Annotated in this window: 96 protein-coding genes, 1 tRNA gene and 3 pseudogenes (1 of these 100 running past the window's edge); 47 read left to right on the plus strand and 53 right to left on the minus strand. The window is 61.5% G+C overall.

The genetic code is table 11. From position 1 onward, the window contains the following. Positions 1-160 precede the first annotated feature (160 nt). The gene (locus ATY75_RS06590; protein WP_064841485.1) at positions 161-916 is read right to left on the minus strand and encodes a LuxR family transcriptional regulator; all 756 of its coding nucleotides are present in this window, start codon (positions 914-916) and stop codon (positions 161-163) included. Positions 917-1242: 326 nt separating this feature from the next. Here ATY75_RS06590 and ATY75_RS06595 point away from each other — a divergent pair, with 326 nt between their 5' ends. Both ATY75_RS06595 and ATY75_RS06600 read left to right on the plus strand, forming a co-directional pair. After that, positions 1243-3006 carry a glucan ABC transporter ATP-binding protein/ permease gene (locus ATY75_RS06595; protein WP_065092601.1) on the plus strand — a complete coding sequence of 588 codons (1764 nt, stop codon included), beginning with the start codon at positions 1243-1245 and terminating at the stop codon, positions 3004-3006. Positions 3007-3434: 428 nt separating this feature from the next. After that, a complete protein-coding gene (locus ATY75_RS06600; RefSeq protein WP_065092552.1) occupies positions 3435-3788 on the plus strand; it encodes a VOC family protein in 354 nt (117 codons plus the stop codon). A 51-nt stretch (positions 3789-3839) separates the two neighbouring features. On the opposite strand, the gene opgC is transcribed toward ATY75_RS06600, so the two are convergent. The 13 genes from opgC to ATY75_RS06660 all read right to left on the minus strand — a co-directional run bounded on the left by opgC (position 3840) and on the right by ATY75_RS06660 (position 25090). Next, positions 3840-5078: an OpgC domain-containing protein gene (gene opgC / locus ATY75_RS06605; RefSeq protein WP_065092553.1), complete on the minus strand. Its 1239-nt coding sequence runs from the start codon at positions 5076-5078 to the stop codon at positions 3840-3842. 100 nt (positions 5079-5178) lie between these two features. Next, a complete protein-coding gene (locus ATY75_RS06610) occupies positions 5179-13701 on the minus strand; it encodes a glucoamylase family protein (RefSeq protein ID WP_088936920.1) in 8523 nt (2840 codons plus the stop codon). A 560-nt stretch (positions 13702-14261) separates the two neighbouring features. Then, positions 14262-14426, minus strand: coding sequence for a hypothetical protein (locus ATY75_RS34515; RefSeq protein WP_167347777.1), 165 nt, complete (start codon positions 14424-14426; stop codon positions 14262-14264). Between the two features lie 172 nt (positions 14427-14598). Beyond that, complete coding sequence (locus tag ATY75_RS06615) at positions 14599-14787, minus strand: hypothetical protein (RefSeq protein WP_088936921.1); 189 nt, start codon at positions 14785-14787, stop codon at positions 14599-14601. A gap of 162 nt (positions 14788-14949) precedes the next feature. Next, positions 14950-15699, minus strand: a complete 750-nt coding sequence (locus tag ATY75_RS06620; protein ID WP_088936922.1) for an ABC transporter ATP-binding protein — start codon at positions 15697-15699, stop codon at positions 14950-14952. Beyond that, the gene (locus tag ATY75_RS06625) at positions 15696-16529 is read right to left on the minus strand and encodes an ABC transporter ATP-binding protein (protein ID WP_088936923.1); all 834 of its coding nucleotides are present in this window, start codon (positions 16527-16529) and stop codon (positions 15696-15698) included. The genes ATY75_RS06620 and ATY75_RS06625 overlap by 4 nt, the downstream gene beginning before the upstream one ends. Continuing rightward, positions 16526-17461, minus strand: coding sequence for an ABC transporter permease (locus ATY75_RS06630; RefSeq protein WP_088936924.1), 936 nt, complete (start codon positions 17459-17461; stop codon positions 16526-16528). Before ATY75_RS06630 ends, ATY75_RS06625 begins: the two co-directional genes overlap by 4 nt. Next, complete coding sequence (locus tag ATY75_RS06635; RefSeq protein WP_064841134.1) at positions 17458-18525, minus strand: ABC transporter permease; 1068 nt, start codon at positions 18523-18525, stop codon at positions 17458-17460. The genes ATY75_RS06630 and ATY75_RS06635 overlap by 4 nt, the downstream gene beginning before the upstream one ends. Positions 18526-18543: 18 nt before the next feature. Next, entirely contained in the window at positions 18544-20187 is a 1644-nt protein-coding gene (locus ATY75_RS06640; RefSeq protein WP_088936925.1) for an ABC transporter substrate-binding protein, read from the minus strand. 100 nt (positions 20188-20287) lie between these two features. Beyond that, positions 20288-21346, minus strand: a complete 1059-nt coding sequence (locus ATY75_RS06645; RefSeq protein WP_088936926.1) for a dipeptidase — start codon at positions 21344-21346, stop codon at positions 20288-20290. A 149-nt stretch (positions 21347-21495) separates the two neighbouring features. Further along, positions 21496-22521, minus strand: a complete 1026-nt coding sequence (locus tag ATY75_RS06650; RefSeq protein WP_049733299.1) for an ABC transporter permease — start codon at positions 22519-22521, stop codon at positions 21496-21498. Between the two features lie 34 nt (positions 22522-22555). After that, entirely contained in the window at positions 22556-24097 is a 1542-nt protein-coding gene (locus ATY75_RS06655; protein ID WP_064841137.1) for a sugar ABC transporter ATP-binding protein, read from the minus strand. A gap of 63 nt (positions 24098-24160) precedes the next feature. After that, positions 24161-25090: a sugar ABC transporter substrate-binding protein gene (locus ATY75_RS06660; protein WP_088936927.1), complete on the minus strand. Its 930-nt coding sequence runs from the start codon at positions 25088-25090 to the stop codon at positions 24161-24163. Between the two features lie 369 nt (positions 25091-25459). Here ATY75_RS06660 and ATY75_RS06665 point away from each other — a divergent pair, with 369 nt between their 5' ends. Continuing rightward, on the plus strand, positions 25460-25957 hold the full coding sequence (locus ATY75_RS06665; protein WP_049733296.1) for a DUF1993 domain-containing protein: 498 nt from the start codon (positions 25460-25462) through the stop codon (positions 25955-25957). A gap of 6 nt (positions 25958-25963) precedes the next feature. Here ATY75_RS06665 and ATY75_RS06670 read toward each other — a convergent pair whose 3' ends face one another. Together ATY75_RS06670 and galE are read right to left on the minus strand one after the other, a co-directional pair. Next, the gene (locus ATY75_RS06670; RefSeq protein WP_088936928.1) at positions 25964-27520 is read right to left on the minus strand and encodes an alkaline phosphatase family protein; all 1557 of its coding nucleotides are present in this window, start codon (positions 27518-27520) and stop codon (positions 25964-25966) included. Further along, positions 27498-28481: a UDP-glucose 4-epimerase GalE gene (gene galE / locus ATY75_RS06675; RefSeq protein WP_088936929.1), complete on the minus strand. Its 984-nt coding sequence runs from the start codon at positions 28479-28481 to the stop codon at positions 27498-27500. The genes ATY75_RS06670 and galE overlap by 23 nt, the downstream gene beginning before the upstream one ends. A 248-nt stretch (positions 28482-28729) precedes the next feature. Here galE and ATY75_RS06680 point away from each other — a divergent pair, with 248 nt between their 5' ends. Next, positions 28730-29374, plus strand: a complete 645-nt coding sequence (locus ATY75_RS06680) for a ThuA domain-containing protein (protein ID WP_064841142.1) — start codon at positions 28730-28732, stop codon at positions 29372-29374. A 68-nt stretch (positions 29375-29442) separates the two neighbouring features. After that, on the plus strand, positions 29443-30009 hold the full coding sequence (locus ATY75_RS06685; RefSeq protein ID WP_088936930.1) for a GNAT family N-acetyltransferase: 567 nt from the start codon (positions 29443-29445) through the stop codon (positions 30007-30009). A 26-nt stretch (positions 30010-30035) separates the two neighbouring features. Here the strand turns inward: ATY75_RS06685 and ATY75_RS06690 are convergent, their stop codons facing one another. Next, a complete protein-coding gene (locus ATY75_RS06690; protein WP_088936931.1) occupies positions 30036-30287 on the minus strand; it encodes a DUF2934 domain-containing protein in 252 nt (83 codons plus the stop codon). A 239-nt stretch (positions 30288-30526) separates the two neighbouring features. Between ATY75_RS06690 and ATY75_RS06695 the strand changes: the two genes are divergently transcribed. The 3 genes from ATY75_RS06695 to ATY75_RS06705 all read left to right on the plus strand — a co-directional run bounded on the left by ATY75_RS06695 (position 30527) and on the right by ATY75_RS06705 (position 33506). Then, a complete protein-coding gene (locus ATY75_RS06695) occupies positions 30527-31957 on the plus strand; it encodes a DUF6880 family protein (protein WP_088936932.1) in 1431 nt (476 codons plus the stop codon). A 37-nt stretch (positions 31958-31994) separates the two neighbouring features. After that, positions 31995-32555, plus strand: coding sequence for a thioredoxin (locus tag ATY75_RS06700; RefSeq protein WP_088936933.1), 561 nt, complete (start codon positions 31995-31997; stop codon positions 32553-32555). A 189-nt stretch (positions 32556-32744) separates the two neighbouring features. After that, positions 32745-33506, plus strand: coding sequence for a DUF5131 family protein (locus ATY75_RS06705; protein ID WP_088936934.1), 762 nt, complete (start codon positions 32745-32747; stop codon positions 33504-33506). On the opposite strand, the gene tcmP is transcribed toward ATY75_RS06705, so the two are convergent. Next, the gene (gene tcmP, locus ATY75_RS06710; protein ID WP_088936935.1) at positions 33454-34392 is read right to left on the minus strand and encodes a three-Cys-motif partner protein TcmP; all 939 of its coding nucleotides are present in this window, start codon (positions 34390-34392) and stop codon (positions 33454-33456) included. The genes ATY75_RS06705 and tcmP overlap by 53 nt on opposite strands. 741 nt (positions 34393-35133) lie before the next feature. Beyond that, positions 35134-35223: transfer RNA gene (locus ATY75_RS06720), tRNA-Ser, on the minus strand. A 305-nt stretch (positions 35224-35528) separates the two neighbouring features. Here ATY75_RS06720 and rplU point away from each other — a divergent pair. From rplU to ATY75_RS06740, 4 genes are all read left to right on the plus strand, one after another. After that, positions 35529-35846 (plus strand): 50S ribosomal protein L21, encoded by a 318-nt coding sequence (gene rplU / locus ATY75_RS06725; RefSeq protein ID WP_003543907.1) that lies wholly within the window; start codon positions 35529-35531, stop codon positions 35844-35846. Between the two features lie 33 nt (positions 35847-35879). Continuing rightward, positions 35880-36149 carry a 50S ribosomal protein L27 gene (gene rpmA / locus ATY75_RS06730; protein ID WP_003567620.1) on the plus strand — a complete coding sequence of 90 codons (270 nt, stop codon included), beginning with the start codon at positions 35880-35882 and terminating at the stop codon, positions 36147-36149. Positions 36150-36274: 125 nt separating this feature from the next. Continuing rightward, positions 36275-36931, plus strand: a complete 657-nt coding sequence (locus ATY75_RS06735; RefSeq protein WP_012559345.1) for a GNAT family protein — start codon at positions 36275-36277, stop codon at positions 36929-36931. Then, a complete protein-coding gene (locus ATY75_RS06740; protein ID WP_064841150.1) occupies positions 36928-37515 on the plus strand; it encodes a GNAT family N-acetyltransferase in 588 nt (195 codons plus the stop codon). Before ATY75_RS06735 ends, ATY75_RS06740 begins: the two co-directional genes overlap by 4 nt. Positions 37516-37555: 40 nt before the next feature. Here the strand turns inward: ATY75_RS06740 and ATY75_RS06745 are convergent, their stop codons facing one another. Then, positions 37556-38422, minus strand: coding sequence for an endonuclease/exonuclease/phosphatase family protein (locus ATY75_RS06745; RefSeq protein WP_088936936.1), 867 nt, complete (start codon positions 38420-38422; stop codon positions 37556-37558). A gap of 84 nt (positions 38423-38506) precedes the next feature. On the opposite strand from ATY75_RS06745, the gene obgE reads away from it, so the two are divergent. The 7 genes from obgE to modC all read left to right on the plus strand — a co-directional run bounded on the left by obgE (position 38507) and on the right by modC (position 45957). Further along, a complete protein-coding gene (obgE, locus tag ATY75_RS06750; protein ID WP_088936937.1) occupies positions 38507-39601 on the plus strand; it encodes a GTPase ObgE in 1095 nt (364 codons plus the stop codon). Then, positions 39588-40757: a glutamate 5-kinase gene (proB, locus tag ATY75_RS06755; RefSeq protein WP_088937015.1), complete on the plus strand. Its 1170-nt coding sequence runs from the start codon at positions 39588-39590 to the stop codon at positions 40755-40757. The genes obgE and proB overlap by 14 nt, the downstream gene beginning before the upstream one ends. After that, the gene (locus ATY75_RS06760) at positions 40750-42033 is read left to right on the plus strand and encodes a glutamate-5-semialdehyde dehydrogenase (protein ID WP_088936938.1); all 1284 of its coding nucleotides are present in this window, start codon (positions 40750-40752) and stop codon (positions 42031-42033) included. The genes proB and ATY75_RS06760 overlap by 8 nt, the downstream gene beginning before the upstream one ends. 37 nt (positions 42034-42070) lie before the next feature. Continuing rightward, a complete protein-coding gene (locus tag ATY75_RS06765) occupies positions 42071-42670 on the plus strand; it encodes a nicotinate-nucleotide adenylyltransferase (protein WP_237352222.1) in 600 nt (199 codons plus the stop codon). Positions 42671-43153: 483 nt separating this feature from the next. Then, entirely contained in the window at positions 43154-43945 is a 792-nt protein-coding gene (gene modA, locus ATY75_RS06770) for a molybdate ABC transporter substrate-binding protein (protein ID WP_088936939.1), read from the plus strand. 246 nt (positions 43946-44191) lie between these two features. Beyond that, positions 44192-44893 (plus strand): molybdate ABC transporter permease subunit, encoded by a 702-nt coding sequence (gene modB / locus ATY75_RS06775; RefSeq protein ID WP_088937016.1) that lies wholly within the window; start codon positions 44192-44194, stop codon positions 44891-44893. Further along, entirely contained in the window at positions 44890-45957 is a 1068-nt protein-coding gene (modC, locus tag ATY75_RS06780) for a molybdenum ABC transporter ATP-binding protein (RefSeq protein WP_088936940.1), read from the plus strand. The genes modB and modC overlap by 4 nt, the downstream gene beginning before the upstream one ends. Before the next feature lie 26 nt (positions 45958-45983). On the opposite strand, the gene ATY75_RS06785 is transcribed toward modC, so the two are convergent. Continuing rightward, complete coding sequence (locus ATY75_RS06785; protein ID WP_088936941.1) at positions 45984-46343, minus strand: winged helix-turn-helix domain-containing protein; 360 nt, start codon at positions 46341-46343, stop codon at positions 45984-45986. A 209-nt stretch (positions 46344-46552) separates the two neighbouring features. Between ATY75_RS06785 and rsfS the strand changes: the two genes are divergently transcribed. The 6 genes from rsfS to ATY75_RS06815 all read left to right on the plus strand — a co-directional run bounded on the left by rsfS (position 46553) and on the right by ATY75_RS06815 (position 52308). Continuing rightward, on the plus strand, positions 46553-46996 hold the full coding sequence (rsfS, locus tag ATY75_RS06790) for a ribosome silencing factor (protein WP_003589592.1): 444 nt from the start codon (positions 46553-46555) through the stop codon (positions 46994-46996). Between the two features lie 116 nt (positions 46997-47112). Beyond that, entirely contained in the window at positions 47113-47595 is a 483-nt protein-coding gene (rlmH, locus tag ATY75_RS06795; protein WP_088936942.1) for a 23S rRNA (pseudouridine(1915)-N(3))-methyltransferase RlmH, read from the plus strand. A 164-nt stretch (positions 47596-47759) separates the two neighbouring features. Next, complete coding sequence (locus ATY75_RS06800) at positions 47760-49157, plus strand: murein hydrolase activator EnvC (RefSeq protein ID WP_088936943.1); 1398 nt, start codon at positions 47760-47762, stop codon at positions 49155-49157. After that, on the plus strand, positions 49147-50469 hold the full coding sequence (locus tag ATY75_RS06805; protein ID WP_088936944.1) for a S41 family peptidase: 1323 nt from the start codon (positions 49147-49149) through the stop codon (positions 50467-50469). Before ATY75_RS06800 ends, ATY75_RS06805 begins: the two co-directional genes overlap by 11 nt. Before the next feature lie 76 nt (positions 50470-50545). Then, positions 50546-51739, plus strand: coding sequence for a divergent polysaccharide deacetylase family protein (locus tag ATY75_RS06810; protein WP_064841165.1), 1194 nt, complete (start codon positions 50546-50548; stop codon positions 51737-51739). A 38-nt stretch (positions 51740-51777) separates the two neighbouring features. Beyond that, entirely contained in the window at positions 51778-52308 is a 531-nt protein-coding gene (locus ATY75_RS06815) for an RNA pyrophosphohydrolase (protein ID WP_088936945.1), read from the plus strand. 71 nt (positions 52309-52379) lie between these two features. Here ATY75_RS06815 and bfr read toward each other — a convergent pair whose 3' ends face one another. From bfr to ATY75_RS35010, 5 genes and pseudogenes are all read right to left on the minus strand, one after another. Continuing rightward, entirely contained in the window at positions 52380-52865 is a 486-nt protein-coding gene (bfr, locus tag ATY75_RS06820) for a bacterioferritin (protein WP_085738762.1), read from the minus strand. Continuing rightward, a pseudogene (locus tag ATY75_RS06825) lies at positions 52831-53230 on the minus strand ((2Fe-2S)-binding protein). The gene bfr and the pseudogene ATY75_RS06825 overlap by 35 nt, the downstream one beginning before the upstream one ends. Before the next feature lie 123 nt (positions 53231-53353). Continuing rightward, positions 53354-56818, minus strand: coding sequence for an error-prone DNA polymerase (locus ATY75_RS06830; RefSeq protein ID WP_088936947.1), 3465 nt, complete (start codon positions 56816-56818; stop codon positions 53354-53356). Further along, a complete protein-coding gene (locus ATY75_RS06835) occupies positions 56815-58359 on the minus strand; it encodes a DNA polymerase Y family protein (RefSeq protein ID WP_280950581.1) in 1545 nt (514 codons plus the stop codon). Before ATY75_RS06835 ends, ATY75_RS06830 begins: the two co-directional genes overlap by 4 nt. Then, positions 58271-59215 (minus strand): hypothetical protein, encoded by a 945-nt coding sequence (locus ATY75_RS35010; protein WP_245317540.1) that lies wholly within the window; start codon positions 59213-59215, stop codon positions 58271-58273. Before ATY75_RS35010 ends, ATY75_RS06835 begins: the two co-directional genes overlap by 89 nt. A gap of 161 nt (positions 59216-59376) precedes the next feature. Between ATY75_RS35010 and ATY75_RS06840 the strand changes: the two genes are divergently transcribed. Next, a complete protein-coding gene (locus ATY75_RS06840; protein ID WP_064841175.1) occupies positions 59377-59814 on the plus strand; it encodes a metallopeptidase family protein in 438 nt (145 codons plus the stop codon). Between the two features lie 42 nt (positions 59815-59856). Here the strand turns inward: ATY75_RS06840 and ATY75_RS06845 are convergent, their stop codons facing one another. Together ATY75_RS06845 and ATY75_RS06850 are read right to left on the minus strand one after the other, a co-directional pair. After that, positions 59857-60063 (minus strand): DUF1737 domain-containing protein, encoded by a 207-nt coding sequence (locus ATY75_RS06845; RefSeq protein WP_064841176.1) that lies wholly within the window; start codon positions 60061-60063, stop codon positions 59857-59859. Then, a complete protein-coding gene (locus ATY75_RS06850; RefSeq protein ID WP_088936949.1) occupies positions 60063-60968 on the minus strand; it encodes a CoA ester lyase in 906 nt (301 codons plus the stop codon). Before ATY75_RS06850 ends, ATY75_RS06845 begins: the two co-directional genes overlap by 1 nt. A 113-nt stretch (positions 60969-61081) precedes the next feature. Between ATY75_RS06850 and ATY75_RS06855 the strand changes: the two genes are divergently transcribed. The 3 genes from ATY75_RS06855 to leuD all read left to right on the plus strand — a co-directional run bounded on the left by ATY75_RS06855 (position 61082) and on the right by leuD (position 62586). Next, positions 61082-61315, plus strand: a complete 234-nt coding sequence (locus tag ATY75_RS06855; RefSeq protein WP_088936950.1) for a hypothetical protein — start codon at positions 61082-61084, stop codon at positions 61313-61315. Positions 61316-61422: 107 nt separating this feature from the next. Next, complete coding sequence (locus ATY75_RS06860; protein WP_088936951.1) at positions 61423-61842, plus strand: glyoxalase/bleomycin resistance/extradiol dioxygenase family protein; 420 nt, start codon at positions 61423-61425, stop codon at positions 61840-61842. A 135-nt stretch (positions 61843-61977) separates the two neighbouring features. Further along, complete coding sequence (gene leuD / locus ATY75_RS06865; protein ID WP_064841181.1) at positions 61978-62586, plus strand: 3-isopropylmalate dehydratase small subunit; 609 nt, start codon at positions 61978-61980, stop codon at positions 62584-62586. 61 nt (positions 62587-62647) lie between these two features. Here leuD and ATY75_RS06870 read toward each other — a convergent pair whose 3' ends face one another. Then, entirely contained in the window at positions 62648-63580 is a 933-nt protein-coding gene (locus ATY75_RS06870; protein ID WP_088936952.1) for a pyridoxal-phosphate dependent enzyme, read from the minus strand. Between the two features lie 169 nt (positions 63581-63749). On the opposite strand from ATY75_RS06870, the gene leuB reads away from it, so the two are divergent. Together leuB and lpxE are read left to right on the plus strand one after the other, a co-directional pair. Next, a complete protein-coding gene (leuB, locus tag ATY75_RS06875) occupies positions 63750-64862 on the plus strand; it encodes a 3-isopropylmalate dehydrogenase (RefSeq protein ID WP_088936953.1) in 1113 nt (370 codons plus the stop codon). Positions 64863-65099: 237 nt separating this feature from the next. Continuing rightward, the gene (gene lpxE, locus ATY75_RS06880; protein WP_190241322.1) at positions 65100-65852 is read left to right on the plus strand and encodes a lipid A 1-phosphatase LpxE; all 753 of its coding nucleotides are present in this window, start codon (positions 65100-65102) and stop codon (positions 65850-65852) included. Positions 65853-65891: 39 nt separating this feature from the next. On the opposite strand, the gene ATY75_RS06885 is transcribed toward lpxE, so the two are convergent. The 5 genes and pseudogenes from ATY75_RS06885 to ATY75_RS06905 all read right to left on the minus strand — a co-directional run bounded on the left by ATY75_RS06885 (position 65892) and on the right by ATY75_RS06905 (position 72227). Further along, positions 65892-67778, minus strand: coding sequence for an MFS transporter (locus tag ATY75_RS06885; protein WP_088936954.1), 1887 nt, complete (start codon positions 67776-67778; stop codon positions 65892-65894). A gap of 185 nt (positions 67779-67963) precedes the next feature. Continuing rightward, the gene (locus ATY75_RS06890) at positions 67964-69226 is read right to left on the minus strand and encodes an FtsX-like permease family protein (protein WP_088936955.1); all 1263 of its coding nucleotides are present in this window, start codon (positions 69224-69226) and stop codon (positions 67964-67966) included. Beyond that, positions 69223-69915 carry an ABC transporter ATP-binding protein gene (locus ATY75_RS06895; protein ID WP_088936956.1) on the minus strand — a complete coding sequence of 231 codons (693 nt, stop codon included), beginning with the start codon at positions 69913-69915 and terminating at the stop codon, positions 69223-69225. Before ATY75_RS06895 ends, ATY75_RS06890 begins: the two co-directional genes overlap by 4 nt. Before the next feature lie 6 nt (positions 69916-69921). Further along, positions 69922-70385, minus strand: a pseudogene (locus tag ATY75_RS06900) (hypothetical protein). 87 nt (positions 70386-70472) lie between these two features. Next, positions 70473-72227 (minus strand): alkaline phosphatase, encoded by a 1755-nt coding sequence (locus ATY75_RS06905; RefSeq protein WP_088936957.1) that lies wholly within the window; start codon positions 72225-72227, stop codon positions 70473-70475. A 68-nt stretch (positions 72228-72295) separates the two neighbouring features. Between ATY75_RS06905 and ATY75_RS34520 the strand changes: the two are divergent. The 3 genes and pseudogenes from ATY75_RS34520 (at position 72296) to ATY75_RS06915 (ending at position 74572) form a co-directional block, all read left to right on the plus strand. Next, a pseudogene (locus ATY75_RS34520) lies at positions 72296-72525 on the plus strand (hypothetical protein). A gap of 111 nt (positions 72526-72636) precedes the next feature. After that, a complete protein-coding gene (locus ATY75_RS06910) occupies positions 72637-73671 on the plus strand; it encodes an aspartate-semialdehyde dehydrogenase (protein ID WP_064841193.1) in 1035 nt (344 codons plus the stop codon). 76 nt (positions 73672-73747) lie between these two features. After that, complete coding sequence (locus ATY75_RS06915; RefSeq protein WP_064841194.1) at positions 73748-74572, plus strand: lytic murein transglycosylase; 825 nt, start codon at positions 73748-73750, stop codon at positions 74570-74572. A gap of 50 nt (positions 74573-74622) precedes the next feature. Here ATY75_RS06915 and ATY75_RS06920 read toward each other — a convergent pair whose 3' ends face one another. From ATY75_RS06920 to pdxY, 3 genes are all read right to left on the minus strand, one after another. Next, positions 74623-76236: a GGDEF domain-containing protein gene (locus tag ATY75_RS06920; RefSeq protein WP_088936958.1), complete on the minus strand. Its 1614-nt coding sequence runs from the start codon at positions 76234-76236 to the stop codon at positions 74623-74625. Between the two features lie 96 nt (positions 76237-76332). Beyond that, complete coding sequence (locus tag ATY75_RS06925; protein WP_049733256.1) at positions 76333-76974, minus strand: carbonic anhydrase; 642 nt, start codon at positions 76972-76974, stop codon at positions 76333-76335. 71 nt (positions 76975-77045) lie between these two features. Beyond that, positions 77046-77921: a pyridoxal kinase PdxY gene (gene pdxY / locus ATY75_RS06930; RefSeq protein ID WP_064841196.1), complete on the minus strand. Its 876-nt coding sequence runs from the start codon at positions 77919-77921 to the stop codon at positions 77046-77048. 275 nt (positions 77922-78196) lie between these two features. On the opposite strand from pdxY, the gene ATY75_RS06940 reads away from it, so the two are divergent. Then, the gene (locus tag ATY75_RS06940; RefSeq protein ID WP_088936959.1) at positions 78197-82972 is read left to right on the plus strand and encodes an NAD-glutamate dehydrogenase; all 4776 of its coding nucleotides are present in this window, start codon (positions 78197-78199) and stop codon (positions 82970-82972) included. 24 nt (positions 82973-82996) lie between these two features. Beyond that, positions 82997-84385 (plus strand): MFS transporter, encoded by a 1389-nt coding sequence (locus ATY75_RS06945; RefSeq protein WP_088936960.1) that lies wholly within the window; start codon positions 82997-82999, stop codon positions 84383-84385. Positions 84386-84393: 8 nt separating this feature from the next. Here the strand turns inward: ATY75_RS06945 and purH are convergent, their stop codons facing one another. The 4 genes from purH to htpX all read right to left on the minus strand — a co-directional run bounded on the left by purH (position 84394) and on the right by htpX (position 90358). Beyond that, positions 84394-86010: a bifunctional phosphoribosylaminoimidazolecarboxamide formyltransferase/IMP cyclohydrolase gene (purH, locus tag ATY75_RS06950; protein WP_088936961.1), complete on the minus strand. Its 1617-nt coding sequence runs from the start codon at positions 86008-86010 to the stop codon at positions 84394-84396. Between the two features lie 151 nt (positions 86011-86161). Beyond that, positions 86162-87835, minus strand: a complete 1674-nt coding sequence (locus tag ATY75_RS06955) for a heparinase II/III family protein (RefSeq protein ID WP_088936962.1) — start codon at positions 87833-87835, stop codon at positions 86162-86164. A gap of 181 nt (positions 87836-88016) precedes the next feature. Then, the gene (locus ATY75_RS06960; protein ID WP_088936963.1) at positions 88017-89405 is read right to left on the minus strand and encodes an RsmB/NOP family class I SAM-dependent RNA methyltransferase; all 1389 of its coding nucleotides are present in this window, start codon (positions 89403-89405) and stop codon (positions 88017-88019) included. Further along, a complete protein-coding gene (htpX, locus tag ATY75_RS06965) occupies positions 89396-90358 on the minus strand; it encodes a zinc metalloprotease HtpX (protein ID WP_012559379.1) in 963 nt (320 codons plus the stop codon). Before htpX ends, ATY75_RS06960 begins: the two co-directional genes overlap by 10 nt. 110 nt (positions 90359-90468) lie before the next feature. On the opposite strand from htpX, the gene ATY75_RS06970 reads away from it, so the two are divergent. Then, the gene (locus ATY75_RS06970) at positions 90469-90693 is read left to right on the plus strand and encodes a DUF1674 domain-containing protein (RefSeq protein ID WP_064841202.1); all 225 of its coding nucleotides are present in this window, start codon (positions 90469-90471) and stop codon (positions 90691-90693) included. Between the two features lie 345 nt (positions 90694-91038). Next, on the plus strand, positions 91039-91248 hold the full coding sequence (locus ATY75_RS06975; RefSeq protein WP_082935701.1) for a DUF1508 domain-containing protein: 210 nt from the start codon (positions 91039-91041) through the stop codon (positions 91246-91248). Positions 91249-91316: 68 nt separating this feature from the next. Here the strand turns inward: ATY75_RS06975 and acs are convergent, their stop codons facing one another. Next, positions 91317-93272 (minus strand): acetate--CoA ligase, encoded by a 1956-nt coding sequence (acs, locus tag ATY75_RS06980; protein ID WP_088936964.1) that lies wholly within the window; start codon positions 93270-93272, stop codon positions 91317-91319. Positions 93273-93501: 229 nt separating this feature from the next. Between acs and ATY75_RS06985 the strand changes: the two genes are divergently transcribed. Further along, positions 93502-94209 (plus strand): DUF1013 domain-containing protein, encoded by a 708-nt coding sequence (locus ATY75_RS06985; protein WP_064841204.1) that lies wholly within the window; start codon positions 93502-93504, stop codon positions 94207-94209. Positions 94210-94286: 77 nt separating this feature from the next. On the opposite strand, the gene ATY75_RS06990 is transcribed toward ATY75_RS06985, so the two are convergent. The 3 genes from ATY75_RS06990 to ATY75_RS07000 form a co-directional block, all read right to left on the minus strand. After that, positions 94287-95222 carry a flagellin gene (locus tag ATY75_RS06990; protein WP_088937018.1) on the minus strand — a complete coding sequence of 312 codons (936 nt, stop codon included), beginning with the start codon at positions 95220-95222 and terminating at the stop codon, positions 94287-94289. A 255-nt stretch (positions 95223-95477) separates the two neighbouring features. After that, on the minus strand, positions 95478-97388 hold the full coding sequence (locus ATY75_RS06995; RefSeq protein WP_088936965.1) for a propionyl-CoA synthetase: 1911 nt from the start codon (positions 97386-97388) through the stop codon (positions 95478-95480). 77 nt (positions 97389-97465) lie between these two features. After that, positions 97466-98125: a YggS family pyridoxal phosphate-dependent enzyme gene (locus ATY75_RS07000; protein WP_088936966.1), complete on the minus strand. Its 660-nt coding sequence runs from the start codon at positions 98123-98125 to the stop codon at positions 97466-97468. Positions 98126-98326: 201 nt separating this feature from the next. Here ATY75_RS07000 and leuS point away from each other — a divergent pair, with 201 nt between their 5' ends. From leuS to holA, 3 genes are read left to right on the plus strand one after another with little or no spacing between them, the layout of a single operon-like run. Next, entirely contained in the window at positions 98327-100957 is a 2631-nt protein-coding gene (gene leuS, locus ATY75_RS07005; protein WP_088936967.1) for a leucine--tRNA ligase, read from the plus strand. After that, positions 100947-101468 carry an LPS assembly lipoprotein LptE gene (gene lptE / locus ATY75_RS07010; RefSeq protein ID WP_088936968.1) on the plus strand — a complete coding sequence of 174 codons (522 nt, stop codon included), beginning with the start codon at positions 100947-100949 and terminating at the stop codon, positions 101466-101468. The genes leuS and lptE overlap by 11 nt, the downstream gene beginning before the upstream one ends. A 10-nt stretch (positions 101469-101478) precedes the next feature. After that, a complete protein-coding gene (gene holA / locus ATY75_RS07015; RefSeq protein WP_088936969.1) occupies positions 101479-102519 on the plus strand; it encodes a DNA polymerase III subunit delta in 1041 nt (346 codons plus the stop codon). A gap of 153 nt (positions 102520-102672) precedes the next feature. Here the strand turns inward: holA and ATY75_RS07020 are convergent, their stop codons facing one another. The 8 genes from ATY75_RS07020 to hemE all read right to left on the minus strand — a co-directional run bounded on the left by ATY75_RS07020 (position 102673) and on the right by hemE (position 111425). Further along, a complete protein-coding gene (locus ATY75_RS07020; protein ID WP_088936970.1) occupies positions 102673-103554 on the minus strand; it encodes a ParB/RepB/Spo0J family partition protein in 882 nt (293 codons plus the stop codon). Between the two features lie 25 nt (positions 103555-103579). Continuing rightward, complete coding sequence (locus ATY75_RS07025; RefSeq protein ID WP_088936971.1) at positions 103580-104374, minus strand: ParA family protein; 795 nt, start codon at positions 104372-104374, stop codon at positions 103580-103582. 19 nt (positions 104375-104393) lie between these two features. Next, positions 104394-105011, minus strand: coding sequence for a 16S rRNA (guanine(527)-N(7))-methyltransferase RsmG (gene rsmG, locus ATY75_RS07030; protein WP_088936972.1), 618 nt, complete (start codon positions 105009-105011; stop codon positions 104394-104396). Positions 105012-105029: 18 nt separating this feature from the next. Continuing rightward, on the minus strand, positions 105030-106907 hold the full coding sequence (gene mnmG, locus ATY75_RS07035) for a tRNA uridine-5-carboxymethylaminomethyl(34) synthesis enzyme MnmG (protein ID WP_088936973.1): 1878 nt from the start codon (positions 106905-106907) through the stop codon (positions 105030-105032). A gap of 64 nt (positions 106908-106971) precedes the next feature. Further along, on the minus strand, positions 106972-108291 hold the full coding sequence (mnmE, locus tag ATY75_RS07040) for a tRNA uridine-5-carboxymethylaminomethyl(34) synthesis GTPase MnmE (RefSeq protein WP_088937019.1): 1320 nt from the start codon (positions 108289-108291) through the stop codon (positions 106972-106974). A gap of 98 nt (positions 108292-108389) precedes the next feature. Continuing rightward, on the minus strand, positions 108390-109655 hold the full coding sequence (gene rho, locus ATY75_RS07045) for a transcription termination factor Rho (RefSeq protein WP_003571435.1): 1266 nt from the start codon (positions 109653-109655) through the stop codon (positions 108390-108392). Positions 109656-109854: 199 nt separating this feature from the next. Next, the gene (hemJ, locus tag ATY75_RS07050; protein ID WP_088936974.1) at positions 109855-110391 is read right to left on the minus strand and encodes a protoporphyrinogen oxidase HemJ; all 537 of its coding nucleotides are present in this window, start codon (positions 110389-110391) and stop codon (positions 109855-109857) included. A gap of 2 nt (positions 110392-110393) precedes the next feature. Then, positions 110394-111425: a uroporphyrinogen decarboxylase gene (gene hemE / locus ATY75_RS07055; protein ID WP_088936975.1), complete on the minus strand. Its 1032-nt coding sequence runs from the start codon at positions 111423-111425 to the stop codon at positions 110394-110396. 400 nt (positions 111426-111825) lie between these two features. Here hemE and ATY75_RS07065 point away from each other — a divergent pair, with 400 nt between their 5' ends. The 5 genes in view from ATY75_RS07065 to dnaQ are tightly spaced (at most 33 nt apart) and all read left to right on the plus strand, a layout consistent with a single transcriptional unit that may run on beyond the window. Continuing rightward, complete coding sequence (locus tag ATY75_RS07065; RefSeq protein ID WP_064835436.1) at positions 111826-112647, plus strand: pyruvate, water dikinase regulatory protein; 822 nt, start codon at positions 111826-111828, stop codon at positions 112645-112647. A gap of 33 nt (positions 112648-112680) precedes the next feature. Next, entirely contained in the window at positions 112681-113280 is a 600-nt protein-coding gene (locus ATY75_RS07070; protein ID WP_088936976.1) for a Maf-like protein, read from the plus strand. Further along, positions 113273-114130 (plus strand): shikimate dehydrogenase, encoded by an 858-nt coding sequence (locus tag ATY75_RS07075; RefSeq protein WP_088936977.1) that lies wholly within the window; start codon positions 113273-113275, stop codon positions 114128-114130. The genes ATY75_RS07070 and ATY75_RS07075 overlap by 8 nt, the downstream gene beginning before the upstream one ends. Beyond that, on the plus strand, positions 114130-114741 hold the full coding sequence (gene coaE / locus ATY75_RS07080; RefSeq protein WP_088936978.1) for a dephospho-CoA kinase: 612 nt from the start codon (positions 114130-114132) through the stop codon (positions 114739-114741). The genes ATY75_RS07075 and coaE overlap by 1 nt, the downstream gene beginning before the upstream one ends. Next, positions 114734-115343, plus strand: the 5' portion of a protein-coding gene (dnaQ, locus tag ATY75_RS07085; RefSeq protein WP_088936979.1) for a DNA polymerase III subunit epsilon. Its footprint extends 113 nt past the window's final position; 610 of the gene's 723 nt are visible here — the first part of the coding sequence; its start codon is at positions 114734-114736; its stop codon lies beyond the right edge, outside the window. The genes coaE and dnaQ overlap by 8 nt, the downstream gene beginning before the upstream one ends.

Here is a 115343-nt window from a genome sequence, read left to right on the forward strand (position 1 = left end):
CGTTCGCAAATCCAGAGAAAGAGGTCGCACCATCATTGCCGGCCTCCACACCAGCAATGACCTTGAATCACAAAATCAAAGGCAAGGGAATCTCCGCACGATTCCGATTAGCGCTGACAGACTCTAGCATGAAAGCCGCTGACACTTTCGGCATCATGCTTTAGCTTATCAGGCGGTGACGGAAGGCAAGCGCCACCGCCTGCTGCCGGTTTTTCGCCTTCAGCTTGTTCTGCAAGCCATTCATATACCAGTCGACGGTGTGGTTTGAGATCTTCAGCATCTTGCTGATTTCCATCGAGGTCATGCCTTCGGCGAGATAATGCAGGATCTCCATTTCGCGTCGCGTCAGCGGCGTGTCGGCCGGCAGCACGGTTTCCAGCGCCTGCGCCTCGTCTTTCAGCTCGAGCAATCGCCAGAAGCTCTTGCGCGCCACCGCCTCAAACAGGGCAATCTCCACCGGCGACAGATCGACAGGTTTGCCGGCGAGACTGAGACTGCCGAGAATGCCGTTCCGTCCGTGAACGGGAAAGATGTAACCGTCTTCCAGGCCGTGGCCGAAGGCATCGACCATCATCTGCTCCATGCGGCGCTGCTGCGCATCCTTGCCGAAGGCTGCCAAACTCTCCCGCCAGCGGAAAGGCCGCTGCGCATGGGCGAGATAGCGCACCATCGGATCGATCAGGACATATTTTTTCGCGGTATAGATCTGCGGCCATTGTTCCGGCCAGCGGCCGGCAAGTGCGGCAGCCCGGGGTTCCGGATCCTGCTGCACCGGATTTTGCGGCACATGGCGCTGCAGGCCGTAATATTCGAAACCGCAATTGCCGATCACCTGCTCGAGCTCGGTGACCACGGCCCGAGGGTTCGGAGATTCTTCCAGAATTATAAGCAATTGAATCAATAAATTAATATTCACAAAATGCCCCTTGCCCGGACGTGACACCCGCATCAAGGCCGTCAGCGGCTTTTCAAATGGGTCGCGAAACGGTCTTCTTCCAAAAAATGCAGTCTCTAATTTAATGCTGCGCTAAACATTAATTAAAATGCAAGCGCAAATTGTTGCGGGGGGTATAGCCGAGTAACAATTTCAGCGCCATAGCCAATCTCGTCGCATCCTCAGATAGTGCGATCGGGCTAATCGTCGCCTGGATTGAACCCCTGAAGATGCCGTTAATCGCCGGTTCAGGTAGCCTTTTGTAGCATGGCATCATCCCGTTTTCGCAGATGCACAAGAGGTTCGACGTGACGCTATTCAAGGTCTATGCAAGAGCTCTGCGCTATCTTGGCGCCTACAAGCTGCGCGTATCCCTGGTCGTGGTGGCAAACATTGTTCTGGCGACGATTACCATCGCCGAGCCGATCCTGTTCGGTCGCATTATCGATGCGATTTCCGGCAAGGGTGAGGTCAAGCCCATCCTTTTCATGTGGGCGGCTTTCGCCGTTTTCAACACGATTGCCTTCGTCCTGGTCGCTCGCGAGGCCGACCGGCTGGCCCATGGCCGGCGGGCGACGCTGCTGACGGAAGCCTTCGGTCGGATCATTTCCATGCCGCTCGGCTGGCACCATCAGCGCGGCACCTCCAACGCCCTGCATACATTGCTGCGCGCCTGCGAGACGCTGTTCGGCCTCTGGCTGGAATTCATGCGCAACCATCTGTCGACGGTCATTGCGCTTGCGCTTCTGATCCCGACCGCAATGGCGATGGACCTGCGCCTTTCCGCCGTGCTCATGGTGCTCGCCGTCGCCTACTGGCTGATCGGCCGCGTCGTCATGAGCCGAACCAAAGACGGCCAGGCTTCGGTCGAAAACCATTACCACACCGTCTTTTCGCATGTCAGCGACTCGATCAGCAACGTTTCTGTCCTGCACAGCTACAACCGCATCGAGGCTGAAACCAAGGCGCTGAAATCCTTTGCCGACCGCCTGCTCGAAGCACAGTATCCGGTGCTCGACTGGTGGGCGATCGCCAGCGCGCTGAACCGCATGGCGTCGACCATCGCGATGATGGTGGTCCTGATCATCGGCACCATTCTCGTCCAGGCCGGCCAGCTGCGCGTCGGCGACGTCATCGCCTTCATCGGCTTTGCCAACCTGCTGATCGGCCGTCTCGACCTGATGCGCCAGTTCGCGACGCAGATTTTCGAGGCCCGCTCCAAGCTCGAGGAGTTCTATGCGCTCGAAGACTCGGTGCAGGAACGTGAAGAGCCGGCCGGCAACGGCGAGATCAAGGACGTCAAGGGTGCGATCGAATTCCGTGACGTCTCCTTCGGCTTCGGCAACAGCTCGCAGGGCCTGCACAATGTCTCCTTCTCGGTGAAGGCAGGCCAGACGGTTGCGATCGTTGGCCCGACCGGCGCCGGCAAGACGACGCTGGTCAACCTGCTGCAGCGGGTCTACGACGCCCAAGGCGGCCAGATCCTCGTCGACGGCACCGATATCACCAAGGTGACCCGCAAGTCGCTGCGTCGCCACATCGCCACCGTCTTCCAGGATGCCGGCCTGCTGAACCGCTCGATCAGCGACAATATCCGCCTCGGCCGCGAAGGTGCGAGCGAGGAGGACATGCGCCGTGCCGCCGAGGCTGCTGCCGCCGCCGACTTCATCGAGACCCGTGAGGATCGCTACGATACGCATGTCGGCGAACGTGGCAATAAGCTCTCCGGCGGCGAGCGCCAGCGTATCGCGATTGCGCGCGCCATCCTGAAGGACGCGCCGATCCTGGTGCTCGACGAGGCGACCTCGGCGCTCGACGTCGAGACCGAAAACCGCGTCAAGGTCGCGATCGACAATCTGCGTGAGAATCGCACCACCTTCATCATCGCCCACCGCCTGTCGACGGTCCGCGAAGCCGATATGGTGCTCTTCCTCGATGACGGCCGCGTCGTCGAACAGGGCAGCTTCGACGAACTCAGCCACAGCAACGGCCGCTTCGCCGCCCTGCTGCGCGCCAGCGGCATCCTGACGGACGAAGAGGTCCGCAAGGCCCACGCCACCGAAGCCGCCTGATCGGTTCGGGTTCCAAGACAAAGGCCGGAAGGGTAGCTCCCTTCCGGCCTTTTTGTTTGGCTGGGTAAGGCGCCTTCATTTTAGGACTTGGCTTCCTCCCAATGCCGCCGTGGACGGATATGCATTGCAGTGTGCCGTGTGGCTAACCCCCTCTGCCCTGCCGGGCATCTCGCCCACAAGGAGGGAGATTGGCCAGTGGTTGGCCCTCTATCCCTCTCTACTACGGTGCGGAACATCAGTTGGTCATTGTTTGGGGGGACCATCGCGCCCAGCCAATCTCCCCACCTGTGGGGGAGATGCCCGGCAGGGCAGAGGGGGGTGCCACACGCCGCCGCGCCGCCACCTCCCCATTCCAAGCCAAATCCCGATTGACCACCGTGCCCATGTTCCTACCTTCCGCCTTGTCACCAAGCATCGGGAGCAAACCCATGAAGGTCCTGCGCATCGTCGCCAATATCCAGGCGCCTGACATCACACCGGCTCGGCGCTTCTATCAGGATATCCTCGGTCTCGACGTCGTCATGGATCATGGCTGGATCACGACCTTCGGCGCCGCACGGCCGATGAACATTCAGCTCAGCATCGCCAGCGAGGGCGGTTCCGGAACGCCGGTGCCCGATCTTTCGATCGAGGTGGATGATCTCGATGCCGCCTTCGAGGCAATGTCGGCTGCCGGCTTTCCGATCGAGTATGGGGCGGCCGACGAGCCCTGGGGCGTCAGGCGCTTTTATGTGCGCGATCCGCTTGGCAAGCTGGTGAACATTCTCGTCCATAGAAATTGAGCCGGCGGCCATTGGCCACCGGCTGCTTCATCTCACTGGCGTATCTGATGCCTATTTCCGATCGGGCCGGCGATAGGCGTTGGCCGTTCCGCCGATGCGGACGGGAACCGGGATGCTGGCGGGCTCGGCAACGAGTTTGGCCTTGACCTTGCCCTGCTGGCGCTTGCGTTCGAGATAATAGGCATAGGCGAATTGCGTTGCGACGCCGGCGATGACGAAGAGCGGGCCGACCAGCGGGTCCTTGTTGGTGATATAGAGCACCACCTGGCCGATCATTGCGAGGATCGTGCCGGCGACGAAGATATTCAGCGAATGACGGCCGAGGATGGTCAGCGGATGATCCGCCGGACGACGCAGAATGCGCGAGAGCGCCGGAATGCTGATGACCAGATAGGTCAGCGCCAGCACATGCAGCAGCCGCGGCAGCGACAGGAAGGTCTTGTCGAAACCGGTGATGACCGTGGGAAGGCCAAGCGCTGCCAGCGAATTGCCGAAGACCCACAGATGGCCGGTCACCCAGACGAAAGACAGCGCGACGTAGCCGGCAGCGGCCGCAAACAGCAGCGGATGCCGCGGGATCGTGCCGCCGCGCTTGATATGCAGCATCGAAACGATGCCGATCGTGAACAGGAACTGCCAGGAAAGCGGATTGAGGAACCAGTAACTCTCGATCAGCATATTGTGCGGCGCCACCTCATAAATGCCCGCCAGCAGCCAGACCGTGCCGGAGACGCCGAGCGCCAGCAACGGGCTGCGCGCATTCAAAAGCAGGATGATCGGCACCATCAGCATCAACGCGCCGTACATCGGCAGGATATTGTTATAGCCGATCTGATGGCCGAGCAGCAGCAGCGCCGGGATACCCTCCTTGAGGTTCATCAGCACCGCCAGAATGTTGATTTCGACAAGCAAGCCCGGCCGGTGAAACAGCCATGCGCCTGAGATGAACAGCGCCAGCGTCATGAAGGTGGTGATCATGTGCGCGAGATAGAGCGTGAAGGCGCGTTTTGCCGCCTTGATCGCCATCTTCAGCCGATTGCCCGGCCGGAAGCCGGAACCATAGGCGAGGCCGACGGCGATGCCCGAGATCAGCACGAAGGCCTCGGCGGCATCGGAGAAACCGAAATTCTTCGTCGTCACATATTCGAAGATCTGTCCGGGAACATGATTGATGAAGATCATGATCAGCGCCACGCCGCGCAAGACGTCGAGCCTGGTGTCACGCATCGGCGGAGCTGCGGATAGGGAACTGCGCCCGGTGACGACGGCTTCGGTCGGCGTGCTAGCCATGGTTGTCTCCTTATTATCCGATTTGCAAACGCGACGACGGCCAAAAGGGTTCCCTTTTGGCCGTCGTGAATCGCCGTGTTTTTCAGCGTGGAGAACGCTGTTATCCGAGCGGATATCCCTCTTCGGGATCGGTGACTTCGCAGCCGTTGATGGACAGAGTGTAGCCGCTGTCATTGGACGCTTTTGAGACCGAAATACGGTATTTGCCGCCGCCCTGTTCCACCTCTGCCGCAAAACCGTCCCATTCCGAAGGGAGCGACGGCCGCACGTAGAGCCGGTCGCCCTTCAGCCGGATGCCGAGGATCCCCTCGACGGCGGCGCGGTAGAGCCAGCCGGCGGAGCCGGTATACCAGGTCCAGCCGCCGCGCGCCGTGTAGGGATCATGGCCGTAGACGTCGGCCGCCACCACATAGGGTTCGACGCGGTATTGCTCCGCCGAAGCCTTCTCGAGCGCATGGGTGATCGGGTTGAGGATCTGGAAGCAGCGCAACGCGTCGTCGCCCCGCTTCAGCTCCGCCAGCGCCATCACCACCCAGGTCGCGGCATGGGTATATTGCCCGCCGTTTTCGCGCACACCCGGCGGGTAGGCCTTGATATAACCGGGATCCCTGGCGGAATTGACGAAAGGCGGCGTGAACAGCCGGATGATCCGGGCATCCTCGTCGACCAGCTGATCGAGCACGGCATTCATCGCCGTGACGGCGCGGGCCGGATCACCCTCGCCCGACAGCACGCTCCAGGACTGCGCAATCGAATCGATCCGGCATTCCGGGCTCTCCCGGGAGCCGAGCAGCGCACCGTCGTCGAACGTGCCGCGGCGATAGTAGCCGCCATCCCAGGCCGCGGTTTCGAGCGCCTTCTTCAGTTCGGTGAGATGCGCCGACCAGCGCTCTGTGCGGGCCGTGTCGCCGCGCTCTTCGGCGTAGGGGATGAAGGAGCGCAAGGCGCCCGCCAGGAACCAGCCGAGCCAGACGCTGGTGCCGCGTCCGCCGATGCCGACGCGGTTCATGCCGTCGTTCCAGTCGCCGCCGAGGAACAGCGGCAGGCCGTTTGCCCCCTTGCGGGCGATGGCGAGATCAAGCGCCAGCGCCGCATGCTCGTAGACGCTCGCCTTGTCCTCGGAAATCTCCGGCCTGTAGAAGGAGTCGTGCTGGCCTTCGAGCAGAGCCGGCCCTTCCAGGAAGGCGATTTCCTCGTCGAGCACGCTCTTATCGCCGGTGACGCTGCTATAATGATGGATCGCGTAAGCGAGCCACACGACGTCGTCCGAGATCAGCGTGCGCACGCCGGCACCCGTTCCGGGCAGCCACCAATGCTGCACATCGCCTTCGCGGAATTGGCGCGAGGCGGCATTGAGGATCTGCCGGCGGGCGAGCGACGGTTCGTGCAGCACAAAGGCCAGCGTGTCCTGTAGCTGATCGCGGAAGCCGAAGGCGCCGCTTGCCTGATAGAAGGCGGTGCGGGCCATGATGCGGCAGCCGAGGCTCTGATAGGGCAGCCAGGTGTTGACGAGATTGTTCATCCCGCGATCCGGCGTCGATATCTGCAGCCTGCCGGTAAAATCCCGCCAGAAGGCCCGGTTCGCCTCGACGACATCGTCGAACGAAGCCTTGCGGATATCAGCGATGACACTGCGCGCTTCTTCCTCCGTCGGCGTATCGCCGAGGAAGAAGGTGAAGTCGCGCTCCTCGCCGGCATTCAGCTCGACGTCGATCGCAAGCGCTGCTGCCGGATCGCCGTCGAGGTCGGCCGTGCCGGAAAGCGAGGCGGCTGAAATGACAGCCTGCGGCGCCTGGATCGTTCCTGCCTTGCCGACGAATTCGCGCCGGCTTGCCGAGAAGCTCGAAAGCGCCTCGCTCACTGCAAAGAAGGCGGTGCGGTTGGAATAATCGATGCTGTAGGGATTGGTGGCAAACAGCGCCCCCGTCTCCGCGTCACATCTAGACAGGATAAAGGGCGCCGTGCGTGCCGCATTGCTGCCGAGGATCCACTCGACATAACCGTAGAGACGCAGCCGGCGGCTGGTCGAACCGGTGTTGCGCAGGCGCAGGCGCTGCAGTTTCACCGGCTTCTCGCGGTCGACCGTCTGCGTCAGTTCCAGCGCGATATCGTTTTGAACGCTGGAGAAAACGGTGTAGCCGAGCCCGTGGCGGGCTTCGAAACGGATGTCCGGCCGGCGCGAAAGCGCTGCGAACGGCGTCATGACCGCACCGCTGTCGAGATCGGCCAGATAGAACGCCTCACCCGAGCGGTTGATCACCGCATCGTTCGACCAGGACGTCAGCTGATAGTCGCGCGAATTGGCGCTCCAGGTGAAGCCCGCGCCCTCGGCCGACACGTGGAAGCCGAACCTGTCGTTGGAGATAACATTGATCCAGGGCTGCGGCGTCGCGTGACCTCCCGGCAGGCGAACGACATATTCGCGTCCGTCGCGGGCAAAGCCGCCGATGCCGTTCCAGAAGTCGAGATCGCCTTCTTCCTCGATGACGACGGCGGGCACGACCGGCGGCGGCACCGGCGCGACACGCTTGACCGGGGCCTCCTTGTTGCGCTCGGCCCGTTCCATCTCCTGCAGCTCCTCCTTGGAGGGTGCAGTGAGCGCCACGGCGCGGTTGATCTGGTCGACCACCTTGCCGTTCTTCGTATGCAGCGTCACGCGGGAAGCCGCGATCAGCGCATGATAGGTGCTCTCCTCCATCAGGTCCTTGCGAACCGCGAAGATATGCTGGCGCAGCCCGTCGGCCTGGCCCATGCGGCGCACGTTTTCGCACATCGCGTCGAGCGCATGCTGCATGTCCTGCGCATAGGAAGAGGCGCGTTCGTTCATGATGACGAGATCGGCGGTGACGCCGCGCGAGCGCAGGTATTCCTGCGCCAGCAGCGCCTCGCGGGCGATGTCGAGATCCATGTCATCATTGATGCGCAGCGTGAAGATCGGGAAGTCGCCGGAGATCGCCAGCGGCCACAGCGCCGATTGTGACTGCAGGCCGGCCTCGACGGTCGCCTCGTCCTTGCGCAGCTGCATGTCGGGATAGACGAGGTAGCGGCCGAGATGCTGGAAGGCCGCCGCCTGCTGCGAGGTGACGCCGACATGGCGCATCTGCACCTGCGTGCGCGTCCATGCCTGGACCAGCTCGTGGGTGAAGGCGTCGGGATGACGGTAGCGATTGACCGCCTTGTCGACTTCGTCGCGACTCGGTGCCGCGATCGTCCAGAAGATCACGCTGACTTTCTTGCCGGCCGGCACGCGCACCGTGCGGCGCAGCGACATCACAGGATCGAGCATGAAGCCGTCGCTGCCGGAAAGCGTCGCGCCCGGATCGAAGGCCGCCGCATCGGCAAGACCGCGGCCGCGGCCGAGGAACTTGCGGCGGTCGGTCTCGAATTCCGTGTGGCGGGTATCGCCGGCATTGTCGACGATCAGATGCGCAATGCTGATGTTCGGCTCGTTCGGATCGCGCTTGTTGCGTTCGGCGCGGATGACGTCGCCGCGCTTGCCGATCTCGGTCTTGACGAACATCCGGGCGAATGCCGGATGCGCATTGTCGGTATCGTCCGAGGTGATCACCGGTTCGAGATAGGAGGTGACTTCGATAAAACGGTCTTCTCCACCCATGTTGAGCAGGGTGACGCGGCGGGCTTCGGCATCATGCTCGGTCGCGATGATGCATTCCACCTCGCTGGTGAGGTCGCCGACCGTCTTGGTGAACTGCGCCTTCTCGTCTGCGAATTCGACCTTGATCTTTTCGCCCTCGACACCCTTCGGCTCCGAGGTCGTCGACCACCATTCGTTCGTCGCGGTATCGCGCAGGAAGATGAAGCTGCCCCAGCGGTCTTCGGTCGGATCGGGTTTCCAGCGAGAAACGGAAAGGCCGTTCCAGCGGGAATAACCGGCGCCTGTCGCCGTCAGCATCATCGAATAATGGCCGTTCGACAGGAATACGAGTTCGCGGTCGCGCGAGGCCGGATCGCTGATCTTCCTGATCTCCGGCCTCAGCAGATCGTCCTGAATGCTGGCCGGTGTGTCGGATTCATGCTTGCCGCTCATCACCGGAATATCGCGCGGTGCCTTTTCCTGCAGCAGAAGCTCCGCTGCCTCGATGACCGGATCGGAGTGGAAGAGTTCACGCAGATGGCCGTTGAAGGCGACATTGGCGACGGCTGCGATCGACATGCCGTGATGGTGGGCATAATAATTGTAGACCACGGCGCATTTCTTGCCTTCCGGCACGCGCGTCGGCGTGAAGTCGACGGCATCGTGGAAGCCGAACTTGCCGAGCGCGCCGACTTTGCGCAGCCGCTGCAGGTTTTCGAGCGCGCCCGGCGGGTCGTACTGGCTGGCGAGCAGCGAGGCGTAGGGCGCAATGACCGCATTGTGGCCGAGGCCGCGCTTCAGGCCGAGCGTCGGCACGCCGAAGTTCGTGTACTGATAGTTGAGGTTATGGTCGCGGGCATTGAAGGCCGCTTCCGAAATGCCCCACGGAATGCCGAGCTTGCGGGCATAATTCATCTGTTCGACGACGACCAGATTGTTGGTCTGGTTTAGAATGCCCCCGCCGCGCTCCTGCATGACGAGCGGCGGCATCAGATATTCGAACATCGAGCCCGACCAGGAGACCAGCGCGCCGCGCGAACCGACAGGCACGACCTGGCGGCCGAGGCGGTACCAGTGCTCCGTCGGCAGGTCGCCCTTGGCGATGCCGAACAGGCTGGTCAGGCGGCATTCCGAGGCGAGAAGGTCGTAGCAGGCCTGGTCGAGTTCACCGCTTTCAACGCGGTAGCCAATCGACAGCAGGCGCCGTTCCGGCCGGAACAGGAAGCCGAAATCCATCGAGAAAGCCAGATCGCGGGCCTTGTCGCGCAGCGCCACCAGGCGCGGCCTCAGCGCATCGACCTTGGACAGGTCGAAGGTGCTGTCTGATATATGCGCCTCGCAGACCTTCACCAGCGATGCCGCCCATTGGGTGACCTCTTCGCTCTGCTTCGACTTGACCTCATGGTCGAGATTGGCGGCGAGCTTCTCGATGTCGCGGGCGAGAACGGCAAGGTTGATGATGCGGATCGAGGCGAATTCATGCTCGCGCTTGACGGCGGCAAGCGCGTTCTGGAAGCCGACAATGCGCTCTTCCAGGCGCCGGCGTAGCGGCCGCACGGTCTTGCGGTCATCCGGCAGGTCCGCCAGCACTTCGCCGAGAATGCCGGCCGTGTCGCCGACGCCGTCGAGATTGCCCTGCATATGGGCGGACGGCGCCTCGGCCCAATTGCGGCAGGCCGACGAAATGGCGATCAGATGGCCGGCGAGATTGCCGCTGTCGACAGCCGAGACATAACGCGGCCCAAGCGTCTGCAGCGTATCGGTGTGATACCAGTTGAACAGGTGGCCGCGGAATTTCTCCATTCGGTCGATCGTCGAAATCGTCTGCTCCAGCCGCTCGAGCGTCTCCTCGAAGGAGAACCAGCCGAATTGCCGGCCGGAGACAACGGAGAGCAGATAGACGCCGATATTGGTCGGCGAGGTGCGCGCCGCGACGATCACATGCGGCGTTTCCTGAATATTATCCGGCGGCAGATAGTTCTGCTCGGCCGTGGTGAAGGTCTCGAAATAACGCCAGGTGCGCCGGGCGATCTTGCGCAACTCGCTCGACACGGAATCGGCGACCTCGAGCCGGTCCTCGGTCTCGGCCGACTGGCTGACATACCAGGCGACGACAGGCGAGAGGATCCACAACAGCGCGAAGGGAATGCCGACGACGAAGGCGCTGCCGCCGGGCAGGGCCGCAAAGCCAAGCGCCAGCAGCGCCAGCACCGGCGCATGCCACATCGCCTTATAGTAGGAGATCAGCTTTCCCTGGCCGCCGGCCTGAACGCTGGCGGCGGTCCGCCACTGCAGCATCAGCTTGCGGCTGAAGAACAGGCGGTAGAGCGAACGGCCGATCGCATCGGCCATCATGGCGGCGGAATCGGCGATGAAGACGATCCGCAGTGCGACCTGCGCATTGGCGGCGGTGATATCGGCCCAGACCGTATAGAGATGGGCGCGGGCGATGATATCGCTGGTGCGCGGAATGATACCGTTGATCAGCGACAGCGTCGGCGCGACGAACAGGCAGAAGATCAGCAGAATCTGCCAGATCAGCGCGCCGAGCGGGCTCATGAAATACCAGCCGAGCACCGAGGCGAAGAACCAGGCAATCGGCGTCAGCGAGCGGCGCAGATTGTCGAACATCTTCCAGCGGCCGAGGGCCGTGACGCCGTATTTCGGATTGAACATATAGGGCAGCAGCTGCCAGTCGCCGCGCGCCCAGCGATGCTGGCGCGAGGTCTCGACCTCGTAGCGGATCGGGAAATCCTCCACCAGCTCGAGATCGGTGACGAGCGCGCAGCGCGCCATCGAGCCTTCGAGAAGATCGTGGCTGAGCACCGAGTTCTCATCGATCCGGCCCTTCAGCGAGGCTTCGAAGGCATCGACATGATAGAGACCCTTGCCAGTGAAGGTGCCTTCGCCGGCGAGATCCTGATAGACGTCGGAAACAGTGAAGACATAAGGGTCGAGGCCGCGGTTGATCGAAAAGACGCGCTGGAAGACCGACGCGTCCTTGCCCGTCGTCAGCGACGGGGTAACGCGCGGCTGCAGCACGCCGTAGCCGCTTTCGACACGGCCGGTTTTCGGGTTGATCACCGGGCGGTTGATCGGGTGATAGAGCTTGCCGACGAGCTTGGTGACGGCATCGCGCATCAGGCGCGTATCGGCATCGAGCGTCATGACATATTGCACATTGGCCGGCACGGTGTTGGCGCCCGGCAGATAGGTCGTGTCGCGGTCGCCGCGCAGCAGCATGTTCAGCTCGTGCAGCTTGCCGCGCTTGCGCTCCCAGCCCATCCACACGCCTTCGGAGGGATTGTAGAGGCGGCGGCGATGCAGCAGATAGAAACGCGTCTTGCCGTCATAGGCATAGCGGGCGGAAAGATTGGCGATCTCGCGCCTGGCATAGTCGAGAACCTCGAGATCGGCGGGCGTTTCCTCGACCTCGCTGTCCGGCCAATCGCTGAGCAGCGCGAAATAGAGTTCGCCGCGCGGATTGGCGAGGTAGTGAACCTCGAGATTGCGCACGTGGTCGTCGACGCTGTCTCGGTTCGAGATCAGGCAGGGCACGACCAGCAGGGTGCGCGCATCCTCCGGAATGCCTTCCTTGAACTCGTAACCGACGAGGCGCGCCGGCGTCACGAAGAAGGACAGCACGGTGTTGAACAGGCCCGTCGCCCCCTCCGATGCCGGCAGTGAGAACATGATCAGCAGCAGGGCGATTTCGATCGCCCCCATGCCGGCACTGGCCATGAACCGGCCGACGATCGCCATGGCGATGACCGTCAAAAGCATGACCGGCACGGCAATGGCCAGCCAGTTGAACTGGCGCACCGCGCGCACGAAATGCTGCGTGACCGTCGGGCGATAGTTCGCCCGCGCCTCGAGCTTCGGCCGCTGCGCGCCGGACAGGAAGCCGCCGACATTCGGTTCATGCGGCTGCGGTTCGTCGGAAGCCTTGGCGGCATCCGTCATGTCGAGCGCCAGCTGGGCGATTTCCATTTCCGTCAGCGGCGAGCGTTTGGCGAGCTTTTCGATCTGTTTGCGATATTTGTTGCGCGAGCCGGAATCGAGGATGCCGTAATCCGAATGCTCCCAGAGCAGCTTGTCGACATGGCTGACTTGTTCGACCCAGACCGACCATTCGGCATCGTCGATCTCGCGAAGGCTGCGGATGATGTTGCCCATCGTCACGTTGCCGGAGGAGAGGCGGCTATGTTCGGCCGTCGTCGCCTCTTCGGTGTTGCGGCCGAGTTCTTCCAGCCGCTCGTCGAGCCAGGTGATCGCCAGGCTCGACGTCTGCGAGCCGTCACGCATGCGATAGAGGAACTGCGTCGAGAAGGTATTGTCCTCGGCAAGCGGTTCCAGCGTCTTCAGATAACTGGCCGCCGCGGCCGGGTCGGTCAGGCGCACCAGTTCGTCGGCCGCCTCGTTGGCGCGGCGGCGCAGGCGGCGGCTGGCTTCGACACGGCTGGAAATGCGACGAAGGTTTTCAACGAGCACATAACGCACAAGCGAAGGCAAGGCCCAGAGTTCGCCGATCCTCAGCGTCTCGCTGGCCTGAAAACCGTCGACCAGAGCCGTCAGGCTTTCCTGCGAGATCGTGCTGTGGGTGTGGGCGACATAGAGCCAGGCCAGCACGAGGGTGCGCGGCACCTCGACGCCGCCGACCACCATAGTCGGCAATTCGCGATAGAAGCGGCGGGGGAAGTCGCGCCGCACCTCCTGGATCGCCTCTTCGACGATATAATGATTGTCCAGCAACCATTCCGCCGCCGGCGTGATCGTCTCGCCGGCTTCGACATCAGTCGCCGTGGTCCGGTAGACGCGCAGAATTTCCTTCTCGTTTTCCTTGTGGCGCGCGAAGAAATCGAAGGGGGCGAAAGCCGGCAGCCGGTCGACGCCGCCGCGGGCGACCGTCTCGCCGATCGCCTTGATGTCCTCGATGGCAAGATATGTCGAGCGGATCGAATCGTTGTGATCGATCTGCTTCGTCTCGGGTTCGCGCGGAAGGCTCGGAGAAAGATTAGAAATAGACATGGGTTCGGTTCTGGATCCAAACGAAGTTATGGCTGTTTTGCTCAGCCTTTTGCACTGCTTATCATGACTGCTACATGAACGGAGCCCGTTTCTTCGAAGATCGATGAAGCCGGGATAAATGACGCTTGGGCCAAGCGATGCGAACGGGCTAAGCCCCGATCCAGGGCGCGGCCCGACGGGTGATCAAGATCATCGATACCCTCTCCGCGAAAGCCATGTCGAAAATTGGACACCATCGCGATAATTCAAGTCAAGAGGCATGAGCCGCGCGCCCGCCGAGCTTGGGAAATGCGTGAACGCCAAAATGCCGGCCCCTGATTCCGGCAATGCAAACGCTCTTGGATTTGGGAAAAGACGCGCGATCCCGAACGGATGACATCACCGGTTCGAAAACGGCGACATGCAGACACAAGATCGGACATGCACCGCGCGAATACGTGCGATTCAGTCGCGCATGATGAAATGAAGAAGGACAGAAGAACGAAGAGGGGATCAGACGCCGATCAACCAGGCGAAAATCGCCGCAACGCCGGCATTGGCCGGCGTCTAACATTTGCCGATCAGCCGACGATCCCGCAAACCATCGCCACGACGAACAGGAATGCCGCCGTGAAGATTGCGCCATGCACCGCCATTTGAAGCCTGTGGCGCGTGGTGATCGGCTTCTTGGTCGCTGCGGAACCGTACTGGTTCACGTGAGCATGCGAAATACCCAGATCTGCCATATGTCGCCTCCGTTGTTTTTAAGCGGCCGGTTGTGCGGCTCGCGGTGATATTCTTATTTTCTCTATCAAGTAGGTAGAGATAAATTTCCGTCCAGAGCAAACGAAAGAGAATATTCAACCAGCCCTTTTAGCAGCCTGTCTTTTTAGCAGTCCGCATTAGCAGCCCGCATTTTTAGCAGACCGTGCGCCATGCCCAGATCCACGAACGCTCGACGGCGTCTTCGCTCTGAGACGGGTTGGCGGGGACCTCGATCAGCCGACGATCCTTTTCCGCAGGAATGGAGACCGAAGCCTGGTCCCGGCGATCGGCTTTCACAGGAGGATCGAGGTAGCCCATGGTCATCCCACCAAGAAAGAACATGTCTCAACCTCCATCGATCACGAAAGCTAACAATCGTTAACAGGATCATGACAGAAGCGGGGCAGCTGTCAATAGTCTAGTTGAATGGTCGTCTTTTAGGAAAGTCTTATCCTTAACGCCGCCGCCGGTCTTTTCTTTTCAAGGAGTTGAAAAGATTGCCCTTCAGGCTTTGACGAACCCCTTGCTCGCAATCATCAAATTTCTCGTGTAGTCCTGATGAACCGCACCGCTTGCCAGATCTTTCGAACTCAAGCGTTCGACGACGGCGCCGTTGCGCATCACCGCCAGCCTTTCGCACATATGGGTGATGACGCCGAGATCATGGCTCACCATCACGAAGGTGAGTTTGCGGTCGCGCCGGATCTGCTCCAACAGGTTCAACACCTCGGCCTGCACCGAGGCATCGAGCGCCGAGGTCGGCTCATCGAGCAGCAGGATCGACGGTTCGACGATCAGCGCCCGGGCGATCGCCACGCGCTGCCGCTGCCCGCCGGAGAGCTGGTGCGGATAGCGAAAGCGGAAACCGTTGCCGAGACCGACTTCGTCGAGCGCACGGGCGATGCGGATCTCGCCGTCGCCAATGCCGTGAATTGCCAGCGGTTCGAGCAGCAGCCGGTCGATCGTCTGGCGCGGATGCAGCGAACCATAGGGGTCCTGGAAGACCATTTGCACGCGCCGATAGAAGGTTTTGCTGCGTTTCGGCCCCTTCAGCGCTTCGCCATCGATCCGGATCGCACCGCCGCTGATCGGCGCCAGCCCGGCCACGGCCCTGAGTAATGTCGATTTTCCGGAGCCGGATTCACCGACGAGGCCGAAAGATTCGCCGCCTTCGACCGCGATGCTGACATCCTTCAGCGCATGAAATTGGTCATAGACGACGCTGAGATCGTCAATTTCAAGGGCTGCGCTCATGCCGCCCACTCCGGCCTGCGGTCGAGCACCGGCAGCGGATGGCGGTTCTGGCCGATCTCGGGCATGCAGTTCAGCAAGCCTTGCGTATAGGGATGCTGCGCATGTCTGAGATCGGCGGCTGCGAGTTCCTCGACGATCTTTCCGGCATACATGACGATGACCCGGTCGCAAAAGGACGAGACCAGCCTGAGATCATGGGAAACAAAGATCAGCCCCATGCCGCGCTCCGCCACCAGCCTGTCCATGATTCTCAGTACATCGAGCTGCACCGTCACGTCGAGCGCCGAGGTCGGCTCGTCGGCAATCAGCAGCTCCGGCCCGGCAATCAGCATCATGGCGATCATCGCGCGTTGCCCCATACCGCCCGAAACCTCATGCGGATGCAGGTCGAAGACACGTTTCGGATCGCGGATCTGCACCGCCTCGAGCATGGCGAGTGCGCGCTCGCGCGCCTCCGCCTTGCCGACCTTCTCATGCGTGCGCAAGGTTTCGCAGATCTGCCGGCCGATCGTCATGACCGGATCGAGCGAATATTTCGGATCCTGCAGGATCATGGCGATGCGTTTGCCGCGCAGCCTGCGCCTTTCGCTGGCGGAGGCCTTGATGAGGTCGATGCCGTTGAAGTCGAGCCTGTCGGCGGTGACGATGCCGTGTTTCGGCGTCAGCCCCATGATCGCCCGGCCGGTCTGCGATTTGCCGGAGCCGGATTCGCCGACGATGCCGAGCCTTTCCTTGCCGAGCGTGAAGGAGACGCCGCGCACGGCCTCGATCACCCCGGTGCGCGTGGGATAGCTGACTTTGAGCTTCTCGACCGTCAGAAGTGTCGTCACTGGCCGGCCTCCTTCGGATCGAGCGCATCGCGCAGGCCGTCGCCGAGCAGATTGAAACCGAGGCTGACGATGAGGATGGCGATGCCGGGCATCGCCGCGACCCACCATTGATCGAGAATGAAACGCCGTCCCGAGGCGATCATCGCGCCCCATTCCGGCAGCGGCGGCTGCGCTCCGAGGCCAAGGAAACCGAGACCGGCCGCCGTCAGGATGATGCCGGCCATATCGAGCGTCACGCGCACGATCAGCGAGGAGATGCAGAGCGGCATGACATGGCGCAGGATGATGCGGAACGGCGAGGCGCCCATCAGCTTCACCGCCGAGATATAGTCGGAGCGCCGGACCGTCAGTGTCTCGGCGCGGGCAATGCGGGCATAGGGCGGCCAGGAGGTGATAGCGATGGCGATGATCGCGTTCTGAATGCCGGGACCAAGCGCGGCGACGAAGGCGAGCGCCAGCACCAGCTTCGGAAAGGCGAGGAAGATATCGGTGATGCGCATCAGCGTCGCGTCCACCCAACCTCCGGCATATCCGGAGACCGTGCCGACGATCAGCCCGATCGGCGCCGAGATGACGGCGACGAGCACGATGACGAACAGCGTCAATCGCGATCCGTAGATCAGCCGCGAATAGATGTCGCGGCCCTGGTCGTCGGTTCCGAGCAGGAACCCATCCGTACCCGGCGGCAGCAGCCGGGCGTTGCGCAGATCGCCGACGACGGGATTATGGGTGGCGATCACGTCGGCAAAGACGGCGACGAACAGCAGTGCGACGATGATCAGCAGGCCGACGACGGCGAGCCGGTTGGCGGTGAACTGCCGCCAAGTCACATAGGCGCGGCCGAGACGGGCCTGCAGGCGCGATTGCGGCCGGTCGGACAGCAGCCATTCGCGGCGGCTCATCGCAGGAGCTGGGCTGGCGGGAGCGGTCATCGGTTTCGCGTCCTCGGGTCGAGCGTCCGGTAGAGAAGATCGGACAGAAGGTTGATGCCGATGAAAACGGTGCCGATGACGATGGTGCCGCCGAGCACGGCGTTCATATCGGCGTTCTGCAGCGAATTGGTGATGTAGAGCCCGATGCCCGGCCAGGAAAACACGGTCTCGGTCAGCACCGATCCTTCGAGCAGGCCGGCATAGGAAAGCGCGATCACGGTGACCAGCGGCACGGCGGCATTGCGCAGCGCATGGCCCCAGATCACCCGCGTTTCCGAAAGCCCTTTGGCGCGCGCGGCGACGATATATTCCTGGGAAAGCTCGTTCAGCATGAAGCTGCGGGTCATGCGGCTGATATAGGCGAGCGAGAAATAGCCGAGCAGCGATGCAGGCAGGATGATGTGGCGGAAGACGTCGTAGAAGACGTCCCATTGCCCCTGCCAGGCGCTGTCCAGCAGATACAGGCCGGTGATCGGCGTGAACGTATATTCGAAAACGATGTCGATGCGGCCGGGAAAAGCCACCCAGCGCAGCTGCGCATAGAAGATGACGAGTGAAATCAGCGCCAGCCAGAAGATCGGCACCGAATAGCCGACCAAGCCGACGACGCGCACCACCTGGTCGGCGATGCTGCCGCGGCGCACGGCGGCGAGAACGCCGAGCGGCACGCCGACGAAAGCGCCGATCAGCGTTCCGAGCGTCGCGAGCTCGATGGTTGCCGGCAGGACACGGCGGATATCGACCATGACGGGATTGGTCGTCAGCACCGAATTGCCGAAATCGCCGGACAAGATGCCTTTGATATAGATGTAGAACTGCTGATAGAGCGGCAGGTTGAAGCCCATTTCCTGGCGCACCCGCTCGACGACGTGGCTTGGCGCGCGGTCGCCGAGAATGGCGAGCACGGGGTCGATCGGCACGACGCGGCCGATGAAGAAGGTGACGGCCAGGAGGCCGAGATAGGTGGTGACGGCGGCAAACAGGAACCGCCCGGCAGCCTTTGCGAAGGCCCCGGCACGGCCCTTGCGGGGCCGCGCCTCCTGTGTTGTTTCGACGGTGCTCAAGCGACCAATCCTGCCGGACTATTCCTTGGCGATCGGACCGACGAAATTGGTGTCGAAGCTCGGACCCAGCTTGAAGTCCTTGAGGTTCTTGCGGTAGCCGGCCACTTCGGTCTGCTGGAAGATGAAGACGAAGGGGCTATTGGCCAGATATTTCTTCTGGATATCCTGATAGATGGCGGCGCGTTTGGCGGCGTCGCGTTCCAGCAGTGCGGCCTTGGCCTGTTTGTCGAGTTCCGGCGCTTCCCAGGTGTTGCGCCACGCGAGCGTCTTCACCGTACCGGCATCGGAATTGTCGGGATTGCCGGTAAAAGTATCGGCATTGGAATTCGGGTCGAAATAATCCGAACCCCACTGGCCGATATACATGTCGTGAGTGCGGGCGCGGTACTTGGTCAGCGTCTGCTTGCCGTCGCCCGGAATGATTTCCATCTTCACGCCGGCCTGCGCCAGCGTCTGCTGCATCGATTCGGCGATCCCGGTCACCGGCTGCGTGTTGCGCACATCCATGGTGATCGAGAAACCGTCGGGCACGCCGGCCTTGGCGAGCAGTTCCTTGGCCTTGGCGACATCGAGCTTGTAGGGATTTTCGTCGAGCGCGCCGAGTTGGCCCTTCGGCAGGAAGGTCTGGTGGATTTCGCCGATACCCTTGATCAAGGTCGCGCCGATCGCATCATAGTCGACCAGGTATTTGAAGGCTTCCTGGACCTCGGGCTTCTTCAGGTTCTCGTTCTTGTTGTTGAGGCTGACATAATAGATCGTGCCCTTCGGCGCGCTCGTCGTCGCCAGATCGGCATTTTTGGAAACGGCGTCGATGTCGCCAGGTTCGAGGTTGCGGGCAATATCGATATCGCCGGCTTCGAGCGCCAGCCGCTGGGCAGCGCTTTCCTTCATATAGCGGTAGATGACGCGGTTGAGCTTCGTCTTGTCGCCGTAATAATTGTCGTTGCGCTCGAGAACGACAACTTCGTTGGCCCGCCATTCGCGGAGCTTAAAGGCGCCGGAGCCGGCATAGCCTGTTTTCAGCCACTCATTGCCGAAATCATTGTCGTATTTGTGCTCGGCATCCGGTGTCACCGCCTTCACATGCTCCATCACCAGCTTCTTGTCGACGACGGAGGCAACCGTTGCCGTCAGGCAGTTGAGCACGAAGCTCGGAGCATAGGCCTTGTCGACGGTGAAGACGAAGGTATTGGCATCGGCGGCCTTGGCTTTTTCGGTAATATTGTCGCCGGTCAGGCCGAATTGGGTAAGGATGAAGGCCGGGCTCTTGTCGAGCTTGACGGCGCGCTCGAACGACCAGGCGACGTCTTCGGCGGTGATCGGATTGCCGGAAGCGAATTTCATCCCCGATTTCAGCTTGAACGTATAGGTCAGACCGTCATCGGAAACACTCCAGCTCTCGGCCAGATCACCCTTCACCTTCGACGTGTCGTCCATGTCGAGACGGACGAGCAGGCTGTAGCTGTTGCTGGTGATTTCGGCAGTCGAAAGCTCGAACGCCTCGCCCGGATCCATCGTGATGATGTCGTCGATGGCGAACCCTTCGACCAGCGTATCCTTGGGTGTTTCGGCAAAGGCGGCGGGTGCCGCCATCATCAGCAGCGAAAGAGCGGCGCCTGCGGAAAGCAGGCGGAAATTGCGGCTGAGCTTGGTGATCATCATGGTCTGTTCCCCTGTTCTTGATTGATTACGAAGCGTTTTGTCGGTCATGCCCCATTAAAACTATTGTCCATTCGCAGCACGTCCAGAGGCGCACAGCGCTTTAGGCGCGGTCCTCCCGCCAAGCTTGTGCCAGAATGCGAAGCCAATTTTCACGGGCAAGTTTCGTGAGATCGGCCTCACCATAACCAACCTCCCGGAGAGCGGCAATCAGCTTCTGATTGCCGCTGGCATCGCCGATTTCCTCCGGAATAGTGGCCCCGTCGAAGTCCGATCCGAGGCCCACGCAATCGATGCCGATGCGGTTCACCAGATAGTCGATATGGCGGATCATGTCGGCAAGCGGCGTGTCGCTGTCCGAGCGGCCGTCGGGACGCAGCATGGCGGTGGCATAATTGATGCCGACGAGCCCGCGGCTTTCGCGGATCGCATCGAGCTGCCTGTCCGTCAGGTTGCGCGCGACCGGCGTCAATGCGTGGGCATTGGAATGGCTGGAGACCAGCGGCTGGTCGGTCGTCTTCGCCACGTCCCAGAAGCCCTTTTCGGTGATATGGGCAAGGTCGACCACGACGCCGAGACGATTGCATTCCTTGACCAGCTCGAAACCGGCATCGGTGAGGCCGGGCGCCGTGTCCGGCGACATCGGGAAGGCGAAGGGCACGCCGTAGCCGAAGACATTGTGCCGGCTCCAGACCGGCCCGAGCGACCGCAGTCCGGCTGCATAGAACACCTCGAGCGCCGCAAGATCGGCGCCGATCGCCTCGCAGCCTTCCATATGCATGACGGCGGCAAAAAGATTGTCGGCCATGGCGCCGCGGATATCTTTTACCGTCCGGCAGAGCCGCCAGGCGCCGGCCTGGTCGAGCCGCAGCGCGATCGCCGCCATTTCAGTGGCAATGGCAAGGGAAGACAGCGGATCGAGGGGGGCCGCCATCGGCGTGACATAGCGGCCGTCGGCATCCGGATCGGCAAAGACCAGATCGCCCGAGGGAATGTAGATGGCGCAGAGACCGCCGGAAAGACCGCCTTCTCTCGCCCGGCGCGCATCGATATGGCCGAGCGTCGTGCCGCTTGCGAATTCCGCGATCGGGTCACTGCCGTCTTTTGAATGTGTCCAGAGTCGAAGGAGAACGTCGTTGTGACCGTCAAATACGAATTGCATCTGTCTTCCTGCGCTGCCCGAGCGGGAAGACCAGAATAGAAAAGCTGGCGGAATTCGCCACCTCTTTTTTATAAATTCCGTCGTCACGCTCTAAAAACGGAACGGGGGCCGAAGCCCCCGCAAAAACCATCGGATCGCACAATCTGAGATCAGTGCTTGCGGCGCTTCTTCTGCCGGTAGACGTCGATGACCACAGCCGCGACGATGATGAGACCTTTGACGATCTCCTGGTAATAGGCGTCGATCCTGAGGAAGGTGAAGCCCGAAGTCATGACCCCGAGGATGATGGTGCCGATGACGGTGCCGGTGATGCGCCCGACGCCGCCGGTGAGCGAAGTGCCGCCGATGACGGTCGCGGCGATCGCATCGAGTTCATAGCCGACGCCCATGCTGGCCTGCGCGGTTTCGGCGCGGGCCGCCGTGACGATGCCGGCGAGACCCGCCAGCAATCCGGCGATCACATAGACCTTGACGAGATGCGCCTCGATGTTGATGCCGGAAACACGCGCCGCCTGCGGGTTGGCGCCGATGGCATAGGTGAACTTGCCGTAACGGGTGTAGCGCAGCGCAATGTGAAAGATCAGCGCAACGACCAGGAAGACGACGACCGGCCACGCCTTGGTGCCGATGAAGTGAAACTGCTCGGTGATCCCGGAAACCGGCTGTCCTTTCGTATACCACTTCGCGACACCGCGAGCCGAAACGAACATGCCGAGCGTTGCAATGAACGGCGGGATTTTCGTGTAGGCGATGAGCGCGCCGTTGGCGAGACCGGCGGCGGCCCCGATCAGCAGTCCGATCATGATCGGCACGAAAGCCGGCAGGTCGGTCAGCGACGGAAAGACCGCCCGTCCCCAGGTCGACGATTGGGCGAAGCTCGTGGCGATCATCGCCGTCATGCCGACGACCGAGCCGGACGACAGGTCGATACCGCCGGTGATGATGACCTGGGTGACGCCGACGGCGATGATGCCGATGACGGAGACCTGCAGGATCATGATCGTCAGGCGCTGCGAATTCATCAGGAAGCTTTGGCCGATGAACATCCAGCCGAGCGCTTCATAGATGAGCGCGATGCCGACGAGCACGAGGAAAATGCTGAGCTCGGTCGGCAAACGCCGCCGCCTTTGCCGGGTAGCGAGCGGAGCCGCGCCCTCTGCTGCCTTGGTACTCATGTCAAACCTCCCTTGGGCGATGACGGACGACGCATCACTGCGCAGCCAGCTCCATCACCTTGATCTGCGTTGCTTCATCGCGATTGAGGAAACCGGTCACGCGTCCCTCATGCATGACCATTATGCGGTCGCTCATCCCGAGAACCTCGGGCATCTCGGATGAGATCATAATGACCGCCACGCCGTTTCGCGCCATTTCGGTGACCAGCCGGTGGATTTCCGCCTTGGCGCCGACATCGATGCCGCGCGTCGGCTCGTCGAGGATGAGGATCCGCGGATTGGTGAGCAGCCAGCGCCCGATCAGCACCTTCTGCTGATTGCCGCCCGAAAGATTCTCTACACGCTCGTAGAGATTGGGCGTTTTCACCCGCAGCTTCTTTGCCATATCCTCGCAGGTCGCCTCGATGGCGCCCTGCTGCACGAAGCCGCCCTTGACATACCTGTCCTGCAGCACGGCGATCTGCATGTTCTCGAGAATATCGAGGATCAGCAGACAGCCGGTATCCTTGCGGTCCTCGGTCAGGAACGCCATTTGGTGGCGGATGGCCTCGGTCGGCGAAGAAATCGTCACCGGCTTGCCGTAGAGCTCGATCGAGCCGGAGCTTGCCGGCGTCACCCCGAACAATGTTTCGGCGACATTCGACCGCCCGGACCCCACAAGGCCGGCCACGCCGAGGATCTCGCCCGCCCTGACCTCGAAGGAGACGTTTTTGAAGACGCCGTTGAGGCAGAGATCCTTGACCGAAAGCATGACCTCGCCGATTGGCACCTCTTCCTTGGGGAACATCTGGGTGATCTCGCGCCCGACCATCATGCGGATGATGTCGTCGCGGGTCACCTCGGTCGAGGCATGCGTGCCGATATAGCGGCCGTCACGAAAGACGGAGAACTCGTCGGCGATTTCGAAAAGCTCGTTCATCTTGTGGGTGATGTAGACGATGCCGATGCCCTGGGCCCTCAGGTCGCGGATAATGCGGAAGAGGTGCTCGACCTCGCGCTCGGTCAGCGCCGAAGTCGGCTCGTCCATGATCAGCACGTCGGAATTATAGGAAACCGCCTTGGCGATCTCGACCATCTGCCGGTTGGCGACCGACAGGTACCGGACCTCGATATCGGGATCGATGTCGATATTCAGCCGGGCAAACAGCTCTTCGGTCATGCGATGCATGACGCCGTGATCGACGAAGCCGAAGCGGTTCTTCGGTTCGCGGCGGATCCAGATATTTTCAGCGACCGTCATGAACGGCATCAGGTTCAGTTCCTGATGGATCATGGCAATGCCGTTCTCCAGCGCGTCGAGTGGAGATTTCAGCTGGATCTCGATGCCTTTCAGGCGGATATCGCCTTTATCCGGTATGTAGATGCCGGCAAGGATCTTCATCAGCGTCGATTTGCCGGCGCCGTTTTCGCCCATCAGCGCATGCACGGAGGCGCGCTTCAGCCGGAACTGCACGTCGTCGAGGGCGACGACACCGGGAAACTCCTTGCGAACGCCCTCGGCGCTCAACAGATATTCCGCATTCGGGACTGCACCGCTCGCGCGCACGGCGGCCATGGTTGTCGGGCTGACGGCCATATCATCTCCTCCGGACAGGCGAAAAGGATGCGGGCGAAGCCCGCATCCGGTTTGGCGTTCGCCTCAGTTCTTGGTGACGAAGTCCTTGACGTTTTCAGGCGTGACGAGCTGGAAGGGAATATAAACCTTCTTCTCGGTCTTTTCGCCCTTGGCGAGCTTGAGCGCCGTGTCGAGCGAACCCTTGCCCTGGCCGGCGGCATCCTGGAACACCGTGACGTCGAGATCGCCTGCCTGCATGGCGGCAAGCGCGTCCTGCGTGGCGTCGACACCGCCGACGACGACCTTGGTCATATCCTTGCCGGCCGCCTTCAGCGCCTGGATGGCGCCGATCGCCATTTCGTCGTTGTTGGAGATGACGGCGTCGAATTCGATGCCGCTGGAGAGCCAGTTGGTCATCAGGTCGGCGCCCTGAGTACGGTCCCAATTGGCCGTCTGCTCTTCGACGATCTCCAGACCCTTGCATTCATCGGTCTTGATGACGTCATGAACGTCCTGGGTGCGCATGCGCGCAGCTTGGTTGGAAAGCTCGCCCATGATGACGACAGCCTTGCCCTTGCCGCCGAGAATGCGGCAGATTTCCTTGGTTTCCAGCGTGCCGGATTCCTGCTCGTTGGAGGCGACGAAGGCCTGTTTGTCCGGCAGCGTGTCGACATTGACCGGCTGGCGGTTGACGTAAACCAGCGGAATGCCGGCGTCGGCGGCGAGCTTCGACATTGCCGTCGTCGCGTCGGTATCGACCGGGTTGACGATGATGGCATCGACCTTGGAGGCGATGAAATTCTGGATCTGGCTCTGCTGCTTGGAAACGTCGTTCTGCGCGTCTTCAACCTGCAGCGTCACGCCACTCAGCGTCTTGGCATAATCGGTCATGCCGTTGCGTAGCACGGTCAGAAAGTTGTCGTCGAATTTCGCCATCGAAACGCCGACGGTTTCTGCGTGAGCGGCCGTCGACATGACGAGCGCCATCGCAGTGCCCAGGATAAACTTTTTCATTTTACTTCCTCCACAAACGGTGCCCGGCTGCACCTCCTCACGCCGGAGCCCCAGGCATTTGCCCTGGAGCCGCAATTTCCCGCCGCCTCTCCTGCGGCGCTCCGCCTAAAACGGAACAAACAAACCGTAAAATTTGCTCTTCGGAATATTCATTCCATTTTCTGAGAACGACGTCAAGCCTCTTTAGCGCGACGTGATCGGGTAGAAGTCGCAAGGCCGCGCAGGTCACGATCGCCGCCGGCATTGCCTCTGTTGTGAAAGATCAAGGCCGCCTCCATCTATGGAGGGCTCGAAGACAAGACCGCGGCCGCAGGCGTCTTCGATATCCTCGACGCGGCCGGTCATTTAAAGATTTTGGAGACAGGACAGATGTCCATTTCGATCTATCGCCTCACCGTTCCGATGTTCCAGCGCGGCCTCGCCAGCCTGAAAACCTATCTCGACAAGGCGGAAGCCTATGCGAAGGAAAAGAACATCGATCCCGCCGTCTTGGTCGCCGCCCGTCTCGCGCCCGATATGCTGCCGCTCTCCGGCCAATATCAGCGCGCCAGCGACAGCGCCAAATTCACCCTCTCGAGGCTAACCGCCACCGACGCCCCGAAGTTCGAGGACAATGAGAAGACGTTCGACGAACTGCGCGAACGGCTGGCCAAGACCGAAGCCTATCTCGCCGGCTTCTCGGAGGACGCGCTGGAGGGCACGGAAGCCCGGGACATCACTTTGCCGGGCAAAAGCGGCATCGTGCTTCCCGGAAACGAGTATGTCACCGTTTTCGCCCTGCCGAACTTCTATTTCCACGTTGCCACGGCCCACGCCATCCTGCGCAACCAGGGTACGCCGATCGGCAAGCGCGATTATCTCGGGTAAAAGGCATCAGGGCCGGCGCGTCACCGGCCCTTTTTCCGTCAGCTCGGTATAGGCGAGCGTCTGATCGAGATGCCGCGCGCGCAGCGACAGCAGCTTTTCGGCATAGTCGAGCCGGATCGCCGCATAGGCCGGATCGGCCGCGACATTCTTGAGCTCCATCGGATCGTCCCCGAGATTGAAGAGCAGTGGCGGCAAGGCGGCAAAATGCACATATTTGAACCGCGCGTCGCGGATCACGGCAAGATTGCACTCGTTCGACCTGAGCCCGAAATACCGCTCCGTCTCGCCCCCGGCGATATCGCGGAAGTCGAACTCCCAGAATGCCGCGTCCCGCCAGCCTTCCGCGCTGCCGCCCTCGACGAACGGCATGAGCGACTGGCCGTCGAGCCCGTTCTTCGCCTCGATGCCGAGCCTTTGGCAAAGTGTCGGAAAAATATCCGCGGCGCTGGTGAAATCGTCGACGGCCCCGCCGGCGGCACTGCTTGCGGGATCGCGAATGACCAGCGGAATATGATAGCTGCCGTCGAAGAAACCGCCCTTCCCCAGCGTCCAGTGGTCGCCCGCCATCTCGGCGTGATCCGAGGTGAAGACGATAAGCGTATCGTCCCAGGCGCCGGCATCCTGCAGCGCCTGCCAGATCCGGCCGAGCTGCGCATCGACCTCTGCTATCATGCCGTAGTAAATCGCCCGGATCGCCGCGAAATCCTCGCCGTTCCAGTCGCTCAGCGGCCCCGTCGCGCCGTGGATGAAACTGCCCTTGCCGGTGCGCGGCATCGCATAGGCGAGATAGGGATGACTGGCCTCTTCCGCTTGGGCGTTTGCCGCGCGCGCAAAAGCCGGCCCCTCGCCCGGCCTGAACATACGGTTGAACGGCGCCGGCACGGAAAAGGGCGGATGCGGGCGCAGGAACGAGACATGCGCAAACCACGGCCGGTCCTGCTCACCCAGCCAGCGGATGAACTCGCCGGCAAGGAACGCCGTCTGCGTCTCCTCGCTGGAATAGGCCGGCGCCGCATCGGAAATGCCGCCGGCTGCAGCGCCGACGGGACTATGGATGTCGCGGCTGACGGCGTCCCGATGGCCGCGGGACCGGAGCCAGGAGAGCCACTGCCTTTCATGCTCCGGCAGAAGCTGGCGTGCGGTAAAGCCCGGCAACACGCCTTCATAACTCGTCAGATGCGGATCATTTGCATCCATGCCACGCGGATCGGGCGCCGTGTCCGTATAGCCGAACAGCGTCGGGTCATATCCCGCCCGCCGGGCGGCCAGCGCCAGATTGTCGAAGCGGGCATCGAGCGGCGAACCATTGCGGCAGACGCGGTGGTTCATCTGGTAGAGGCCGGTATAGAGTGTCGCCCGCGCCGGCGAGCAGGGCGCCGCCCCGGCATAGTGCCGCCGGAACAGCGTGCCCTGGCGCGCCAGTGCGTCGACATTGGGCGTTTTCACGCAAGGATGACCGACGGCCGACAGGCAATCGCCACGCCACTGATCCGCCGTGATCAGCAGGATGTTCGGCCTGGCGCCTTTCTCAATTCTGGGCTCAATGCTGGTTGGTTTTGGCATGCCAGTTCCAGGCGGAACGGATGATCTGACTGAGATCATACTGCGGCACCCAGCCGAGCACGTCGCGCGCCTTGTCGTTATTGGCGACCAGCGTATGCGAATCGCCTTCGCGCCGGCCGATATATTCGACGGGGAAAGGCCGGTTCGACACGTCCTCGATCGCGCCGAGCAATTCCCTGACCGTGGTGCCTGTGCCGGTGCCGAGGTTGAGCGCGACGGACTCGCCGCCCTTCAGCAGATATTCGACGGCGCGCACATGCGCATCGGCAAGATCCAGCACATGAATATAGTCGCGCACGCAGGTGCCGTCGCGCGTCTCATAATCGCTGCCGAACACCTTGAAGCCCTGGCGGCGGCCGAGTGCCGCGTCGATCGCCAGCGGAATCGCATGCGTTTCCGGCTGGTGCCATTCGCCGATCCGGCCTTCGAAATCGGCGCCCGCCGCATTGAAATAACGCAGCACCACCGAGCGCAGGCTCTTGTACTGGTCGTAATCGGCAAGCGCCTGTTCGACGATATATTTCGTCCGCCCGTAGGGATTGATCGGCACCTGCCGGTGCGTCTCGTCGAGCGGCACGCTCTGCGGCAGCCCGTAGGTGGCGCAGGTGGAGGAGAAGACGAAGGCATTGATGCCGGCCGCCTGCGCCGCCGACAGCAGCGTCAACGTGCCGATGACGTTGTTCTCATAGAAGGAAACCGGATCCTTGACCGATTCGCCGACTTCGATCAGCGCCGCGAAATGCAGGATCGCCGCCGGCTTGTGCTTGGCCAGCACCTCATCCAGCCGGGCGCGATCGCGAATATCGCCTTCCTCGGCCGGTCCCCATTTGACGAACTCGCGATGGCCGTTGGAAAAATTATCGAAGACGACAGGCGTATAGCCCTTGTTCGCCAGGTCGAGACACGTATGCGAGCCGATATAACCGGCGCCGCCGACGACAAGAACCGTTTCACCTGCCATGCACCACCCTTATTATTAGCGAGAGATGAAAGAAACCTAGACGAGATACACGTCAATAAAAAGAAGGAATTACGATCGGCGTGAACGGACAATACGTCAAATGCCGAACTGCCCCGGCCCTATATGATTTGGTCCGGACCGCCAACCTTCGCGCATTATTCGCGTGATTTGCATAGCAGGCCGCCCTAAGGGGCTTTCACCACCATGTGATGCAACGGACCGTGACAATCGGACAGGGGAGCGCGCGAATGAGAAAGGCATTGGTCGTTTGGGGCGGCTGGCAGGGCCATGAGCCGGAGCAATGCGCTCATATCGTCGCCGATCTTCTGCGCGAGGACGATTTTACGGTGGAGGTCACTGGCGATCTCGGCATATTCGGATCGCCGACGCTTGTGAAAGCCGATCTGCTGGTGCCGATCATCACCGGCGAAACGCTGGAAAAACCCCACGCCAGCGCCTTGGTCGAGGCGGTGCGCGGCGGGCTGGGGCTTGCCGGCCATCACGGCGCGCTCGCCACCTCCTTCAAGGAAAGCGCGCCTTTCCGCTATGTCTCCGGCGTCACCTGGGTCGCCCATCCCGGCAACATCATCGACTTCCGCGTCGCCGTCACCCGCCAGGACGATCCGGTCATGGAGGGCATTCCCGATTTCGACTACCGGTCGGAGCAATATTATCTGCACTATGATCCGACAGTCGAAATCCTGGCGACCACCACCTTCACCGGCGCCTATGATCCTGCCGCCCGCAACGTCGTGATGCCGGTCGTCTTCAAGCGCCATTTCGGCGCCGGCCGCATCTTCTATTCCGCGCTCGGCCATGTCGCGGCCGAATTCGACCATCCCTACATGCCGCTGATCCTGCGCCGCGGCCTCGGCTGGGCCGCCCGCCAGTAGCGGACGACGGCGCATTGCGTCATGGAGCGGCCGCTTGCCGAGCGCCGGCGGCACCCTAACTTGCCCCCATGCCGGATCGCTTCTCTTTCGTCCCCGCCACCGCCGATCGCCTCACCGATATCGAAATGGTCTTCGACGATTGCGGCGGCGGAAGGAATTGCCGCTGCGCCTACTGGTATCTGCCGAATGCCGATTTCAAGGCGGGATGGGGCGAGGGAAACCGCAGCTGGTTTCGAGACCTGCTTGATGGGCCGCGCCCGCCGGGCATTCTCGGCTATCACGGCAACGACCCAGCCGGATGGTGCGGCGTCGCGCCGCGCGCCGTCTTCGACCGGCTGCGTCGCTCAAAACCCTTTGCCCCCGTCGATGACAGGCCGGTCTGGTCGATCAACTGCTTCATCACGCGCAAGCCGTTCCGCCGGCAGGGCCTGTCTCGCTTGCTTTTGAAACAGGCCGTCGAATTTGCCAGCAAGAATGGGGCCGAATGTCTCGAAGCCTATCCCGTCGATCAGGGCCGCGCCTTGGGAACCGGCGAGCTTTATCCGGGCACGCTTTCGATATTTCTCGATGCCGGTTTTGCCGAAGTGGCAAGACGTCTGCCCACAAGGCCGATCGTCCGTCTGGCCTGCCGCTGACGATTTCGCTGTCCGGAAATTGGGGTCTAGCGCGCCGCCTTGAGCCGGTCGTTGTCGACGGCAGGGGCCGCCGCGTCATAGACCCGCATCAGCCGCCCGGCCGCTTTCAATTTCTCGATAAGATCGTTTCCGTCAGGCGACGCCTTCGTCAGCTCCAGCTGCTCGAACTCCTTCAGCGCCTGCGCCCAATGGCTGTCCCCACGCCCATCCGGCCTGCCTTCCGATTCCCATAGTGAATAGGCGCGCTGGCTGACCCAGGCGTCTTTATTATGACTCATAATCAACCCCAGCGAGAAATTTGGAAAAAATATTCGACAGGCAACAAGGTGCCAAAACCGGCTTTAGGAGTCGTTACGAGGCAGCGTTAGTTTTTAGCTAACGGTCATGATTCGGCGAGACTAACCGCCGATAAAGTCATACGAATTCGTGGTGCGATAGATCTGCGCCCCCCTCGCTCGGCACCTTGGACTGATTTAAATACCGGGTTAGGGTCGGCGCGAAACGACAGCGGTGACCTATGGCAGCAAAGACGACCCTCAACACGAAGAACCTGGAAGCGCTCGGTGCGCAGCGTCTCGCCGAACTGCTGATCGAGATCAGCACCGGCAGCGCCGCCCATAAACGGCGTCTGCGCATGGAACTGGCCGGCAATCAGGGCAGCACCGAGGTGGCGCGTGAGATCCGCAAGCGCCTCGGCAGCATCGCACGTGCGCAGAGCGTCATCGAATGGCATAAAGTAAAAGCCGTCAACGCCGACCTCGAAACGCAGCGGTCCGCGATCGTCACCGTCGTGGCCGCCGACGATCCAAAGGAAGCGTTCGATCTCATCTGGCAATTCCTTGCCGTTGCCGACTCGATTTTCCACCGATCCAACAGCAACGACATCGCCTTCACCGAGACGTTCCATCAGGCATGCGCCGATGCCGGCGTCATCGCCAGCTCCGCGGGGATCGGTATCGATGTCCTTGCCGACAAGGTTTTCGCTGCCTTGCAGGATAACGACCACGGCCAATATGACCCGCTGATCGCCGAGATGGTTCCGGCGCTGGGCAAGGACGGTCTGGACCGTTTGAAGGGCCTCCTGGTGCAATGGTTGAATGAAGAGGAGGGGAAGCCCGCCGGCGCCGACAGGAAAATTCTCGACTGGGGCGGCGGCGGAACGACCTACCTGAACGAGATCTATGCCAGGCATCGGCAACAGACGGCGCGAATCGCTCTGCAGGACATTGCCGATGCCCAGGATGATGCCGATGCCTTCATCGCCCAGCAGCCGGAAGAGACCTTAAGGATGCCGATGGTCGCGATCGCGATTTCCGACCGCTTGCTCCTGGCTGGACGCGCCGAGGAAGCATTGAGGATTTTGGACGGCGTCGACCACCGGTTCGAAATGCCTTTTGATTGGCAGGAAGCCCGCGCCGAAACGCTCGAAGCGCTCGGACGGGGGGAGGAAGCCCAAGCCTATCGATGGCAATGCTTCGAGCAGTCGCTGAACGGCGAGCACCTTCGCGCTTTCCTGCGAAAGCTCGCCGACTTCGATGACATCGAGGCCGAAGAGAAGGCATTCGCCTTCGCGCACGGTTTTTCGGATGTTCATCGCGCCCTTGCCTTTTTCCTTGCCTGGCCCGCACACGCCGAGGCCGCGAAACTCGTCTCCAGGCGCCAGGCGGAACTGGACGGCGACCTCTACGAGCTGATGACGTCGGGCGCCGAAATGCTGCGGGAGAAACACCCACTCGCGGCAACAATCCTGTTACGCTCGATGATCGGCTTCGCCCTCGATAACGGCCGATCCCGCCGCTACAGGCATGCCGCGCGCCATCTGGCGGAATGCGCCGCGCTCGCGCCGCATATCGACGATTTCGGCGACGCCCGGCCTCACGACGCCTACGTCGACGATCTGAAGCGTCAACACGGAAACAAGCATGGCTTCTGGAGCCTAATACGTTAAGCCGCATGCCCGATTCACGAACGGAAAGGACATCGCTATGACCGATACTTCGTGGCACGCAGATCCCCTGAGCTGGGGCAATGGCCTACACATATTCGAAGCCTTCCTTGAGCCGACGGACCCCTACTCGGCCAAAGCATTCAACAAGCTGGACGCTCTTCTCGATCAGGCCGGCGAGGACAGGATCACAGTGAAGATCCGCCTGCAGTCGCAATCCTGGCATATGTATTCCGGCCTGATCGTCCGCTGCATCATCGCAGCCTCGACGCTGGAAGGCGGCAAGGAGACGGCAAAGAAGGTCTTAGCCGCCGTCGCCGCGCATCGGGAGGAATTCGAATTCGATCACCACGCCGGCGGCGCGAATATGGATGTGACGCCGAACCAGATCATCGAGCGCCTGGAAGGCTATAGCGGTGTAACGCTAAAAGACGCCTGCGCAATCCCGGATCTCGACCGGGAGATCAAGCGGCACTGCAACTATGCCCGCCAAAACGGCATCCACGTCTCGCCGACCTTCATGATCGACGGGCTGGTGCAGGCGGATATGAGCGGCGGTGATGAGGTTGCGGCCTGGGTGAAGAAGGTGCTGGTTAGCTGACGCCAGTTATGCCGGCGGGCTAAAATCGCAAACACTGACGCCTCGGATCCCCGGCACGGAGCGCAGTGGCGCCTGCAACAATTTACCTTGATAAGGCAAATTTGCTTGAGGCACCCCGGCCCCCGCGAAACGTATCCTTAATGAGATCTCAATTAATGGTTACATTCGTTCCGGTTTTGGAGGCCTCCTATGGCTGAGACATCAATCGAATGGACCGACGCCACATGGAACCCGGTGGCCGGCTGCACCATCCTGACGGCGGGCTGTACCAACTGCTACGCGATGCGAATGGCTGCGCGCCTGGAGGCGATGGGCCAAGAGAAATATAAGGGGCTGACACGCAAGAGCGGCGGCCGCGCGAAGTGGACTGGTAAGATCACGCTCGACTGGAAAGCTCTCGACGTGCCGGCAAAATGGACGCGTCCGCGCCTCGTCTTCGTGAACTCTATGTCCGACTTATTCCATACAGAGGTTCCGGCCGATTTCATCGCTGCCGTGTGGAAGATCATGGAGGCGACCCCACAGCATACTTACCAGATCCTGACGAAGCGCCCCGACCGAATGGCCGAGATCCTGCCTGGCAAGCAGTTTAAGGTGCTGCCGAACGTATGGCTTGGAACAAGTGTCGAAGATAGCCGCGTTTTGCACCGGTTGAATGAACTTCGCACAGTTCCCGCTGCTATTCGTTTTGCGTCATTCGAACCGTTAATCGGATCAGTCAAAGGTGCCGACCTAACAGGAGTTCATTGGGCAATCGTTGGCGGCGAGTCCGGGCCACAGGCTCGGCATATGGATCCGGAATGGGTCAATGAAATTGAGCGCATGTGCCGCGCGCACGGAACGGCTTTCTTTTTCAAGCAGTGGGGCGGCAAAAACAAGAAGGCGACAGGGCGCGAACTCAATGGCCGGACTTACGACGAGATGCCGAACCTGGCGCAAAGTGCTTATTGACGTAGCGCACGAACTTTTCGGCTAGCTCTGTGGCCTTCGGATGCTTGTTTGCCACAGCCAGGAACAGCGAAAAGGTATGTCCACTGTGCGGCGTCAAAATCGGCAGCGGATCGGATACGAACGGGAATTCGTTTTCGAGCAGCGTCTTGAACCACTTATCGATTTGATCTTTGGAGATGGTGCGCTTTGCAGTCGGTTCTTTCGACGGGACAGCAAGGTTTCCAAACAGATCCACCTGTCCAGATGGCTCTTCCGGCTGAATGGCGTATAGCTCACGCCAGCGGGGGCTTAGAACGCGGTCTAGCGTTTTCTCCTTATTGCCGACGCCTTCAATGTCGTGAGCGAGCTGTCGAATGATCGCCTGCACATTGAAGAAATACCAGACATCAAGACATTCTGTTTCGGCCAACGCCTTGAGCGTCGACCAGTCGACCTGCATTGAAAAAGGATCAAGAAACACCACGCCGCGCGAGAAGCTTTTGGCTTTGCGCGTCCATGGCGCCTTGCCGATAAACTTCCGCAGTTCCTCGTTTGCGTCACCCCTCAACACCTCAATCTCAACGCTAGGAAAATCGTTGCGGACGGCGGTCAATTGTCTGGCACGCACAGGATCTTTTTCGATAAAGACGAAATGCTTGAAAGGCGGATTTATCTTGAGCGCACGCCGTGCCGAACCGTCCAAGACCTCTACAACCGTTTCGAGCTCTCGCCCTTCCAATATGCCGCCGACTTCCCGTTCAGCTTCCCGATCGCCCGAACCGGCATAGGCATCGATGTACCATATGTCCATGTTCTTCGGAGTAAGCGCCTTGCTGTAACACTGCAGGTAATACTCCACGGCATCGAGTTTGATTTCCGACCATGGGCCACCGTATTTGTGCGCCATTACTGCCCCGCTGAATGAACCCGCGACCGCAACTGTAAACTGAGTCGGCTTGCTTGAATATGCGCAAACAACAGTTGTACTTTACTTGACACAGGAGCCAGACTCAGCGGAACGTTGACGCTATGGACTCTGACCCGTCAAAGCTGCAGTGGGTACTCACACAGACCGGAACTCCGGTTAGCTATCCGCATGGGAAGGGGCTCGAAACTTCAAGTCAAGTTGCCGTATGCGGACGATAACAAAATTTGGCTAAGGGCGGGTAAGCGGTCGATCCCGGACTGGCTCCCAAATGAAAAGCGATGGGAGGTCCCGCAATCCTGGTTCAATGATTTCGTAATCCGGGCGCTGAAGCGATATCTCCGCGTCTATGTTGTCCGGCCGTACCATGAACATGAGATTTGCGCGCCGGCTTGCTGGAACGCCGTTGGTCACGAGTGCCAATGCTCCTGCATGGGAGCAAATCACGGCTCTGGTCAAAGTGGCGCCTGGTTCATCGCATTTGACACGTTCGCCGTTCGGTGGAGATCGCGACAGTTGGCCTGCCGTTTGCTGACCGCAAAGTGAGCCAGGGTAGGCTTTACTAAGGCGCTGACGAATGAGCGTTTTCGGAAAATTGGCGCTCGATCACGGTTCCGTGATCAAAGGCGACCATTATGGGCGATTTGCCTCTAGGGTGAGGCTCGGCGTGACCGCCAAGCTTGCGACGAAAAACAAGGCAAGTCAGTTTTATAGCGGATGTTATGGCGGAGAGGGTGGGATTTGAACCCACGATACCCTTGCAGGTATGCCGCATTTCGAGTGCGGTGCATTCGACCACTCTGCCACCTCTCCGCGGTCAGGTCGGCGCTTGTTCGGCGCGGGCGTTCTCATAACGAGCCTGTGACGGGTTGGCAAGCCGAAAAGTCGAAGCATTCCATCCTTTTGCCTTGACACTTTTTTGTCACTCGCGTATCTCGGCTGCGCAATAGGTTCGGAGTAATCCGTGCCTTGCCAGTCCCGCGCTCGCGTGGGGCGTTTCACCGGCAGGAAGAGCTCGAGGCCAGCCCTCTGAAATCCCTGCTTAACTTCGACTGATAAAAAGACGGCCACCCTGCTGATCAGCGGGGAGAGCTGGAACGAACATGAAAGGATAAAAAATGTTCGCAGTCATCAAGACCGGCGGTAAACAGTACCGTGTGGCAGCCAACGACGTGCTGACCATCGAAAAGCTGGAAGCCACCGCTGGCGACTCCATTGAATTCACCGAAGTGCTCGTGATCGGCGAAGGCGCCGACGCTGCGATCGGTGCGCCCTTCGTTACCGGCGCCTCTGTCAAGGCAGAAGTCGTCGAACAGAACCGCGGCAAGAAGGTCATCGCCTTCAAGAAGCGCCGCCGTCAGAATTCGAAGCGTTCGCGCGGCCATCGTCAGCATCACACGGTCGTCCGTATCACGGACATCGTGGCTGCCAAGTAAGATCAACGGGACAAGGTTTAAAGGAGAACTCCAATGGCACACAAAAAAGCTGGCGGTTCCTCGCGCAACGGTCGCGATTCCGAATCCAAGCGCCTTGGCGTGAAGAAGTTCGGCGGCGAAGCCGTCATCGCAGGCAACATCCTCGTGCGTCAGCGCGGGACGCAGTGGCATCCGGGTTCCAACGTCGGCCTCGGCAAGGATCACACGATTTTTGCGCTTACCGCCGGCAATGTGAACTACCGAACCAAGGCCAACGGTCGCGTCTACGTGTCTGTCATGCCGAAAGCGGAAGCAGCGGAATAAGCCGGTAGCGCTCAAAAACAGCCGGCGTCTCATCGACCCGGCTGGCCGTATTAGGTTCAGTCTAGAAAACAGGGGAGATGGGGCGCCATCTCCCCTTTTTCTTTGTCCAAACAGGAGGACTGAACATGCAAGGCGAATTGTTAAGGGTAGACCAATCACGGTCGCCCCGGGAAGGCCAGGTGTCTTCCGAAGAACGGCTGAGGCCGGAGCGGTTAAGGACCGATTGCCCTGTCTTGTTATCGGAAAGGCTCGTCATGCGCGCGCCCCACGAAGAAGACATCGACGCCCTTGCCCATCTCGCCAATAACGCCAAAGTCGCCACCATGGTATCGCGTATGCCGCACCCCTATACCGCCGATGATGCTGCCGACTTCGTGCGTCGCACGAAAAAAGGCGAGATTGGCAAGTGCGTCTATGCAATCACCAAAGCCGAAAACGGCGCCTTTATCGGCTGCTGCGGTGTCGAGCCGCATGCCGACGGCAGGACCGTCGAGATCGGTTACTGGCTGGGCGAGCCCTATTGGAACAAGGGTTATACGACCGAGGCCTGCCATGCCCTGGTCGATATGGTGTTCAGGACCCGTCAGGATGTCGATCAGATCGATGCCCGTTGCCGGGTGATGAACGTCGCCTCGCGCCGCGTCATCCAGAAGTGCGGCTTCCAGTTCCAGGGATCGGGGCTCGCCGCCTCGCTGGCGCTCGGCAGCAACGTGCCGGTGGAATGGTACAGGCTCGACCGCAAGACCTGGATGTCGCTCAGAAGCTGGGGGAACATCGCATGAGCACGACCGCGCTGCAAAGGCCGGAGACCAGGCCGATGATGCCAGGCCCCGCGCCTGTCATCTCGACCGCCCGGCTGACGCTCCGCCCCCACAGGCTGAGCGACGCGCCATCGATTGCGGAATCGCTTTCCGATTTCGCTGTCACGCGCATGCTGTCCCGCGTGCCCGCGCCGTTCGACCGGCAGGATGCGCTGGACTGGCTGGTCCCGGTCACCTCGGGCGCCCTGCCCGACTGGCCGTTGGCGATCACCGGCAAGGACGATGTCCATATCGGCAACGTCTCGATCGAGCTGCGCCACGGCCGCTGGCACCTCGGCTATTGGCTGAACCGCTACTACTGGCGGCGCGGCTATATGAGCGAGGCTGTGGCTGGGATTATCGAGCGCTTCTCGCGCCGCATGCCGGAGACGCCGATCCATTCCGGCGTCTTCGCCGACAACCCGGCCTCGCTGCGGCTGCAGGAGAAGCTCGGTTTCCGCATGACCGGTTGCGGCGAAATCTATTGTTTCGCCCGCAACACCATGGTCTCGCACATCGAAACCGTGCTGCAGCCGGGCATGCTGCAGCCGCGGAAGGTGGCTTAATCACTAAGGAGACGCCGCCACACGACCGGCGGCGTCTCCGTCAATGTCCGATCTCGACCCACAGCGGAAAATGATCGGAGCCGACGGATTGCGTATCGATCCGAGCGGATTGCAACCGGCCCTCGAGGCCGCAACTGACGAAGCAATAATCGAGATGCATGCGTTCGCCGTGATCTTCGGGATTCATCCAGCTGTAGCTCTCCGGGCCATAGGCTTCGAGCGCCGCAAAGGCGTCGATCGGCGTGCCGATCCTGGAGACACGGCCGTAATATCCACCGCCGGCGCCGGCAAGTGCGCAATATTCCGGCGATTCCGGCTCCATGTTGAAATCGCCCATGACGACGTAATCCTCCGGCAGCGGCGGCTCCGGCAGATCGAATTCGCCGCCCCCCGTCAGCGATCCGCCGTCGTGGACGAAAGCATTGATATGCGCGTTCAAGAATTGCAGCTGGCGGATGCGCTCGTCGGGAGAGACGTGGTCGAGATGGACGGAGTAGAAACGGATTGCGCCGCCGGGTGCCGCGATCACCGCCTCGGTGGCGCCGCGCTGCAGGTTGATCTTGCCGATCGTGCGGCTGCGCGGCAGAAGCAGCGTCCGGGTCGAAAGGATCGGCCAGCGCGACAGCACCATATTGCCGAACTGGAAGCGTGTGCCCCGCACCGGCGGGAGCCCGTTTCCGGCAGGCTCGGCATGCAGGTCGCAGGCCGGCCCATACACCCAGAAATGGTCGGGAAAGAAGGCGGCAAGATCGGCCGCCATGTCGGCGAAACCGTTGCGCGAGAAGCCGCGGGTCACCTCCTGCAGCGCGATGATATCGGCGCCCTCGAGGCTCCGGGCAATGCGCGCGAGATCGTATCTGCCGTCGAGACCGAAGCCGTACTGTATGTTATAGCTCGCAAAATTCACGATAATCTTTGACCTCCGTCGGAACCGCCTATATCGAATGGGCCAAGACGGGCCGTCCAACCGCCACCGGATACTGGAAGTAAAATGAAATTTCTCGACGAAGCAAAGGTCTATATCCGATCCGGAGACGGCGGCGGGGGCAGCGTTTCCTTCCGGCGCGAGAAATTCATCGAGTTCGGCGGGCCGGACGGCGGCGATGGCGGCCGTGGCGGCGATGTCTGGGTCGAGACCGTCAACGGCCTCAACACGCTGATCGATTTCCGTTTTCAGCAGCATTTCAAGGCGACGATCGGCACCCATGGCATGGGCAGGAACCGCACCGGCGCCAACGGCAGCGACGTGACGCTGAAGGTACCCGTCGGAACCCAGATCTTCGAGGAAGACCGGGAAACACTAATCTGCGATCTCACCGTCGAAGGCCAGCGTTATTGCCTTGCCCATGGCGGCAACGGCGGCTTCGGCAACGCTCATTTCAAGACCTCGACCAACCAGGCGCCGGATTGGGCCAATCCCGGCCTGCCCGGCGAGGAAAAGACCCTCTGGCTGCGGCTGAAGCTGATTGCCGATGCCGGCCTCGTCGGCATGCCCAATGCCGGCAAGTCGACCTTCCTGGCATCGGTCACCCGCGCCCGGCCGAAGATCGCCAATTATCCCTTCACCACGCTGCACCCCAATCTCGGCGTCGCCACCATCGACGAGCGGGAATTCATCCTGGCCGACATTCCGGGCCTGATCGAAGGCGCCCATGAAGGCGTCGGCATCGGCGACCGTTTCCTCGGCCATGTCGAGCGCACCCGCGTGCTGCTCCATCTCGTCTCCGCCCAGGAGGAAAAGGTCGGCAAAGCCTATACGACGGTGAAGCACGAGCTCGAAGCCTATGGCAACGATCTGACGGATAAGGCCGAGATCGTCGCTCTGTCGCAGATCGACGTGCTCGACGAGGCCGAACTGAAGAAGAAGACGAAGGAATTGGCCAAGGCCTGCGGCAAGACGCCGTTCCAGATTTCCGCCGTCACCGGCAAGGGTATGACCGAGGTGCTGCGTGCGCTGCGCGACATCATCGTCGAAGAAAATGCTGAGGAAAAGCCGGCCAAGGTGCCGAAGCAACGCCATCGCGACATTGTTGTCGCCGACGAGGCTGAGGACCTTGGCGAGGATGGGGCCGATGACCAGCCGTAAGCCGCTCGGCCGCTACCGCCGCATCGTCATCAAGATCGGCTCGGCCCTGCTGGTCGATCGCAAGGCCGGGCTGAAAAAGGCCTGGCTCGACGCCATGTGCGCCGACATTGCGGGGCTGAAGGCCAAGGGCATCGACGTGCTCGTCGTCTCCTCCGGCGCCATTGCGCTCGGCCGCTCGGTGCTCGACCTGCCCTCCGGCGCGCTGAAACTGGAGGAAAGCCAGGCGGCCGCCGCCGTCGGCCAGATCGCGCTGGCCCGTGCCTGGTCGGAAAGCCTGTCGCACGGCGAGATCGTCGCCGGCCAGATCCTGCTGACGCTCGGGGATACCGAGGAGCGCCGCCGCTATCTCAATGCGCGCGCCACCATCAATCAGCTTTTGAAAATCGGCGCCGTGCCGATCATCAACGAGAACGACACGGTCGCCACCAGCGAAATCCGCTATGGCGACAACGACCGCCTGGCCGCCCGCGTCGCGACGATGACCGGCGCCGATCTGCTCGTCCTTCTTTCCGATATCGACGGCCTCTATACCGCGCCGCCGCATCTCGATCAGAACGCGACGTTCCTGGAGACGATTTCCGAAATCACCCCGGAGATCGAGGCGATGGCCGGCGGCGCGGCTTCGGAGTTTTCGCGCGGCGGCATGCGCACCAAGATCGATGCCGGCAAGATCGCCACGACATCGGGCTGCGCCATGATCATCGCCTCCGGCAAGACCGACAGCCCGCTGTCGGCGATCGAAAGCGGCGCGCGCTCTTCCTGGTTCGCGCCGTCGGGCACGCCGGTCACCGCCCGCAAGACCTGGATCGCCGGACAGCTGCAGCCGGCCGGCGAACTGCGTGTCGATGACGGCGCCGTCACCGCCCTCGGGGCCGGCAAGAGCCTGCTTCCGGCCGGTGTGCGCGGCGTTTCCGGCCTGTTCAGCCGCGGCGATACGGTGGCGATCGTCGGCCCTGAAGGTCGCGAGATCGCCCGCGGGCTTGTCAGCTACGATGCCGAGGATGCCCGCCGGATTGCCGGCCGCAAGTCGGCCGAAATCGAGGCCATTCTCGGTTATCCCGGCCGCGCCGCCATGGTCCATCGCGACGACATGGTGATGACCGCCCAGATCAGACAGAAATCGGAAAGGCAGAAGAAGGACGCGGCCCATGCTTGATACCGTTGCGCTAAGCCCTGACATTGACGCGCTGATGAACGACATCGGCCGCAAGGCGAAGGCTGCCGCGCGACCGCTGAGCTTTGCGTCCACCGAGGTCAAGAACAGGGCGCTGAACGCCATGGCCGATGCGATCCTGGCCAACCAGGCGGAGATCCTTGCCGAGAATGCCCAGGATTTGAAAGATACCGAAGGCAGCGACATGCTCGCCTCCTTCGTCGACCGGCTGACGCTGAACGACAAACGCGTCGCCGAGATGGCCGAAGGAATCCGCGCCATTGCCGCCCTTGCCGACCCGGTCGGCGAAGTCATCGCCGCCTGGGACCGGCCGAACGGGTTGAAGATCGAGCGCGTCCGTACACCGCTGGGCGTCATCGGCGTCATTTTCGAAAGCCGGCCGAATGTCACGGCCGATGCCGGCGCCCTCTGCCTCAAGGCCGGCAATGCCGTGATCCTGCGCTGCGGTTCGGATTCGCGCCGTTCATCGCAGGCGATCCATGCCTGCCTCGTCGAGGGTCTGAAGGCCGCCGGACTTCCAGAGCATGCTATCCAGCTCGTGCCCGTCACCGATCGCGCCGCCGTCGGCGCCATGCTGCGCGGCCTGGACGGAGCGATCGACGTCATCGTGCCGCGCGGCGGCAAGAGCCTGGTCGCCCGCGTGCAGAGCGAGGCCCGCGTGCCGGTTTTCGCCCATCTCGAGGGCCTCTGCCATATCTATGTCGATGGCTCGGCCGATATCGAGATGGCCAAGCAGATCGTCGTCAATGCCAAGATGCGCCGCACCGGTATCTGCGGCTCTGCCGAAACCCTTCTCGTCGATGGTGCCGCGATCGGCACGCATCTGACGCCGCTGCTCGAGGTTCTCACCGCGGCCGGCTGCGAGGTCCGCGCTTCGCCGACGGTGCTGAAGGTCGCCCCCGGCCTGAAGCCTGCGACCGAGGAGGACTGGTCGACCGAATATCTCGACGCGATCATCTCGGTCGCCGTCGTCGACGGCATCTCCGGCGCGATCGCCCATATCCAAAAATATTCCTCGAACCACACCGAAGCGGTGATCGCCGAGGACCCCGATGTCGTCGCGCGCTTCTTCACCGAAGTCGATTCGGCGATCCTGCTGCACAATGCCTCGACCCAATTTGCCGATGGCGGCGAGTTCGGCATGGGCGCGGAGATCGGCATTGCCACCGGCAAGATGCATGCCCGCGGCCCGGTCGGCGTCGAACAGCTGACCTCGTTCAAATATCGGGTGCACGGCGCCGGACAGACGCGGCCCTGACGTGACGGCGGAGAGTGTGGACCGGCATTATCTCCGCATGCCGCACAGCGAGCGCGGCATGGTCGTCGGCCTGTTCGGCGGTTCGTTCAACCCGCCGCACCAGGGCCACGCGCTGGTCGCCGAGATCGCCATCAAGCGGCTCGGCCTCGACCAGCTCTGGTGGATGGTCACCCCCGGCAATCCGCTGAAAAGCCGCAACCAGCTGGCCCCGCTTGCCGAGCGCATTGCCGAAAGCGAGCGTGTCGCCGCCGATCCGCGCGTCAAGGTCACCGCCTTCGAACAGTCGCTCGGCGTCAGCTACACTGCCAATACGCTCGCCCGCGTCAAGGCCCGCAATCCGCATGTGCATTTCATCTGGATCATGGGCGCCGACGGCCTGCAGACCTTCCACAAATGGCAGAAATGGCAGGAAATCGTCCGCACCTTCCCGATCGCTGTGATCGACCGGCCGGGTGCCACGCTCTCCTACCTCTCCTCGAAAATGACCAGGACTTTCGATTTCGCCCGCGTCGACGAGGACGACGCGCGGATCCTCTGGAAGAAGCCCGCGCCGGCCTGGACCTTCATCCACGGGCCACGCTCCGGCCTAAGCTCGACGGCAATCCGCAACGGCTCGCTGCCAGGCAGTTCCGAATAGGCTGATTTTTAAGGAAATCCCGGAAACGAGAAAGCCCGACGGGGGAGGATCCGTCGGGCTTATAAACTCGATCGACAACTGGGAGGAGGAGTGTTGTCGACCCTATCGAACGGCTATGGGAGGAGGAGAAGCCGTTTCGATGAGTGTGTTGTACCATATTCCGCCAGAAGATGAATATCGATTTGTGCAATGCAGCAATGCGGGCGCTGCAATCCTGTCGCGGACAGCCCTCGGGATACTGCCGTTTTTAGCGGCACGGCCGGCGAAACGGCCCTTGCAATGGCGGACTTTATCGGTTGCCGATCGGCGCTGCCCGGACAGTTCCACGTCCGTAGATCTCCGTCTCTGGGAAAGCCATGCGCTTTGTGAATAGGCGAACGCGGAACGGTCTGTCGCTAGGGTTATATTTTCCTGAATATATCCCTAGCCAAAGCGAGATCGCCGTTATATTCGTCGCAATATTTCGAACCCTGGGGAATAATCATGCAGAATCGCCGCCAATGGATGAAACTGGCAACCGCCGCGATATCGGCCCTGTGGCTTGGGGCGGCAGCGCTGCCGACACCTGCCGCCGCAGCCGAAAAGCTCACCGTCTTTGCGGCGGCGAGCCTCAAGAATGCGCTCGATGCCGCCAATGCCGCCTGGGCCAAGGAAAGCGGCAAGGAAGCCGTCGCCTCCTATGCGGCAAGCGGGGCACTGGCCAAGCAGATCGAAAACGCGGCACCCGCCGATGTCTTTATCCCGGCCGACCTTGCCTGGATGGACTACCTCGCCGAGAAGAACCTCATCAAGGCCGGCAGCCGTTCGAACCTACTGGGCAACCGGATCGTGCTCGTTGCCGAGAAGGCCAAGGCAAAACCGGTCGAGATCAAGCCGGGCTTCGATCTCGCAGCGCTTTTGGGTGATGGCAAACTGGCCATGGGTGAGCCGAAATCGGTCCCGGCCGGCAAATACGCCATGGCCGCCCTCGACAAACTCGGCATCTGGAAATCCGTGGAAAGCAAGGTCGCCGGCGCCGAAAGCGTCCGCGCCGCCCTCGCCCTCGTCTCCCGCGGCGAAGCGCCCTACGGCATCGTCTATCAGACGGACGCAGCCGCCGATAAGGGTGTCGCCGTCGTCGGCACCTTCCCGGCCGATTCCCATCCGCCGATCATCTATCCGGTCGCCATTCTTGCCGAGAACAAAAACCCGGATGCGGCAGCCTATCTCGACTTCCTGAAATCCGACAAAGCCGCCGCCTTCTTCACCGCGCAGGGTTTCACTGTCCTCAAGTGATTGAGCGGTTGGCATGATTGCGGAATCAATAGCGACAGCCTAGCGTGAGGCTCACAGAGGCTCAGGCTGCTGACAAAGTCGCCCAACTCCTCTTTCGTCATGCTCGGGCTTGTCCCGAGCATCTGCTTCCGGTCGATAGGGCAGCAGATCCTCGGCACAAGGCCGAGGATGACGTCGGGGAGGAGAGAGAGAGTTGGCGCCAACTGAGGCTCGCCTCAGCAAGCCTTCGATCTTGGAGACATGCGTTTGAATATACTGGGCCTGAGCAACGAGGAATGGACGGCGATCCTGCTCAGCCTGCGCGTCTCTTTTGTCGCCATGCTGGCGAGCCTGCCCTTCGGCATTCTCGTCGCTCTGCTGCTTGCCCGCGGCCGCTTCTGGGGCAAGTCGGTGCTGAACGGCGTCGTGCACCTGCCGTTGATCCTGCCCCCCGTCGTCACCGGCTTCCTTCTTCTCATCCTGTTCGGCCGCCGCGGTCCAGTCGGCAGTCTGCTCGACCAGTATTTCGGCATCGTCCTTTCCTTCCGCTGGACGGGCGCGGCACTCGCCTGCGCGGTCATGGCCTTTCCGCTGATGGTGCGTAGCATTCGCCTGTCGATCGAGGCTGTTGACCGCAAGCTGGAGGAGGCGGCCGGAACGCTCGGCGCCGGTCCCGCCTGGGTCTTCCTGACGATTACCCTGCCGCTGACCCTGCCCGGCATCATCACCGGCATGATCCTGTCCTTCGCCAAGGCCATGGGTGAATTCGGCGCGACGATCACCTTCGTCTCCAACATTCCCGGCGAGACCCAGACGCTATCCTCAGCGATCTACACTTTTACCCAGGTGCCGGGCGGCGATGCCGGCGCGCTGCGGCTGACAGCCGTCGCCATCGTCATTTCCATGGCCGCGCTGCTCGCCTCCGAATTTCTCGCCCGCCTCGCCGGCCAAAGGATCGATCCCGAATGACGCTGATCGTCGCGGCAAAACAGCGGCTCGGCGGCTTTTCGCTCGACGCCGCCTTCACCTCCGAGCGTGGCGTCACCGCGCTGTTCGGGCGCTCCGGCTCCGGCAAGACCTCGCTGATCCGCATCATCGCCGGCCTCGCCCGCCCCGACGAAGGCCGCGTTATCCTTGACGGCGAGGCCCTGACCGAAACCAAAACCGGCACCTTCGTCCCGAAACATCGCCGCCGCTTCGGTTATGTCTTCCAGGAGGGCCGGCTTTTCCCGCATCTCAGCGTCCGCGCCAATCTCTCCTACGGCCGCTGGTTTACGGCGAAAACCGCACGCGGCGAGAGCTTCGATCGCATCGTCGACCTGCTCGGCATCGGGCCGCTGCTGGAGCGCAGCCCCGCAAAACTTTCCGGCGGCGAAAAGCAGCGCGTCGCCATCGGCCGCGCCCTTCTCGCCGCGCCACGCCTGCTGCTGATGGACGAACCGCTGGCAGCCCTCGACGAGGCGCGCAAGGCCGAGATCCTGCCCTATCTGGAGCGATTGCGGGACCAGACCGAAATTCCGATCATCTATGTCAGCCATTCGATCGCCGAGGTGGCGCGGCTGGCAAACCAGGTCGTCGTCCTCAACGACGGTAAGGTGGAAACGATCGGCCCGGCCGTCGACATATTGAGCCGCCCGTCTGCGGCGGCTGATCGGAGAGAGGCGGGCGCGCTTCTCGAAGGCACGGTCGAAAGCTACGATCCACGCCACCACCTGTCGACCATCGCGCTGAAATCTGCTCAGCTGCACATCCCCGGTGCAGCGCTTACCGCAGGCAGGCCGGTGCGCATTCGCATTCCGTCGCGAGACGTCATGCTTGCGACCGCCAGGCCCGAGGGCCTCAGCGCACTGAACATTCTCGAAGGCAGGATCGCGGCGATATCGCCGGACGAGGACGGAACGGTGGAAATCCGGCTCGATTGCGGCGGCGACGCCGTTCTCTCGCGCATCACAGCGCTCTCCTGCGAGCGCCTCGATCTTCAGCCCGGCAAGACCGTCTTTGCCGTCATCAAGACGGTTGCTCTGGAGGCCTGAACGGCGCCTCCCTACAGGCTGCCCCCTTACAGCCTGCGCTTGCCTTCGAGCCAGGCGAGATCCTCGGCGAGGCTTTCGTGTATCGTCTTTTCCATCCGGCGGAAACGCTCGAGCAATTCTTCGCCGAACGGCGTCAGCGCCGCGCCGCCGCCCTTCTGGCCGCCGCGCTGCGGCTCCACCACCTGTTCACGGAACATCCGGTTCATCTCGCTGACCAGCAGCCATGCGCGCCGATAGGACATGTCCATCGCCCGCCCCGCCGCCGAGATCGATCCTGTCGCGCGGATATGCTCCAAGAGCTCCATCTTGCCGTGACCGAGACGATCTTCGTCCGGGAAGCTGATTCGCAGGACAGGCACGAGTGTTTTTGCGGCTGGATCGGTCATCGAATCGTGAAATCGTGGAATTTGCCACACTTTACGCGGCGGTACGGAAACTGTACACCGCCCGCACCAGCAGCCCGCGCGGCAATATTCTTCAATTCGGACGCCAGATCGGATTTTCGACCGTTCTGTATCTTAGCACGTCTTGAAACATTAATGGTCTGATGCCTATCTTAACCATGATCCGGTCTCGATCGGATCTCGTGTTGTGCATGGTTTGTCATTCCAGGAAAGGGAAAGCACTGACAACAGTACACGCCAAGGGAAAAACGTTCGCCGTTATCCCGAAGAGTGCGGAACGTGGCGCCGATGCCGCCGCCCGTGCCCTAGAAACCGTCCTCGCCAGCCTCGAGGACTCCAAAGCTGAAGATATCGTCACCATCGACATTGCCGGAAAATCGGCGCTGGGAGACTACATGATCGTCGTCTCCGGCCGCTCGAACAGGCATGTCATGGCGATCTCGGATCACCTGCTCACCGACCTGAAAGACGACGGCCTCGGCACGGCCCGCGTCGAAGGCCAGGAAGGCGGCGATTGGGTCCTGATCGACACCGGTGATATTATCGTGCATGTGTTTCGTCCTGAAATCCGCGAGTTCTACAACATCGAAAAGATGTGGGCGGCTCCGGATATGGATGAAGAAACGCGGCACTGACAGGCAGGCCGGCATTTTGTCCGGCGCCTGAACGTGGCATTGGCTGGCCGGGTAATATGAAAACCGGCCGGTGGCGCCTCGTGCGCCCGATGTGCCGCATCAGCAGGAGCGGATGAATGCGAGTTGGTCTTTTTGCGGTGGGACGGCTGAAATCCGGCCCCGAAAAGGATCTTGCGGCCCGTTATTTCGACCGTTTCGCCAAGGCCGGCCCTGCTGTCGGCCTCGAACTTACCCGTGTTGCCGAAGTGGCCGAAAGCCGCGCCTCCAATGCGGAAACTCGCAAGCGCGAGGAAGCGGCGCAGCTTGTGAAATCGCTTACCGACGGCAGCGTCCTCATTCTTCTCGACGAACGCGGCAAGGCGCTCGACAGCGAAGCCTTCGCGGGCCTGCTCGGCGCCTATCGCGACCAGGGCAAACGCGAGCTGACCATCGCCATCGGCGGCGCCGACGGCCTCGATCCCTCCCTCTACGACCGTGCCGACGCCACGCTTTGCTTGGGTAAAATGACCTGGCCGCATCAGCTCGTGCGCACGCTGATTGCCGAACAGCTCTATCGCGCCGTGACCATCCTGTCCGGCCATCCCTATCACCGCGTCTGATGCCGCATCGGCCCGATGCGCCACATTGTCACGCAGCCGTGTTTGCTTGGCCGCCCGATGTGCTTCGAACTTTCTGGCAAAGCGCGCCAAATCAGCTTAGTCTCCGCGCGATTTGAGAAAGTGCCCCAACACGCATGACGAGAGCATCCACCAGGCGACACCGCATGATCCTGCCGGCTATCGCGGCCGGTATCGGTGCGGCGGTGATTGCCGTGTCGGCAGATCCCCTCATCGTCCGGGCTGAGGATGCCGCACCCGAAGCGGCACAATGGGCGCCGCCGGCAGCCGAGCCGCCGCCACCCGATCCGGCCGCCGAACTGGCCGCCAAACGGGATAAGACCCGCGCCGAACTCGAAACCCTGTCGAAAACCATCAGTCTTTCCAGCGACAAGGTGAGCGCGCTGCAGCAGAGCATCGCCGATCTGGAAAAAAGCACCCAAAGCATCCGCCAGGCGCTGATCGAGTCAGCCGCCCGCCGCAAGGGGCTCGACAAGCAGATTCTCGAAAGCGAGAAGAAGCTTGCCGATCTCGGCGTCAAGGAGGATGGCATCCGCCGATCGCTGCACGAGCGCCGCGGCCTTCTGGCAGAGGTGCTGGCAGCGCTGCAGCGCATGGGCCGCAACCCGCCGCCGGCTTTGCTCGTCACCCCTGACGACGCGCTCGCCTCGGTGCGCAGCGCCATCCTGCTCGGCGCGGTAGTGCCCGGCATCCGCAAGGAGACCGACAAGCTTGCCGGCGATCTGGCAAGTCTCGCCGCCTTGCAGGCCGCAAGCGCCGCCGAGAAAGCCGGCCTGACTGCGACGATGACGGATAGTATCGAGGAAGAGCGGCGCATGGACCTGCTGCTTGCCGAAAACGACAAGCTCAGCCGCAGCAATGCCGCCGAACTCGAGGCCGAGAGAAAACGCTCGGAGGAACTGGCAGGCAAGGCGACCAGCCTTGAAGGTCTCGTCGCCTCGATGGAATCCGAGATCGCTTCGGTGCGCGATGCCGCCGCCGCCGCCCGTCAGGCGGAGGAGAACCGCAAGCTGATGACGGACGAGCAGCGCGCCCAGGCCAAGGCCTTGGCCGACAGTGGTGTGCCCGATAAAAACCGCATTGCGCCCGCATATCCCTTCGGAGAATTGAAGGCGAAATTGGAGGTGCCCGTTGCCGGCGATATCCTGCGCCAGTTCGGCGATGCCGACGGCACCGGCCACGAGGCGATGGGAATGACGGTCGCCACCAATCCGGAGACGGTGGTGACGGCGCCTGCCGATGGCCTGGTGGTTTTCGCCGGCGCTTTCCGCAGTTACGGCCAGATGATCATCCTCGACACCGGCGATGGCTACCACTTGGTTCTCTCGGGAATGGACACGATCAATACCCGTCAGGGAAAATTCGTTTTCTCCGGCGAGCCGCTCGCCGTGATGGGCGCGAAAAGAGTGGCAAGCGCAACTGCATTGGCGCTGGAAACGGACCGGCCAACGCTTTACATTGAATTTCGAAAGGACGGTAAACCGGTCGATTCCCGACCGTGGTGGACCGCCAAAGACACTGGAAAGGCACGCAATGATTCGTAGGGCTTCTCTTGTTCTGGTCGGCGCATTGATGGGTGCGACCGCCATGAGCGTCATTTACTCGGCGGGCGTGCCGGCAGAAGCGGCCGGATCCTCCACCTACAAGGAACTCTCGGTGTTCGGCGACGTCTTCGAGCGTGTGCGCGCCCAATATGTGACGCCGCCGGCCGAAGACAAGCTGATCGAAAACGCCATCAACGGCATGCTCTCTTCGCTGGATCCGCATTCAAGCTACATGAATGCGAAGGACGCCGAGGACATGCGCACCCAGACCAAGGGTGAATTCGGCGGCCTCGGCATCGAAGTCACCATGGAAGACGAACTCGTCAAGGTCATCACCCCCATCGACGATACGCCCGCCGCCAAGGCCGGTGTTCTCGCCGGCGATTACATCTCCGAGATCGACGGCCAGTCCGTGCGCGGCCTGAAGCTCGAGGACGCCGTCGAGAAGATGCGCGGCGCCGTCAACACGCCGATCAAGCTGACGCTGATCCGCAAGGGCGCCGACAAGCCCATCGAGCTGACGATCGTCCGTGACGTCGTCGCCGTCCAGGCCGTCAAGTCGCGTGTTGAGGACGATGTCGGTTATCTCCGCATCATCTCCTTCACCGAGAAGACCTATCCCGACATGGAAAAGGCGATCAAGAAGATCAAGGACACCGTTCCGGCCGACAAGCTGAAGGGTTATGTCCTCGACCTGCGCCTCAATCCGGGCGGTCTGCTCGACCAGGCGATCAACGTCTCCGATGCGCTGCTGCAGCGCGGCGAAGTCGTGTCGACCCGCGGCCGCAATCCCGATGAAACCCGCCGCTTCAATGCCGGCCCGGGCGACCTGACGGATGGCAAGCCGGTGATCGTGCTGATCAACGGTGGCTCGGCCTCCGCATCGGAAATCGTCGCCGGCGCTCTTCAGGATCTGCGGCGCGCCACCGTTCTCGGCACGCGCTCCTTCGGCAAGGGCTCCGTCCAGACGATCATCCCGCTCGGCGAAAACGGCGCGCTGCGCCTGACCACGGCGCTCTACTACACGCCGTCGGGCCGCTCGATCCAGGGCACCGGCATCACCCCCGACATCAAGGTCGAGGAGCCGCTGCCGGAGGAACTGCAGGGCAAGATGGTAACCGAAGGCGAATCCAGCCTGCGCGGCCACATCAAGGGTCAGAGCGAGACCGACGAAGGTTCGGGTTCCGTTGCCTATGTGCCCCCGGATCCGAAGGACGACGTTCAGTTGAACTACGCGCTCGATCTGCTGCGCGGCAAGAAGACCGATCCGTCCTTCCCGCCGAACCCCGACAAGGCCATCGTCGCCAAGTGATGATCACCTCAAGGCCGGGCACCTCGTCCGGCCTTGACCCTTTCTGCTGTTTCCCGGTTTTGGAGCGGGTGAAAAATTGGGAACGGACCTGCATGCGCCTTTGGGCCGCAACCGCAAAACCGGCAGCCGGCGCCCGGGTGTTCTGCGCCTCGGTCGTATCGCTGCCAGTCTTTGTCTTTTCGCCATAGGCGGCTTTTCTCTCTATACGGCGTTTCGCGGCGATGGGCTCGAGCGCCCCAAGCCATCGGCCACCGAACAGGCCGCAACGCCATCCTCCAATACCCCTCAGCCACCGGCGAGCGCCAACCAGGCGGCGGACGGCATGCCGCGCGCCGAACCGCGCTCGGGCGCCAACGTCGAACAGATGGTCACCGGCGACGGCTCCGTCGTCACCAAATACAGCCCCCGCCCGCGCGACGGCGGCGGGCCGGTGCTGGTCGATGCCATGCAGATCGGCCAGGATCCGCGCATGGCGGCCCAGCCGAATGAAGCGCTGCTCGAGGAAACGCCTTTCGGCAGGCTGCCGATCGTCGGCCCCGACGGCCGGCGGCCGATGGATCAATATGCCCGCCCCGCCTCCGGCGCGCGCGGCGTCCGCATCGCCATCGTGGTCAGCGGCCTCGGGCTCAGCCAGACCGGGACGCAGCGCGCCATTGCCGAATTGCCTGAAGAAATCACTTTTGCCTTTGCCGCAAGCGGCAACAGCCTGCAGCGCTGGATGCAGGAGGCCCGCCGCGGCGGTCACGAGATCCTGCTGCAAGTGCCGCTGGAGCCGTTTGATTACCCGGCGAATGATCCAGGTCCCGAGACGCTGCTGACCTCGAAGCCTGTCGCCCGCAACATCGAGAACCTGCACAAGGCGATGGGCGAAATCACCAATTATACCGGCATCATGAATTATCTCGGCGGCCGTTTCCTCTCCGATTCCACCGCCATGGAGCCTGTGATGCGCGATATCGGCAAACGCGGCCTGCTGTTCCTCGATGACGGCACCTCGGCGCAGTCGAAGACGGCGGTGGTCGCCAAGGGCACCGAGCTGCCCTACGCCTTCGCCGATCTGCAGCTCGACGGCCAGCTCGATATCAATGCCGTTCTGAAGAAGCTCGACGAACTCGAGCGCATCGCCCGCAAGAACGGCCAGGCGATCGGTGTCGCCTCGGCTTTCGATGAGAGCGTCGACGCCATCGCCAAATGGAGCGAGGAGGCTGCGATGCGCGGCATCGAGATCGTCGGCGTCGCCGCCCTGACCAGCGACCCCCAGAATCCGTGAAAAGCAATCCCTGAGAACATTCCTGGACGGAGAAGAAGATGAGCCGGGCGACCGTAAAAGCCGAGGACCTGCCCTACCGCCCCTGTGTCGGCGTAATGATCCTGAACCGCGATGGCCTGGTTTGGGCCGGGCGGCGCATTCCCGACGGCAATTCGGAATATGACGGCTCGCCGCAGCTCTGGCAGATGCCGCAGGGCGGCATCGACAAGGGCGAGGATCCCTTGGACGCCGCCTATCGCGAGCTCTACGAGGAGACCGGCATCAAGACGGTGACCCTGCTTGCCGAAGCGGCGGACTGGATCAACTATGATCTGCCGCCGGCGCTGATCGGCATCGGGTTGAAAGGGAAATTCCGCGGCCAGACGCAGCGTTGGTTCGCTTTCCGCTTCGATGGCGACGACAGCGAGATCGCCATCAACCCGCCGCCCGGCGGCCACGAGCCGGAATTCGATTGCTGGGAATGGAAGCCGATGCAGGAACTGCCGGGGCTGATCGTCCCATTCAAGCGCAGCGTCTACGACCAGGTGGTGGCCGAATTCCAGCATCTGGCGGCGCTGCGAAAAGACTGATCGATACGGGATTGGTTTGATAATACAGATGCGAATACCGGCCGCTGAGCGGCCGGTATTCGTTCGAATGTTTATTCGGCTTCGTCGGCGGAATCGGCGTTGAGCTGGCCGTATTTGCTCTCGCCGATCTTCCCGAGCAGCTCGAGCTGCGTTTCCAGGAAGTCGATATGGCCTTCCTCGTCCATCAGCAGCTCTTCGAAGAGTTTCATGGAAACGTAATCACCGGCTTCGTAACAGATATCGCGCGACTTCTTATAGGCCGCGCGGGCGTCGTATTCGCCGGCAAGATCGGCTTCCAGCACTTCCTTGACGTTCTGGCCGATGCGCAGAGGCGCAAGGGTCTGCAGATTGGGGTGGCCTTCAAGGAAAATGATGCGTGCAACAAGCCGGTCGGCATGGTGCATCTCTTCGATAGATTCGGCGCGTTCCTTCTTGGCGAGCTTGGTGTAGCCCCAGTCCTCAAGAAGACGATAATGTACCCAATATTGATTGACTGCCCCGAGCTCGAGGAACAACGCCTCGTTAAGCCGCTCGATGACTTTTTTGTCGCCTTTCAATGTCCGCTCTCCTGTTTTCCTCATGGAATTGTTTCAAGCGTGACATGAAATCAAATATTTCGGTCTCCGTCGAGTGGCGACGGGCGTGATATTCCTCGGTCGTCTGGATGATGATGTCGACGACGTTGGGGAAACAGCCGCAGCAGCGGCCGCGTTTTTCCATGGCGTGGTAGACCTTCGCCGGCACGATAAGCTGCCAACAGTCTTCATCGAGAAGGTTGGTGATAACCTCCCGGATTTCCTTGTCGGTTATATAATTGCAGCTGCAGACAAGCACGTCTTCATTTCCAAACATGACACTGACTATCGTGTTTTCTGCTAAAGAAGATGGTGGCTGTCAAGAAAAAATTCGAGCCCCGCTTCATCGGATGCGGCGTCCAAATGAGAAGCCGATGCATATCGTCCGGGATTAATCCAGTGCTTCCAGGATGATGACGCCATAAGGCAACTGAAGGCGGGCCGCGGGATCCCGACGGGTGCGGCGCATTTTAATGGAAGTTGCGTCCGCGCGGCATCACCTCGGCAGTTTCCGCTATGCCGGAATTGCGGCCTGTGGCCGCCATTCGTTTTTCCAGCTCAGCTCTCTCCTGTGCATGCGCAAGCTTTTTCTGCCGCTGATCGACACCTGGGCTCAGCACTTCGTCTGCCCGCTCGCAGACGCCGAAACGCCGGGCCTCGCGCTGGAGAATGCCGAGCGCCGGCGTCATGTCCTCGATTTGCTCGACGACGGTATGGATCACGCCGCTCTGGCTTTGCAGCCTGCCGCGGATTTTCACCAACCGGGCGCCCATCACCACCGAGCGGTATGTGTCGAAGATTTTCGGCCAGACGATCGCATTGGCGACGCCGGTCTCATCCTCGAGCGTCATGAAGATCACGCCTTTGGCCGATCCAGGCCGTTGGCGCACCAGCACCAGGCCCGCAATCGTCACCCTTCTGCCGTTGGCGACTTTCAACAGATCGACATTGCGCGTCACATCGGCATGCCGCAATTCCTCGCGCAGGAAGGAGACTGGATGCGCCTTCAGCGACAGCGAGAGATAACGATAGTCCTCGATGACCTGCTCTCCGGGCAGCATGTCCGGCAGCTTCGTTGCCGGCTCAGCCTGGAGATCGACATGACGGACCTGCTCGAAAAGCGGCAGCTCCTCGGCCGCGCTCTTCACATCCAAGGCCCGCACCGCCCAGAGCGCGTCGCGTCGCGATAGCTTGAGGGATTGGAAGGCATCGGCATCCGCCAGCCGCTCGATGACGGATTTCTGCAAGCCGGACCGCAGCCAGAGATCCCGAACGGAACCGTAGCCTCTGCCTCGATGTTTGATGAGCAGCTCCATTTCCTTATCCGAGACGCCCTTGATCTGCCGAAAGCCGAGCCGCACCGCATGCCGGGCCTTGATGACCCCGCGCATCTCACGGTGACGGAAATCGATGGCATTCGGATCGAAAACAGCCTCTTCCAGACCGCAATCCCAGTCGGATTCATTGATGTCGACCGGCAGGATCCTTACCCCATGCTCGCGTGCATCCCGCACCAGTTGCGCCGGCGCATAGAACCCCATCGGCTGGGAATTCAGCATCGCCGCGCAGAAGACGTCGGGATAATAGGCCTTGAGCCAAGAGGAGGCATAGACGAGCAGCGCAAAGGAGGCGGCATGGCTTTCAGGGAAGCCATATTCACCGAAGCCTTTGATCTGGTTGAAACATTGCTGCGCGAATTCCCGAGCATAACCCTTTGAGGCCATTCCCTCGATGAACCTCGTCTCGAAATTGCCGATCGTGCCGGTTCGCTTGAATGTCGCCATCGCCCTGCGAAGCTTGTCGGCTTCCGCAGGCGCAAAGCCTGCAGCGGTAATGGCGATCTGCATCGCCTGTTCCTGAAACAGCGGCACGCCGAGGGTTCTTTCCAGAACCGTTTTCAGCTCCTCGCTTGGATATTCGATCGGAATATTCCTGGCCCGCTGCTCCCGGCGCTTCAGATAGGGATGCACCATATCGCCCTGGATCGGGCCCGGCCGGACGATCGCCACCTCGATGACGAGGTCGTAGAACAGTTTCGGCTTCAGGCGCGGCAGCATGCTCATCTGCGCCCGGCTCTCGATCTGGAAGACGCCAAGCGTATCGGCCCGGCCCATCATCTCGTAAACCGGCCTGCCTTCGTCCCCATGTTCCCTGTTGCCGAGATCGGCGAGCGTCTTCTTCACGCCGTAATGCAGTTCAAGCAGCGAAAAACCCTTCCGCAGGCAGGTCAGCATGCCGAGCGCCAGCACATCCACCTTGAGGATCTTGACGTTGTCGAGATCGTCCTTGTCCCATTCGATCATGTAGCGATCCGGCATCGCCGTCTTCATGATCGGCACCACCTCGTCGAGCCGGTCCCGCGTGATGACGAAGCCGCCGACATGCTGGGTGAGGTGGCGCGGGAAGCCGAGAAGCGCGGAGGCATATTTCAGCACGTTCCTGGTGACCGGGTCCTTGATGTCGAGGCCGGCCGCCTTGGCATCCCGCTCGGAAAGATTGTCCTCCGACCAGCCCCAGACGAGGCTGCTGATCGCCGATTGGACATCTTCCGACAGTCCGAAGGCCTTGGCGACCTCGCGGCCGGCCGAGCGGGTGCGGTAGGTCGTCACCCCCGCCGTCAGCCCGGCATGTTCTCTCTTATAGGTTCTGTAGATGAACTGGATGACCTCTTCGCGCCGATCATGCTCGAAATCGACATCGATATCCGGCGGTTCGTCGCGGTCCATCGAAATGAAACGGTCGAACAGCAGCGTGCTCTTTTGAGGATCGACTTCCGTAATTTCGAGACAATAGCAGATGACCGAATTTGCCGCCGATCCGCGCCCCTGGCACAAGACCTTGAGGTCATAACGGGCGTGCTGGATGATTCTGTAAACCGTCAGGAAATAGGAGGCGTAGTTCTTGTCGCCGATGAGTTTCAGTTCATAATCGATCTGCTGCGCCACTTTGGGCGGCACACCCTCGGGATAGCGCCTTGCGGCTCCCGCCCTCGTCAGCCTATCGAGCGTCTGTTGCGGCGTTTCGCCGGGATCGTTTTCAAGCGGATAATTATGCTCCAATTCCTTCAGCGAAAAGGTCAGCTTATCGAAGAAGGCCTGGCTATTTTCGATGGCGCCGGGATAGTCCCGGAAGATCCGGGCCATTTCACGTGAATCCTTAAGGTAGCGCTCGGCATTCGGCGCCAGCAGGAATCCGGCCTGCGCGATCTGGACATGCTCCCGGATCGCGATCACCACATCCGAAAGCGGCCGGCGTTCGGGGTGATGATAAAGCGGCTGGTTGGTCGCAATCAGCGGCACGCGGTTTCGCGCCGCAAGCATGGCAAGCACCGCAAAGACCTGCCGGTCGCGGCCGTCATAGGCCGGCGCCAGCGCCATGAAAAAATCCTTGCGGAACCGTCGGCGAAACCGTTCCAGATAATCTTCCAGCGCCGACTGGCCTGACTGACGATCGACAAGAGTGCGATCGGGAACAAGCGCGAGCATCATCTCGTCTCCCCATTCCAGCAGCTCGGCTTCCGTCAGGAGGCAGCTTCCCTTGACCGCTTCTTCTTTCAGATTGCCGGCGCTGAGAAGGCGGCAGAGATTTGCCCAGCCCCGCCGATTGCGCGGATAGGCGAGGATATCCGGCGTGTCGTCGCAAAAGACCAGACGGGCGCCCGGCTGAATCCGGATGGGATCGAAAATCCTTTCCGTTTTCCCGTCCTTCTTCGCCTCGGCCAGGATCGCATCTCTGTTCCTGTATCTCTCCTCGAGCTGCAGCGCTTGCGCATGCGCCCTGACGACGCCTGCCACCGAATTCCGGTCCGCAATCCCAAGACCGCCGAGCCGGAGATGAGCGGCCTGGACGACCATCTCTTCCGGACTGGAGGCGCCTTCGAGAAACGAAAAATTCGTTCTCACGCCGATCTCGAAAAATGCGGACCCGCTCTTCATGCAAACACACCATGCATGAACCAGCGAGGATCGAGTTCCCGGCCGTAAAAACCGCGACGATAGATCCAGAAGCGATGCCCGGTCTCGTCCTCGATGCGGAAATAGTCGCGCGCCTCGGCGTCATCCCCATCGATCCACCACTCCATGGCGATCCGTTCCGGCCCCTCGCTTTTTGCCACCTGATGCTGCATGCGCCGCCAGCGGAAGATCTGCGGCGGACCGTCGGGCACTTCGGCCAGCATGATCTCGACCGGCTCCGGCGTGGCAAGGAGCCGCAGCGGGCGCTCCTCGCGGAACGGAAGCTGGATGTCCTGCGCCGCCTTCCGCCTGGGAAGACCATCCATCACAGGAACGCTGATGACGGCGCGTTCCGGCACATGGCTCTCGCGGAGCTGGAAGCTGTGCAGGCAATCCGCACCCAGCCGGGCCGAGACCCGGTCGACGAAAACAGAAAGCGAGATCTCGTCCTGACGTTCGCCCTCGAAATCCGCCTGGGCCTCGTTGAAGGGATCATGCCGCAGCACATTCAACCGCAGGATTTCGAAACCATAGCCGGCATCGAGATCGTCATAAACCGCCTGCAATCGCTCGGAAAAAAGCCCGGCAATGAATTTTGGTTCACGAAGCGGCTGCGAAGCACCGATGGAGATACGAAAGACCCTGCCGTCGACGCGGAACAGCACCAGTTCGAACACCCGTCCACCGATCCCCCGCGTCTCCAGCGACGGCTGCAGCGACACGGCGACCTGCCGCATGACGGCAAGGATCTGTTCTTCCGTCCCGATGGGCTCGATCAGGCGGCTTTCGGCTGAGAGGCTGGCGACCGGACGCCGCGGCGAGACCGGCTCCTCCTCACGTCCCAGCGCCTGGTCGAGCCGCAGAAGCAGTCCCGGGCCGAACCGGCGGGTCAGCGGCGCGCGCGGTGCATCGATGACGTCGCCGATATATTTCAGGCCGAGCTTCTTCAGCGCATCGACGGTTTGTCCTTCCAGCCGCAAGGCTGCCACCGGCAAGGACATCAGCACCTGCTCCGTCTCCTCATCCTCGATCACGCCGCCTCGCCCGAAGTGCGACGCGGCCCAGGAAAGGCCTGGCGAGGATGAGATGGCGCCGCGCGCATCGATTCCCATATGAAAAAGCCTCGACAGCACATCCTTGAGAAGCGGCTTTTCCCCACCGAAGAGATGGGCGCAGCCGCTAATGTCAAGAAACAGGCCGTCCTTGCCGTCGAACGCCACCAGCGGCGTATAACGGTCGCACCAGTCGGCAATGGCCTCCAGCAGCCGGCGGTCGGCCGCCGGATCCTCTTCCGCGACCTCGAGCATTGGGTACATGGCCCGCGCTTCGGCAACGCCCTGGTCCTTTTTCAGCCCCAGCCTTTCGGCCAACTCGTCCAGCGCCGTCAGCCGCATGGCATTGTTGAGTTTGCCGGAACAGACGATAGGCGGTGCCTCAGGACGCCCTGTCGAACGCCAGGAGAGCCCCCATCGCCTGCGGGCGATGCGGTCCGTTGGCAGATGCGGAAAGCTGAGCGCCAGAATGCGCTGACTGCTCGCCTGGAGAACGAAGGAGGTTTGGCTCGGCGACGGGGAGAAATTCGCATTCATGGGGGTTCCACTCCAGAAAAAAGCAGAGCGGGGCCGGATTGCGCCCCTTCTCCAGCGTGAGACGGAAAATCGGATTGCCGATGCTGCCGGAAAGCTTCGATCCATCCGGCAACGGCCGCAGACCAGACGGCGCCGGCTCGACATGCAGACGGAAGGCCGCACTGCTTGCCTCTTCCACCCCGGCCTGGCGGACAAGAAAGAGCGGACGGCGGGCAGCACGCGCCCTGAGACTGAGCCTGCGGCTTTCGGTCAGGCCGAAATGGGCGGGATTGCCTCGCACTTCGAAGATGACCGCCGAAAAGGCAGCGCTTTCCACCGCGGTCTCCACCAGCCAGAGCGCCTCGTCCAGCTTGCGCGGCGCGGCATGGAAAAACCGCTCCGGGCTCAGCCCGAAATCCCGAAGCCCGGGAACATAGGGACGGCCGGCCTCCAGCGTGCCGACAGCATCACCGATCCAGAGCAGCGGGGAAAGCCTGCCGGCATCCGCCTCCTGGCTCTGCAGCCGCGCGGCGACAGCCAGCGCCAGCCCGCTTGCCGCACCGGCATCACGCGACAGAGCGGAGCGGAATTCGGTGATCGCATCGAGCGGCAGGCCGCCTTCCAGCGCCTCATCAAGCGATTCCACCCCGAACGCCAGGGGCGGCAGACTGGGTCTCCGGGGTGCCTTGCCTCCTTCCGCCAGGGCTTCCCGCTGCGCTGCCGCAAGCGCCGGCGCGGGTTTCCCCTCCAATCTGGCGATGGTTTCGCGGAGCGCAAAAAGCCGCTCGCGCGCCAGGGCGTGCTGCGCCATGGCGTTCTCCAATCCGTCTTGTTCCTGTTATGTTCTTATAGATTCCAGAGAGCTAATGAAGAGTCAACGGCCATTTTCTATGAATTTATTCCTGCCTTTGATTCCGCACTCGAAAACCGGCGATAAAGGTTCTATATGGGCCCGCAAAGGAAGGAATATTCATGGCCCGCATAGACCAGAGCGATGATTGGCGGGACCGCCATGCGCCGACGATCAGCACCTTCGAGTCGCTGGCCATGGAGGCCTATAGCCATCTGCCGGATGAATTTCGCCGGTTGACGACCAACCTCACGATCGAGATCGAAGATTTCCCCGATGACGACGTTTTCGAGGACATGGCGCTGGAAACCCCTTTCGATCTGCTCGGCCTTTTCGAGGGCAGGGGCATTTCCGAACGTTTCACGGTGGAAACCGGCGAGATGCCGAACCGCATCCGCCTCTACCGGCGCCCCATTCTCGATTACTGGGCCGAGAATGACGAGACGCTCGGCGATATCATCACCCACGTCCTGATCCACGAGATCGGCCACCATTTCGGGCTGAGCGACGACGATATGGAGCGGATCGAGGCAAGCGCCGAGGAAGCCGCCGAGCGCTAACGCATCGCCCGAAAAAACCGGCATCGCTCGGCGCTGTAAACCTTACTGCTCGGAGAGCTTCATCTCGGGATGGTAATCCTTGCCTTCGACGGTCTTGACGACCGCCTGGCCGCACTGCATCGCGCCCGTTGCGGCATTGAAGGCATAGGTCGGTGAGCCCTCCAGCGACCAGCCCTTGTTGAGGGCGGCGGTGACCTTATGGCAGAAGGAAGCGTCGTCGGGGCCGGTCAGGAAGCGGTAGAGTTTCATCAGGCGGGCTTTCTTGCAGAAATCAGGCGAGCTTTATGAACCAGGCTTTCGGCTTGGACAAGATGCAGCCGCTCGATCATCCGCCCGCCTGAATTGATGACGTTCAAGCCATCGGAAGCCGGATCGGCAAAAGCCGATATGATCGCCTCCGCTTCCGCAATCGCTGCCGGATCCGGGCCGAAATGCCGATTGGCGGGCTCGATCTGCGTGGGATGGATCAGCATCTTGCCGGCAAAGCCCATGGCCCGGCCCTGCAGGCATTCGCCATCGAAACCCTGCTCGTCTCTGAAATCATTGAAGACGCTGTCGATCGCATCGAGCCCGTAAGCGCTGACCGCCAGGACGACCTGCATCAGCCACGGCACGAGATAGGTTCGTCCCGGCTGCGGCAAGACGCCCGTTTCCTTACGCAGATCGTTGAGGCCGACGACGAGGCAATCGAGCCGCGAGCCCGGCGTCCGACCGGCTTCGGCGATCGCCCCGGCATTCAGCACGCCGCGCGGCGTCTCGATCATCGCCCAGATGCGCAGTTCCTCCGGCGCATCCGCATCGGCGAGCAGATCGCCTATATCGGTGAAACCGCGAGGTCCGTCCACCTTGGGAAGGAGAACGGCATCGGGCAGAAGCGCCTTGACCAGATCCAGGTCCGCCGGCCCGAATTCGGATGACAAAGAATTGATGCGGATGATCCTTTCCTTGCCTTCAAGCGGCGGCCCCGCAAAAAAGGCGCGCAGATTTTCCCGCGCTTGCCCCTTCTTCTCGGGCGAGACGGAATCCTCCAGATCGAAAATAACCGCATCGCAATCAAGCGAATGGCTTTTTTCGAGCGCCCGGAGATTGATGGCGGGCACGCTCAGCACCGAGCGGCGCAGATTTAAGGAACGGCGAGGGGGTATTTGGCTCATCGATCATTAGTGCCAAGCTTCGCAAGGCCCGGCAAGACAACAAAAAGCCATGCTTGCCTTGCAGAGAAGAAAAAGAAGGACCACATTCCTTTCCGTAGAAAGGTACCAAACCCATGCAGAACATTCGCTCCATCTTCTTCATGCTTGCCGGCGCCACCGTTTTCGTGGCCATGCTGCTTCTCACCTTCTCGGTGACGCTCGCCGTCGGCGGCATTCTGACCGTGCTGATGGTCGGCCGCGCACTGTCGCTGAAGATGAAGCCTGCTCCGGTCCGCGCCAAGGCAAACAATGGCCAACGCGAAATGCGGATCTGGAACGACGGCCGCGGCACGATCATCGATCTCTAAGCCGCTTCACGCGAAAAAACCGACCGACATTGTCGGATCATGCTGCCATGCTACGTCCTTGAAGCAGCCAGGCATTCAGCCGGCGCTTGAAACGATGGAGAACGAGCATGAATGCGACGGAAAACAGTCCGGTCAAGATGCCGCCGGTCAAGAACGGCCTGCTGCCCTATCTGACGGTCGGCGGCGCGGTGAAAGCCGCGGAATTCTACAAGAAAGCTTTCGGCGCCGAAGAAGCCTATATCGTGCCGGTCGACGAGAGCGGCCGGACGATGCATGTGCATCTCTACATCAAAGGCAGTTCCCTCATGCTGGCGGATGCCTATCCCGAATACGGCCACCCCTTCAAAGGCCATGAAGGCTTCGCCATCCAGCTGGTTATCGACGATATCGATTTCTGGTGGCATCGCGCCGTCGCTGCCGGCGCCGAAGTCGTCATGCCGGTCGAACTGATGTTCTGGGGCGACCGTTACGGCCAGCTTCGCGACCCGTTCGGCGTCCTCTGGGGCTTGAACGCACCGACCAAATAACCCGACATAATTAAAGGGCAGGCCGCGCGAAACGTCGCGTGGCCCCCATTTTCCAAAGATTCTCCTTCATTTCGGCGGAAAACTGGACTAGATGCACATTCAGGAAAGTAGATTTACTGAAATGGAGCATGGGTCATGGATAAATTCGTGAAGCTCACGGGCGTTGCAGCGCCGCTGCCGGTGGTCAATATCGACACCGACATGATCATTCCGAAGGATTATCTGAAGACCATCAAGCGCACCGGCCTCGGCACCGGCCTTTTCGCCGAAGCCCGTTATAACGAAGACGGCTCCGAAAATCCGGATTTCGTGCTGAACAAGCCGGCCTACCGCGATGCCAAGATCCTGGTTGCCGGCGACAATTTCGGCTGCGGTTCCTCGCGCGAGCACGCTCCCTGGGCATTGCTCGATTTCGGCATCCGCTGCGTGATCTCCACCAGCTTCGCCGATATTTTCTACAACAACTGTTTCAAGAACGGCATTCTGCCGATCAAGGTCAGCCAGGAAAATCTCGACAAGCTGATGGACGACGCCTCGCGCGGTTCCAACGCCATCCTCACCGTCGATCTTGAGAACCTCGAAATCACCGGTCCCGATGGCGGCTCGATCAAGTTCGATCTCGACGAGTTCAAGCGCCACTGCCTGCTGAACGGCCTCGACGACATCGGCCTGACGCTCGAGAAGGGCAAGGCGATCGACAGCTTCGAAAAGAAGAACGCCGCGTCGCACCCCTGGGCGGCTTAAGCGCTCTCCAATAAATTATCGATCAAGCCGGGTTTTGCCCGGCTTTTTCTTTGATCTCAGCTCAGAGAAACTTTTCTTTCCAGAGCCTCAGCTTTTCAAGCGACACGCCGATACCGCCGCAGACTTCGATGAGCGGATTATCGAAGCGGGCAAGCAGCCCGGCATGCACATCGGCAACGGCAAGGGCGGCCCCGCAGGCTGGCTCGACCAGAACGCGCTGCGCATCGGCAAATTTCAGGCAGGCGGCCACGGCATCGGCGTCGCTGACGACAATGCTTTCGATCGGATGCCGTTTCGGCAGGTCGAAGACATGCTGCGCCACTTGCCGCGCGCCGAGCGAGGTGGCAATCGAGGTGATGGCGGGCAGGGTGATGCGTTCATTCGCCTTGAGGCTGGCGTTCAGCGAGGCCGCGCCTTCCGTTTCGACGGCGATCACCGGCACATCGGCAAGCCCGTTGCGCTTCAGCCCCTCGGCAATGCCGGCAAGCAGGCCGCCGCCGCCAACGCTGGTGACGACGCAATCGAATTTCGCACCCGTGGCCACCACCTCGTCGATCACCGTCGCGTGGCCATCCCACAGCAGCGGATGGTCGAAGGGATGCACATAACTCGCCTCGCGGCTCTCCGCGAGTTCGACCGCATGGGCATTGGCTTCATCGAAAACCGCACCATGAACGAGCACATTCGCGCCGGTTGCGGCAATCACCTGCCGGACATCGGCCGCCGTCGTTTCCGGCACGACGATGGTGACCGGCACACCGAGCGCCCGGCCGGCATAGGCCGCGGCGATACCGGCATTGCCGCCGGACGCGCAGAAGATCTCGCGCGCGCCATTTTCCACCGCGTGCTGGCAAAGCCGTCCGACGCCGCGCAGCTTGAAGCTGCCGGAAGGCTGCAGCGCATCGAGCTTCAGCCAGAGCCGCTTGCCGCTGGCGCTGTAGCCAGGCGCGGTCTGAACCAAGGGCGTATCGAGATGGAGCGGTGCGAAAGGCATGGGAAACATCCGTGGACATGGAAGGTAAGACGCCGTTCTAGCCCGTTTGCAGGCGCAGGAGCAATCATCACGACCGGGAGCGAAGCGTACCGATTCACCGCTTCTCTCGCTTGAAATGCCCATTTCCGGGGTCTAAGAAACCGCAACTTGTTTTTCCCAGGAGGGTTTCATGACTGTGCGCAATCTTTTCCTGCTGCCGGGTGACGGCATCGGTCCCGAGGCCATGGGCGAGGTCCGCAAGATCATCGCCTATATGAACGAGGCAATGAATGCCGGTTTCGTCACCGACGAAGGCCTTGTCGGCGGCTCTGCCTATGATGCGCATGGCGCGGCGATCTCGGAAGCCGATATGCAGAAGGCGCTGGCAGCCGATGCCGTTCTCTTCGGCGCCGTCGGCGGCCCGAAATGGGATAGCGTGCCTTACGAGGTGCGCCCGGAAGCCGGCCTGTTGCGGCTGCGCAAGGATCTGCAGCTGTTTGCCAACCTGCGCCCTGCCATCTGCTACCCGGCCCTTGCCTCGGCCTCGTCGCTGAAGCCGGAACTGGTCGAAGGCCTCGACATTCTGATCATCCGCGAACTGACGGGCGGCGTCTATTTCGGCGAGCCGAAGGAGATCATCGATCTCGGCAACGGCCAGAAGCGCGGCATCGACACCCAGGTCTACGACACTTACGAGATCGAGCGCATCGCCGGCGTCGCCTTCGAAATGGCCCGCACGCGCCAGAACCGCGTCTGCTCCATGGAAAAGCGTAACGTCATGAAGTCGGGTGTGCTCTGGAACCAGGTGGTGACCGAGACGCACAAGGCGAAATATTCCGACGTCCAGCTCGACCATATGCTCGCCGATGCCGGCGGCATGCAGCTGGTGCGCCAGCCCAAGCAGTTCGACGTCATCGTCACCGACAATCTCTTCGGCGACATGCTCTCCGACGTCGCCGCCATGCTGACCGGCTCGCTCGGCATGCTGCCGTCGGCCTCGCTCGGCGCGCCGGACGGCAAGACCGGCAAGCGCAAGGCGCTCTACGAGCCGGTGCACGGCTCGGCTCCCGACATCGCCGGCAAGGGCATTGCCAATCCGATCGCCATGATCGCCTCCTTCGCCATGTGCCTGCGTTACTCCTTCAACCTGGTGAAGGAAGCCGACGACCTGGAAAAGGCGATCGCCAACGTGCTCGACAAGGGCATCCGCACCGGCGACATCATGGCCGATGGCGCAAGACAGGTCGGCACCGTCGAGATGGGCGATGCGATCCTCGCCGAATTCAAGGCACTTTCCGCCTGATATATTTCACGTGAAACAATACTCGGCCCTTCGCATTCCGCATGCGGAGGGCCTTTTTCATCAAGGGCCGAGAAGTCGCAGCCCGCTCGGTCGAATTCTCCGAAACGGACTATTCTCAGCCACAATCTCGTGTATTTTTGCGCCGGATTCAGCGAGCGCATAACCAGAGCGATAGAGCGCCTTGACGCGTCTTTCGAACGGGCGCCGCTTCAGGACAGATTCGAACGGACGATGCAAATGCGGGCATTTTGGGCTTCCCTGGACAGGCGCTGGCGCCGGAGCGGCGTCGGCATGCCGCCTTTGCGTTGGCAGGCCTGTCTCTTCATCACGCTCAATGCCGTGATCCTCTCCATGCTGCTCTTCGATGCGCCGATCGGCGCCAGCGAAGTTCCCGCGCCGGTGAAACATCTCGGCGAGATGATGACCGGTTTCGGCGATTCCGCCTGGCTGATCTTTACCAGCATCCTGTTGTTCTTTCAGGGCAGGGCGGGCTACAAGCTGGTGAAGACGGCGCGCTCGAAGGCGCAGGCCCTCTATATCAGCTGGATCGGCGCCTATCTCTTTGCCACGGTCGTCTTCTCAGGGCTTCTCGCCAATCTCTTGAAACGGGCGATCGGCAGGGCGCGTCCCGATCATTTTCACGACTACGGCATGTTTTCCTTCACGCCCTTTTCAGGCCATGCCGCTTTCGAAAGTTTCCCGTCAGGCCATTCCACCACGGTCGGCGCCTTCTTCGCCGCCTTTGCTCTGCTGTTTCCGCGCTACCGCGTTCTCTTCGTCGCCTGCGCCATCTGGCTCGCCATGACGCGCGTCATGGTCGGCGCCCATTATCCGAGCGACGTCATTGCCGGCCTTGCCTTCGGCGGCTGGTTTTCGCTGCTGACGGCGATCGTCTTTGCCCGCTGCGGCCTGCTCTTCAAACTGGCGCCGGACGGCTGGCCAATTGCCAAACGGCTTTTCCCTGACATCAAGAAGCCCGGCGCCTTGTGAGCGCCGGGCCATTGTCTCACGCTTCTCACGTGCGGCGTATCAATCCAGCGCGTGGATATCCCTGTTCTTCGTTTCCGGCAGGAAGATCAGACCGATCACCAGCGTGATCGACGCGAAGACGATCGGGTACCAGAGACCGTAATAGATATCGCCCGCGGCAGCGCTCATCGCGAAGGCTGTCGCCGGCAGCAGGCCGCCGAACCAGCCGTTGCCGATGTGATAGGGCAGTGACATGCCGGTATAGCGGATGCGGGTCGGGAAGAGTTCGACCAGCAGGGCGGCGATCGGGCCGTAGACCATCGTCACATAGAGGACGAGGACGAACAGGATGGCGATGGTGCCGATCCAGTTGACGCGGGCAGGATCGGCGGTCATGGCGAAGGCTCCGCCATTGGCGACGGTGTAGACCGCCATGTCGGTGACGCCGTTGGCCTCATCCGCCGTCAGCAGCTTGGTCTCGACCAGCTTTGCCGCCGGCATGGTTTCCTTCTCGCCGGCACGCACGGTATCGGCATTCAGCGACAGTTCCGGATTGGCTGCGATGAACGCATCGAGCTTGGCATCCGGCACCTTGGCGGCGCCGCGCTTCAGCGGATAGCCGGCATCGTGGAGCGCAATGTTGACGCCCTTTTCGAAGGCGGCGGTCATGCCCTTGGCCTTGTCGCCGGCGGCAACGACGTCGAAGCTCGATATCGTCTCGTTGCCGACCTTTACCGTTGCCGGCTGACCGGCGGGACCGGGAACGACATCGTAAGGCACCGAGTTCTTCGTCAGGAATGCCGTCGCCACGTCGCAGGAGTTGGTGAATTTCGACGTGCCGGTCGGATTGAACTGGAATTTGCAATCCGCCGGATCGGCCGTCACCGTTGCCCGGATCGAGGCCTGGGCTTCGGCAAGCGCCGGGTTGGCGGTCCAGGTCATCGCCTTGAACAGCGGATTATACGTCACCGCCGCGATGAGAAGGCCTGCCATGATGATCGGCTTGCGGCCGATCTTGTCGGAGAGACCGCCGAAGATGACGAAGAACGGCGTGGCGAGGAAGAGTGCGATGGCGACCATGATATTGGCCGACTGCAGGTCCACCTTCAGCACGTTCTGCAGGAAGAACAGTGCATAGAACTGGCCGCCGTACCAGACGACCGCCTGGCCCATGGTGGCGCCGAGAAGCGCGATGATCGCAATCTTGGCGTTTCTCCACGTCCCGAAGGCTTCGGTCAGCGGCGCCTTGGAACCTTTGCCTTCCGCCTTCATCCGCTGGAACGCCGGCGATTCGTTCATCTTCAGACGGATCCAGACGGAAATGCCGAGCAGGACAACCGAGACCAGGAACGGAATGCGCCAGCCCCAGGCGGCGAACTGAGCCGCACCCATCAGATATTGAACCAGAACGATGACGATCAGCGACAGGAACAGGCCGAGCGTCGCCGTCGTCTGGATCCACGAGGTGAAGTAGCCGCGGCGCCCGTTCGGCGCATGTTCGGCGACATAGGTTGCCGCACCGCCATATTCACCGCCCAGCGCCAGGCCTTGGAGCAGACGCAGCGCGATCAGGATGATCGGGGCGGCGATGCCGATGGTGGCGGCACCCGGCAGGATGCCGACCAGGAAGGTCGACAGACCCATGATCATGATCGTCACCAGGAAGGTGTACTTGCGGCCGACCAGATCGCCGAGACGGCCGAACACCAGTGCGCCGAAGGGGCGCACCAGGAAGCCGGCGGCAAAGGCGAGCAGCGTGAAGATGTTGCGGGTCGCCTCGGGATATTGGGTGAAATAGGTCGCGCCGATATAGGTGGCGAGCGAACCGTAGAGATAGAAATCATACCATTCGAAAACGGTGCCGAGCGAAGAGGCGAAGATCACCTTCTTCTCTTCGCCGGTCATCGGACCGGCCTTCGCGCCGTCGATGCTTGCGACATTTGCCATTGTCTGTCCTCCACAGAGTGATGAGCAACGCGCGCGACCTACTCTCCTCAAAGCAGACCCCTGGCCGCGACACGCCTGACGGGAGTGTGCCAGAAACGGCAGATCAAAAAGAGAGATGCTTTGGGATTATGACTTTAGTCTAAGGGCAGCGCGCTTTGGCAGGCAGCGGCGTCAGTCGGCCGTGGTTAGGCTCTCAGCGCCTGCGCCGGCGATTGCCGGTAGGCGAGCACCGCCGGCAGTGCGGCCAGAATTGCGGCAAAGGTGAGCAGCACCGCCGCAAGCCCAGCGTCTTCATGGGCGAAGCTGACCGGCATGGCGATGCCGCTCGTCTCCGAGAACATGCCGGACAGGGTCAGCGCCGCAGCATAGCCGAAGGAAAATCCGAGCCCGATGCCGACTGCCACCAGGAAGAAGAATTCCAGCCAGACGATGCCGAAAATCGCGCCGCGCGGAGCGCCGAAAGCCCGAAGCGCGCCGATCTGGCGGCGGCGTTGGCCGATATGGATGACCGTGACCAGCACCAGCGAGGCGGCGACGAGCGCTTGCGCGCCGGCGGCGACCGCGACGAGGATCTGTTTGGCGTTGCCGAGCGTGGCATAGAGATTGGTCAGCACCTCGCCGGGAAAGACGGCGACGGTATTGCTGCTGCGATACTCTTGCCGCAGCTTGTAGGCATCGGCGATGGTCTTCGGCTTGACGAGAATGGCGGGAAGGCCGGGAGCATCCGCAGCCCACTTCTCGTCGATGACGGCATCCGGGTCGATTTCGCCGTGATGCTCATGCCCATCGTGACCGGTGCCTTCGTGCTCATGAGCCTGTCCGGTCTCGGATTCATGCGCCTCCGCCCCCAGACCATGAATATGCCAGACGGCTTGGATTGGAACGAGAATGGCCCGGTCCCAGGCCGTTCCCGTGGGCCGCAAGCGCCCGGTGACGTGATAAACGAGTTCGGTATGGGTTTCGCCGCCTTCTTCCGCCGAACCGTGCATCGGCGTGATCTCGGCCCCGAGCGAAAGGCGGACGGCGGAACCGACCACCGCCTCGCCCTCGCGGGCAAACGCCTTGCCCTCCGCGAAGCCGCCGGACAGGTTCTCCGCCAGTATTGCCGTCGTGCCGACGATCGGATAGCCGGAGAAGGAATCGCCGAAGCCGATCGGCGCGGCCCAGTCGACGCGGGGATCGGCGGCAAGCCCGGCCAGCACGTCGCCCGGCATCAGCGGCAAGGGCGAGGGCTGCAGGAAGACGGAGGACAGCACCAGCTGCGTCTCGCTGCCGCCGGCCCCGATGACGAGATCGAACTTGTCGGCGGCCCGCGCGCTGCCGAGACGAAGCGCCCGCTCCTGCAGCACGACGCAAACGCCGAGCGCGGTCGCCAGCCCCACCAGCAGCACGACCACCAGCGATCCCGCCCAGAGGCGGCGAAGATCGGAAAGGATGAAGCGGATCATGCAGCCTCTCCCGCCATTGCCACAGAATCGCCGCTGATCCGGCCGGAGCCGAAGGTGATGCGCCGGTCAAGCCGGCCGGCCAGGCGCTGGTCGTGCGAAACGACGATCAGCGTGCTGCCTTCGGCAATGGCGAGATCGAGGATGAGATCGCCGACAGCCTCACCGCTTTCGGCATCGAGGCTCGCCGTCGGTTCGTCGGCAATGATGACGCCGGGCTTGCGCAGCAGCGCCCGGGCGATCGCCACGCGCTGCATCTCGCCGCGCGACATGGTTTCGATCTTCTGGCCGGGGCGGGAAAGACCCACCGTGCCCAAAAGCGCATGCGCCCGCTCGATGACATCGGCCGTGGCCGCACCCGCAAGCCGCGCCGGCAAAAGCACATTCTCCAGCGCCGACAGGCCGGGGAAGAGATGAAATTCCTGCATGACCAGGCCGATATTGGCCGCCCGGAACCGATCGCGCCGGCTTTCCGAAAAGCCCGCAATATCCTCGCCGTTCCAACGGATGCAGCCTTGCCGCGTCCGCTCCAGCCCAGCAACGATATTGACGAAGGTGCTTTTGCCGGAGCCGGAAGCGCCTGTAATGGCGACCCTGCTGCCGGCATCGATCGACAGCCGGCCGATTGCCAGCACCGGCAAGGGCAGGCCTGGGAAGGTGACGGCAAGATTTTCGATAGTAAGAGCGAGCATATCGGTTCAGACGGCGGAATATTTGGCCTGGCGGATGCGCAGCAGGCTGACGAAGCCGGTTTCCGGATCCGTCCAGGACCCGTATTCCAGGGTACCGCGCACCTCGATCGTCTGGCGCGGCTGCACGAAGGTCTGCTTCTCCCCGAGATAGACGACGACGATATTATCAGGCCAGTCCGCATCGGAGGAGCAGAAGGGGCAGAGCGACATCGGCACTTCGGTGAGCACGAAGAACTGCGCCTCGGCTTTCAAAGGCGGCGCCATGAAGCCCTTCATGCTGATGTCCCGGCCGGCGAGGCGCTTCACCTTGTCGGAAAATTCGAGGCTGAGCACGCCGAACTTGCCGTAGAGCTCGTCGAAGGAGAGCGAGGCGTCGCCCGCGCGCGCACGGCGGAAGCGGGAAAGGGAAGCGCAACGGCGGCGGCGATCAGCCGGCGGCGGCTGAGATGCAGCGAAGAGAATATGTCCATTGCGACCTCCAGAAAGCAAATCCTGGCCGCTGAACGGCCAGGACAGTGATCGAAGAAAGCGCAAGGCCGGCAAACGGCCTTGCGGGATCAGTTCGTCTGCTTGGCGCCGAGCGCGAAGGTGTCGGCGAGCACACGATAGACGTCGCTCTGTTCCATGTAACCATGGAACTCTTCCGAGCCTGGACCAGCCGACTGCAGGACGACGTCGTCGACTGCATGGACGCCGCTCTCGCTGCTCTTCGGAAGATTGCCATGAACGAAGACGGCGCCGGGAACATCCTTGTACTGTTCGTTGGCGACATATTCCTTCTTTTCGTTCTGGACGGCCGGAACGAACGGGCCATCGAGCTTCGGACGGAAGGTCTCGTAGTGGTCGGGGCCGTTGTTGGCGCTCAGGAACAGGCGGCGGCTGACGTCGATCTTGTCGGGGTAACCGTCGCCGTTTTCGTCCTTGTAGTTCGGGAAACCGGCTTCGGCATAGGTGCCGACCTTTTCGCGCATTTCCGTGCCGGGCTTCTCGTCATCGACGGTGCCGATGATCGAAACGCCGTGCGTGTGGTCGCCGGTGACGACGATCAGCGTATCGGGATGGGCCTTCTGGAATTCGCGGGCAACGCCGATCGCCTGGTCGAATTCGATGGTTTCGACGACGGCGCGATCCCAATCGAGCGGATGGGACATCTTGTCGATCGAGGAACCTTCGATCATCAGGAAGAAACCTTCCGGATTCTTGGAGAGGCGGTCGAGCGCGACCTTGGTCATGTCGACGAGACCCGGCTGGTTCGGGAACTTTTCAACCGTGCCCTTCTTGAGGAATTCGCGGTCGAGCGTCACGTCCATATTGCCGGTGTGGAACAGGCCGAGGAGATTGCCTTCAGCCGATGCATTGGCGGCGAGTTCGTTCTTGTCGGTCGCAAGCTTGTAGCCGGCATCCTGGAACAGCTTTATGTAGTCCTGGTTGTCCTTGCGCTTGGAACCGGCGATCTCCTTGCCGAGGAAGTAGGCCGAACCGCCGCCGAGCAGGACTTCCGGCTTGACGTCGAGCAGCATGCCGACGACATCGGCCTTGTCGTTGCGGTTGCGGGTATGGGCAACGACGGCAGCTGGCGTCGCGTCTTCCACCTCAGCCGTCGCGACGATGCCGATCGACTTCTTCGTCGTGCGGCGAACGGCTTCTGCGAAGGTTTCGACGCGCGGGTCGTCGAGCGAGGCTGGCGTACGGTCTGCGTAAACGCCGATCGCGTTGACGGCCGTCTTGTGGCCCGTCATGTAGGCCGACATGGTGTTGGCCGAATCCGTGGCAACCGCATTGGTCGCCGACGTGCCGATGAAAGCCATGCGATCGAGGTCGTCCATATTCAGGCGGCCGTTCGCCTTACCTTCGCTCATGCCCTTCGACATGATGCGGGCGGCGGTGCGGTGCGCGACCGAAAGACCGTCACCAAGCAGGAAGATGATGTTCTTGGCTTTCGGCTGAGCTGCGGTTTCGTAAACGTTCCAGGTGACGGACTTCATTTCGTCGCCGGCGGCGACTTCGATCTTGTAGTCGCCCGGAGCGGAAATCTTCAGGCCGCGCAGCAGCAGCGCCGAGCCGAGAGCCTTGTCATCCTTGCCCTTTTCCAGCTCGACGAACTGTGCCTCGCCGCCGAGGACGGTCTTGTAGTCCTGGCCGTTGACGGTGATCTTCACGTCTTCGGGCTTGACCTGCTTGTTGAGTTCGACCTTGAAATCGAACGGCGAACCGGCAAGAATCGTCGCGCGATCGAGCGGATAGACCGTCGTCGCCTGAGCGGCGCCCGCAAGGATGGTGCTGGCCGCAAAGGCGGCAAGAAGCGTACGCATGGAAAACCCCCGTTTTCGTTGCAGACATTGATGACTTGGCCGGGATACCTGCCGAGGATGACAGCGGCATGACAAAACGTCGCAGCACCGGGCGGCTGCTTTCGCGCCCTGCTTCGAGCGCAAAAACCTTGACTCCTGTGGAAAACCTTTTAAGAGCAACAGCGGAAAAGGAATCTCCATGGTTCGCGACGAACACGCCATTGCTGCATGCAATGACCGGGCACAGGTTGCCGGGGTGGACATTGCCGTTCCGGTTTCTGCCAAAACCAAGGCCAAAACGACGACGAAAACCGTCTGACGTCTCTGGCCTGCCGCTCTCTCCCCGGCTCGGCTGGGGACAGGAAGACGCGATCCGTCGCGCCTTTCCCCTCACCGGACAAGAGGAGAGAAGAGAAAGAGAGCTTGAGAAATGGGTTTCAAAGTAGCAATTGCGGGAGCGACCGGAAATGTCGGCCGGGAGATGCTCAACATCCTCTCCGAACGCGGCTTCCCCGCCGATGAGGTCGTGGCGCTCGCCTCCGCGCGTTCGCAGGGCACCGAGGTTTCCTATGGTGACCGGACGCTGAAGGTCTCCAACCTGGAGAATTACGATTTCTCCGATACCGATATCTGCCTGATGTCGGCCGGGGGCGAGATCTCCAAGAAATTCTCGCCGAAGATCGGCCAGCAGGGCTGCATCGTCATCGACAATTCGTCGGCCTGGCGTTATGACGCCGACGTGCCGCTGATCGTGCCGGAAGTGAATCCGGATGCCATCAGCCAGTTCACCAAGCGCAACATCATCGCCAATCCGAATTGCTCGACCGCCCAGCTGGTGGTGGCGCTGAAGCCGCTGCACGACTTCGCCAAGATCAAGCGTGTCGTCATCTCGACCTACCAGTCGGTCTCCGGCGCCGGCAAGGACGGTATGGACGAACTCTTCAATCAGACGCGCGCCGTCTTCGTCGCCGATCCGATCGAGAACAAGAAGTTCACCAAGCGTATCGCCTTCAACGTCATCCCGCACATCGACGTCTTCATGGAAGACGGCTACACCAAGGAAGAGTGGAAGGTGCTGGCCGAGACGAAGAAGATGCTCGACCCGAAGATCAAGGTAACCTGCACCGCGGTGCGCGTGCCGGTTTTCATCGGCCATTCGGAATCGGTTAACATCGAGTTCGAAAACGAGATCACCGCCGACCAGGCGCGCGACATCCTGCGCGATGCACCGGGCTGCCTCGTCATCGACAAGCGCGAGAACGGCGGCTACATCACGCCGTATGAATCCGCCGGCGAGGACGCGACCTACATCTCGCGCATCCGGGAAGATGCGACGGTCGAAAACGGCCTCAACATCTGGGTGGTCTCCGACAATCTGCGCAAGGGCGCGGCATTGAACGCCATCCAGATCGCCGAGCTGCTGGTCAATCGCGGCCTTGTCAAGCCGCGCAAGCAGGCCGCCTGATACCATTTGTAAACCATAAGATGCTAAAGCCCTGCTCGGTGAGCGGGGCTTTTCCGGGCAAAGTGGGGTTTTCTCAATGCGCATGACAAAGTTATTTCTGGCGGCCGCTGCGGCAATGGGCATTCTCCATGCGGTACCGGCGTTCGCGCAAGGACCGCAATGTGGCAATACCAGCGCCGGCTTCGACGCCTGGGTTGCCGATTTCAAACAGACGGCAGCGGCCAATGGCGTCAGCCAGTCGGTGCTCAGCCGCGCCTTCGCCAACGTCAACTACAACAAGCCGACGATCGCCGCCGACCGCGGCCAGAAAAGCTTCAAACTCTCCTTCGACGCGTTCATGCAGAAGCGCGGCGGCGCCGCCGTCATCTCCCGCGGCCGCAGCATGAAGGCTGCCAATCAGGCGCTTTTTGCCTCGATCGAGCGCCGTTTCGGCGTTCCGGCCGGCCCGCTGATTGCGATCTGGGGCATGGAGACCGGTTTTGGCAGCTATATGGGCAACCAGCATACACTGTCGGCCGTTTCGACGCTCGCCTATGACTGCCGCCGTTCGGACTATTTCACCGACCAGCTCTATGCCGCGCTCCAGCTGGTCTCCGAGGGTTATCTGAGCCCGCAGGCCAAGGGTGCCGCCCATGGTGAAATCGGCCAGACGCAGTTTCTGCCGCGCAATGTCGTGCGCTTCGGCGCCGACGGCGATGGCGACGGTCGCGTCGACATGGTCGGTTCCCGCGCCGATGCGCTGGCCTCGACGGCGAATTTCCTCAAGGGCCATGGCTGGCGCGCCGGCGCCGGCTATCAGCCGGGAGAGCCGAACTTCGTCGCTATCCAGGGCTGGAACGCCGCCAGCGTCTACCAGCAGGCGATTGCCTATATCGGCCAGCAGATCGACGGCGGCAGATAAGCCTTCTCTAGACAACGATCCCCCGAAACGCCGCTGCAATGCGGCGTTTTTCATAGGCGGGAATCAAAACCGCCGCCGGACGCTGTCTTGCGGCGTTCCTCCTGCGTCGGCACGACCGGCCCCGAAACGACGCAGTTGCGGCCGGAGGCCTTGGCGGCGTAGAGCGCCAGGTCTGCACGTTTGACAAGGTCCTCGAAGTTCCGGCTTGCGCCGTCGTTTGCCCGGCCGGCGCATCCGAAACTCGCCGTCACCTTGAGAATCTCGCCGCTTTCCAGGGGGATTTCCGCCGCCTCTATCGCCAGCCGCACACGCTCGGCAATGATTGCGGCGTCGTCGGGGGTCGAATCCGGCAGGAGCGCCAGGAACTCCTCGCCGCCATGGCGCACCAGCAGATCGAAAGAGCGGAAATTCTCACGCGCGACGCCTGCCACATGCCGGAGCACGGCATCGCCCGCATCATGACCGTTGACATCGTTGATCTTCTTGAAATGATCCAGGTCGAAGAGCACGACGGAAATCCAGCGTGATCCGTGCTCGGCCTGCGTGAGAAGGGCCGATGCGGCGAACTCGAAGCCGCGCCTGTTGTAAAGACCGGTCAGGAGATCGGTCTGGGCCGCGTTGCGCAACTCGCCGACCAGCGTCTCCCGGTCGCGCGCCAGCCGGTCGATCAGGCGCAGGCCCCTTGCCGCCAGCGTCATCACCAATGTCGCAAGAATGAGCAGCCCGGCGCACAACGCCAGGATCCGGGTCAGATGCAAATGCGAGCGCGTCGAAAAGTTTTGGCCGGTCTCGTGAATGTCGCTCGCCGCCTCGATCATTTTCTGCTGCAGGAAAGCCATGCGTTCGCTCTGTGCGGCCGCCCATGCGTCGCGCACGGCGCCCGCCGGCCGCGATCCCGCAAGGATGGCATCGGTGATCGCATTCGCCTTCACCTGGTCGCGGTGACCGAGATAGGCTGCGATGTCGCGCACGATCGGAGCCGCCGAATGAAAGACCATGTGATCCATGCCCTCACCGAGCATGACCTTGCCCTGTATGAACTGCTCCACCGGAAATCTGGCGGAAACGCCATGGTCGAGGTAGCGGCTGCCGACGCCGGTAATCAGCCTTTCGCCGTAATAGGTCAGCATGATGCCCATCAGCTGGTTGGATTTCTCAAGCAGCACCGGATCGCTGATCAGCGGCGATAGCGCATCAACGACGGCAAGCTGCTTGAGAGCGGCATACCAGTAGATGGACCCGGGATCGCTGCCGAAATAGCGGCCCTGGTCGACGGCGCTTCGCGCGGCGACGATGCGGCTATAGGCAAGGCTGAGAATCGACAATTCTTCCACAAGCCCGGCGTCGAGCATATCGCGGGAGGGCAGGCTGGCGTAGAAGGCAAGGCGCTCGTCGTCGAGTGTCACCCGACTTTGCTGCATGTCGGCGGCGGTCTTGCTGCTCGGATGGGCGAGATAAAGGCGGGTGGCACCGATTTCACTCAGGATCTCCGTGGCGGCGATGGAGCCGCCGCGGGCGAGCACATCGGCGAACTGCCGGTCTTTCTCGAGATCTCTGTAGTGCGTGACTGAAGCCCGTATGACGACGACGCCTTCAATGAGCATGAAGACGAAGGGCAGCAGAATGGCGGCCAGGATAACCCTTTTGATGGTTTCGAACTTCATCGCCAATCGCCACGGTGATCAAAACGTCGGTCGTGCGCGACCAATTGGCGGCAATCTTAGCAGCAATTCTTAATAAACTGATAAAGCGGCAGATCCCTAGATTTCGGGACGGATAAAGTCTCGTGTCTCCGCATCCATCACCCAGAGTTCGCCGGTCGAAATATCGAACCATGCGCCATGGAGATGCATTTTTCCGGCTTCCTCGAGCGCCTTGATGTCGGGAAAGCTTCTGAGATTGTCGATCGAATTGCGGATCGACACACGCTCCAGCGCTGTCTGCCGCTCGGCCGCCGTCATCACGTCATTGCTTTGGATCTGCTCGGCGGCGGGCTTGACCAGCGACATCCAGCGGCCGATGAAATCGCCCGGCGACAGCGGCTCGGCATTCGGATCGAGCGCTGCGCGGATGCCGCCGCAGCGGCCATGGCCCATCACGACGATATCCGAGACCTTCAGCGCCTGCACCGCAAATTCGAGCGCGGCCGACGTCGAATGGAAATGACCGTCCGGCTCGTAAGGCGGCACCATGTTGGCGACGTTGCGGATGACGAAGAGCTCACCCGGGCCGGCATCGAAGATCAGCTCCGGCGCCGCACGTGAGTCCGAACAGGCAATGACCAGCGTACTGGGGCTCTGACCGTTTTCGGCAAGCAGCCGATACCTGTCGCGGGCGTCGGCATAACGCCCGTTCATGAAGTTGCGGTAACCGTCCAGAAGGGAATTTGGAAAACGCTGCATGCTTCTGGATTAGCGCGCGCGGCAGACAATTTCAACTGCTGCAATGCAAAATGAACGCGTCGGCATATGCGTCATTTTTTCCGCCGCTGCGCCGGGTGAACGAGCCGGCGCATCTGCACCATCGCCATCGGCGTCGAAAGGCTGGAAGCATCGCTCGCCAGCATCAGCTCGTTGCTGCCACGCTTGACGGCGCGCGCCAGCACTTCGAAGACGCTGGCGGTGGCAAGCTGCAGCGCCTTTTCGTCCTCGAGACCGGAAAGCAGGCGCGACAGAAAGACGGCGGCCAGCAGGTCACCGAGACCATTCGGCGGGTTTTCGACGACGCGGTGCTCGGCAAGAAGCGCGTGACGGCCGGACAGATAGAGGTTGCCGGTACCGCCCGCCATCATCGGCACCGCCGAGGTGACGAGCATGCGCGATGGCCCCAGCGCCAGCGCCGCCTCCATGATCGCGCTGTTGTCTTCAAGCGCGGCCCCGGAAAGCCATGCGAGTTCGTAGCGGTTCGGCGTCGCCAGCGAGGCGAGCGGGATGAGATGGTCGCGAATGGCCTCGGCGGTCGCCTCCGGCACATAGAGGCCGCCGAGATCGCCCATCACCGGATCGCAGACATAGAGCAGCTCCGGATTATCCTGCCTGAGCGCGGCGATCAGCCGGGCGACGGAGCGCGCCTGGGCGGCATTGCCGAAATAGCCCGAAAGCACCGCCTTGACTTCGCCGATCCAGGGCGCCCGGATCAGATCGTCGATCGCCGCGTCGAAATCCTCTTCCGCAAATGTCAGCCGCGTCGAACGGCCATGGCCGGGATGCCAAGGCAGCACGATGGTCGGCAGCGCCCAGACGGGGTGGCCGAGCGTCTCCAGCGCAAAGACAGCCGCCCGGTTGCCGACCGAGCCGCGCACCACGTGGCTGGAGATGACGATGATTGCGCCCGCTGCATTTTCCGACATGATACAAGATCCGAATGATGACCGGGTTTGATGATATTTTTGACGCCGCGCTGTCAACCATTCTTCACGTGAGCATGAAAATGTGCAGGGGAAGAGAAATCAAAAGCGGGGCCGTTTCGTTCGTTTTGGCCACGAAAACGGAAAAATCTCTGACAATTTCCCATTTCCTGCGTCAAAAAAGCATCAAAACCATCCCCTAGGCCCCTATTTTAGAGATTTTTTCGAAGAATCTTCTGCTAGCTTGCAGAAAATCAGTCCATTGCGGGAGGCGTTTCATGGCTGCCAGAAATAATCCGAAACGGGAAAAGCAGATCGAAAGCGCGCGCAAGGTCGCCAAGGCGACGGGCGAGGCGCATCTCGATCCGGAAATTCTCTTCGGACGGGCGAGCAATGACGATCTCGAACTCTATACGCCTGAGATGCTGGCGCTCTCCGCCGTGCATTCGGCAAGGGAACTCGCCGCCTGGAACGGCAAGGCGCCGCGCGTCAGCATCGACGCCATTGCCGATGTGGCGCCTGAGGGGATTGCCGTGTCGGTGCTTTCGGTCACCGACCGGAACATGCCCTTCCTGTTTGAATCGGTCATGGGCGAAGTGACCAGCACCTATCGCGACCTGTTCATGGCCGTGCATCCCATCCTGATCATGGAGAAGGGCAAGGCGCCAGCGCTCTATTCCGCCGATCACCCGAGCGACCCGGCCAGCCGCGTCAGCCATATCCAGCTCCATATTGCGCCGCTCAATTCCGCCCAGGCCGCAGATCTCGTCAAACGCGTTGAAACCGTGCTCGAACAGGTCCGTCTGTCGGTCTCCGACTGGAAGCCGATGCTTTCCAAGATCGACGGCGTGATCGCAGAGCTTTCCGCCAATGGCGCCAGCCGGAAAAAGGCCGATCGCGATGAGGCCGTCGCCTTCCTGACATGGCTGCGCGACGAGAATTTCACCTTCCTCGGCATGCGTGAATATGTCTATTCCGGCAAGGGTGCCGATGCCAAGGTTGAGCGAGACAAGGGTGCGGGCCTCGGCATGCTCTCCAACCCCGACGTTCTGGTGCTGCGCACCGGCAAGGACGCCGTGACGACGACGCCGGAGATTCTTGCCTTCCTCGACGGCCCCGACTTCCTGATCGTCACCAAGGCGAATGTGAAATCCATCGTCCATCGCCGGGCCTATATGGATTATGTCGGCGTCAAACGCTTCGACGCCAGCGGCAACGTCACCGGCGAGCTGCGAATCGTCGGCCTCTTCACCTCGACGGCCTATACGTCGCTCGCCTCGGAGATCCCGCTGCTGCGTTCCAAGATCGAGAAGGTGAAGGAGCATTTCGGCTTCGACCCGATGAGCCATTCCGGCCGCATGCTCGACAACACGCTGGAATCCTATCCCCGCGACGACCTTTTCCAGATCGACACCACGCTGCTTGCCAGTTTTGCCGAGCAGATCAACGACCTGGCCGACCGCCCGCGCGTGCGTGTCCTGCCGCGCATCGACCATTTTGACCGCTTCGTCTCGGTGATCGTCTACGTGCCGCGCGAGGAATACGACTCGATCGTCCGTGAGCGGATCGGCACCTATCTGAAGACTGTCTATGACGGTCGCGTCTCTGCCTATTATCCGGCTTTCCCGGAAGGCGGCGTGGCGCGCGTGCATTTCATCATCGGCCGCTCCGGCGGCAAGACGCCGCGCATTCCGCAGGCAAAGCTCGAGCAGGTGATCCGCGAGATCACCGCCCGTTGGGACGACCGTTTCGAGGCGCTGGCCGGAGCCAAGGCGCCGAAGATCTCGGTCGACCAAGCCTTCCAGGATTCCTTCACGCCTGAAGAAACCGTGGCCGATCTCGCCGATATCGTCGCTTGTGCCGCAGGCGAGCCGCTTCGCATCCAGTTCTACCATCGCCAGGAAGATGAGAGCCGTACGCTCTCGCTGAAAATCTTCCACGCCGGCGGCCAGCTGGCGCTGTCGCGCCGCGTGCCGCTGCTTGAGAATCTCGGCTTCAATGTCGTCAGCGAACGCACCTTCGACATCGAAGTACCGGCCACGGACGGAGAACCGAAACTCGTCGTGCTGCACGACATGGAGCTCGAGGCCCGCAATGGCGGCGACATCGACCTGCAGCGTTACGGCGCCGCCCTCGAGGAAGCCTTTGTCGCCGCCTTCGCCGGCACGATCGACAATGACAGCTTCAACCGGCTGATCCTCTCGGCCGGGCTCTCGGCGCGCGAGACGAACGTGCTGCGCGCCTATGCGCGTTACCTCCGCCAGGCCGGCATCGCCTATTCGCAGGATTATATCGCCACTACGCTCGACAAATATCCCGGTGTCGCCGCCGCCATCTTCAGGCTGTTCCACGACACGCTAGATACAAGGCTTTCCGAAAAGGTCCGCGTCAAGAAGCTTGCCGAGCTGCACCAGGCGATCGAGACCGAGCTGGCCGATGTGCCAAGCCTTGACGACGACCGCATCCTGCGCCGCTACGTCAATATCGTCGATGCGACGCTGCGCACCAATTATTTCCAGAGGAATCCGGATGGCTCGCCGAGATCGATGCTGGCCTTCAAGCTCGATCCGCATCTGGTCGACGGGCTGCCGCAACCCAAACCCTTCCGCGAAATGTTCGTCTATGGCGTCGAAGTCGAGGGCGTGCACCTGCGCTTCGGCAAGGTGGCGCGCGGGGGGCTGCGCTGGTCGGATCGCGCCGAGGATTACCGCACCGAAGTGCTTGGCCTCGTCAAGGCGCAGCAGGTGAAGAACGCGGTCATCGTGCCGGTCGGCGCCAAGGGCGGCTTTTATCCGAAGAAGCTCCCCGTCGGCGGCAGCCGCGACGAGATCTTCAATGCCGGCCGCGAGGCATACAAGACCTATATCCGCACACTGCTGTCGATCACCGACAACATCTCGGGGACCGAGATCGTGCCGCCGAAGGACACGGTCAGGCTCGACGGTGACGACCCCTATTTCGTGGTCGCCGCCGACAAGGGCACCGCGACCTTCTCCGACACCGCCAATGCGCTGGCGCAGGAAGCCGGTTTCTGGCTGGACGACGCCTTCGCCTCCGGCGGCTCGGCCGGTTACGACCACAAGAAGATGGGCATCACCGCCCGCGGCGCCTGGGAAACCGTCAAACGCCATTTCCGTGAAATGGACATCGACATCCAGACGACGCCCTTCACCGTCGCCGGCGTCGGCGACATGTCGGGCGACGTCTTCGGCAACGGCATGCTGCTTTCTCCGAAGATCCGGCTGATCGCCGCCTTCGATCACCGCGATATCGTCATCGATCCCGATCCCGATATGGAAAAGACGCTGGCCGAGCGCCAGCGGCTCTTCGATCTGCCGCGCTCGAGCTGGCAGGATTTCGACAAAAGCGTGCTTTCCAAGGGCGCGATGATCATCTCCCGCGCGGCGAAATCGGTCACGCTGACGCCGGAAGCGGTTGCCGCGATCGGTATCGACAAGGCTGTCGCCACGCCCTTCGAAATCATGACGGCGATCCTGAAAAGCCCGGTCGACCTGCTCTGGTTCGGCGGCATCGGCACCTATGTGAAAGCACCGTCCGAAACCGACGCCGAAGTCGGCGACCGTGCCAACGACCCGATCCGCATCACCGCGGCGGAAGTGGGTGCCAAGGTGATCGGCGAGGGCGCAAATCTCGGCGTCACCCAGAAGGGCCGCATCGCCTACGGCCTCAAGGGCGGGCGCTGCAACTCCGACGCCATCGACAATTCGGCCGGCGTCAACACCTCGGACGTCGAGGTCAACATCAAGATCGCGCTGGCGGCCGCCATGCATGACGGGCGCCTGACACGGGCAAAACGCGACCAGCTTCTGTCTTCGATGACCGGCGAAGTGGCGACCCTGGTGCTGCGCAACAATTACCTGCAGTCGCTGGCGATCTCGCTGACCGAACGCAAGGGCACGGCAAACGGCCTGGAGCTTGGCCGTTTCATGAGCGTGCTCGAGGCCGCCGGTCAGCTGAACCGCAAGGTCGAGACTTTGCCGGACGAGCAGACGCTGGCCGAACGCTACACCGCCGGCAAGCCGCTGACGCGGCCGGAAATCGGTGTGCTGGTATCCTATGCCAAGATCGTGCTCTTCGATGCGCTGGCCGCCAGCGATCTACCGGATGATCCCTATTTTACCGCGACGCTTTTGAATTATTTCCCCGTCAAGATGCAGAAGTCGAACGCCGGCGATATCGCCGGTCACCGCCTGAAGCGCGAAATTATCGCGACGGTGCTTGCCAACGAAGCGATCAACCGCGGCGGGCCGAGCTTCACCGTTGCGATGATGGACGCGACAGCCGCTTCGGCACCGGAAGTGGTGCGGGCGGCGATCGTTGCCCGCGACGGTTTCGACCTGACCAGGCTCTGGGCCGAAACGGATGGCCTCGACGGCCGGATATCGGGCGAGATGCAGAACCGCATTTACGAGGAAATCAGCCATAGCTTTACCGTCCTGACGCGCCTGCTCTTGAAGACCGCCATGACCAAGTCTGATATGGCCGAGGTGATTAGCCGGCTGCAGACTGCCCTGAAGAAACTGAAGCCCGCCTTCGCCGAACAATCGGCCGGCGACACCGCTGCCCGCCAGGCCGAATACGCCCAGGCGGGCGTGCCCGAAAAACTCGCAGCCGAGATCGCCCACCTCCAGAGCTTCGCGCTGGTGCCTGAGATCATGCAGATCGCCGAGCGCACCGGCGAGCCCCTGGTGCGCGCCGCCGAAAACTACTTCGCGGTGTCGCAGACTTTCCGGATTGCACGGCTGCTGGCGGCGGGTGGGCGGATCCTTACCTCCGACCATTACGAGAATCTGGCGCTTGCCCGCAGCATCGACCAGATTGCCAGCGCAAGGCGCGACATCGTCATCTCGGCGCTGTCCGATCACGGCAAGGAAAAGCTGCCGGTTCAGGCCTGGCATGCCCAGGACCGCGTTCGCATCAACCGGATCGTCGAAGAGCTTTCGAGCCTCAGCGACGGCGGCGATCCCAACCTTGCGCGTATTACCGTTGCCGCAGGTATCCTGACCGATCTTGCGCGCGACCGGGTGAGGTGAGACAGTCCGCGGAAAAAGGAGCGGATGTTGAATCGCATCGACTGGACAGGAACACAGCCGCCGAAGGCCACGGAGAAGGGCATCTGGGGGTGGATGTTCTTCGATTGGGCAGCCCAGCCCTTCTTTACCGTGGTCACCACCTTCATCTTCGGTCCCTATTTCGTCTCCCGTCTGACCGATGACCCGGTTTCCGCGCAGACGACGTGGAGCAACATGGCGACGATCTCCTCGGTGATCATCGCCCTGCTCTCGCCGATCCTCGGCTCGATCGCCGACCAGTCCGGCGCACGCAAGCCGTGGATCGGCTTCTTCGCGGTCATCAAGATCGCGAGCCTATTCTGCCTGTGGTTCGCAGCCCCAGGCTCGCCGGTTCTCTATCCCGTCATTTTCATGATCCTCGCCTCGATCTCGGCCGAGTTTTCGATCGTCTTCAACGATTCGATGATGCCGCGCCTGGTCGCCAAACACGAGGTCGGCAAGCTCTCCAACACTGCCTGGGGGCTCGGTTATCTTGGCGGCATCATCGTGCTGATAGCCGTCGTCACGCTTTTGGCGGCAAGCCCGGAGAGCGGCAAGACCATCCTCGGCCTCGATCCGCTATTCGGTCTCGATCCTCAAACCGGAGAGGATGCGCGCATCACCGGGCCGATCTCGGCGGTCTGGTATCTGATCTTCATCCTGCCGATGTTTTTCTTCACGCCGGATGTCGGTAGGGGCCTGCCCTTCGCCACCGCCGTCCGCGCCGGCCTGCGCGAACTGAAAAACACGCTTGGCGAACTCAAGGAGCGCCGCGGCATCCTGAAATTCCTCATCGCCCGGATGATCTACCAGGACGGCGTCAACGGTCTGCTGATCCTCGGCGGTGTCTTCGCCGCCGGCATGTTCGGCTGGGCAACGATCGAGATCGGCATCTACGGCATCATCCTGAACGTCGTCGCCATCTTCGGCTGCCTGATCGCCGGCCGCATCGACAAGGGCGTCGGTTCGAAGGTGACCGTCGTCATCAGCCTCACCATGCTGCTTCTCGCCACCATCGGCATCATCTCGACCGGGCCGGGTTATACGCTGTTCGGCCTTCTGTCGCTGCCGACGACGGATTCCGGCGGCCTCTTCGGCACCGCGGCGGAAAAGGCCTATATCCTTTACGGCCTGTTGATCGGGTTCGCTTTCGGACCGGTCCAGGCCTCGTCGCGCTCCTATCTCGCCCGCAGCGTCAGCCCTGAAGAAGCCGGCCGCTACTTCGGCATCTACGCGCTTTCGGGGCGCGCCACGAGTTTCATGGCGACACTGCTCTTTTCGCTGGTGACCTATATGAGCGGATCACCGCGGCTTGGAATGGCCACGCTGATCCTGTTTCTCGCCGGCGGACTGGTGCTGCTCGTCCGCACGCCCTATCCGGCCGATCGGGCATAGACGCCCAATTAGTGCCGGAAGTGGCGCATGCCGGTGAAGACCATGGCGATGCCATGTTCATTGGCGGCATCGATGACCTCCTGATCGCGCATCGAGCCGCCCGGCTGGATCACCGCGGTCGCGCCTGCGGCAATCATCGACAGGAGACCATCGGCAAACGGCAGGAAGGCTTCGGAGGCGACCGCCGATCCCTTTGTCATCGGCACCGCAAGGCCGAGCGCCTTGGCGGCCTCTTCGGCCTTCAGCGCGGCGATGCGGGCGGAATCGACGCGACTCATCTGGCCGGCGCCGATGCCGGCCGTCTGGCCGTCCTTGGCATAGACCACGGCGTTCGATTTCACGTGTTTGCCGATCTTGAAGGCGAACTTCATGTCCTCGAGTTCCTGCGCCGTCGGCGCACGCTTGGTGACGACCTTGAGCTCCAGATCCTCGACCATGCCGTTGTCGCGACTCTGGACCAGCAGGCCGCCGGAAACGGTCTTCGCCGTCAGGCCGGCGGCACGCGGATCGGGCAGGCCGCCGGCGGAGAGCAGCCGCAGGTTCGGCTTGCGGGCGACGATAGCCTTCGCTTCCTCCGTCACATCGGGGGCGATGATCACCTCAGTGAAGAGCTTGACGATCTCCTCGGCGGTTTCGGCATCCAGCGTTCGATTGAGCGCGATGATGCCGCCGAAGGCGGAAACGCTGTCGCAGGCGAGCGCCCGCTGATAGGCCTCGACCAGGCTCGACCCGGTGGCGACGCCGCAGGGATTGGCATGCTTGATGATGGCGCAGGCCGGCGCCTTTTCGGGCAGGAACTCGGCGACCAGTTCGTAGGCGGCATCGGTATCGTTGATGTTGTTGTAGGAGAGCTGCTTGCCCTGGAGGAGGGCAGCCGTCGACACACCCGGTCGCTTCTCGCCGGTCACGTAGAAGGCGGCCTTCTGGTGCGGGTTTTCGCCGTAGCGCATCTCTTCCTTCAAAGCACCGCCGATAACGCGGTGACGCGGCGTGTCGATCGACAGCGCTTCGGCGAACCAGTTGGAAATCACAGCGTCATAGGCCGCGGTGCGGGCATAGGCCTTGGCGGCCATGCGCTGGCGGAAGGCATAGGCCGTCTTGCCCTCATCGGCGGAAAGCTGCTCCCTGAACTCGGCATAATCGTTGGGATCGGTCAGGATCGTCACATAGGCATGGTTCTTGGCCGATGCGCGGATCATCGCCGGGCCGCCGATGTCGATATTCTCGACGGTTGTGGGATAATCGCCGCCGGCCGCACGCACTTCTTCGAAAGGATAGAGATTGATGACGGCGAGGTCGATGGCCTCGATGCCATGCTGTCTCATCGCCTCCTGGTGTTCGCTATCGTCACGGATCGCCAGCAGGCCACCATGCACCGTCGGATGCAGCGTCTTGACCCGTCCGTCCATGATCTCGGGAAAGCCGGTGATCTCGGAGACATCGGTAACGGCAAGGCCGGCGGCGGCGATGGCTTTGTATGTGCCACCGGTCGACAGCAGCCGCACGCCTTTGGCAGACAATGACTGGGCGAGCTCGACAATCCCGGTCTTGTCGAAGACGGAGAGGAGGGCGGTCTTGATTTCGACCTTGTCGGGGGCGGGGATCTTCTTGGAAATGACGGCCATCAAACCTTCTCCGTTCGGGCTTCGGGAGACATCCGCTTGGGTTGGAGCAGGATTCGGATTTCAGGCCGGCTCGGGCCTAAGACCATCCTGCTCCAGGACGCTCGCATTGTGAGGCCGCGTTAGCACAGCTTCGCCGCCGCGCAAACAGGTGCTATCCCCTGCGGGACAAAAACCAACGGATTTCCGTCTTCTCGGCAAGATCGAAGTCGATTTCGATCTGGTCCGAACCGCAGATGCCGGAGCTGTCGGCGAAGAAGATGTCCTCGGTGATCAGCACTTCATTGCCGGGCGCGGAAAACTGCCAGCTTTCGCCGTCCGGCGCCGTCAGCAGCACGGACTCCCCATCGCTTTGATGCACGACGATGGAGGGATGGATATGAAAACGGGCGACGGCCTTCACGGGCTCGTCATGTGCATATCCTTCCCGGACGACGAGCCGGTCGTGGCCGGTCACGATCGAGCCTGCGGCATTGAGCGTCAGCTCTCTTTCGTGCAGCACCCCGAACGCCCTGAGATAGCCGTCATGGCTGAGCTTGATGCCGTCGCGTCCGTCCTCGGTTTCGGCACGCTCGACCGTAACGGTCCTTACCGGTTCGGAGATCGCGTGATTGAGGAAGGGCGAGGGGGAAAACCGGCTGGACGAAGTGTCGTTCAAAATAACTGTCGAATGCGCCGCCGTCGTTCGCGCCATCTGGACATAGCGGTGCCCGGCAAATTTCGGCGAGCCGGAATTGACGATGAAGCGGTGGCGGCCGGACGACATTTCGAAGGAGAGGCTGCCGGCATGGACGGTCCGCAGCCCGCCTCCCGAAGGCGGCGTGCCGGCATCGGCGATGATCACGGTCTTTCCTCCGGAAAGCCGCTGATAGCGCGACTGCGGCAAGGCCTTGAACGGCTGGCCGGCGGTCTCGTCATATCTGAGCACCGAGATCAGCTCGTTTGCCAGTGTCGAGGTCGCCCCGTTGAACAGCGCCAGATCCCCATCCTGATGGCGAAAGAACCGCAATGCCGGATAGATTCGGTCGATGCCGGAAATCAGCTTCTGCGGCAGGTCATGGCCGAGATTGACATAGGTTTGCCGCAGCGGCAGCAGATCGAGCAGCAATTCCAGGCCGACGCGCGGATTGCGCGAGATATGGCCGCCATCCGGCAGAATCTGGCTATCGAATTCGCGGTCGAGCGCCTGCGCCGCCCTTCGGAGCGTCGACGCACGGACAGGCATGGCGACGGAGGCCATGGCGAGCGCGATACGCAACCGAAACAGCTCCAGGCCGCCGAGCGTATAGGGCGCCATGCGGTGCAGGAACCTCACCTGGAATGCCAGCGACTTCATGAAGCGGCGATAGAAGCCGCGATCGGCATTATGCAGCACCACCGGCGAATGCGAGAGCCAGGCAATAACGCGCTGTGCGGTGACGTCGATCTCCCATGCAATCCCGTCCATCCGGCCGGCATGGAGGGAAAGCCAGCTGTCGACGATCGCGCGGGCGGCGGCCGAATTGCGCTCCGTCTTGTTCGCCCGCATATGCCGCAGCCAGCCGAAGCTGTGAAGGCGGGTCGCGAAGGGGCGCGATGGCAGGGTGAAGGTGAAGGGTGACTTTCCACCCGTTTCCAGCATGCGCCCGGCCAACAGAAACCGTCCGTTGAGGATCTCGTCGGCCACATGCGAATCGATGCTGCGGAGATCGGTCGGCGCGACGATCAGACGCTCGGGCACGTTGATGGAATGGCGGAAGAGTTTTAGGCGCAGCAACGCGACGCGGCGCAAGGCGCGCCGCCAAGCCTCCCGAACATACATGCTCGCAAAACGCCGACCGGACTGCATATTCTATTGTCTATTGACCCTCGTGGTTAAGAATAGGTGAAAAGCGGCCGATTTCATCGCCCACAATGAATTAATTCGTAACAATGTTCGAATATACGCAAATTAACGTGCTTCACCGCGCGGTCACGCGCGGATGTGAAGCCTCTTCCATGGGCGGATGCGCCGCAACGGGCGTGAGCAATCAGGCCACGCGCCGCAGCACGGCGGCATAAAAGCCGTCAAGGCCGGAGGCGATGCCGTCGGGCATTTTCAGCATGGTGGGAAGCGTGCGGAATTCACCGAGCGGCGTGATCGCCGCTTCCAGGCCGGACCAGTCGCCGGCATCGATTTGAACGCGCTCGATCCCATCCGTATCGGCCAGAACGCGAGCGACGACCTCCTCGCCTTCGGCCGGATCCAGCGAACAATTCGAAAAAACCAGCGTTCCATCTGGCTTCAGCAATGTCAGCGCATGACGCAGAAGCCGCTCCTGCAGCGCCGCCAGCCTGCCGATATCCTCGGGCCCCTTGGTCCACAACACGTCCGGGTGTCGGCGCGTCGTGCCGGTGGAGGAGCAGGGGGCGTCGAGCAGGATCGCGTCGAAACGCTCGGCTGGCTCGAATGCCGTCAGATCCGCCGCGATCGTTTCAGCCTCAAGGCCGAGCCGGTCGAGATTCGACCGCAGCCGTCTCAGCCGGCTTTGCGACTGGTCGAGTGCGGTGACCGTGCCGCCGGCAAGAATGAGCTGCGCCGTCTTGCCGCCGGGCGCAGCACAGAGATCGGCGGCGCGCTTGCCCGAGAGATCGCCGAAAAGCTTGGCCGGGATGCTTGCGGCCGCATCCTGCACCCACCACGCGCCTTCGTCGAAACCTTCGAGCGAAGGGATGCCGCCGTCGAAGGCGGCAAGCCGCACGCCGCCGGTGGGAAGGACAACACCGTTCAGCCGCTTTGCCCAGCCTTCGGCGTCCGATTTGACGGTCAGATCGATTGCGGCTGGTTGAAGCTGGGATTCCGAAATGGCCAGCGCCGCGTCCCGGCCATAGGCCTTTTCCAGCCTGGCGACGAACCAGGCCGGCATCGGCGCGACCTTGCCGATCTCGACGAGCACCTCACCCTTCTCGCGGCCGAGCCGGCGGAGAACGGCATTGACCAGCTTGGCGAAACGCCGGTTGCGCGGATCCTGATTGGCCTGCTCGACGGCAAGATCGACAGCCGAATGATCCGGCACGTCGAGATAGAGGATCTGCGCCGCCCCGATTGCCAGCACATGCTGCAGCGCCCGAGCCCCCTCCGGCAGCGGCGATTCCAGCAGCGCTGCAATCGCCGCATCGATGCGCGGCAGATGCCGCAGCGTCGTGTTCAGGATGGCGCGGACGAGCGCCCGGTCGCTTTCGCCAAGCGCCCGGTAGGCCGGATTGCCATGTTCGTGATCGAGTGCGCCGTCGAGCGGCAGCTTGCGATCGACGACGGCGCCGAGAATTTTTGCCGCTGCAGCCCGGGCCTGCAGGCCCGGTTTTGCCGGCGCGGATCGCTCGGTGGAGGGCTTATGTTTGCGGGATGGTTTCTTCGTGCCGTCTGAATTCAAGACCATGGACCTTTTGGCGGTTGCGAACCACCGCGACCAAGACCCGTATCCGGAACAGAGCGCGATTTGCGCGACGGATTAGCAGCCCGAACCGGCGGCGTCGAGACGTTCATGCCGCCTTGCGCCATGTCCTGCAGCGCAGCGATGCGGTTTTCCGTGTTCGGATGCGTCGAAAACAGATTGTCCATACGCTCGCCGGAGAGCGGATTGATGATGAACATATGCGCGGTCGCCGGATTGCGCTCGGCATCTTCGTTCGGCACGTGGGCGGCGCCACGGGCGATCTTGCCGAGCGCGGAAGCAAGCCAGAGCGGATTGCCGCAGATCTCGGCGCCGCGGCGGTCGGCGGAATATTCGCGCGTCCGGCTGATCGCCATCTGCACCAGCATGGCGGCAAGCGGCGCCACGATCATCGCGACGAGGACGCCGACGAAACCGAGGGGATTGTTGTTGTTTTCACGGTTGCCGCCGAAGAAGAAGGCGAAATTGCCGAGCATCGAGATCGCCCCGGCAAGCGTTGCCGTGATCGTCATCGTCAGCGTGTCGCGGTTCTGGATATGGGCGAGCTCATGCGCCATCACGCCGGCGACTTCCTCCGGAGACAGTGCCTGGAGCAGGCCGGTGGAAGCGGCAACGGCAGCGTTTTCGGGATTGCGGCCGGTGGCGAAGGCATTCGGCTGCGGGCTGTCGTAGAGATAGACCTTCGGCATCGGCAGACCGGCATTGCGGGCGAGATCGCGCACGATCGCAAAGAATTCAGGCGCGTTGCGTTCATCGACCTGCTGGGCGCGATAGGCCGAAAGCACCATGCGGTCGGAATTCCAATAGGAGAAGAAATTCATGCCGGCGGCAATGACGAAGGCGATCATCATGCCGGCGCGACCGCCGATCAGAAAGCCGACAAACATGAAAAGCGCCGTCATGAAGGCAAGCAACATGGCAGTGCGGACGAGGTTCATTGCGGATCTCCATCTCCGATTTCGCCGTGATAAGCTTTCAATCGCGGTATCGGCGCATTATGATTTGGTTATTCACCAGCCATTTTCAATATTTTCCGGCAGGAGATGCCATGCAGGACGCCGATAACGACAATAGCCGAACGCCGACGGCCGAGGGCTCGGAGCCGCCGCGCAAGATGCTGTCTCCGGCTGCCAAACGCGCCCTTGCCGAAGCCGAGGAGCGGCGAAAGAACCAGAAGCCGCTGGAGCTGCCACCGGAGACCGGCGGCCGCGGCGGCGCCGAGCCGGCCCGATTCGGCGATTACGAGATCAACGGCCGGGCGATCGATTTCTGATTCGGCCTCGGGTAGCATGACCTAGCTACATTGTGTGTTCTCTGTGGAACTCAGCGCAGAGAAGAAAAACTTTATTAACTGTCTGATAAAAATACAAAAACTTGAAATTCTGCATACGATCAGACCCCCAACATATGGGCTTTCTTGACTCCGATGCGCGAATCCCCCTTACTTCGTTGTAGCAAAGAAAAAGCCGCCACCCCCCGACCAAGGAAAAGTGACGGCTTTGGACTTGCATCCCGCTCTATTGCGTTAGGTGCGGGACACGGCATCCGTACAATTGGTATTGAGTCAGATAATGCCGCCGTGGTCAAGCCTGACGTTATCAAACGTAAGGAGGCCATTATGGCCACACGTACATACCCATCCTACTGGATGTATAAAGATGCGCGGAATGAATGGCGTTGGAAGTATGATGCTTCCAATGCTGAGACCATCGCGGTTAGCAGCGAAGGCTATGTCAAACGTAGCGACTGCGAACGAAGCATTGAGATCATGAAGGCGTCGTCTGGCAGCGCGGTTTGGTTCCCATCCGATTTGGCAAACGTAGCCTAAAAGCAGCTTTATTTCCCACGCAGAATAAAAGGCCGCTCCAACTTAAAGAGAGGGAGCGGCCTTTCTATTCAGGCAGTCGCCTTGTTCTGCCGGTTGGCGATCAGATCGTCGACGACGGCCGGATCGGCGAGCGTCGAGGTATCGCCGAGTGCACCGAAATCGTCTTCGGCGATCTTGCGCAGGATGCGGCGCATGATCTTGCCCGAGCGAGTCTTCGGCAGGCCGGGCGCAAACTGGATCTTGTCGGGCGCGGCGATCGGACCGATTTCGGCACGCACATGTTTCACCAGGTCCTGGCGAAGCGTGTCCGTTCCTTCGTGGCCGGCCATCAGCGTCACATAGCAATAGATGCCCTGGCCCTTGATCGGGTGGGGATAACCGACGACGGCGGCTTCCGACACCAGATTGTGCGAGACGAGCGCGGATTCGACCTCCGCTGTGCCGAGCCGGTGGCCGGAGACGTTGAGCACGTCGTCGACACGGCCGGTGATCCAGTAATAGCCGTCGTCATCGCGCCGGCAGCCGTCGCCGGTAAAATATTTCCCCTTGTAGGTGGAGAAATAGGTCTGGATGAAGCGCTCGTGATCGCTATAGACGGTGCGCATCTGGCCCGGCCAGCTGTCGGTGATGCAGAGATTGCCGTCGGCCGCCCCTTCCAGCACCTTGCCCTCATTGTCGACCAGCTGCGGTTTGATGCCGAAGAACGGCGTGGTCGCCGAGCCGGGTTTCAGGTCGGTGGCGCCGGGCAGCGGCGTGATCATGTGGCCGCCGGTTTCCGTCTGCCACCAGGTATCGATGACCGGGCAGCGCTTGTCGCCGACGACATTGTAATACCACTCCCAGGCTTCCGGGTTGATCGGTTCGCCCACAGTGCCGAGCAGGCGGAGCGACGAGCGCGACGAGCGGGTGACGAAGTCGTCGCCGGCCCCCATCAGCGAACGGATCGCCGTCGGCGCGGTATAGAAGATATTGACCTTGTGTTTGTCGATGACTTCCCAGAAACGGCCCTGGTCGGGGAAATTCGGCACGCCCTCGAACATCAGCGTCGTCGCGCAGTTGGCGAGCGGCCCGTAGACGATATAGGAGTGGCCGGTGACCCAGCCGACATCGGCGGTGCACCAGTAGATATCGCCGTGATGGTAGTCGAAGACATATTCATGCGTCATCGCCGCATAGACGAGATAACCGCCGGTCGTGTGCAGCACACCCTTCGGCTTGCCGGTCGAGCCTGACGTATAGAGAATGAACAGCGGATCTTCCGCCTTCATCTTCACCGGCGGGCATTCCGGCTTCACCGTGGCGATCTCCTGGTGGTGCCAGAGATCGCGGCCCGGCGCCCAGCCGGTCTTGCCGCCGGTGCGGCGCACCACCAGCACCTTGCTGACATGCACGTGCTGGCGGGCGGCGATATGGATCGCCGTATCGGTATTGTCCTTCAGCGGTACCGGCTTGCCGCCGCGCAGCCCTTCGTCGCAGGTGATGACGAAGGTGGATTCGCAATCGACGATGCGCCCCGCCAGGGCCTCCGGCGAAAAGCCGCCGAAGACCACCGAATGCACCGCGCCGATGCGGGCGCAGGCGAGCATCGCGTAAGCCGCTTCGGGGATCATCGGCATATAGATGGTGACACGGTCGCCCTTCTTGACGCCGTGCTTCTTCAACACGTTCGCCATCCGGCAGACATGTTCGTAGAGCTCGTTATAGGTGACCTTCTTATCGATATAGGGATTGTCGCCTTCCCAGATGATCGCCACCTGGTCGCCATTGGTCTTCAGATGGCGGTCGATGCAATTGTAGGAGACGTTGGTCTGGCCGTCCTCGAACCACTTGATCGAGACCTTGCCGGTAAAGGAGGTGTTCTTGACCTTGGTATAGGGCTTGAACCAGTCGATCCGCTTGCCGTGTTTGCCCCAGAACTTGTCCGGGTTCTCGACGCTTTCCTCGTACCATTTCAGGTACTTTTCCTTATCGATCAGGGCGCGCGCCTTCACCGGCTTCGTCACCGGATAGATCTTCTCCGACATGCAACTCCTCCTCATGGAACATGCGACGGGCCGCGTGGGTTTAGGGCCCGGATTTCAAATCACGGCAATTCATAGCAGCTCGCATCGTGGCGGCAATTAGACAAAGGTCATTTCATTTCGGAAGAATTGCAATTCTGCGACAGTGCGGTTATATAGCGGCATATTTCCCGGACATTGTGGTGACAATCCACGGACCGCGACCGGCGCGGACGATAGAAGGACTATATCCATGGCTCAAACACTGCTCATGCCGAAGGCGACCGCCATCTGGCTTGTCGACAACACGGCACTGTCTTTCGATCAGATCGCGCAGTTCTGCAAACTGCATCCGCTCGAGGTCAAGGCGATCGCCGACGGCGAAGCGGCGCAGGGCATCAAGGGCCTCGATCCGATCTCAACCGGACAGCTCTCCCGCGATGAGATCGCCCGCGCCGAAGCCAATCCGAACCACAAGCTGAAGCTTTCCGAACCCAAGGTGCGCGTGCCGGAATCCAAGCGCCGCGGCCCGCGTTATACGCCGGTTTCCAAGCGTCAGGACCGTCCGAACGCCATTCTCTGGCTGGTTCGCAACCATCCGGAGCTGAAGGACGCGCAGATTTCCCGCCTCGTCGGCACCACGAAATCCACCATCGAGCAGATCCGCGAGCGCACCCACTGGAACTCCGCCAACCTGGCGCCGATGGATCCGGTAACGCTTGGCCTCTGCAGCCAGATCGATCTCGACATGGAAGTGGAAAAGGCTTCCAAGGGCCGGCCGCTGCCGACCGCCGCCGAGCTTGGCGCGACGCTGCAATCGGCCCAGGAAACCGAGCGCCTGACCCCGGGCTACGAGCGCGAGGAGGAAAAGGAAAAGGAAATCGACGCCGACGCCGTCTTCCGCAAGCTGAGCTCGCTGCGCTCCGCGCCGAAGGACGAGGACGACGACGATCAGTACTGAGAGATCGACGATCTCATGAAAAACCCCGCCGATATGAGCTGATCGGCGGGGTTTTTTGTTGCGGATCGCCTGTCGGCTTAGCTGCGGAACAGGGTGAGGATGTTCTGCGCCGAGCTGTTGGCGATCGACAGCGACTGGACGGCGAGCTGCTGCTGCGTCTGCAACGCCGAGAGCTTGCTCGATTCTTCTTCCATATCGGCATCGACCAGGCGGCCGACGCCGGAGTCGATCGAATCGTGAAGACCGCTAACGAAATTTTCCTGCAGCTGGATACGCGTCGAGATCGAGCCGAGCGCCGAGCCGGCCGCGGTCATGGCGCCGAGAACCAGTTCGACACCGGTCAAGGCCGCGTCGAGCTGACCCTGGGTGAAACCGGTAATGTCGAGATCATAGATCGATGCCATGACGATGACGGTGCCGCCATAGGTTCCATTGAAGGCGGTGCCGATAATCCCGCTGCTGGTCTCGATCGCGCCGGTGCTGGTCATGCCGAAGAGCACGTTGCCAAGCGAGCCTGAATCGAGCACGTAATCCGTCATCTTCACCGAAACGGCGTTGCTGCCGTCGCGGACGAAGGAGGAAACCACGCTCTTGGTGCCGGAGGCGCCGGCGACCCAGTTTTCACCGGAGAAGGACGCCGACTGGGCGATGCTGAGCAGTTGCTCCTGCAGCTGGTCGAGTTCCTGCTGGATCTTGGTCTTGTCGACGCCTTTTTCCGTGGCGGCGACGATCTTCGCCTTGATGTCGCTGACGACGTCGAGCGCACTGTCCATCGCCGAATAGGCGGTATCGACCTTGGCCGCGCCAAGCCCGAGCGCGTCGGAGACGGCCGAAAGCGCCTTGTTGTCGGAACGCATGGTCGTCGCGATCGACCAGTAGGCAGCGTTGTCGGACGCCTTTTCGACACGATAACCCGACGAGACTCGGCCCTGGGTGTCCTTGAGGCCGTCGTTTACGCCGCGCAAAGTCTGCAGCGCTGCCATGGCAGCGTTGTTGGTAAGGATGCTTGTCATGATCCGTTCCACAATCATTGAGAAAGGGGCATCCGGACTACAGCGCCGCGCGTCTCTTCAGATGCGCAAAGGATTCTGTAGCACTTCAACTGCTGCACAATTTGTCCTGAAATCGCGATCGATTTGAGGACCTAGCAGCAGGCCGGGTAACGGCGACCGCGTCATGCAAAGCCTGCTATGCAAGCCATTGCCGTTAACGAACCCTTGCATCACATGGTTAACAATTCCTCAATCAGGCTTATGAAATGCTTAATTTCACATCGGCAGGGAGCCCAAACCGCGCCCGCGCAACGCCTCGGCGATTTCCTCCAAAACCGTTGGATCGTCAATGGTTGCGGGCATTTTCCAGGGTATGCCGTCGGCAATTTTCTGCATCGTGCCGCGCAGGATTTTGCCGGAGCGGGTCTTCGGCAATCGGTTAACGGCGATAGCCATTTTGAAGGCGGCGACAGGCCCGATCTGATCGCGAATCATCGCCACCACCTCTGATTCGATCGCCGTCACCTCGCGGGAAACATTCCGTTTCAGCACCAGGAAGCCGCACGGCACCTGCCCCTTCAACCTGTCGATCACGCCGATCACCGCGCATTCGGCGACATCGGGATGACGGGCGCAGACTTCCTCCATCGCCCCGGTGGAGAGCCGATGACCGGCGCAATTGATGATGTCGTCGGTGCGCGACATGATGAACAGATACCCGTCCTCGTCGACATAGCCGGCATCGGCGGTCTTGTAGGTGCCGGGAAACTCGTCGAGATAGGCCGACCGGAAACGCTCGTCCGCGTTCCAGAGGGTCGGCAAGCAACCGGGCGGCAAGGGAAGCTTGATGACGATATTGCCGAGCGTCCCCGCCTCGATCGGATGGCCGGCATCGTCGAGCACGGCGATATCATAACCGGGCATCGGCAGCGCCGGCGAACCGTGCTTGACGGGAAGGGCACCAAGGCCAAGCGGATTGGCGGCGATCGGCCAGCCGGTCTCCGTCTGCCACCAGTGATCGATGACGGGGATGGCGAGCATGCGCTCCGCCCATTTCAGCGTCTCCGGATCCGCCCTCTCGCCGGCCAGAAACAGCGCCCGCAGATCCGGCATCGGATACCGCCGCATCAGTTCCCCGTCGCCGTCCTCCCGGCGAATGGCGCGGAATGCCGTCGGCGCCGTGAACAGCACTCGCACCTGATATTCCGAAACGACACGCCAGAATGCGCCGGCATCCGGCGTGCCGATGGGTTTACCCTCGAAGATCAGGGTGGTGACGCCTGAGATCAGCGGCGCATAGACGATATAGGAATGTCCGACGACCCAGCCGATATCCGAAGCCGTCCAAAACACCTCGCCCGGTTTCAGGCCGTAGATATTCCGCATCGACCAGTGGAGCGCGACCATATGGCCGCCATTGTCGCGCACGACGCCCTTCGGCTGGCCGGTGGTGCCGGAGGTGTAGAGGATGTAAAGCGGGTCGGTCGCCTTGACTCGAACACAGGCGATCTCGGCGCCGCGATGCCGCGCCACCGCCGCTTCGAAATCCTGGTCGCGGCCGCTGGCCAGATCGGCCCGATCCTCCGGCCGTTGCAGCACCAGACAGCACTCCGGCTTCGAACGCGCCATCTCGATTGCCTGGTCGACCAGAGGCTTGTAGGCAACGATGCGGCCGGGTTCGAGCCCGCAGCTCGCGGTGATCACCAGCTTCGCACCGCAATCGTCGATGCGGGCAGCAAGCTCGCTGGCGGCAAAGCCACCGAAGACGACGGAGTGCACCGCACCGATGCGGGCGCAGGCAAGCATCGAAAACACCGCCTGCGGGACCATCGGCATATAGAGGATCACACGATCACCTCTGGCGATCCCGAGGTCGACCAGCGTCGCGGCGATAGCCTTCACCTCGTGAAGCACTTCGTCGTAAGTGAAGCGACGCTTTTCGCCAGTCATCGCACTGTCGAAGATAACAGCCGTGTCGCCGCCGCGCCCGGCGGCCACATGCCGGTCCAGGCAATTGTGGCAGGTATTGGTTTCGGCCCCTGCGAACCAGCGGCCATAGACGCCTTCGTCGGGCGAAAATACCCGCTCCGGCGGTTTGAACCAGTCGATATCGGCGGCAGCATCGCCCCAGAAGGCTTCGGGATCGCCTTTCCAGGCCGAATAGGCCTGACGATAGCCGTTCTGCATCTGCTCCTCCCCAGGAAAGCCTCGATCATAATCTAGGCGGAGGGAAGCGGGACGGGAAGCCCGACCAAAGCAGGGTTTCAGCGCGTGCCGAAAATTGCCGATCCTACACGCACGCTGGTGGCGCCGAAGGCGATCGCCGTTTCATAATCGCCCGACATACCCATGGACAATTTTTCGACGCCGCATGTGAGCGCAAGCTTTGCCAGCAGGGCGAAATGCGGGCCGGGATTTTCCTCGGCCGGCGGAATGCACATCAGACCTTCGATGGAAAGACCGAGTTCATCGCGGCAGAGCGTAACGAAAGCCAGCGTGTCGTCAGGGGCGATGCCGGCCTTCTGCGGCTCGAGCCCGGTATTGACTTGCACGTAGAGCCGCGGCCACTTGTCCTGCCGCTTCATCTCCTCGGCCAGCGCGCGGGCGATCTTTTCCCGGTCCACCGTCTCGATGACGTCGAAAAGCGCCACCGCATCCGCCGCCTTGTTCGATTGCAGCGGTCCGATCAGATGCAGCACGATATCCGGCTGTTCGGCTTTCAGCGCCGGCCACTTGCCCTGGCTCTCCTGCACCCGGTTCTCACCGAAGACGCGCTGTCCAGCGTCGATGGCCGGGCGGATCGCCTCCGCCTCGAAGGTCTTCGACACGGCGACGAGCTGAACGGACCCCGCAGGCCGCGCTGCCGGGCGTTCACCAGCGGCAATCCGCGACCGCACGTCGTTCAACCGCTCTTGAAGTTCCATCGTTCTGCCTCGACATACCTGCATGAAAGGATTGGCAATGAACTAACCAGCCAATCTGTGCTTGCCAAGACCCGCTCCGGCGAAATCGCCTGACCGCAACGAAGATCGGCCGCTTGCAGCGCCTGCAAAACTTGACGCTACGGTGGTTTCATGGTGAAGGTCTCGACCAACCTCCCCTGATTTTCCGGAATTTCGAATAACATGGCCACCGAACGTTATAATCCGCGCGACGCCGAGCCCCGCTGGCAGCAGAAATGGAACGAAGACAAGGTCTTCGAGACCGACAACTCAGATCCGCGCGAAAAATATTACGTCCTCGAAATGTTCCCCTATCCGTCGGGGCGCATCCACATGGGCCATGTCCGCAATTACGCCATGGGCGATGTCGTTGCCCGCTACAAACGCGCCCGCGGCTACAACGTGCTGCACCCGATGGGCTGGGACGCCTTCGGCATGCCGGCGGAGAACGCCGCCATGGAGCGTGGCGTGCATCCGGCCTCCTGGACCTACCAGAATATCGGCTCGATGAAGGCGCAGCTGAAGGCCATGGGGCTGTCGCTGGACTGGAGCCGCGAATTCGCCACCTGCGACGTCGAATATTACCAGCACCAGCAGCATCTCTTCCTGGATTTCCTCGAGAAAGGCCTGGTCTACCGCAAGCAGTCGAAGGTCAACTGGGACCCGGTCGACAACACCGTGCTCGCCAACGAGCAGGTGATCGACGGCCGCGGCTGGCGGTCCGGCGCGCTGGTCGAACAGCGCGAACTGACGCAATGGTTCTTCAAGATCACTGATTTCAGCCAGGATCTGCTCGACGCGCTGGATACGCTCGACCAGTGGCCGGAAAAAGTGCGTCTGATGCAGAAGAACTGGATCGGCCGTTCGGAGGGTCTGACGGTACGCTGGGAGATCGTGCCGGAAACGGCGCCCGCCGGCGAGAGCGAAGTCACGGTCTATACCACCCGGCCGGACACGCTGTTCGGCGCCTCCTTCCTGGCGATCGCTGCCGACCATCCGCTGGCGAAGGACGCCGCCGCAAGGAATGCCGATATCGAGGCCTTCTGCGAGGAGTGCCGCCGGGCCGGCACCTCGCTCGCCGCCCTCGAGACCGCCGAGAAGAAGGGCATGGATACCGGTATCCGCGTCCGCCATCCGCTCGATCCCTCCTGGGAACTGCCTGTCTATATCGCCAATTTCGTGCTGATGGATTACGGCACCGGCGCGATCTTCGGCTGCCCCTCGGGCGACCAGCGCGACCTTGATTTTGCCCGCAAATACGGCTTGCCGGTCGTGGCCGTCGTCATGCCAAGGGATGGCGATGCAGCGAGCTTTTCCGTCGGCGACACGGCCTATGACGGCGAAGGCGTGATGATCAATTCGCGCTTCCTCGACGGTAAGACGACGGAGGAAGCCTTCAATATCGTTGCCGACCGGCTGTCGGCCGCTTCGCTCGGCAATGCGCCGCAGGGCGAACGCAAGGTCAACTTCCGTCTGCGCGACTGGGGTATTTCCCGGCAGCGTTATTGGGGCTGCCCGATCCCGGTCATCCATTGCGACGATTGCGGCGTGGTGCCGGTGCCGAAGAGGGACCTGCCGGTCAAGCTGCCCGACGACGTCACCTTCGACCAGCCGGGGAATCCGCTCGACCGTCATCCGACCTGGCGGCACGTCTCCTGCCCGACCTGCGGCAAGGACGCTCGCCGCGAGACGGATACGATGGACACCTTCGTCGATTCGAGCTGGTATTTCACCCGCTTCACCGCCCCTTGGGAAGGCAAGCCGACCGATCCTGAGGCGGCTAACCGTTGGCTCCCGGTCGACCAGTATATCGGCGGCATCGAGCATGCGATCCTGCATCTGCTCTATTCCCGCTTCTTCACCCGCGCCATGCGCGAGACCGGCCATGTCGCCGCGACCGAGCCGTTCAAGGGTCTCTTCACCCAGGGCATGGTGGTTCACGAGACCTATAGCCGCGGGGCCGGCGGCAGCCGGGAATGGGTGGCGCCGGCCGACATCCGCATCGAGGAGATCGACGGCAAACGCCGCGCCTCCCTGCTGACGACGGGCGAGGAAATTGCGATCGGCTCGATCGAAAAGATGTCGAAATCGAAGAAGAACGTCGTCGATCCCGACGATATCATCGCCTCTTATGGCGCCGATACCGCCCGTTTCTTCGTCCTGTCGGACTCCCCGCCGGAGCGCGACGTCATCTGGTCCGAAGCCGGCGTCGAAGGCGCCCATCGTTTCACCCAGCGTCTGTGGCGGTTGATTTCCGAAGCCGCGGCTGCGCTTTCCGCGGTCGCGCCTGCGCCCGCAACCGGGGGGGAAGCATTGTCGATCTCGCAGGCCGCCCATAGGACCCTGAAGGCCGTCGAGAACGATTACGACAAGCTCTGGTTCAACAAGGCCGTCGCCCGAATCTATGAACTCGTCAACGCGCTGGCGGCGCCGATGACCAGGGTCGCGGCGGGCGAGGGTGATGCGACCTATCGCGCGGCGGTGCGCGATGCCGCCGAGATCCTCGTTCAGCTGGTCGCGCCGATGACGCCGCATCTGGCTGAGGAATGCTGGACCGCACTCGGCAACAAGGGGCTGCTTGCCCGGACCGATTGGCCGCGATACGACGAAACGCTCGTCATCGAAAACGATGTCGTCCTGCCAGTCCAGATCAACGGCAAGAAACGCGCCGAATTGACAATTTCTCGCGACGCAGATCAGAATGCCGTCACCAACGCCGTGCTGGATCTGGAGGCGGTGAAGAACGCGCTGAACGGGCAGGCGCCGAAGAAGATCATCGTGGTTCCCCAAAGGATTGTGAACATTGTCGTCTGATATCGCTTGCAAGCTGGTTCGCAACGCCGGCATCGTCATGATCCTTGCCTCCGCGGCTTTTCTCTCTGCCTGTCAGGTCCGGCCGCTTTATTCGGAAAATTCCGGCCTCACCGAAAAGCTTGCCTCGGTCGGCTTTTCCCCGGCAGGCAGCCGGGTCGAGCAGCAGGTCCGCAATCACTTGATCTTCCTGGCGTCGCGTGGTGCCGGCGAACCTGAAAAGCCGGACTACCAGGTCGACTTGCACGCCACCTCCTCTGTGGCCGACACGCTGCTGACGGATTCGGCCGATACCTCGCGCGCCGGCCGTGTCACCGTCAGCGTCACCTACACGCTGCGCGCTTCGACCGATAACCACGTCATCAAGGCCGGAAACCGCGCCACCACGGCCCTGGTGGACTTCCCTGACCAGGAATTCGCCAAGCAGCGGGCGATCCGCGACGCCGAGAACCGCGCGGCCGATCAGGTGGCGGAATTCGTCGGGGCCGATATCGCCGCTGCGCTCAGCCGCTGAGGGCGGAGATGTGGCGGAGATAAAATCCCACGAATTCGAAACTTTCCTGCAGAAATCGGCGCGAAATTACCGGATCTTCGTCATTTACGGGCCCGACCGGGGTCTGGTTTCGGAGCGCGCAGCTCTGCTGGCCGGCAAGACCGGTGTTGCCCTCGATGATCCTTTCTCGCTGACCAAGCTCGATATCGGCGACCTGCAGAAGGATCCCGGACGCCTGGTCGACGAGGCTCAGTCTATCGGACTGTTCGGCGGCGAGAAGCTGATCTGGATCCGCGGCGCCGCCAATGAAAAATATCTTGTCGATCCCTTGGCGCTGCTGGCTGAAAAACCGCTCGAAGCCGCCCATCTGATCGTCGAAGCTGGTGACTTGAAGAAGGGCTCCCTGCTTCGCAAGACGGCCGAAGCCGCACGATCGATCATGACGATCCCGTCCTATGCCGATGACAGCCGCGCCCTGAATGCCCTGATCGATACCGAATTGAGCGCCGAGAAACTCGCCATCACGCCGGCTGCCCGCCAGGCGCTGATCAGCTTGATCGGCGGCGATCGCATTGCTTCACGCAACGAGGTGCGCAAGCTTGCCCTCTATTGCCGGGGCTTCCAGACCGTCGAAGAACATCACGTTACCGAAATAATTGGTGACGCCAGTGCGATCTCCGTCGACGATGCCGTCGATGCGATTCTGAGCGGCGATCTCATTGGATTTTTGCACGCCATGCAGAAAATCAGCAGCTCAAAAACCGCGATCTTTCTTGTCCTGCAGGCCTGCCTGAAACAGTTTCAGCTGCTCGATGCGATGCGGGCTGAAATGCAGGAGAAACACCTGCAGGCGCCTCAGATCATGCAGACGATGGGTCGTCATCTGCATTTCCGCCGCAAGCCGATCATCGAGCAGGCGCTGCGCCAATGGACCGCGGAAAGCATCGCGCGTGAATCCAATCGGCTGCAGGCCGCCATTCTGCAAAGCCGCCGGCGACAGGTGCTGGAAGACAGCATCGCGATGCAAACACTTCTGTCCACCACCCTTCAATCCGGCCGTAAATCCGCCTGACCAAAACTCTCATTATGCATGTCGCCATTCCGCAACCGCTTCAGAGTTCCGGTCGACATGGATCAAGGCATTTCGCGCGGAAGTGTGCAACGGTTACGGCAGAAAACGCGGAGCTAAAGCGCGCGGAGCGACTCTGAAAGATCGTCACGAGCTTCAGCGCCTTTCAAGCAGCCGGCAGATTTCTTCGAGCTGCTCTAGCGACTTATAGGAAATTTTGATCTGACCGCCACTCGTCTTGTGATTGATCGCAACATCAAGGCCGAGTGCATCGGAAAGCGTCCGCTCCAAAGCCAGCGTGTCCGAATCTTTCTGATCTCGCCGCGCGGCGGCCAGCTGCGGCTCGGATTGTGCTTTGATATTGTTTTGCGCCAGCTTTTCCGCATCGCGCACCGACATGCCCTTGGCGACAATGGTGCGGGCAAGACCTGCCGGGTCAGGCGTCGAAACCAGCGCCCGCGCGTGCCCGGCCGATAGGCTGCCGGCGGCCAGCAAATCGCGGACCGGATCGGGCAGCTTCAGCAGGCGCAAGGAGTTGGCCACATGACTGCGGCTTTTGCCGATGATTTCGCCGAGGTCGTTCTGCGTATAACCGTATTCGGCAATTAACTGCTCGTAACCCAGCGCCTCTTCGAGTGGATTGAGATCCGCCCGCTGAACGTTTTCGACAATGGCGATCTCCAGCGCCGTCTTGTCATCCACGTCGCGGACAATGACGGGGATTTCGATCAACCCGGCCAATTGGGCGGCGCGCCAGCGTCGCTCGCCAGCAATGATCTCATATTGATCCCGGCCCATCGTCCGCACGACGATCGGCTGCACGATCCCGTGCTGGCGAATGGAACTGGCAAGATCATGCAGCTCGGTATCGTCGAAGAACCGACGGGGATTGCGGGGGTTGCGGCTGACGAACTCGATCGGAATCATCCGGTCGGCACTGATCGTCCGTTCAGCTTCCACCGGAACAGGCTGATCCATTTCACCGATCAGCGCCGCAAGGCCACGGCCCAATCGCCTTTTCGATACATCGTCATTCATGATCAACTCACCCCTGCAATGATAATTACGCGGCCAGTCTCTGGCGCTCGCGTTGGATGACCTCCGAAGCAAGCTGCAAATAGGCCTGGCTGCCCGCGCATTTCAGATCGTAGAGAATAGCCGGCTTGCCGTAGGAGGGGGCCTCGGAGACCCGTACGTTACGCGGAATTAACGTGTGGTAAACCTTTTCGCCGAGATGGGTGCGCACATCATTGACCACCTGCTGGGCGAGATTGTTGCGCGCATCGAACATTGTCAGGACGATCCCCTGAATATCCAGGCGTGGATTGACCGTCCGACGAACCTGGCTGACGGTCTCCAGCAACTGGCTCAGCCCTTCGAGCGCGAAGAATTCGCACTGCAGCGGCACCAACACCGAATGGGCTGCCGCCATCGCGTTCATCGTCAGCAGGTTGAACGAGGGCGGGCAATCCAGAAGAATATACGAAAACGCCATGGCTTCGGGCGACGACAGGGCTTTGCGTAGTTTGAACACCCGATCGCTCTGCTGCGAGATCTCCATCTCGACGCCGAGCAGATCCATCGTCGACGGAACGATAAAGAGATTGGGCACTACGGTTTCGAGTGTGACCTCCGCGACGCCACGCTCGCCGACCATCAGGTCATAAGAGGAGAGTTTGCGATCCCGGCGGTCGATACCGAGCCCGGTGCTGGCATTGCCCTGCGGATCGAGATCGACGATCAGGACGCGCTCGCCAATAGCCGCGAGTGCCGTTGCCAGGTTAATTGCGGTGGTGGTTTTACCAACACCACCCTTCTGATTTGCGATGGTGATAATCCGATGTCGTTCGCCAGCCATTGCCGCAATATCCGATCCGTTAAACCAAGCGCCGGAGATTTGATACTTCCAAAATAACAGATTCCTGCTCGACGGCGCTTATATGTTCTAACAGATCAAATTCCCACCGACCACGTGCTTTGTCGATTTCCCTCAGGTAATCCCGGCCTTTATGAAAAAAGCCGCGGCAATTTTCCTTGTGCAGCATCCAGGCAGCGGAATAGTCGAGAAGCCCCTCGAGGTCGGCGAGCGCCCGGGCTGAAATCGCCTCGCATTCGCCAATCTCGGTATGGGCGTCCTCGATCCGGGTGCTGTGCACGCTCCCGCGCGCGTTCGTCTCCCGCAGCGCCGTCCTCAGAAAGGCTGCCTTCTTATGATTGCTCTCGACCAGATGCACCCAGCCGTCCTGCAACTCGGCCAGATAGATCGCCGTGATGACCCCGGGGAAACCACCTCCGCTTCCGAGGTCGACCCAGGTGACCGGCTTGGGATGGATCTGAAAAATCTGGCTGCTGTCGGCGATGTGCCGCTTCCAGAGATCGTCGATCGTCGACGGCGCCACCAGATTGATGGCCTTGGCCCACTTCTGAAAGAGGGCCGCGAAGTGTTGCAGCCGTTCCTGTGTTTCACGTGAAACACGCAAACCGTTCAATTCCATTCTGACTCTCAAATCTTGCTAGGCGATATGTCTCTCGGACGAGGGGCGTCGACGCAGATGCACGAGCAGCAGGGCGACGGCGGCGGGAGTCATTCCCTCAACGATGGCAGCCTGGGCGAGGTTGAACGGGCGCACCGCCCCGAGCTTGGCCTTCAATTCATTCGATAGCCCGGACAGCGAACCATAGTCGAAATCAGCCGGGATATGCCGTTCTTCGTCGCGCTGCTGATCGGCAATAGCCGCAGCCTGCCGATCCAGATAGACCGAATAACCCGCCTCGATCTCCAATGCCTCCGCTGCTTTCGGCGCAATGGCGCCCAGCTCCTCGGGCCAAACATCTCGAAGGGCGTTGAAATCGTAATTCGGATAGGAGAGCAGATCGTAGGCCGTTCGGCGCTGACCGTCGAGATTGATGTTCAAACCGACGCGCCGCGCCTCATTTGGCGTCACCGTCAGTGACCGCAACAGAATCCGACCCGCCTCGATTTCTGCCTTATAGCCTGTGAATCGTTCTTCTCGCTCGCCGCTCACGCATCCAAGCTGCATGGCCAGCGGCGTCAGGCGCATATCGGCATTGTCGGCCCGTAGGGTCAGTCGATACTCCGCTCGCGATGTGAACATTCGATACGGTTCCGTAATGCCGCGGGACGTTAAATCGTCGATCATCACGCCAATATAGGAATTGGTTCGGCTGAAATGAAACGGATCCGAATCGCTGCTTCGCAGTGCAGCATTCAACCCGGCAGCCAAGCCCTGGGCGGCCGCTTCTTCGTAACCCGTGGTGCCATTAATCTGGCCAGCAAGAAACAGCCCCCTCAGCCGTTTGACCTCGAGCGACGGCGTCAACTCCCGCGGATCGACATGGTCATATTCGATCGCATAACCCGGCTGAATGATTCTCGCCATCTCGAGACCAGGAATTGTCCTGATGAATTCCGCCTGGACCTCCGCCGGCAGCGACGTCGAGATGCCGTTCGGGTAAACGGTATCATCGTCCAGACCTTCGGGCTCAAGAAAGACCTGATGTCCGTCCCGCTCTCCGAACTTGACAAGCTTGTCTTCGATAGACGGGCAATACCGCGGGCCGACACCTTCGATCTGGCCGGAATACATGGCCGACCGCATGATGTTATCGGCAATGATGCGATGTGTCGCCTCGGTCGTCCGGGTAACCCCGCATTCGATCTGAGGCGTGGTTATCGCATCGGTCATCAGCGAGAAGGGGATAAGCTCGTCGTCGGCGCCCTGCCGACCGACGGCCTGCCAGTCGATGGTCTTTCCGTCCAACCGCGCCGGTGTCCCGGTCTTCAACCGGCCGAGCCGCAATCCAAGCCTGGCGAGGGTGGCTGACAGCCCAACCGACGGTGCTTCGCCAACCCGACCGGCCGGGGTCTTTTCCGAACCGATATGAATAAGGCCGCGAAGAAAAGTGCCGGTCGTCAGAACAACGGAGGCCGCTGTCAGCACCCGGCCGTCTTTCATGATCACGCCGGCCACGCAGCCATTGACGACCTGCAAATCGAACGCATCGCCTTCGATGATATGCAAATCGGCTGTCGCCTCGATCGCCGCCAGCATCGCCAGGCGATAGAGTTTTCGATCGGCCTGGGTGCGTGGTCCGCGCACGGCCGCACCCTTTTTCTTGTTCAGCATCCTGAACTGAATGCCGGCAACATCGGCGACGCGGCCCATGAGGCCGTCCATCGCATCGATCTCGCGGACCAGATGGCCTTTGCCCAGCCCGCCGATTGCCGGATTACAGGACATCACACCGATCGTGTCGCGCCTGTGCGTTACCAATCCGGTTTTGGCGCCAAGGCGGGCGGCCGCACTGGCAGCTTCCGAGCCCGCATGGCCGCCCCCTATCACAATGACATCATAGACATTATCGGTCATCCGAGACTCCAAATCCGGCAGTCCTTCACACGAGACACCAGCATTACCTAGTGTTTCACGTGAATCACTTGCCGATACAAAACTCCGAGAAGATCACCCCAAGCAGCTGTTCGACATCCACTCTGCCGGTAATTCTCCCCAAATAGTCCGCAGCGATGCGCAGCTGTTCCGTCCGCAGCTCGAGATTGATGTCCGTCGCCGAAATCGCCAGATCAAGCGCCGCCAAACATTTCGCCAACGAATCCTTATGCCGTTGCCGGCTGGGAACCGCCATGGACAAGCCAGTGAAACGCGTGGCGACGCTCCTGCCGATCAGCTGCCGCAATTCCAGCAAGCCGTCACCGTTTGCCGCCGAAATCTGCAGATCGAAGCGGCCTGAGACGCCGTCTACCAGATCCTTCTTCGTCCCGACAGTAACATGCGGCAAAGCGGGGTCCAAGTCGTCGGGAAGCAGCGGGCTCGTCATGTCGACCAACAGCAGCACCAGATCGGCATCCTGGAGAGCGACACGGGCACGCCGTACGCCTTCCATTTCCACCCGGTCATCCGCCTGGCGAAGACCTGCCGTGTCATAGAGCTTTATCAGATAGCCATCAATATCAAGATCGACCTGCAGGATATCGCGAGTGGTTCCCGCGATCTCGGTGACAATGGCGACATCACGCTGTGCCAGAGCGTTCAGCAGGCTGGATTTCCCGGCGTTCGGCGCGCCAGCGATGACCACCTTGAAACCGTCCCTGATAATCTCTCCAGCCGAGGCTGCCGCGAGATGCTGCTCGATATCACCGCGCAGCCTATCCATATCGGCCCAGACCATTTCAGACACCGAACCGGGAACGTCGTCCTCGTCGGCAAAATCAAGTTCCGCCTCGATCAGCGCGCGGGCTCGCGTCAATCGTTCCGCCCACGAATCGTAAATGAGGGAAAGTCCGCCGGCGCTGTGTTCGACCGCTAGCCGTCGCTGCATCTCGGTTTCAGCGCCAATCAGATCGGCAAGGCCTTCGACCTCGACGAGATCAAGCTTGCCGTTTTCAAAAGCCCGGCGGGAGAATTCACCCTCTACCGCCATGCGAACGCCTGGAACTTCACCAAGCGTTTGAAACAGCGCCGCCAGCACGGCTTTGCTGCCGTGCAGCTGCAGTTCGGCCACGTCTTCGCCGGTAAACGAGTGCGGTGCAGGAAAAAACAACACGAGGCCGCTATCGATCGGCTGGTTGTTACGAGTCCGAATCGTTCGTCGGGATGCGTACCGGGCTGTCGGAACCGATCCGACCAAACTAACCAAGAGCTCCTTGGTCAACGGACCGCTGATTCGAACGACCGATACACCGGAGGGTGTGGCACCGCTCGATAGCGCAAAGATCGTATCATGCAACATGGCCATCGCCTGTTCGTTCGAAACCGAATCGATCCCCCCAAATAGAAAAGCTGGCGACATCGTTCGGATGCCCCCAGCTTCCACAGGATGACTCCGGCTAAGGACTATGTATTCATCGAATCGAAGAAATCGGAGTTGTTCTTCGTCTGCTTGAGCTTGTCGATCAGGAACTCGATCGCATCGGTCGTGCCCATCGGCGCCAGAATGCGCCGCAGCACGAAGATTTTCTGCAGATCCTGGCGCGGAACGAGCAGGTCTTCCTTGCGGGTGCCGGACTTCAGAATATCCATCGCCGGGAAGATACGCTTGTCGGCGACCTTGCGGTCGAGGACGATTTCCGAGTTGCCGGTGCCCTTGAATTCTTCGAAGATCACTTCGTCCATGCGGCTGCCGGTGTCGATCAGTGCCGTCGCGATGATCGTCAGCGAGCCGCCTTCCTCGATGTTACGCGCCGCGCCGAAGAAGCGCTTCGGGCGCTGCAGCGCGTTGGCGTCGACACCGCCGGTCAGCACCTTGCCGGAAGAGGGAACAACCGTGTTGTAGGCACGGCCAAGACGGGTGATCGAATCGAGCAGGATGACGACGTCGCGGCCATGTTCGACAAGACGCTTGGCCTTTTCGATGACCATCTCGGCCACCTGGACGTGACGCACGGCCGGTTCGTCGAAGGTCGAGGAGATGACCTCGCCGCGGACCGAGCGCTGCATGTCGGTCACTTCTTCTGGGCGTTCATCGATCAGCAGAACGATGAGATAGCATTCCGGATGATTTGCCGTGATCGAATGGGCAATGTTCTGCAGCAGCACGGTCTTACCGGTGCGCGGCGGTGCGACGATCAATCCGCGCTGGCCCTTGCCGAGCGGCGCCACCAAGTCGATGACCCGCGGCGACAGATCCTTGGATGTCGGAATATCGAGTTCCATCTTGAAGCGCTCGTTCGGATAGAGCGGCGTCAGATTGTCGAAATGGACTTTGTGACGGATCTTTTCCGGATCGTCGAAATTGATGGTGTTGACTTTCAGCAGCGCGAAATAACGCTCGCCCTCCTTCGGCCCGCGGATCGGGCCTTCGACGGTATCGCCAGTTTTGAGCGAGAACCGGCGGATCTGCGACGGTGAGATATAGATATCGTCCGGACCCGGCAGGTAGTTTGCATTGGCCGAACGCAGGAAACCGAAACCATCCTGCAGCACCTCGACGACCCCTTCGCCGATAATTTCGACATCCTGGCTGGCAAGCATCTTGAGGATGGCAAACATCAGCTCCTGCTTGCGCATCGTGCTGGCATTCTCGACCTCGAGCGATTCGGCGAAAGCCAGAAGATCCGTCGGGGATTTGCTTTTAAGTTCCTGAAGCTTCATTTCAGCCATGAAGTGACCAATACTCTTTTCAATTTTGCAGGGGAAAGGCGATGTTGGGTCGTATTCGGTACTGCGAAAGGGCTCGCAGACGACTGAACTCTACACACATGCCACGTAGATGAGTTGCGCGGAAAATAGCGACTCGCAATCGCCGCCGCAAGAGGGCTGCTTAAAATGAAGCAAATTTAACCTGAAGGCGAATTCCTCCTCAAAACGGCTTCACCACGACGAGGATGACGATCAGGATCATCAGCAAGGTCGGCGCCTCGTTCATGAAGCGCCAATAGCGTGCCGAGCGGCGATTTTCATCCCGTTCGAAGGCTCTAACAGCGCGGCTGAAGAACATATGAACCCCGGTCAGCAGCACGACGAGGCCGATCTTGGCATGCAGCCAGCCGCCCTGGAATCCATAGACCGACCAGGCGAGATAGAGGCCGAAGATCCATGTCAGCATCATCGCCGGCGTCATGATGATCCGAAGCAGCCGGCGCTCCATCACCTTGAAGGTCTCCGATTGCACGGAACCCGGTTCGGCATCGGTGTGGTAGATGAACAGCCGCGGCATATAAAACAACCCGGCCATCCAGGAAATCACTGCGATGATGTGGAGCGCCTTGATCCAGAGATAGAGATTATCCGGGTTCCACGCGAAAAGCCCGACCGCCAGCAGCGCGAAGAAAGCCAGCGCAAAATTGGCGCGCCGGCGGGCGTAGGCGCCCGGCCCGCGATCGGTCTGCTTTTCCATCCTCACGTCGACCCTCGCACACGATCGACCAGCAGGCGCACATGCTCGGGGTCGGCCTGCGGCGTGATGCCGTGGCCGAGATTGAAGATCAGCGGTCCATGGCCGAGATGCTGCAGAATATCGTCAACTCCCTCTTCCAACGCCCGGCCGCCGGCAACGACGCGCATCGGATCGAGATTACCTTGAACCGGTCCATCCTTCTGCAGTTCGGCGGCAAAGGCCAAAGGCACCGACCAGTCGAGGCCGATCGCATCGGCGCCGGTCTTCTGACGATATGTTTTCAGCTGGTAGCCAGCACCTTTTGCAAAGGCGATGATCCGCGCCTGCGGCCGCCGCGATTTCACCGAAGCGATCATCCGCGCAACCGGCCTGACCGCGAATGCCTCGAACTCCCTTTCGCCGAGAACACCGGCCCAGGAATCGAAGATCTGCACGGCATCGGCGCCGGCATCGATCTGGGCGACGAGATAATCGGCCGAGACGTCGGCAAGCAGCATCAGCAGATGTTCGAAGGCGCGCGGATGGCGATAGGCAAAGAGACGGGCAGGGGCCTGATCCGGCGTGCCGTGCCCCGCGATCATATAGGTCGCAACCGTCCAGGGCGCACCGCAAAAGCCGAGCAGCGTCGTCTCATCAGGCAGTTGCTCACGCAACCGCCGTACGGTCTCCAGAACCGGCTGAAGATAATCGACGACCTCTTCGCCGTTCAATCCTCCGATACCGGCCTCGTCGATCGGATCCATCTCCGGTCCATGACCCTCGGTAAAGCGGACGTTCCGTTTCATCGCGTCGGGAATGACCAGGATATCGGAAAACAGGATCGCCGCGTCAAAGCCATAACGGCGGATCGGCTGCAATGTCACTTCGACAGCGTAATCGGGCGTATAGCAGAGATCGAGGAAACTTCCGGCCTTTGCCCGGGTCTGCCGATATTCCGGGAGATAACGTCCAGCCTGTCTCATCAGCCAGAGAGGAGGAGGGGTGAGGCTTTCGCCATCGAGAACCCTCATGATCTTGCGGCGCGTTTCGCTCAAGCGCTTCTTCCCTATAAAAAATCAAAGATATTTTAAAAGGTTTCTATTTCTTAGAGTCGGTGTCTATCAAGGATTAAAATCCATCCACCGCCGACGCCATTTGTCGCGTGCCGGCAAAAAATATCGGAAGGATTTCGCCATTCTGCCAAAAGTTCGGGGATAAGCCGAATCTGAAAATGATTCCAAATCCTTCCGGACGGATGATTTTTTTCGCAGCTGTGGATAAGCTGTGGACTTCGTCTCAACACATCAACCTGTTCCCCATCATCCACAGGGCCCGCTGAAACCGATCTGCAAAATTCGAAATGTGGATAAAGAGGCATGTTTTCCCTTGCCGGAAGCTGCCTCGCCGCCTTAGCTCTCCTTCATCCAGTGTTTTCAACAGGCAGCGGAAAATAGCGTGGAGAACAGAACGAACTTCTTTCATCTGCATCTGATTTCTGACTCAACCGGAGAGACTCTGATCTCCGCCGGCCGCGCCGCATCGGCACAGTTCAGATCCGCGCAGCCCATCGAACATGTCTATCCGCTGATCCGGAACCGCAAGCAGTTGCTGCCGGTTCTGCAGGCGATCGATGACGCCCCCGGTATCGTGCTCTATACGATCGTCGACCGGGAACTCGCGAGCCTGATCGACGAGCGCTGCGTCGAGATGGGTGTCGCCTCGGTGAATGTGCTGGAACCCGTGATGAACGCGTTCCAGATCTATCTCGGCGCGCCCTCGCGCCGTCGGGTCGGTGCCCAGCATGTGATGAACGCCGGTTACTTCGCGCGTATCGAGGCGCTGAATTTCACCATGGATCACGACGACGGCCAGATGCCGGACGATTACAATGACGCCGACGTCGTCATCATCGGCATCAGCCGCACGTCGAAAACGCCGACCAGCATCTACCTCGCCAACCGCGGCATCAAGACGGCGAACATTCCGATCGTCTATGGCGTGCCGTTGCCGGAAAGCCTGTTCGTCACGACGAAGCCGCTGATCGTCTGCCTGATCGCCACCACCGACCGTATCTCCCAGGTGCGGGAAAATCGCATCCTCGGCGCCACGCACGGCTTCGACCGTGAACATTATACCGATCGCGCCGCGATTTCCGAGGAGCTGAAATATGCCCGCTCGCTCTGCGCCCGCCATAACTGGCCGCTGATCGACGTGACCCGCCGCTCGATCGAAGAAACCGCCGCGGCAATCGTTGCCCTACGCCCGAAGCTGCGTTAAGCGCTGACCGGCAGCCGCTCCATCGAGGAACCCATGACGCAGAAACTCATCCTTGCATCGTCGAGCCCCTTTCGGCGGATGCTGATGGAAAATGCCGGTCTATCCTTTGAGGCGCATGCCGCAAGGATTGATGAACGGGCGGTCGAGGCCCCGCTTGAGAAAGCCGGCGCCACCCCGGATGCGGTGGCCCTGGTGCTCGCCAAGGCCAAAGCCGAGGATGTCAGTAGCCGTTTTCCAGACAGACTGGTCATCGGTTCGGATCAGACGATGTCGCTCGGCGATCGCGTCTTCCACAAGCCGCGCGATATGGCTGATGCCGCCAATCATCTTCAGGCGCTTTCCGGCGTGACCCACCGGCTGAACAGCGCCGTCGCGATCGTCAGCGATGGTGCCGTGGTGTGGGAACATCTCGCCCATGCCGATCTGACGATGCGGCCGTTGACGGCGGAATTCATCGCCCGGCATCTGGCGCGGGTCGGCGACAGGGCGCTTTCCAGCGTCGGCGCCTATCAGTTGGAGGGGGAGGGCATTCAGCTCTTCGAGAAAATCGAGGGTGACTATTTCACCATTCTCGGCCTGCCGATGCTGCCTCTCTTAAAAAAATTGCGCGAACTCGGAGCGATCGATGGGTGATTCACGTGAAACATTGGTTCCGAAGGCGTTTGTCACGGGCTTTCCGATCAAGCATTCGCGCTCGCCGCTGATCCACGGATACTGGCTGAAAACGCTCGGCCTGCCAGGCAGCTACCGCGCCCATGAAGTTGCGCCCGAGGCCTTTGCCGATTTCATTGCGGCGCTGAAGGATGGCAGGTCCGGCTTTGCCGGCGGCAATGTCACAATTCCCCACAAGGAGCTGGCGTTCCGGCTTGCCGACAAACCGGATGCGCTGTCGCGCGAACTCGGCGCCGCGAATACACTTTGGCTGGAGGAGGGGGCCCTGCACGCGACGAACACCGACGGCCGCGGCTTCACCGCCAATCTCGATGAACGCCATCCGGGCTGGGACCGGTATGACACGGCGGTTGTCTTCGGCGCCGGCGGCGCCAGCCGGGCAATCATCCAGGCGGTCCGCGATCGCGGTTTCAGGGAGATCCACGTCGTCAATCGTACCGTCGAACGGGCGCGTGAACTGGCCGATCGCTTCGGTCCGAAAGTTTTCGCCCATCCGGCCGCCGCACTGGCAGAAGTCATGAAAGGCGCCGGCCTCTTCATCAACACCACTTCGCTCGGCATGGATGGCGAAGCCGCACCCCAGCTCGACTTCACGCCGCTTGCAGCCGACGCCGTCGTCACCGATATCGTTTATATCCCCTTGAAGACGCCGATCCTGGCCCAGGCGCAGGCGCAGGGATTTTCCACCGTCGACGGCCTCGGCATGCTGCTGCATCAGGCGGTGCCGGGTTTTGAAAAATGGTTCGGCCAGCGTCCGGCCGTCGACGCCGCGCTGCGCGGGCTGATCATCGCGGATATGGAAGCCTATTGATGCTGAAGATCGGTCTCACCGGCTCCATCGGTATGGGAAAATCGACGGCGGGCAAACTCTTCGCCGAGGCCGGAATCCCGCTGAACGATTCGGATGCCGTGGTCCACGATCTCTATGCCGGCGAGGCAGCACCGCTGGTGGATGCCGCCTTTCCCGGCACGATGAAGGACGGCACCGTCGACCGCCATGAACTCGGCCGTCAGCTGGCGCTTGATCCCGACGGCTTCAAACGCCTCGAAGCGATCGTCCATCCGCTGGTTCGCAAACGCGAGACGGGCTTTCTGAAGCGGCAGCGCGCCGCCGGCGCCGAGATGGTCGTCCTTGATATTCCGCTGCTCTTCGAAACCAGCGCCTGGGAAAGAGTGGATGTCGTCGTCGTCGTCAGTGCCGGTCCACAGATTCAGCGCGAGAGGGTGCTTGCGCGCGAAGGCATGACCGAGGAAAAATTCGAGATGATTCTCTCACGCCAGACACCGGACACGGAAAAACGGCGCAGGGCGGATTATCTGATCGACAGCAGCCGCAGTCTCGCCGAGACGAAGGAACGGGTGCTCGAGATTATCGCCGACCTGAAAATACGGATTGCCAAGGGAGATTTCCGGAATGCGTGAGATCATCTTCGATACGGAAACCACCGGCCTCGACAATCGCGCCGACCGCATCATCGAAATCGGCGGCATCGAGCTCTTCAACCATTTCCCCACAGGCAACGTGATCCATATCTTCATCAATCCCGGCGATCAGAAGGTTCATCCGGATGCACTCGCCGTGCACGGTATCACCGACGAATTCCTGAAGGACAAGAAGCCTTTCGCGGAGGTTGCCGAAGAAATCCTTGCCTTCTTCGGCGATGCCAAGTGGATCGCCCACAACGCCACCTTCGATATGGGCTTCATCAATGCCGAACTGGCGCGGATCGGTTTGCCACCGATCCTGCCGGAAAAGGTGATCGATACGCTGTCGATGGCGCGCCGCAAACATCCGATGGGGCCGAATTCGCTCGACGCGCTCTGCCGGCGCTACGGCATCGACAATTCGCACCGCACCAAACATGGCGCGCTGCTCGACTCCGAACTGCTAGCCGAGGTCTATATCGAGATGATCGGCGGCAGGCAGGCCGCATTCGGCCTGAGTATGACCGCTACATCGGGTCAGAACGGTCGCGGCGACGGGGCGGAGGAAGACGATGTAGTGATCGCCTCCGTGCTCGAGC

It is taken from the genome of Rhizobium sp. N122, from assembly GCF_002211295.1.
Classification (GTDB): domain Bacteria; phylum Pseudomonadota; class Alphaproteobacteria; order Rhizobiales; family Rhizobiaceae; genus Rhizobium.

Bases quoted from the DNA above. Each gene is read 5' to 3' on its own strand.
- ATY75_RS06620 (WP_088936922.1), bottom strand. From the start codon at position 15,699: ATGAGCGCAGCCCTTGAAATTGACGATCTCAGCGTCGTCTATGACCAA.
- ATY75_RS06955 (WP_088936962.1), bottom strand. From the start codon at position 87,835: ATGCAGTCCGGTCGGCGTTTTGCGAGCATGTATGTTCGGGAGGCTTGG.
- galE (WP_088936929.1), bottom strand. From the start codon at position 28,481: ATGGCAGGTGAAACGGTTCTTGTCGTCGGCGGCGCCGGTTATATCGGC.
- ATY75_RS06760 (WP_088936938.1), top strand. From the start codon at position 40,750: ATGCTTGATACCGTTGCGCTAAGCCCTGACATTGACGCGCTGATGAAC.
- ATY75_RS06860 (WP_088936951.1), top strand. From the start codon at position 61,423: ATGAATGCGACGGAAAACAGTCCGGTCAAGATGCCGCCGGTCAAGAAC.
- ATY75_RS06705 (WP_088936934.1), top strand. From the start codon at position 32,745: ATGGCTGAGACATCAATCGAATGGACCGACGCCACATGGAACCCGGTG.
- ATY75_RS07070 (WP_088936976.1), top strand. From the start codon at position 112,681: ATGACGCAGAAACTCATCCTTGCATCGTCGAGCCCCTTTCGGCGGATG.
- rsmG (WP_088936972.1), bottom strand. From the start codon at position 105,011: ATGGAATTGAACGGTTTGCGTGTTTCACGTGAAACACAGGAACGGCTG.
- ATY75_RS06650 (WP_049733299.1), bottom strand. From the start codon at position 22,521: ATGAGTACCAAGGCAGCAGAGGGCGCGGCTCCGCTCGCTACCCGGCAA.
- htpX (WP_012559379.1), bottom strand. From the start codon at position 90,358: ATGAACCTCGTCCGCACTGCCATGTTGCTTGCCTTCATGACGGCGCTT.
- ATY75_RS06840 (WP_064841175.1), top strand. From the start codon at position 59,377: ATGGCCCGCATAGACCAGAGCGATGATTGGCGGGACCGCCATGCGCCG.
- ATY75_RS07020 (WP_088936970.1), bottom strand. From the start codon at position 103,554: ATGAATGACGATGTATCGAAAAGGCGATTGGGCCGTGGCCTTGCGGCG.
- ATY75_RS06920 (WP_088936958.1), bottom strand. From the start codon at position 76,236: ATGAAGTTCGAAACCATCAAAAGGGTTATCCTGGCCGCCATTCTGCTG.
- pdxY (WP_064841196.1), bottom strand. From the start codon at position 77,921: ATGTCGGAAAATGCAGCGGGCGCAATCATCGTCATCTCCAGCCACGTG.
- ATY75_RS06665 (WP_049733296.1), top strand. From the start codon at position 25,460: ATGTCCATTTCGATCTATCGCCTCACCGTTCCGATGTTCCAGCGCGGC.
- coaE (WP_088936978.1), top strand. From the start codon at position 114,130: ATGCTGAAGATCGGTCTCACCGGCTCCATCGGTATGGGAAAATCGACG.
- ATY75_RS06670 (WP_088936928.1), bottom strand. From the start codon at position 27,520: ATGCCAAAACCAACCAGCATTGAGCCCAGAATTGAGAAAGGCGCCAGG.
- ATY75_RS06970 (WP_064841202.1), top strand. From the start codon at position 90,469: ATGCAGGACGCCGATAACGACAATAGCCGAACGCCGACGGCCGAGGGC.
- ATY75_RS06645 (WP_088936926.1), bottom strand. From the start codon at position 21,346: ATGCAATTCGTATTTGACGGTCACAACGACGTTCTCCTTCGACTCTGG.
- rho (WP_003571435.1), bottom strand. From the start codon at position 109,655: ATGGCTGAAATGAAGCTTCAGGAACTTAAAAGCAAATCCCCGACGGAT.
- ATY75_RS06870 (WP_088936952.1), bottom strand. From the start codon at position 63,580: ATGCCTTTCGCACCGCTCCATCTCGATACGCCCTTGGTTCAGACCGCG.
- mnmG (WP_088936973.1), bottom strand. From the start codon at position 106,907: ATGACCGATAATGTCTATGATGTCATTGTGATAGGGGGCGGCCATGCG.
- ATY75_RS06975 (WP_082935701.1), top strand. From the start codon at position 91,039: ATGGCCACACGTACATACCCATCCTACTGGATGTATAAAGATGCGCGG.
- ATY75_RS06690 (WP_088936931.1), bottom strand. From the start codon at position 30,287: ATGAGTCATAATAAAGACGCCTGGGTCAGCCAGCGCGCCTATTCACTA.
- ATY75_RS06735 (WP_012559345.1), top strand. From the start codon at position 36,275: ATGCAAGGCGAATTGTTAAGGGTAGACCAATCACGGTCGCCCCGGGAA.
- ATY75_RS06895 (WP_088936956.1), bottom strand. From the start codon at position 69,915: ATGCTCGCTCTTACTATCGAAAATCTTGCCGTCACCTTCCCAGGCCTG.
- ATY75_RS06740 (WP_064841150.1), top strand. From the start codon at position 36,928: ATGAGCACGACCGCGCTGCAAAGGCCGGAGACCAGGCCGATGATGCCA.
- ATY75_RS06885 (WP_088936954.1), bottom strand. From the start codon at position 67,778: ATGGCAAATGTCGCAAGCATCGACGGCGCGAAGGCCGGTCCGATGACC.
- modA (WP_088936939.1), top strand. From the start codon at position 43,154: ATGCAGAATCGCCGCCAATGGATGAAACTGGCAACCGCCGCGATATCG.
- ATY75_RS06800 (WP_088936943.1), top strand. From the start codon at position 47,760: ATGATCCTGCCGGCTATCGCGGCCGGTATCGGTGCGGCGGTGATTGCC.
- ATY75_RS06660 (WP_088936927.1), bottom strand. From the start codon at position 25,090: ATGAAAAAGTTTATCCTGGGCACTGCGATGGCGCTCGTCATGTCGACG.
- ATY75_RS06610 (WP_088936920.1), bottom strand. From the start codon at position 13,701: ATGTCTATTTCTAATCTTTCTCCGAGCCTTCCGCGCGAACCCGAGACG.
- rsfS (WP_003589592.1), top strand. From the start codon at position 46,553: ATGGTTTGTCATTCCAGGAAAGGGAAAGCACTGACAACAGTACACGCC.
- hemJ (WP_088936974.1), bottom strand. From the start codon at position 110,391: ATGGAAAAGCAGACCGATCGCGGGCCGGGCGCCTACGCCCGCCGGCGC.
- ATY75_RS07075 (WP_088936977.1), top strand. From the start codon at position 113,273: ATGGGTGATTCACGTGAAACATTGGTTCCGAAGGCGTTTGTCACGGGC.
- lpxE (WP_190241322.1), top strand. From the start codon at position 65,100: ATGCGGGCATTTTGGGCTTCCCTGGACAGGCGCTGGCGCCGGAGCGGC.
- ATY75_RS06685 (WP_088936930.1), top strand. From the start codon at position 29,443: ATGCCGGATCGCTTCTCTTTCGTCCCCGCCACCGCCGATCGCCTCACC.
- ATY75_RS06640 (WP_088936925.1), bottom strand. From the start codon at position 20,187: ATGATGATCACCAAGCTCAGCCGCAATTTCCGCCTGCTTTCCGCAGGC.
- obgE (WP_088936937.1), top strand. From the start codon at position 38,507: ATGAAATTTCTCGACGAAGCAAAGGTCTATATCCGATCCGGAGACGGC.
- ATY75_RS06850 (WP_088936949.1), bottom strand. From the start codon at position 60,968: ATGAGCCAAATACCCCCTCGCCGTTCCTTAAATCTGCGCCGCTCGGTG.
- ATY75_RS06805 (WP_088936944.1), top strand. From the start codon at position 49,147: ATGATTCGTAGGGCTTCTCTTGTTCTGGTCGGCGCATTGATGGGTGCG.
- ATY75_RS06785 (WP_088936941.1), bottom strand. From the start codon at position 46,343: ATGACCGATCCAGCCGCAAAAACACTCGTGCCTGTCCTGCGAATCAGC.
- rpmA (WP_003567620.1), top strand. From the start codon at position 35,880: ATGGCACACAAAAAAGCTGGCGGTTCCTCGCGCAACGGTCGCGATTCC.
- ATY75_RS06655 (WP_064841137.1), bottom strand. From the start codon at position 24,097: ATGGCCGTCAGCCCGACAACCATGGCCGCCGTGCGCGCGAGCGGTGCA.
- ATY75_RS06995 (WP_088936965.1), bottom strand. From the start codon at position 97,388: ATGCAGAACGGCTATCGTCAGGCCTATTCGGCCTGGAAAGGCGATCCC.
- ATY75_RS06680 (WP_064841142.1), top strand. From the start codon at position 28,730: ATGAGAAAGGCATTGGTCGTTTGGGGCGGCTGGCAGGGCCATGAGCCG.
- ATY75_RS06940 (WP_088936959.1), top strand. From the start codon at position 78,197: ATGGCTGCCAGAAATAATCCGAAACGGGAAAAGCAGATCGAAAGCGCG.
- ATY75_RS06695 (WP_088936932.1), top strand. From the start codon at position 30,527: ATGGCAGCAAAGACGACCCTCAACACGAAGAACCTGGAAGCGCTCGGT.
- rlmH (WP_088936942.1), top strand. From the start codon at position 47,113: ATGCGAGTTGGTCTTTTTGCGGTGGGACGGCTGAAATCCGGCCCCGAA.
- mnmE (WP_088937019.1), bottom strand. From the start codon at position 108,291: ATGGCCATGTTGCATGATACGATCTTTGCGCTATCGAGCGGTGCCACA.
- proB (WP_088937015.1), top strand. From the start codon at position 39,588: ATGACCAGCCGTAAGCCGCTCGGCCGCTACCGCCGCATCGTCATCAAG.
- ATY75_RS06845 (WP_064841176.1), bottom strand. From the start codon at position 60,063: ATGAAACTCTACCGCTTCCTGACCGGCCCCGACGACGCTTCCTTCTGC.
- ATY75_RS07000 (WP_088936966.1), bottom strand. From the start codon at position 98,125: ATGGAACTTCAAGAGCGGTTGAACGACGTGCGGTCGCGGATTGCCGCT.
- opgC (WP_065092553.1), bottom strand. From the start codon at position 5,078: ATGGCTAGCACGCCGACCGAAGCCGTCGTCACCGGGCGCAGTTCCCTA.
- ATY75_RS06890 (WP_088936955.1), bottom strand. From the start codon at position 69,226: ATGATCCGCTTCATCCTTTCCGATCTTCGCCGCCTCTGGGCGGGATCG.
- ATY75_RS06910 (WP_064841193.1), top strand. From the start codon at position 72,637: ATGGGTTTCAAAGTAGCAATTGCGGGAGCGACCGGAAATGTCGGCCGG.
- ATY75_RS06960 (WP_088936963.1), bottom strand. From the start codon at position 89,405: ATGGTCTTGAATTCAGACGGCACGAAGAAACCATCCCGCAAACATAAG.
- ATY75_RS06925 (WP_049733256.1), bottom strand. From the start codon at position 76,974: ATGCAGCGTTTTCCAAATTCCCTTCTGGACGGTTACCGCAACTTCATG.
- leuD (WP_064841181.1), top strand. From the start codon at position 61,978: ATGGATAAATTCGTGAAGCTCACGGGCGTTGCAGCGCCGCTGCCGGTG.
- ATY75_RS34515 (WP_167347777.1), bottom strand. From the start codon at position 14,426: ATGGCAGATCTGGGTATTTCGCATGCTCACGTGAACCAGTACGGTTCC.
- ATY75_RS06985 (WP_064841204.1), top strand. From the start codon at position 93,502: ATGGCTCAAACACTGCTCATGCCGAAGGCGACCGCCATCTGGCTTGTC.
- ATY75_RS35010 (WP_245317540.1), bottom strand. From the start codon at position 59,215: ATGGCGCAGCACGCCCTGGCGCGCGAGCGGCTTTTTGCGCTCCGCGAA.
- ATY75_RS06600 (WP_065092552.1), top strand. From the start codon at position 3,435: ATGAAGGTCCTGCGCATCGTCGCCAATATCCAGGCGCCTGACATCACA.
- ATY75_RS06700 (WP_088936933.1), top strand. From the start codon at position 31,995: ATGACCGATACTTCGTGGCACGCAGATCCCCTGAGCTGGGGCAATGGC.
- modC (WP_088936940.1), top strand. From the start codon at position 44,890: ATGACGCTGATCGTCGCGGCAAAACAGCGGCTCGGCGGCTTTTCGCTC.
- ATY75_RS06815 (WP_088936945.1), top strand. From the start codon at position 51,778: ATGAGCCGGGCGACCGTAAAAGCCGAGGACCTGCCCTACCGCCCCTGT.
- ATY75_RS06915 (WP_064841194.1), top strand. From the start codon at position 73,748: ATGCGCATGACAAAGTTATTTCTGGCGGCCGCTGCGGCAATGGGCATT.
- ATY75_RS06830 (WP_088936947.1), bottom strand. From the start codon at position 56,818: ATGAAGAGCGGGTCCGCATTTTTCGAGATCGGCGTGAGAACGAATTTT.
- leuS (WP_088936967.1), top strand. From the start codon at position 98,327: ATGGCCACCGAACGTTATAATCCGCGCGACGCCGAGCCCCGCTGGCAG.
- ATY75_RS06615 (WP_088936921.1), bottom strand. From the start codon at position 14,787: ATGTTCTTTCTTGGTGGGATGACCATGGGCTACCTCGATCCTCCTGTG.
- ATY75_RS06990 (WP_088937018.1), bottom strand. From the start codon at position 95,222: ATGACAAGCATCCTTACCAACAACGCTGCCATGGCAGCGCTGCAGACT.
- acs (WP_088936964.1), bottom strand. From the start codon at position 93,272: ATGTCGGAGAAGATCTATCCGGTGACGAAGCCGGTGAAGGCGCGCGCC.
- ATY75_RS07025 (WP_088936971.1), bottom strand. From the start codon at position 104,374: ATGGCTGGCGAACGACATCGGATTATCACCATCGCAAATCAGAAGGGT.
- ATY75_RS06945 (WP_088936960.1), top strand. From the start codon at position 82,997: ATGTTGAATCGCATCGACTGGACAGGAACACAGCCGCCGAAGGCCACG.
- ATY75_RS06765 (WP_237352222.1), top strand. From the start codon at position 42,071: ATGCCGCACAGCGAGCGCGGCATGGTCGTCGGCCTGTTCGGCGGTTCG.
- rplU (WP_003543907.1), top strand. From the start codon at position 35,529: ATGTTCGCAGTCATCAAGACCGGCGGTAAACAGTACCGTGTGGCAGCC.
- ATY75_RS06855 (WP_088936950.1), top strand. From the start codon at position 61,082: ATGCAGAACATTCGCTCCATCTTCTTCATGCTTGCCGGCGCCACCGTT.
- ATY75_RS06905 (WP_088936957.1), bottom strand. From the start codon at position 72,227: ATGCGTACGCTTCTTGCCGCCTTTGCGGCCAGCACCATCCTTGCGGGC.
- purH (WP_088936961.1), bottom strand. From the start codon at position 86,010: ATGGCCGTCATTTCCAAGAAGATCCCCGCCCCCGACAAGGTCGAAATC.
- tcmP (WP_088936935.1), bottom strand. From the start codon at position 34,392: ATGGCGCACAAATACGGTGGCCCATGGTCGGAAATCAAACTCGATGCC.
- leuB (WP_088936953.1), top strand. From the start codon at position 63,750: ATGACTGTGCGCAATCTTTTCCTGCTGCCGGGTGACGGCATCGGTCCC.
- ATY75_RS06630 (WP_088936924.1), bottom strand. From the start codon at position 17,461: ATGACCGCTCCCGCCAGCCCAGCTCCTGCGATGAGCCGCCGCGAATGG.